At 69.4% G+C, this 113,200-nt stretch carries 111 protein-coding genes, 1 tRNA gene and 2 riboswitches (2 of these 114 running past the window's edge); of the genes, 51 read left to right on the forward strand and 61 right to left on the reverse strand.

Going from position 1 to position 113,200, the window contains the following annotated elements:
- Positions 1-334 carry the beginning of a tyrosine-type recombinase/integrase gene (locus OIE13_RS16945; RefSeq protein WP_326830220.1) on the reverse strand. 941 nt of this gene lie to the left of the window's left edge, so only the first 334 of its 1,275 coding nucleotides appear in the window; it begins with the start codon at positions 332-334; the stop codon falls past the left edge of the window.
- Positions 334-1,107 carry a helix-turn-helix domain-containing protein gene (locus OIE13_RS16950; RefSeq protein WP_326830221.1) on the reverse strand — a complete coding sequence of 258 codons (774 nt, stop codon included), beginning with the start codon at positions 1,105-1,107 and terminating at the stop codon, positions 334-336. The genes OIE13_RS16945 and OIE13_RS16950 overlap by 1 nt, the downstream gene beginning before the upstream one ends.
- A 148-nt stretch (positions 1,108-1,255) precedes the next feature.
- Between OIE13_RS16950 and OIE13_RS16955 the strand changes: the two genes are divergently transcribed.
- The 14 genes from OIE13_RS16955 to OIE13_RS17020 all read left to right on the forward strand — a co-directional run bounded on the left by OIE13_RS16955 (position 1,256) and on the right by OIE13_RS17020 (position 12,336).
- Entirely contained in the window at positions 1,256-1,444 is a 189-nt protein-coding gene (locus OIE13_RS16955; RefSeq protein WP_326830222.1) for a helix-turn-helix transcriptional regulator, read from the forward strand.
- Between the two features lie 127 nt (positions 1,445-1,571).
- Complete coding sequence (locus tag OIE13_RS16960; protein ID WP_326830223.1) at positions 1,572-4,190, forward strand: DUF3987 domain-containing protein; 2,619 nt, start codon at positions 1,572-1,574, stop codon at positions 4,188-4,190.
- Positions 4,191-4,549: 359 nt separating this feature from the next.
- A complete protein-coding gene (locus OIE13_RS16965; RefSeq protein ID WP_326830224.1) occupies positions 4,550-4,855 on the forward strand; it encodes a zinc finger domain-containing protein in 306 nt (101 codons plus the stop codon).
- Positions 4,852-5,004, forward strand: a complete 153-nt coding sequence (locus OIE13_RS16970) for a hypothetical protein (protein WP_326830225.1) — start codon at positions 4,852-4,854, stop codon at positions 5,002-5,004. The genes OIE13_RS16965 and OIE13_RS16970 overlap by 4 nt, the downstream gene beginning before the upstream one ends.
- A gap of 341 nt (positions 5,005-5,345) precedes the next feature.
- Entirely contained in the window at positions 5,346-5,597 is a 252-nt protein-coding gene (locus OIE13_RS16975; protein WP_326830226.1) for a hypothetical protein, read from the forward strand.
- Positions 5,594-6,070, forward strand: a complete 477-nt coding sequence (locus OIE13_RS16980) for a hypothetical protein (protein ID WP_326830227.1) — start codon at positions 5,594-5,596, stop codon at positions 6,068-6,070. Before OIE13_RS16975 ends, OIE13_RS16980 begins: the two co-directional genes overlap by 4 nt.
- The gene (locus OIE13_RS16985; protein WP_326830228.1) at positions 6,057-7,544 is read left to right on the forward strand and encodes a terminase large subunit domain-containing protein; all 1,488 of its coding nucleotides are present in this window, start codon (positions 6,057-6,059) and stop codon (positions 7,542-7,544) included. Before OIE13_RS16980 ends, OIE13_RS16985 begins: the two co-directional genes overlap by 14 nt.
- Positions 7,541-7,951: a hypothetical protein gene (locus OIE13_RS16990; protein ID WP_326830229.1), complete on the forward strand. Its 411-nt coding sequence runs from the start codon at positions 7,541-7,543 to the stop codon at positions 7,949-7,951. The genes OIE13_RS16985 and OIE13_RS16990 overlap by 4 nt, the downstream gene beginning before the upstream one ends.
- Before the next feature lie 3 nt (positions 7,952-7,954).
- Positions 7,955-8,737: a hypothetical protein gene (locus tag OIE13_RS16995; RefSeq protein WP_326830230.1), complete on the forward strand. Its 783-nt coding sequence runs from the start codon at positions 7,955-7,957 to the stop codon at positions 8,735-8,737.
- Between the two features lie 17 nt (positions 8,738-8,754).
- Complete coding sequence (locus tag OIE13_RS17000; RefSeq protein ID WP_326830231.1) at positions 8,755-9,486, forward strand: hypothetical protein; 732 nt, start codon at positions 8,755-8,757, stop codon at positions 9,484-9,486.
- 3 nt (positions 9,487-9,489) lie between these two features.
- Entirely contained in the window at positions 9,490-10,215 is a 726-nt protein-coding gene (locus OIE13_RS17005) for a methyltransferase domain-containing protein (protein WP_326830232.1), read from the forward strand.
- Positions 10,212-10,823, forward strand: coding sequence for a CheR family methyltransferase (locus tag OIE13_RS17010; protein ID WP_326830233.1), 612 nt, complete (start codon positions 10,212-10,214; stop codon positions 10,821-10,823). The genes OIE13_RS17005 and OIE13_RS17010 overlap by 4 nt, the downstream gene beginning before the upstream one ends.
- A gap of 189 nt (positions 10,824-11,012) precedes the next feature.
- Entirely contained in the window at positions 11,013-11,780 is a 768-nt protein-coding gene (locus OIE13_RS17015) for a hypothetical protein (protein WP_326830234.1), read from the forward strand.
- 25 nt (positions 11,781-11,805) lie between these two features.
- On the forward strand, positions 11,806-12,336 hold the full coding sequence (locus tag OIE13_RS17020; RefSeq protein WP_326830235.1) for a hypothetical protein: 531 nt from the start codon (positions 11,806-11,808) through the stop codon (positions 12,334-12,336).
- Positions 12,337-12,701: 365 nt separating this feature from the next.
- On the opposite strand, the gene OIE13_RS17025 is transcribed toward OIE13_RS17020, so the two are convergent.
- From OIE13_RS17025 to OIE13_RS17035, 3 genes are all read right to left on the reverse strand, one after another.
- Positions 12,702-13,007, reverse strand: a complete 306-nt coding sequence (locus OIE13_RS17025; RefSeq protein WP_326830236.1) for a hypothetical protein — start codon at positions 13,005-13,007, stop codon at positions 12,702-12,704.
- 182 nt (positions 13,008-13,189) lie between these two features.
- Positions 13,190-13,390 (reverse strand): hypothetical protein, encoded by a 201-nt coding sequence (locus OIE13_RS17030; protein WP_326830237.1) that lies wholly within the window; start codon positions 13,388-13,390, stop codon positions 13,190-13,192.
- The gene (locus tag OIE13_RS17035; RefSeq protein WP_326830238.1) at positions 13,387-13,605 is read right to left on the reverse strand and encodes a hypothetical protein; all 219 of its coding nucleotides are present in this window, start codon (positions 13,603-13,605) and stop codon (positions 13,387-13,389) included. The genes OIE13_RS17030 and OIE13_RS17035 overlap by 4 nt, the downstream gene beginning before the upstream one ends.
- Positions 13,606-13,692: 87 nt before the next feature.
- On the opposite strand from OIE13_RS17035, the gene OIE13_RS17040 reads away from it, so the two are divergent.
- Positions 13,693-13,923, forward strand: coding sequence for a winged helix-turn-helix domain-containing protein (locus tag OIE13_RS17040; protein ID WP_326830239.1), 231 nt, complete (start codon positions 13,693-13,695; stop codon positions 13,921-13,923).
- A gap of 63 nt (positions 13,924-13,986) precedes the next feature.
- Here the strand turns inward: OIE13_RS17040 and OIE13_RS17045 are convergent, their stop codons facing one another.
- The 3 genes from OIE13_RS17045 to OIE13_RS17055 form a co-directional block, all read right to left on the reverse strand.
- Complete coding sequence (locus OIE13_RS17045) at positions 13,987-14,742, reverse strand: DUF2637 domain-containing protein (RefSeq protein WP_326830240.1); 756 nt, start codon at positions 14,740-14,742, stop codon at positions 13,987-13,989.
- Positions 14,739-15,107: a hypothetical protein gene (locus OIE13_RS17050; protein ID WP_326830241.1), complete on the reverse strand. Its 369-nt coding sequence runs from the start codon at positions 15,105-15,107 to the stop codon at positions 14,739-14,741. The genes OIE13_RS17045 and OIE13_RS17050 overlap by 4 nt, the downstream gene beginning before the upstream one ends.
- An 80-nt stretch (positions 15,108-15,187) precedes the next feature.
- Entirely contained in the window at positions 15,188-15,883 is a 696-nt protein-coding gene (locus OIE13_RS17055; protein WP_326830242.1) for a hypothetical protein, read from the reverse strand.
- Between the two features lie 163 nt (positions 15,884-16,046).
- Between OIE13_RS17055 and OIE13_RS17060 the strand changes: the two genes are divergently transcribed.
- Positions 16,047-16,217, forward strand: coding sequence for a hypothetical protein (locus tag OIE13_RS17060; protein WP_326830243.1), 171 nt, complete (start codon positions 16,047-16,049; stop codon positions 16,215-16,217).
- Between the two features lie 124 nt (positions 16,218-16,341).
- Here the strand turns inward: OIE13_RS17060 and OIE13_RS17065 are convergent, their stop codons facing one another.
- Positions 16,342-16,596, reverse strand: a complete 255-nt coding sequence (locus tag OIE13_RS17065) for a Smr/MutS family protein (RefSeq protein ID WP_326638573.1) — start codon at positions 16,594-16,596, stop codon at positions 16,342-16,344.
- A 283-nt stretch (positions 16,597-16,879) separates the two neighbouring features.
- Here OIE13_RS17065 and OIE13_RS17070 point away from each other — a divergent pair, with 283 nt between their 5' ends.
- The 6 genes from OIE13_RS17070 to OIE13_RS17095 all read left to right on the forward strand — a co-directional run bounded on the left by OIE13_RS17070 (position 16,880) and on the right by OIE13_RS17095 (position 25,448).
- A complete protein-coding gene (locus tag OIE13_RS17070; protein WP_326638571.1) occupies positions 16,880-18,436 on the forward strand; it encodes an ABC transporter substrate-binding protein in 1,557 nt (518 codons plus the stop codon).
- Positions 18,433-19,503 carry an ABC transporter permease gene (locus tag OIE13_RS17075; protein ID WP_326638569.1) on the forward strand — a complete coding sequence of 357 codons (1,071 nt, stop codon included), beginning with the start codon at positions 18,433-18,435 and terminating at the stop codon, positions 19,501-19,503. Before OIE13_RS17070 ends, OIE13_RS17075 begins: the two co-directional genes overlap by 4 nt.
- 1 nt (position 19,504) lies before the next feature.
- Complete coding sequence (locus tag OIE13_RS17080) at positions 19,505-20,323, forward strand: ABC transporter permease (protein ID WP_326638567.1); 819 nt, start codon at positions 19,505-19,507, stop codon at positions 20,321-20,323.
- On the forward strand, positions 20,320-21,261 hold the full coding sequence (locus OIE13_RS17085; RefSeq protein WP_326638565.1) for an ABC transporter ATP-binding protein: 942 nt from the start codon (positions 20,320-20,322) through the stop codon (positions 21,259-21,261). The genes OIE13_RS17080 and OIE13_RS17085 overlap by 4 nt, the downstream gene beginning before the upstream one ends.
- Positions 21,254-21,889: an ABC transporter ATP-binding protein gene (locus tag OIE13_RS17090; RefSeq protein WP_326638563.1), complete on the forward strand. Its 636-nt coding sequence runs from the start codon at positions 21,254-21,256 to the stop codon at positions 21,887-21,889. The genes OIE13_RS17085 and OIE13_RS17090 overlap by 8 nt, the downstream gene beginning before the upstream one ends.
- A 214-nt stretch (positions 21,890-22,103) precedes the next feature.
- The gene (locus tag OIE13_RS17095) at positions 22,104-25,448 is read left to right on the forward strand and encodes a S8 family serine peptidase (RefSeq protein WP_326638562.1); all 3,345 of its coding nucleotides are present in this window, start codon (positions 22,104-22,106) and stop codon (positions 25,446-25,448) included.
- 131 nt (positions 25,449-25,579) lie between these two features.
- Here OIE13_RS17095 and OIE13_RS17100 read toward each other — a convergent pair whose 3' ends face one another.
- Positions 25,580-26,008, reverse strand: coding sequence for a CBS domain-containing protein (locus OIE13_RS17100; RefSeq protein WP_326638559.1), 429 nt, complete (start codon positions 26,006-26,008; stop codon positions 25,580-25,582).
- 427 nt (positions 26,009-26,435) lie between these two features.
- Between OIE13_RS17100 and OIE13_RS17105 the strand changes: the two genes are divergently transcribed.
- Positions 26,436-27,842, forward strand: coding sequence for an aminopeptidase P family protein (locus tag OIE13_RS17105; RefSeq protein ID WP_326638558.1), 1,407 nt, complete (start codon positions 26,436-26,438; stop codon positions 27,840-27,842).
- A 61-nt stretch (positions 27,843-27,903) separates the two neighbouring features.
- Here OIE13_RS17105 and OIE13_RS17110 read toward each other — a convergent pair whose 3' ends face one another.
- On the reverse strand, positions 27,904-29,055 hold the full coding sequence (locus OIE13_RS17110; RefSeq protein WP_326830244.1) for an RNA-guided endonuclease InsQ/TnpB family protein: 1,152 nt from the start codon (positions 29,053-29,055) through the stop codon (positions 27,904-27,906).
- Positions 29,056-29,088: 33 nt separating this feature from the next.
- Between OIE13_RS17110 and tnpA the strand changes: the two genes are divergently transcribed.
- The 8 genes from tnpA to OIE13_RS17150 all read left to right on the forward strand — a co-directional run bounded on the left by tnpA (position 29,089) and on the right by OIE13_RS17150 (position 35,556).
- The gene (tnpA, locus tag OIE13_RS17115; RefSeq protein ID WP_326830245.1) at positions 29,089-29,517 is read left to right on the forward strand and encodes an IS200/IS605 family transposase; all 429 of its coding nucleotides are present in this window, start codon (positions 29,089-29,091) and stop codon (positions 29,515-29,517) included.
- 321 nt (positions 29,518-29,838) lie between these two features.
- Positions 29,839-30,414 carry a MarR family winged helix-turn-helix transcriptional regulator gene (locus OIE13_RS17120; protein WP_326638555.1) on the forward strand — a complete coding sequence of 192 codons (576 nt, stop codon included), beginning with the start codon at positions 29,839-29,841 and terminating at the stop codon, positions 30,412-30,414.
- A 59-nt stretch (positions 30,415-30,473) separates the two neighbouring features.
- Positions 30,474-31,151: an LppX_LprAFG lipoprotein gene (locus OIE13_RS17125; protein ID WP_326638554.1), complete on the forward strand. Its 678-nt coding sequence runs from the start codon at positions 30,474-30,476 to the stop codon at positions 31,149-31,151.
- Positions 31,151-32,710 carry an MFS transporter gene (locus OIE13_RS17130; protein ID WP_326638552.1) on the forward strand — a complete coding sequence of 520 codons (1,560 nt, stop codon included), beginning with the start codon at positions 31,151-31,153 and terminating at the stop codon, positions 32,708-32,710. Before OIE13_RS17125 ends, OIE13_RS17130 begins: the two co-directional genes overlap by 1 nt.
- A 220-nt stretch (positions 32,711-32,930) precedes the next feature.
- A complete protein-coding gene (locus OIE13_RS17135; protein ID WP_326638550.1) occupies positions 32,931-33,347 on the forward strand; it encodes a pyridoxamine 5'-phosphate oxidase family protein in 417 nt (138 codons plus the stop codon).
- Positions 33,340-34,029, forward strand: a complete 690-nt coding sequence (cbiT, locus tag OIE13_RS17140; RefSeq protein ID WP_442816058.1) for a precorrin-6Y C5,15-methyltransferase (decarboxylating) subunit CbiT — start codon at positions 33,340-33,342, stop codon at positions 34,027-34,029. The genes OIE13_RS17135 and cbiT overlap by 8 nt, the downstream gene beginning before the upstream one ends.
- Entirely contained in the window at positions 34,026-34,775 is a 750-nt protein-coding gene (cobM, locus tag OIE13_RS17145; RefSeq protein WP_326638548.1) for a precorrin-4 C(11)-methyltransferase, read from the forward strand. Before cbiT ends, cobM begins: the two co-directional genes overlap by 4 nt.
- Positions 34,776-34,815: 40 nt before the next feature.
- Positions 34,816-35,556 carry a cobalt-precorrin-6A reductase gene (locus tag OIE13_RS17150; protein WP_326638546.1) on the forward strand — a complete coding sequence of 247 codons (741 nt, stop codon included), beginning with the start codon at positions 34,816-34,818 and terminating at the stop codon, positions 35,554-35,556.
- Here the strand turns inward: OIE13_RS17150 and OIE13_RS17155 are convergent.
- The 3 genes from OIE13_RS17155 to OIE13_RS17165 are packed head-to-tail and all read right to left on the reverse strand — an operon-like array spanning position 35,544 to position 39,282.
- Complete coding sequence (locus OIE13_RS17155; protein ID WP_326830246.1) at positions 35,544-37,121, reverse strand: precorrin-2 C(20)-methyltransferase; 1,578 nt, start codon at positions 37,119-37,121, stop codon at positions 35,544-35,546. The two genes, OIE13_RS17150 and OIE13_RS17155, sit on opposite strands and share 13 nt — an antisense overlap.
- Before the next feature lie 5 nt (positions 37,122-37,126).
- Positions 37,127-37,753: a precorrin-8X methylmutase gene (locus tag OIE13_RS17160; protein WP_326638542.1), complete on the reverse strand. Its 627-nt coding sequence runs from the start codon at positions 37,751-37,753 to the stop codon at positions 37,127-37,129.
- Positions 37,750-39,282 (reverse strand): precorrin-3B synthase, encoded by a 1,533-nt coding sequence (locus OIE13_RS17165; protein ID WP_326638541.1) that lies wholly within the window; start codon positions 39,280-39,282, stop codon positions 37,750-37,752. The genes OIE13_RS17160 and OIE13_RS17165 overlap by 4 nt, the downstream gene beginning before the upstream one ends.
- Before the next feature lie 74 nt (positions 39,283-39,356).
- Positions 39,357-39,559: riboswitch (cobalamin riboswitch) on the forward strand.
- Between the two features lie 176 nt (positions 39,560-39,735).
- Here OIE13_RS17165 and cobN point away from each other — a divergent pair.
- Positions 39,736-43,479: a cobaltochelatase subunit CobN gene (gene cobN / locus OIE13_RS17170; RefSeq protein WP_326830247.1), complete on the forward strand. Its 3,744-nt coding sequence runs from the start codon at positions 39,736-39,738 to the stop codon at positions 43,477-43,479.
- 238 nt (positions 43,480-43,717) lie between these two features.
- Here cobN and OIE13_RS17175 read toward each other — a convergent pair whose 3' ends face one another.
- The 7 genes from OIE13_RS17175 to OIE13_RS17205 all read right to left on the reverse strand — a co-directional run bounded on the left by OIE13_RS17175 (position 43,718) and on the right by OIE13_RS17205 (position 50,534).
- Positions 43,718-45,046, reverse strand: a complete 1,329-nt coding sequence (locus tag OIE13_RS17175) for a cobyrinate a,c-diamide synthase (RefSeq protein WP_326638537.1) — start codon at positions 45,044-45,046, stop codon at positions 43,718-43,720.
- Positions 45,040-45,642, reverse strand: a complete 603-nt coding sequence (cobO, locus tag OIE13_RS17180; RefSeq protein WP_326638535.1) for a cob(I)yrinic acid a,c-diamide adenosyltransferase — start codon at positions 45,640-45,642, stop codon at positions 45,040-45,042. Before cobO ends, OIE13_RS17175 begins: the two co-directional genes overlap by 7 nt.
- A 1-nt stretch (position 45,643) precedes the next feature.
- Positions 45,644-47,779 carry a magnesium chelatase subunit D family protein gene (locus OIE13_RS17185; RefSeq protein ID WP_326638534.1) on the reverse strand — a complete coding sequence of 712 codons (2,136 nt, stop codon included), beginning with the start codon at positions 47,777-47,779 and terminating at the stop codon, positions 45,644-45,646.
- A 49-nt stretch (positions 47,780-47,828) separates the two neighbouring features.
- Positions 47,829-48,554, reverse strand: coding sequence for a CbtA family protein (locus tag OIE13_RS17190; protein WP_326830248.1), 726 nt, complete (start codon positions 48,552-48,554; stop codon positions 47,829-47,831).
- A 10-nt stretch (positions 48,555-48,564) separates the two neighbouring features.
- A complete protein-coding gene (locus OIE13_RS17195; RefSeq protein WP_326830249.1) occupies positions 48,565-48,753 on the reverse strand; it encodes a CbtB domain-containing protein in 189 nt (62 codons plus the stop codon).
- Positions 48,754-48,756: 3 nt separating this feature from the next.
- Positions 48,757-48,903, reverse strand: a riboswitch (adenosylcobalamin (AdoCbl) riboswitch).
- A gap of 250 nt (positions 48,904-49,153) precedes the next feature.
- On the reverse strand, positions 49,154-49,918 hold the full coding sequence (cobF, locus tag OIE13_RS17200) for a precorrin-6A synthase (deacetylating) (RefSeq protein ID WP_326638529.1): 765 nt from the start codon (positions 49,916-49,918) through the stop codon (positions 49,154-49,156).
- 184 nt (positions 49,919-50,102) lie between these two features.
- Positions 50,103-50,534: an ATP-binding protein gene (locus OIE13_RS17205; RefSeq protein WP_326830250.1), complete on the reverse strand. Its 432-nt coding sequence runs from the start codon at positions 50,532-50,534 to the stop codon at positions 50,103-50,105.
- Between the two features lie 425 nt (positions 50,535-50,959).
- Here OIE13_RS17205 and OIE13_RS17210 point away from each other — a divergent pair, with 425 nt between their 5' ends.
- The gene (locus tag OIE13_RS17210) at positions 50,960-51,814 is read left to right on the forward strand and encodes a helix-turn-helix domain-containing protein (RefSeq protein ID WP_326638525.1); all 855 of its coding nucleotides are present in this window, start codon (positions 50,960-50,962) and stop codon (positions 51,812-51,814) included.
- 33 nt (positions 51,815-51,847) lie between these two features.
- Complete coding sequence (locus OIE13_RS17215) at positions 51,848-52,249, forward strand: DUF397 domain-containing protein (RefSeq protein WP_326638524.1); 402 nt, start codon at positions 51,848-51,850, stop codon at positions 52,247-52,249.
- Positions 52,250-52,284: 35 nt separating this feature from the next.
- On the opposite strand, the gene OIE13_RS17220 is transcribed toward OIE13_RS17215, so the two are convergent.
- The 14 genes from OIE13_RS17220 to OIE13_RS17285 form a co-directional block, all read right to left on the reverse strand.
- Positions 52,285-52,833 (reverse strand): RICIN domain-containing protein, encoded by a 549-nt coding sequence (locus OIE13_RS17220; RefSeq protein WP_326638523.1) that lies wholly within the window; start codon positions 52,831-52,833, stop codon positions 52,285-52,287.
- Between the two features lie 140 nt (positions 52,834-52,973).
- On the reverse strand, positions 52,974-53,513 hold the full coding sequence (locus tag OIE13_RS17225) for an RICIN domain-containing protein (protein ID WP_326638521.1): 540 nt from the start codon (positions 53,511-53,513) through the stop codon (positions 52,974-52,976).
- A 140-nt stretch (positions 53,514-53,653) separates the two neighbouring features.
- Positions 53,654-54,196 carry an RICIN domain-containing protein gene (locus OIE13_RS17230; protein WP_326638519.1) on the reverse strand — a complete coding sequence of 181 codons (543 nt, stop codon included), beginning with the start codon at positions 54,194-54,196 and terminating at the stop codon, positions 53,654-53,656.
- A 371-nt stretch (positions 54,197-54,567) separates the two neighbouring features.
- Positions 54,568-55,992 carry a ribosome biogenesis GTPase Der gene (gene der, locus OIE13_RS17235; protein ID WP_326638518.1) on the reverse strand — a complete coding sequence of 475 codons (1,425 nt, stop codon included), beginning with the start codon at positions 55,990-55,992 and terminating at the stop codon, positions 54,568-54,570.
- Positions 55,989-56,645, reverse strand: a complete 657-nt coding sequence (gene cmk, locus OIE13_RS17240; RefSeq protein WP_326638516.1) for a (d)CMP kinase — start codon at positions 56,643-56,645, stop codon at positions 55,989-55,991. The genes der and cmk overlap by 4 nt, the downstream gene beginning before the upstream one ends.
- Before the next feature lie 183 nt (positions 56,646-56,828).
- On the reverse strand, positions 56,829-57,902 hold the full coding sequence (locus OIE13_RS17245) for a prephenate dehydrogenase (RefSeq protein ID WP_326830251.1): 1,074 nt from the start codon (positions 57,900-57,902) through the stop codon (positions 56,829-56,831).
- A 34-nt stretch (positions 57,903-57,936) separates the two neighbouring features.
- The gene (aroH, locus tag OIE13_RS17250; protein ID WP_326638512.1) at positions 57,937-58,296 is read right to left on the reverse strand and encodes a chorismate mutase; all 360 of its coding nucleotides are present in this window, start codon (positions 58,294-58,296) and stop codon (positions 57,937-57,939) included.
- A gap of 80 nt (positions 58,297-58,376) precedes the next feature.
- On the reverse strand, positions 58,377-60,338 hold the full coding sequence (locus OIE13_RS17255) for a pseudouridine synthase (protein WP_326830252.1): 1,962 nt from the start codon (positions 60,336-60,338) through the stop codon (positions 58,377-58,379).
- Positions 60,338-60,931, reverse strand: a complete 594-nt coding sequence (gene scpB, locus OIE13_RS17260) for an SMC-Scp complex subunit ScpB (protein ID WP_326638509.1) — start codon at positions 60,929-60,931, stop codon at positions 60,338-60,340. The genes OIE13_RS17255 and scpB overlap by 1 nt, the downstream gene beginning before the upstream one ends.
- Positions 60,924-61,748 carry a segregation and condensation protein A gene (locus OIE13_RS17265; protein ID WP_326638507.1) on the reverse strand — a complete coding sequence of 275 codons (825 nt, stop codon included), beginning with the start codon at positions 61,746-61,748 and terminating at the stop codon, positions 60,924-60,926. The genes scpB and OIE13_RS17265 overlap by 8 nt, the downstream gene beginning before the upstream one ends.
- A 30-nt stretch (positions 61,749-61,778) precedes the next feature.
- A complete protein-coding gene (locus OIE13_RS17270; protein ID WP_326638505.1) occupies positions 61,779-62,726 on the reverse strand; it encodes a ParA family protein in 948 nt (315 codons plus the stop codon).
- Positions 62,727-62,825: 99 nt separating this feature from the next.
- The gene (locus OIE13_RS17275; protein ID WP_326647042.1) at positions 62,826-63,752 is read right to left on the reverse strand and encodes a tyrosine recombinase; all 927 of its coding nucleotides are present in this window, start codon (positions 63,750-63,752) and stop codon (positions 62,826-62,828) included.
- Between the two features lie 12 nt (positions 63,753-63,764).
- Positions 63,765-64,412 carry an NUDIX hydrolase gene (locus tag OIE13_RS17280; RefSeq protein WP_326638503.1) on the reverse strand — a complete coding sequence of 216 codons (648 nt, stop codon included), beginning with the start codon at positions 64,410-64,412 and terminating at the stop codon, positions 63,765-63,767.
- Positions 64,409-66,079: a CTP synthase gene (locus OIE13_RS17285; RefSeq protein ID WP_326638502.1), complete on the reverse strand. Its 1,671-nt coding sequence runs from the start codon at positions 66,077-66,079 to the stop codon at positions 64,409-64,411. Before OIE13_RS17285 ends, OIE13_RS17280 begins: the two co-directional genes overlap by 4 nt.
- 156 nt (positions 66,080-66,235) lie before the next feature.
- On the opposite strand from OIE13_RS17285, the gene OIE13_RS17290 reads away from it, so the two are divergent.
- From OIE13_RS17290 to OIE13_RS17310, 5 genes are all read left to right on the forward strand, one after another.
- Positions 66,236-66,985 (forward strand): acyltransferase, encoded by a 750-nt coding sequence (locus OIE13_RS17290; RefSeq protein ID WP_326638500.1) that lies wholly within the window; start codon positions 66,236-66,238, stop codon positions 66,983-66,985.
- Positions 66,986-67,064: 79 nt separating this feature from the next.
- Entirely contained in the window at positions 67,065-68,219 is a 1,155-nt protein-coding gene (locus OIE13_RS17295; RefSeq protein WP_326638498.1) for a ScyD/ScyE family protein, read from the forward strand.
- A 250-nt stretch (positions 68,220-68,469) separates the two neighbouring features.
- The gene (locus tag OIE13_RS17300) at positions 68,470-69,069 is read left to right on the forward strand and encodes a DUF4126 domain-containing protein (RefSeq protein WP_326638496.1); all 600 of its coding nucleotides are present in this window, start codon (positions 68,470-68,472) and stop codon (positions 69,067-69,069) included.
- A gap of 64 nt (positions 69,070-69,133) precedes the next feature.
- Positions 69,134-69,748: a hypothetical protein gene (locus OIE13_RS17305; RefSeq protein ID WP_326830253.1), complete on the forward strand. Its 615-nt coding sequence runs from the start codon at positions 69,134-69,136 to the stop codon at positions 69,746-69,748.
- Positions 69,749-69,861: 113 nt separating this feature from the next.
- The gene (locus tag OIE13_RS17310) at positions 69,862-70,452 is read left to right on the forward strand and encodes a Uma2 family endonuclease (protein ID WP_326638493.1); all 591 of its coding nucleotides are present in this window, start codon (positions 69,862-69,864) and stop codon (positions 70,450-70,452) included.
- Positions 70,453-70,585: 133 nt separating this feature from the next.
- On the opposite strand, the gene uvrB is transcribed toward OIE13_RS17310, so the two are convergent.
- Entirely contained in the window at positions 70,586-72,697 is a 2,112-nt protein-coding gene (gene uvrB / locus OIE13_RS17315) for an excinuclease ABC subunit UvrB (protein WP_326638492.1), read from the reverse strand.
- 178 nt (positions 72,698-72,875) lie between these two features.
- On the opposite strand from uvrB, the gene OIE13_RS17320 reads away from it, so the two are divergent.
- From OIE13_RS17320 to OIE13_RS17330, 3 genes are all read left to right on the forward strand, one after another.
- Entirely contained in the window at positions 72,876-74,471 is a 1,596-nt protein-coding gene (locus tag OIE13_RS17320) for an SPFH domain-containing protein (RefSeq protein ID WP_326638490.1), read from the forward strand.
- A 66-nt stretch (positions 74,472-74,537) separates the two neighbouring features.
- On the forward strand, positions 74,538-75,788 hold the full coding sequence (locus OIE13_RS17325) for an SPFH domain-containing protein (protein ID WP_326638489.1): 1,251 nt from the start codon (positions 74,538-74,540) through the stop codon (positions 75,786-75,788).
- A 28-nt stretch (positions 75,789-75,816) separates the two neighbouring features.
- Positions 75,817-76,590: a sporulation protein gene (locus tag OIE13_RS17330; protein WP_326830254.1), complete on the forward strand. Its 774-nt coding sequence runs from the start codon at positions 75,817-75,819 to the stop codon at positions 76,588-76,590.
- 142 nt (positions 76,591-76,732) lie between these two features.
- Here the strand turns inward: OIE13_RS17330 and OIE13_RS17335 are convergent, their stop codons facing one another.
- Both OIE13_RS17335 and OIE13_RS17340 read right to left on the reverse strand, forming a co-directional pair.
- A complete protein-coding gene (locus OIE13_RS17335) occupies positions 76,733-76,975 on the reverse strand; it encodes a hypothetical protein (RefSeq protein WP_326638486.1) in 243 nt (80 codons plus the stop codon).
- Entirely contained in the window at positions 76,972-77,118 is a 147-nt protein-coding gene (locus tag OIE13_RS17340; RefSeq protein ID WP_326638484.1) for a hypothetical protein, read from the reverse strand. Before OIE13_RS17340 ends, OIE13_RS17335 begins: the two co-directional genes overlap by 4 nt.
- Between OIE13_RS17340 and OIE13_RS36730 the strand changes: the two genes are divergently transcribed.
- Together OIE13_RS36730 and OIE13_RS17345 are read left to right on the forward strand one after the other, a co-directional pair.
- Positions 77,098-77,400: a Scr1 family TA system antitoxin-like transcriptional regulator gene (locus OIE13_RS36730; RefSeq protein ID WP_442811559.1), complete on the forward strand. Its 303-nt coding sequence runs from the start codon at positions 77,098-77,100 to the stop codon at positions 77,398-77,400. The genes OIE13_RS17340 and OIE13_RS36730 overlap by 21 nt on opposite strands.
- On the forward strand, positions 77,382-77,603 hold the full coding sequence (locus OIE13_RS17345; protein ID WP_326638482.1) for a DUF397 domain-containing protein: 222 nt from the start codon (positions 77,382-77,384) through the stop codon (positions 77,601-77,603). The genes OIE13_RS36730 and OIE13_RS17345 overlap by 19 nt, the downstream gene beginning before the upstream one ends.
- 82 nt (positions 77,604-77,685) lie before the next feature.
- Here the strand turns inward: OIE13_RS17345 and OIE13_RS17350 are convergent, their stop codons facing one another.
- The 6 genes from OIE13_RS17350 to polA form a co-directional block, all read right to left on the reverse strand.
- Positions 77,686-77,859 carry a hypothetical protein gene (locus OIE13_RS17350; RefSeq protein ID WP_326638480.1) on the reverse strand — a complete coding sequence of 58 codons (174 nt, stop codon included), beginning with the start codon at positions 77,857-77,859 and terminating at the stop codon, positions 77,686-77,688.
- 179 nt (positions 77,860-78,038) lie between these two features.
- Positions 78,039-78,638 carry a dephospho-CoA kinase gene (gene coaE / locus OIE13_RS17355; RefSeq protein ID WP_326638478.1) on the reverse strand — a complete coding sequence of 200 codons (600 nt, stop codon included), beginning with the start codon at positions 78,636-78,638 and terminating at the stop codon, positions 78,039-78,041.
- Between the two features lie 142 nt (positions 78,639-78,780).
- On the reverse strand, positions 78,781-79,236 hold the full coding sequence (locus tag OIE13_RS17360) for a GNAT family N-acetyltransferase (RefSeq protein WP_326638477.1): 456 nt from the start codon (positions 79,234-79,236) through the stop codon (positions 78,781-78,783).
- A gap of 111 nt (positions 79,237-79,347) precedes the next feature.
- Positions 79,348-80,844 (reverse strand): 30S ribosomal protein S1, encoded by a 1,497-nt coding sequence (gene rpsA, locus OIE13_RS17365; protein ID WP_326638475.1) that lies wholly within the window; start codon positions 80,842-80,844, stop codon positions 79,348-79,350.
- Positions 80,845-81,064: 220 nt separating this feature from the next.
- A complete protein-coding gene (locus tag OIE13_RS17370; protein ID WP_326638472.1) occupies positions 81,065-82,189 on the reverse strand; it encodes a polysaccharide deacetylase family protein in 1,125 nt (374 codons plus the stop codon).
- A 335-nt stretch (positions 82,190-82,524) separates the two neighbouring features.
- Positions 82,525-85,218, reverse strand: coding sequence for a DNA polymerase I (gene polA, locus OIE13_RS17375; RefSeq protein WP_326638470.1), 2,694 nt, complete (start codon positions 85,216-85,218; stop codon positions 82,525-82,527).
- A 109-nt stretch (positions 85,219-85,327) separates the two neighbouring features.
- Here polA and OIE13_RS17380 point away from each other — a divergent pair, with 109 nt between their 5' ends.
- Positions 85,328-85,708 carry a hotdog fold thioesterase gene (locus OIE13_RS17380; RefSeq protein ID WP_326647041.1) on the forward strand — a complete coding sequence of 127 codons (381 nt, stop codon included), beginning with the start codon at positions 85,328-85,330 and terminating at the stop codon, positions 85,706-85,708.
- Between the two features lie 314 nt (positions 85,709-86,022).
- Here the strand turns inward: OIE13_RS17380 and OIE13_RS17385 are convergent, their stop codons facing one another.
- From OIE13_RS17385 to OIE13_RS17395, 3 genes are read right to left on the reverse strand one after another with little or no spacing between them, the layout of a single operon-like run.
- Entirely contained in the window at positions 86,023-86,784 is a 762-nt protein-coding gene (locus OIE13_RS17385) for an amino acid ABC transporter ATP-binding protein (RefSeq protein WP_326638468.1), read from the reverse strand.
- Positions 86,781-87,629: an amino acid ABC transporter permease gene (locus tag OIE13_RS17390; RefSeq protein WP_326638466.1), complete on the reverse strand. Its 849-nt coding sequence runs from the start codon at positions 87,627-87,629 to the stop codon at positions 86,781-86,783. The genes OIE13_RS17385 and OIE13_RS17390 overlap by 4 nt, the downstream gene beginning before the upstream one ends.
- Positions 87,630-87,632: 3 nt before the next feature.
- Positions 87,633-88,451, reverse strand: a complete 819-nt coding sequence (locus OIE13_RS17395) for an ABC transporter substrate-binding protein (protein WP_326638464.1) — start codon at positions 88,449-88,451, stop codon at positions 87,633-87,635.
- A 285-nt stretch (positions 88,452-88,736) separates the two neighbouring features.
- On the opposite strand from OIE13_RS17395, the gene OIE13_RS17400 reads away from it, so the two are divergent.
- Positions 88,737-89,297 carry a DUF4352 domain-containing protein gene (locus tag OIE13_RS17400; RefSeq protein WP_326638462.1) on the forward strand — a complete coding sequence of 187 codons (561 nt, stop codon included), beginning with the start codon at positions 88,737-88,739 and terminating at the stop codon, positions 89,295-89,297.
- 75 nt (positions 89,298-89,372) lie between these two features.
- Here the strand turns inward: OIE13_RS17400 and OIE13_RS17405 are convergent, their stop codons facing one another.
- The 6 genes from OIE13_RS17405 to OIE13_RS17430 all read right to left on the reverse strand — a co-directional run bounded on the left by OIE13_RS17405 (position 89,373) and on the right by OIE13_RS17430 (position 95,392).
- On the reverse strand, positions 89,373-90,146 hold the full coding sequence (locus tag OIE13_RS17405) for an ABC transporter ATP-binding protein (RefSeq protein ID WP_326638460.1): 774 nt from the start codon (positions 90,144-90,146) through the stop codon (positions 89,373-89,375).
- A complete protein-coding gene (locus OIE13_RS17410; RefSeq protein WP_326647040.1) occupies positions 90,136-90,900 on the reverse strand; it encodes an ABC transporter ATP-binding protein in 765 nt (254 codons plus the stop codon). Before OIE13_RS17410 ends, OIE13_RS17405 begins: the two co-directional genes overlap by 11 nt.
- Positions 90,901-90,965: 65 nt before the next feature.
- Positions 90,966-92,135 carry a branched-chain amino acid ABC transporter permease gene (locus tag OIE13_RS17415; RefSeq protein WP_326638458.1) on the reverse strand — a complete coding sequence of 390 codons (1,170 nt, stop codon included), beginning with the start codon at positions 92,133-92,135 and terminating at the stop codon, positions 90,966-90,968.
- Positions 92,132-93,100, reverse strand: coding sequence for a branched-chain amino acid ABC transporter permease (locus OIE13_RS17420; RefSeq protein WP_326638456.1), 969 nt, complete (start codon positions 93,098-93,100; stop codon positions 92,132-92,134). Before OIE13_RS17420 ends, OIE13_RS17415 begins: the two co-directional genes overlap by 4 nt.
- Before the next feature lie 158 nt (positions 93,101-93,258).
- Entirely contained in the window at positions 93,259-94,431 is a 1,173-nt protein-coding gene (locus OIE13_RS17425) for a branched-chain amino acid ABC transporter substrate-binding protein (RefSeq protein WP_326830295.1), read from the reverse strand.
- A 334-nt stretch (positions 94,432-94,765) separates the two neighbouring features.
- Positions 94,766-95,392, reverse strand: coding sequence for an ANTAR domain-containing response regulator (locus OIE13_RS17430; RefSeq protein WP_326830296.1), 627 nt, complete (start codon positions 95,390-95,392; stop codon positions 94,766-94,768).
- 124 nt (positions 95,393-95,516) lie between these two features.
- On the opposite strand from OIE13_RS17430, the gene OIE13_RS17435 reads away from it, so the two are divergent.
- From OIE13_RS17435 to OIE13_RS17450, 4 genes are all read left to right on the forward strand, one after another.
- Positions 95,517-95,591: transfer RNA gene (locus OIE13_RS17435), tRNA-Leu, on the forward strand.
- A 63-nt stretch (positions 95,592-95,654) separates the two neighbouring features.
- Positions 95,655-96,425 carry a transcriptional regulator gene (locus OIE13_RS17440; protein WP_326638454.1) on the forward strand — a complete coding sequence of 257 codons (771 nt, stop codon included), beginning with the start codon at positions 95,655-95,657 and terminating at the stop codon, positions 96,423-96,425.
- A 78-nt stretch (positions 96,426-96,503) separates the two neighbouring features.
- Positions 96,504-97,091 (forward strand): GNAT family N-acetyltransferase, encoded by a 588-nt coding sequence (locus tag OIE13_RS17445; protein WP_326830297.1) that lies wholly within the window; start codon positions 96,504-96,506, stop codon positions 97,089-97,091.
- A complete protein-coding gene (locus OIE13_RS17450) occupies positions 97,088-97,900 on the forward strand; it encodes a maleylpyruvate isomerase N-terminal domain-containing protein (RefSeq protein ID WP_326828414.1) in 813 nt (270 codons plus the stop codon). Before OIE13_RS17445 ends, OIE13_RS17450 begins: the two co-directional genes overlap by 4 nt.
- Before the next feature lie 125 nt (positions 97,901-98,025).
- Here the strand turns inward: OIE13_RS17450 and pyk are convergent, their stop codons facing one another.
- The 4 genes from pyk to gltB form a co-directional block, all read right to left on the reverse strand.
- Complete coding sequence (gene pyk / locus OIE13_RS17455; protein ID WP_326638450.1) at positions 98,026-99,456, reverse strand: pyruvate kinase; 1,431 nt, start codon at positions 99,454-99,456, stop codon at positions 98,026-98,028.
- Between the two features lie 568 nt (positions 99,457-100,024).
- Positions 100,025-101,737 carry a S8 family peptidase gene (locus OIE13_RS17460; RefSeq protein ID WP_326828415.1) on the reverse strand — a complete coding sequence of 571 codons (1,713 nt, stop codon included), beginning with the start codon at positions 101,735-101,737 and terminating at the stop codon, positions 100,025-100,027.
- 237 nt (positions 101,738-101,974) lie between these two features.
- Positions 101,975-103,453 carry a glutamate synthase subunit beta gene (locus tag OIE13_RS17465; protein WP_326828416.1) on the reverse strand — a complete coding sequence of 493 codons (1,479 nt, stop codon included), beginning with the start codon at positions 103,451-103,453 and terminating at the stop codon, positions 101,975-101,977.
- Between the two features lie 88 nt (positions 103,454-103,541).
- On the reverse strand, positions 103,542-108,047 hold the full coding sequence (gltB, locus tag OIE13_RS17470; RefSeq protein WP_326828417.1) for a glutamate synthase large subunit: 4,506 nt from the start codon (positions 108,045-108,047) through the stop codon (positions 103,542-103,544).
- A 199-nt stretch (positions 108,048-108,246) separates the two neighbouring features.
- On the opposite strand from gltB, the gene OIE13_RS17475 reads away from it, so the two are divergent.
- Entirely contained in the window at positions 108,247-109,932 is a 1,686-nt protein-coding gene (locus OIE13_RS17475; protein ID WP_326638442.1) for a bis-aminopropyl spermidine synthase family protein, read from the forward strand.
- Here the strand turns inward: OIE13_RS17475 and OIE13_RS17480 are convergent.
- From OIE13_RS17480 to lgt, 4 genes are all read right to left on the reverse strand, one after another.
- A complete protein-coding gene (locus OIE13_RS17480; protein WP_326638440.1) occupies positions 109,898-110,518 on the reverse strand; it encodes a hypothetical protein in 621 nt (206 codons plus the stop codon). The two genes, OIE13_RS17475 and OIE13_RS17480, sit on opposite strands and share 35 nt — an antisense overlap.
- A gap of 103 nt (positions 110,519-110,621) precedes the next feature.
- Positions 110,622-111,434 (reverse strand): hypothetical protein, encoded by an 813-nt coding sequence (locus OIE13_RS17485; protein ID WP_326638438.1) that lies wholly within the window; start codon positions 111,432-111,434, stop codon positions 110,622-110,624.
- A gap of 29 nt (positions 111,435-111,463) precedes the next feature.
- Entirely contained in the window at positions 111,464-112,183 is a 720-nt protein-coding gene (locus OIE13_RS17490) for a VIT1/CCC1 transporter family protein (protein ID WP_326638436.1), read from the reverse strand.
- Positions 112,180-113,200: the 3' portion of a prolipoprotein diacylglyceryl transferase gene (gene lgt, locus OIE13_RS17495; RefSeq protein WP_326638434.1), read on the reverse strand. It continues 119 nt past the right edge of the window; only the last 1,021 of its 1,140 coding nucleotides appear in the window; its start codon lies off the right edge, out of view — the gene reads right to left on this strand; the stop codon is at positions 112,180-112,182. The genes OIE13_RS17490 and lgt overlap by 4 nt, the downstream gene beginning before the upstream one ends.

The following is a 113,200-nucleotide window of genomic DNA, read 5'->3' on the forward strand; positions in this document are numbered from 1 at the left end:
TGGACAGGCGGCTGTCGATCTGCGTCAGGGTGCCCTGGTCAGAGGTCAGGCCGTCTCGCCACTGCTTCGCGTACGCGGCGAGGGTGACCTGGCCGGCCTTCGGGTCGAGGTAGTCGCCCCGGTCGAGGCTCGCCTTGATCTGTGCGTCCTTGCTCTGCGCGTCGGGCAGCTTCTCGAAGTTGAGCTTCTGCGGCTCGCCCGCATCATCACGCCAGCGGACTTGCCACCGCTTGCCCTGGCCGTGCTCGGCGGTCGGCACCTTCGCCGGACGGCACTTGCACTTCTCCTCGCCCGGCCGAGGCCGGGACTTGTGCCACCGATCCGCGACCGCCATTACTCCCCCGTCTTCGACGCCCGGGTCCGCAGCTTCGCGAGATGCGCCCGAGTCTCCTCATCCGAGAGCTGTCGCCAGTTGTCCGAGACGACCATGCGGTTGTACTCCAGATCTCCGACGGTACAAAGCACGCGCTCCTTGCCATCGACCCGCTCGAACATCGCAGGCTGCTGCAAGAACTCCTGCATGAAATCGAGCACAGCCGGGATCGACATCCCACCGTTGACCGCCTCCTGGGCGACGCTGGACGCCTTGCTGAGGGCTTCGGCGTGTCGCGCCCAGTCCCGGGTCCGGTCGATCCGATGATGCGGCCGGCACTCTTCGTCCCACTCCCGGTGCCGCTTGTCCCAGTAGTCCGACCACGCCCCGAAGTCGTCTTCTTTCAGCCGGGCGCGCTCTTCGTCGTCCACTGTCGGGTCATCCTCTGGAGCGAGCGCAAGTTCGCCCGCGGCCCATGACCACAACCTGAATGCGCTCACAGGGTGGTCGATGCCCGCGATCTTCCCGGTTCCGCGAGCGGTCGGCGGGAGCAAGAGGGCCGACACGTTCACCCTGAGCACGAGCGCCAGGGCAACCAGGTCGTCCGCGTCCACACGCCGCTCGCCCTTCTCGATCCTCGACAGACCAAGGGTGGGGATGGGGCGGTTCACCTCCGCAAGTCGGTCGGCGAGCTTCTGGTAAGAGAGCCCGCGCGCTTCTCGGATCCGCTTCACGTTGGCGCGGAGCTGCTCACCCGTCACGTCGAGCGGGTTCTTCGATGTCTTCTCTGTCACCACCCCACGATGGCATCACTTTGATATGCCTGCAATACATCTCGAAAGTTCATCGAAGCGTATTGACATGACACGCCCCTCACCATCAGGGTTGATCGCATCTCCTATCGAAATGATAGGGGAATCAATCGAAAGCGAAGGGTCCCCGATGGCTGAGAAGTCTCTCGGCAAGCCTCCCGAGGTCGCCGCCTACCTTCAGGTGCCCGAGAGGACGCTGACTCAGTGGCGCTACCTCGGGACCGGCCCTCGCTGGTCCAAGGTCGGGCGGCACGTCAGGTACCGGTGGAGCGACATCGAGAAGTGGCTCGACCAGCAGGCGGCCCGGCGGTCCGCGTGAACCAGATCTCGCCGCCTGGCATGGCGAAGGGCGGCCCCCGCCACAGGAACCGCCCCACAAGATCAACGCTCACCAGCGCCATCACCACGGCCAAGGTAGCGCACCCCCCGGCCGCCCGGGAGGGCGTGTGACGCTCCACGTCCCCGACATCACCCCCGACCACGACACGGTCAGCGCCGCCCTGGCCTACATCGAAGCCGGATGGTACGTCCTACCGCTCAGCCCCGAGGGCAAGCACGCCGGGTCAGTCCTCGGCAAGGGGTGGCCGGACAAGACGTCCCGCGACCCCCAGACCGTCGTCGCGTGGTTCGCCGGATCCAACGACCTGCTCGCGCTCCACGTCGGCCGCTCCGGAGCGATCGCCTTCGACGTCGACAAGCCCGCCCTCATGCCCGCCGAACTACGCGCACTGGCGGGCGACGCCGCGTTCCAGTCGACTCGCGCCGACGAGGTCGAGCGCGGCCACTACCTGTATGCAGTGCCGCCCGGCCGCATGTTCGGCAACGGCGGGGGGCGCCTCGGCAGCAAATGGGGTGAGGTTCGCGGCAGGAACGGCATCATCGTCGTCTCCCCTTCGCTCCACCCGCACGGCGGTCGCTACGAATGGGCGCGCACCGGACCCCTGGCCACGCTGCCCGAAGAACTCGCCGCCCTGCTGCCCGATGGGTCCCCGGGGGAAGGGGCCGTCACCGACGCCGAGGTGCGCGCCTTCCTCGACAAGCACGACGCGTTCTCTCGCCCCGAGCTGCTGACCGAGCGCATGGACCGAATCGCCAAGCAGGTACAGGAAGGCGCGGCCCGGCACGTCTCGACCCTCAGGGAAACCGTGCTCGCCTTCAAGGAAGCCGCCGCCGGCTACTACCCGGCCGGTGACGCCTACAGCGAGATTCAGACCCTGTTCGAGCACCTCGCCACACGACAGCACCCCCGGGACCCGACCGGCCACATCCGCACCGCACAGCAGGCCCGCGCCGAGTTCCACGGCATCGCCGCGTGGGCGGTCGGACAGGCCAGCAGGCCGGAAGCCGTAGCCGAAGCACGCACATGGGTGGAGACGAACCGTCCCCAGATCCCGCCGTTCGTCTACAACCCACAGCCGGACGCCACCCCCGCGCCGCCGGATCGCGACCCCCGAGACCCGAGCGACCTCATCGCCCCCGCGCCGACGCCCACCGTGGCCCAGGCACTCCCCACCGTCGACGACGTCACTGACGAGCACATCCTCAGCGGGCTGTACGCCGACGCCTCCACAGCGCGGGCGCATTTCATCGAGGCCGTCGGCGAGCTGGACGGCAACGACCCCAAGCCACCGCCCCTGAACGTCTCCACGATGCTCCCCGCCCGGATGCGGACCTTCGTCCAGAACGTCGCTGAGCACCTCCAGGTCCCCGCGGAAGCCCCCGCCCTCGTCGCGATCAGCGTGCTGTCGACCGCGACCGGCGGTCGGGTTGTCGTCGACGGCCGCAACGGATGGACGCAATCCGCCCAGGTGTGGACCACGACCACCATGCACTCCGGCGAACGCAAGACCGACGTCGTACGCCTCGCAGCGGCCCCGCTACGCCAGATCGAACGCCGCCTGATCGCCGAGCACCTCGACAAGGTCAAGAACGCTCAGAAGCTCAGGGGAGAGCTCATGGGCGCCGAGAAGGACCTGAAGAAAGACCTGAAGGGCGCGAAAGGATCCGAACGGGAGCAGGTCGAGCAGGATCTCGACGACGTCCGTAAGGCGCTGGAAGATCTCCCCGACGAAACCCGCCCGATGCCCGCGCTCCTTGTCGAAGACATCACCGTCGAAGCTCTTTCCCAGCGCCTCGACGAGAACGGCCAGGCCCTCGGAGTCATCTCCGACGAGGGCGGTCTGTTCTCCCTCATCTCCGGCCGGTACAGCAAGGACAAGGCCCCCAACCTGGACTTGTACCTCAAGAGCTACGACCAGAGCCCCGTCAGAGTGGACCGCGTCCAGCGCGGCTCCATCATGCTCACCCGGCCGTCCCTGGCCATCGGTCTGCTGGTTCAACCTCATGTGCTCGACAAGGCCGCCAGCATCGACGGCGCTATGGAGCGCGGCCTGATGGGGCGATTCTGGTTCGCCGTCCCCGAGTCCACCATGGGCAAGCGGCTCATCGACACGCCCGCCCTGCACTCGACCATCGCCGACGACTGGAACACCACCGTCACCTACGCCTACAACCTGCGCACCACCCAGGAAGACGTTCAGCATGTCGTCGGCATCGATGACGGCGCCCACCAGCTGCTCCGCGGACTTCGGATGCACCTGGAACCGCACCTGGAACCCATCGTCGGCCGCTACGCCCACATGACCGACTGGGCCGGGAAGCTGGCCGGCAAGGTGCTCCGCCTCGCCGTCATCTTCCACCTGGCCGACGGACACGCGATCACCCGGCCCATCGACGAAGTGACGATGAACCAGGCCATCGCCTTCGGCCTGTGGGCCCTGAAACACGCCGAGCATGTCTACGCCGCATGGCGCTCCAACACGGAGACGACGGCGCCCGGGGTGGCGTGGGTCCTGGGATGGCTGGAGCGCACCGGCCGGGAAGAGTTCACCGTGCGCGACGCCCAACAGGCCGCGAAGCGCGCCACGTCCTGGTACTCCAAGGAAGCTCTCCATGCCGCCCTATGCGAGCTCGTCAGGGCCCGGCTGCTCTCCAGTCACGCGCGCCTCGACGGTGCGGGCAGGCGGCAGAAGACCGGCGCGTTCATCGTCCGGAGTGACCGGTGAAGCGCGGCGCGGTGCTGGGGACCCTGATGTCCCCAGCATGTCCCCAGGTCCCCAACGTGACCCCTCGATGCTGGGGACCTGGGGACATGTGGGGACATGGCATGTCCCCAGCGAAACAGCAGCTCAGACACGTTCTCCGTGACGTTGGGGACATTGGGGACCTGGTTTGCCGTGGTCACGCGCGTCCCCCTCCTAGGAGCGGTCGAGAGCACAACACATAAAGCCCCCATGATGATCTTCTTTCTTGTCTCCCCGGACCTCATCACCAGGGAAAACGTGCTCTCACCCCGAGGACCACCCTCACTCGCCCCTCCATGTCCCCATGTCCCCAGCACCGTCACCCGCCACCGAAGGACCCCATGAATACCTCGATCGAAGATCACGCCACCGCCATCGGCCGAGCCGCCAAGGCCGCCTACCTCGAAGCTCACCCCGAGCCGAAGATCCTCGACTTCACCTGTCCTCGCTGCGAGGCCGGCCCCGGTCAGTCCTGCGACTCCCCGCAGGCCGACAAGGTCGCCAACTCCCACCTCCCGCGTCAGGACCGACACGCCCGCGCGTTCAACGCGCGCCAGCAGAAAGCGGGACAGGCGGATGACGCCGCCTACACCAGGGCCTACAACGAAGCGCTCCGCGCCCAGAACACCCCGAAGGACGCGTCATGAGCCGAGACATCACCATCCCCCTCGACGGTCCCGCACCCTGCAACGACTGCGACGCCGAGATGACCTTCACCCAGGTCGGCCGAATCACCCATCTCGTCGTCCACCACAACGACACATGCCCCGCCCTACGTGCTCGACAGGCTCGCTGAGGTCAGCCGTGAACGCCTCGATGTGTCAACCCACAAGGAAGGCGTACACGTATCTCGAAGCGCGCGCCTGGTGGTTCGTGCGGCGTGCTGGATCGGCGGGAATGATGCGCGCGCACGAGGCGGCCGAGCGGGTGACGCGGTGTGACGAGGCTCGGCTTATACCGAACAGTGCATTCGTTCTGTCTGGTATCGGAAACACGTTTCCGCAGGTCACGACGTGATGCGTTTGTGTCGCCCGATTGAGTGTCCAACTTGTCCAGTCTTATCCCGTTCATTTCACGCTCAGTGACCGGTCTCTGGTCACGAACCGTGAGATCTCCCTCGACCGGAAGGCGCCTCGGATGGCCCACACCCGCACCCACACCGCCCTGTTCACCCTGCCCATCACCCACAGCCTCGGCCACGTCCTCACCCAGCTCGAAGACCTCGGAGCAGACGGCACCCTGCCCCCGGTCGCCGAGAACCTACGCCGCGCCCTGAGCGCCTTCCTCGGTGACTACGCCCCCGCCCCCCACGACCCCACGGTGTGGGATCCACCGCTCCACCTCCGCCCCCCTGAGCCGCTCGACGACCCCCGGGAGGTGTGCCCGTGACCGAGCAGGCATCCCCGACCGCAGGCACCCCGGCGCGCGGCTACACCTGGCCTCCCTTCGAGCCCGGCCACACCCTCTCGACCAAGCACGCCGCCTACTCCCCTCGCCGCGTCGACCCGCTCGCCGCCGAGCTCGTCGACCAGGCCCTCGCCGACGACGCGATCCCCTACCTCCGTCAGCCCTCCTACCGCCCCGCCCTGTGGGCATGGGGCCGAGCCGAGGCGCGCGTGCAGCTGCTCGCCGAGCACCTCGCCGAGCACGAAGCGGGCGGGTGCCGGGGCTGCGACAAGTGCGCCCGCTGGGATGAGCAGCTCAGGAAGTGGGAGAGCGCGGCCGGCACCCACCGCGGGCGCCTCGGCCTCGACCCCGCCTCCCGGGCCCGCCTCGGTAAGGACACGGCGTCCGCGCAGGTGGACATGGCCCGGCTGCTGTCCGGCCTCGACTCCGAAGGAAGCACCGATGACCGACCTTGACCGGCTGCGCGACGTCGACACCTTCGCCCGTCACCTCGTAGGGCACGCCCTGTGGCCCCATCAGCGGGAGGTGGCCCGGTCCCCCGCCCGGTACCGGATCATCTGCGCGGGCCGTCAGGTCGGCAAGTCGCGGCTGCTGTCCATCCTTTCCCTGCACAAGGCGTTCACTTCGGCGGGCGCCCTGGTGCTCATTGTCAGCGCGGGCGAGGTGGCCGCCCAGCGCCTTCTGGAAGACGTGGCCGCGCTCGCTCAGGCGTCCCCGTTGCTGCGGGATTCGGTGCTGGATGAGACCAAGTCGCAGGTGACCCTGTCGAACGGCAGCACCATCATGAGCGTGCCGGCCTCACAGCGGCAGATCCGCGGGTGGGCGGTGGACCTGCTGATCGTGGATGAGGCGGCGTTCATCGACCCTGATATCTGGCGGGCGGCTGAGCCTGCGATCATCGCCCGCCCGGGGTCGCGGATCATCTTGTGCTCGACCCCGTGGGGTGCCCGGGATCACTTCTTCCGGGTGTTGTGGCAGCGCGGCCTGGACCGGCCCGACGAGATGCACGCCGGGTGGCACTGGCCGAGCAGCACGTCTCCTCTGGTGGACAAGGCGCTGTTGGAGGAGATCCGGGCGCGGGAGTCGGACACCTATTTCCGGCGGGAGTTCCTGGCCGAGTGGACGGATGAGTCGGGCGCGTACTTCACCGACCGGGAGATTGACGACGCGGTCGCGGACTATGGGCTTCTCTCTCCGGAGGTGCTGGCGCGGTCGGCCGCGGCCGGGGGTGCGTTCGTCACGGCGGCCGGGGTCGACTGGGGGATGGCCCGTGACGCCCAATCCCTGTGCTTGGTCGCTGCCTTGGATGATCAGGGCATGAACGATCCGGGCGAGGGGTTGCGCTACTTCGTGCCGCATCTGGAGTTCCGGTATCGGTGCGGGTACGGCGATTGGATTGATCGGATCATCGAGGTGTCGCGCGCCTACCAGTTGCGGGTGATCGCGTCGGAGACGAACGGTGTGGGCGCGTACCCAACCGAGGATCTGCGTCAGCGTCTGCATGCCGCGCGGGCGGGCGCGCACGTGTTCCCTGTGTGGACGGATGTGCGCCGTAAGCAGTCCGGGTTCGGGAAGATCAAGGCGTTGCTTCAGCGTGGCCGGCTGGTGCTTCCTCGGCACCCGGAGTTGCTGAAGCAGCTTCGTAGTCTGGAGTTCGAGCAGACTTCGGGCGGCTCGTTGAAGATCTCGGTTCCGGAGCGGGCGGGGCATGACGACGTGGCGATGGCGCTCATGCAGGCGGTTTCTTGTATTCGCCCGTGGGGTGTGGGTGTTTCGGGTGGCCCTTCAGGGGTGCAGCCTTCGAGTGTTGAGCATGTGGTGACTGGGCGGGGTGTGCGGGTGCCGGTTGAGGCTCGGCCGGTTCCGTGGCACTTGGATTCGTATCGGATGCCTGAAGGTCGTGAGGATTCGTCTGAGGCGGTGTGGTGAGCGCCCCTGACGAGCCGGGCCCGGCGCTCATCGCCACCGGCGCATATCTGCCCGGGAGCGTCTGCGATCCGATCTGGCGGGTGCTGCGTGCCTACCTCGCCAAGCATCAGGCCGACGGCGGCCAGGTTCTCCCTGAGATCGTCACCGCCCTGGAGGTGCTGCGTGCCGCCGGCCATCTGCACCTCATCGCTTCCGGTCGCGGAAGGCCCTCGCGGAAGTCTGCGGAAATCAGCGCATCCTCACCAGAGCAGGCGCTGATCACCACCGACCAGCTGGCCGCCCGTCTCGGCGTGTCCCCGCGGCAGGCCCGCAACATCGCCCGGGACAGGCATGTTCAGCCGGTGGCCCGGGGCCTGTGGCATGCAGACGACGCCACCGCTTTGGAGGTGGCCAGAGCACGGAGGTAACCCGTGGCCGACGAGCCCACACCCCCGCCGGCGCCCGCGCCCGTCATCCCGCCCGGGTGGCTTCCCGGTGGCGCCGAGCCCGCCCCGCTGGTCTCCTCCTACCAGCCGATGAAGCGCCCGCCCGCGCCGCTCCCGGCGGCGCAGACCGACCCCGCCGTCACCAGCGGGCAGGCCCTCCAGGGCTCCTACGGGGCCCGGCTGGACGCGATCCGCAACGACCCCAACCTCTCGGATCTGGCCAAGGCCGAGGCTGTCGTTGCCGCCCACGAGCAGCACGGCGCGCAGTTGGAGAAGCTCGCCGTGGACCTGCATGAGCGGCGTACCGCTCGGCTCACTTACCTTCAGGCGCAGATTCCCCAGGGGCCGGGGGTTCCCGCTGACGCCTCCCCGGCCGATGCCGCGGTGATGACGACCGCGTTCCGTGCCGCCCTCGGTGAGGCCCGCGCCGCTTCCCCTGAGCAGCGCGGTCAGATGCTCGCCGACGCGCTGCGGTTCGGTGACGCCCCCACGCTGCGCGCCGTGCTGACGGCCGCGGCGGACGCCGGACAGATGAAGCTCATCGACGCGTGGGCGCAGGCGGCCGGCAAGACCGAGGTCCTGTCGGAGATTCGCGCCCTGCGTGAGGAGATCGAGGGCCGCGGCCCCGGGCGAGGGTGGGCCGCGCAGGCGTTCCAGGCGGCCCGGCGGCCCGAAGAGGTGCACACGCTCCCCGGCCTGCGGACCGCGGCCGAGCGGCAGGCACAGCAGCGCGCCCAGGCCGCCCGCCTCAACCCCACCTTCCGCTGATGAACAGGACCACACCTATGACGAAGACGAAGACGCCCGCGGACCCTGACCTGACCATGACCGAGGCCGAGGTAGACGCGATCGTCGGCGATGCCCTGGCCGATGCCGAGCGGGCTGCCCGCGCGGTCGAGCAGGCCGAGGCGATGGCGCGCGGTGAGGCGCCGTCGGCGGGGCTGGCGATGAAGGCCGCGGACGTCACCCCGGCCCGGCTGGTCGAGCTCCGCGCGGCCGTCGACCTCGCCCAGATGCGCGTCTCCGCTGCCGAGCGCCGCACCGAGGAGGTGCGGGAGAAGCGCAAGCACGCCGAGTGGGAGACCATCCGTGCCCGGATCCGTGAGGAAGCCGCCGGCGACCTCGACGGCAGCGCGGACATCGTCGCGGCGCTGGACACCTTCGAGGCGGCTCTGAGGGGCCTGTGCGAGACCTTGCAGGAGCACAACGACCGCGTCACCCGGTGGTCTCGGATGATCGGGTCCGCGGGCATCGCTCCGACCCATGGCGAGCAGGCCGGGCCGGAGGGGTTCTCCCGCGAGATCAGCAACGGAAGCGTCACCATCGACCGGAAGGTTTACCGGCCGTTGGTGGCTGGGAAGTTCGTGGGCGCGACCATCTTCCGCGTCATGTCGCCGTACCCGCGCCCGTTCCTGAAGTGCTACATCGACCAGGAGGTCACCGACAAGGGCGATTGGTACGAGGGCACGGCCAGCAGGCCGGTGGATCTGCGCGCGACGATCCGGCGGGATGCCTGACCCATGGTGGCTCCCCTCCCTGTAGGAGATGGCATCGCCGCGCGTCCCGGAGGATGGAGATTCTCCGGGGCCGCGGCCCATCACTTCGACGAGCACGCGGCCCGGTCCATCCCGGCCTACACCCTCGGCCATGACCTGATCGTCAGCCTGTCGGACTTCTTCGTTCGCCCCGGTGGCCGCGTCTACGACGTCGGATGCTCCACCGGTGCCCTCACCGCTCGCCTGGCCGCCCGGCACCCGTCCGCCACGGTGGTCGGAGTGGACGTCGAGCCGGACATGACCGCGGTGGCTCGGTTGCGCCTGGCCGAGGTTGCGGGCGCCGAGGTGGTCGATGCGGACGCGGCCAGCTACGACTTCCAACGCGCTGATCTGGTCGTGGCGTACTACACGCTTCAGTTCACGCCGGTCGAGCGGCGCGCGGCCCTGGTCGCTCGGCTCGCCGCGGCCGTACGCCCCGGCGGGGCTCTGCTCGTGTTCGAGAAGACGCTCGCCGCGACCGCGCGCATGCAGGATCTCGCCGCTCAGGCGTACGCCGAGCACAAGCTGAGCGGCGGCTACAGCCCTTCGGAGATCCTCGCCAAGGCTCACAGTCTCCGGGGCGTGCTGACCCCGCTGACGTCCGCTCAGAACGTGGCCATGCTGCACCGGGCCGGGCTCGAGAGTGTGGAAGTCGTGCACCGGCATCTGCTGTTTGAGGGGTATCTCGCGATCAGGGAGGCCAGCGCGTGAGGCAGATCGTCACCGAGTGGTTCCGCATCCCGGCCGTGTGGCCGCTCCTGGCCGCGACGCTCGCCGGGCTGGGTCGGCCGGTCACCGTGTGGTCGGGGGCGTGCGGGACGGGCGAGGAGGCTTACTCCGCGGCGATCCTTCTGCACGATCACGGCATCCCGGGGCAGGTTCTGGCCAGCGATCTGGACGCCGATCTTCTGAAGGTCGCGGAGCGCGGCCGGTATGACCGGGCGAACATCGACACGAATCTCCGTGAGGGCCGGCTGTCCCGGGCCCAGGTCGCCAAGCACTTCCGGCCTGTCCATGGCGGGCTTGTGGTCGCTCCGCACATCCGTGAGCGTGTCACCTTCACTGTGCGGGAGCTCGGCGCAGATCCGGCGCCCGCGTGTGATGTGGCCCTGCTGCGCAACGTGTGGCGTCACCTCGACCTCGCCGTGCAGGCCCGGCTGATGCGCGAGGTGCACGAGCTCCTGCCCACCGAGGGTCGTCTCGGCCTGGGGGGCGGAGATCTGCTGAACGCTCGGTTGGAGCCGGTCGAGCCGGTCGGCTTGTCGCGGTACTTCACTGAGGCGGAGCACAGCTGTATCTGGGCTCCCGGCGCTGAGTAGCCAGTCGGTATGGATGATGTACGCGACACGCTTCGTAGCACTGCGGAGCTATGCGAGTTAACTCCCCTCACCACCAATTGCGACCGAAGGTAGTCATTTCATGTCATTCTGTTGACATTCGGGAATAGGCGTACATGTGTTCGCACTTACGCTCGGCAACTTATTCATCGCCGAACGCAAGTAGGGCCTATGCCTCCCGTAGAAAGCGGTCCCGACCTGATCGCCATCATTACTGTCCTGATCGCGATCGGCGCCCTGATCGTGGCCATCCTGGCCTGGCTGGCGGCGAATACGCAGGCCAAGATGGCGCAGGATCAGGCGGCCGAAGCTCGCAGGTCCGCCGATGCAGCCAATGAGCAGGTCTCTCTCGGCAAGGACCAGCTTGACGTCGCCCTGCGTCAGCTTGAGCTTGAGCAGCAGGTCCACCGCGAGCAGCAGGAGCCGTACATCGTCGTTGATATCCAGCCGTCGGCCTTCGTCAGCAGCGTGCTCCTGGTCGTGATCGAGAACACAGGGCCGACCGTAGCCAGGAACGTCCGGATCACCTTCGATCCGCAGATCGAACGGTTCGAGGAGATCGGCGACCCGAGCAGGTTCATCCTGGCGGAATCCTTTCTCTTCAAAAACGGGATCCCCGCCATGCCGCCCGGACGCCGAATCGAGCTGTTCTTCGACCTCGGATCAAATCGCCTGAACTCGGATCTGCCCAAGGAGTACACCGTGACGGTGGACTGCGACGGGCCAGGAGACCGGCCAGTCGAGACAATGACGTACAAGATTGACCTGCGGATCTACGAGGGCACTGAGCAAATCCATGTGAAGAACATTCACGACGGAGTGAAGATGCTGGAGAAGGTCAAGGAGGAGCTCGGGGGAATCAGGAAGCTGCTGCCGTACGAAAGAGCCAACGGGGGAACGTTGGCCAATCCCGCCCACCCTTCGACACGTCGAACCTGATCTCTAGGTTCGTAGGGAGTTCGGCATGCAAATCGACGCAGGAGACACCGCCGCATGGATCAGCATCATCGTGGCCCTCGCGTTCTCAACCATCGCTCTCGTGGTCTCCCTGGTCTCCCTGAAGTACCAGCGGGAATCCGCCAAGGCTACGCAGCGCGCAGTCGGTGAAGCTGCGCGTTCGGCGGACGCATCTGAGGCATCCGCCGAGGCTGGCGCCCGCTCCGCTGTCGCTTCCGAACGGTCCGCCGCCGCAGCCGAGCAGGTCGCCGATATCGAAGCGGACCGCAACATGCGGCCTACGGTGAGCTGGGAGCTCTCCAAATCTGCCGGGCACGGCTACTTGCTGACCAACGCCGGGACTGAGACCGCAACTGGGGTGACCGTGGACAACTCCAGCGGCACGATCACGAATGTCCCTGAGAACGTGGCTGTAGAGGCCGGCGCATCAGTGGAGTTCGTGATGGAGGGATCGCTGGCCACCCGGATCCCTCACCAGATCCTGGTGACGTGGGACGGCGCGGCAGGGCCCGCCACAGTCCGCGTACCGATCCGGTAGTCCCGGACATGACGACGGCTCCGTTCTCCGCAGAGGGGAGAACGGAGCCGTCGTCATGTCCGGCGGCTGGATATCTAGTATCGGAGCAGTTCCTCGGAAACGGCAGGTTCAATCTGCCCCGTGGGACGAAGCGGCCACGGGTCATGACCATCTGGACAGATCGCACCAGACCACTTGTAGATCGGGGAGTCGCCCGACGACGGGACCTCGAACTGAACCTGGACTTGCTGCGCACCGCAGTGCGGACATGTGAGTGCCATGCCTCGCACTGTATAGATCGAACCCGCTAGTGTCCCCGCCCGATAAATCGGGCCTTGACCTGCACAAATAAGGCCGCCTGACGCGAGTGGCCCAACCACGACAGCTCAGCGTCGGGCCCGGAACCCCTCAAGGCGCTCCTGCTCGCGCTGGGTCCTCTGGGTGGCTTGTTTCTGGGCGCCCTTGGCGCGGATCTCCTGCATGTACGCCCGCCGCGCGGACGCCGCGTTCTTCTCGATGTCCTCCTCGCGGACGACACCCTCAGCGCGGAGACGCGCGATGTGGAACTCCAGGGACGCGGGCGACGCCTCATATCCGCGCGCGGTGCGCTCGGTCCGGTTCGGCGTCATCGCCCACGACTTGTTCGCGGCGATCCTGCGCTGCGCGGAGACCTGCCGCGGGGAAGGAGTCATGTGCTCACCATCCTCCTGAGTCACACGAGCAGCAACCGTCTCGGAAGTGATGAAACACCAGCTCAATAGGTGTGAAGCGGCTTACCTGCCGGACATGCCGATGGCCTCACCCCCCTCCGAGGGTGAGGCCATCGGTTCCGCGCCGGGCCCTGGTAACGCAGGAGTGCCGCCCGGACGGAAGATCAGAACCGGTCGCGGGGGATCTCGCCCCGCAAATCCATGTAGTAGTAGGCGAGCTTTTCGAACCAGGTGGCCCACCGCGCCATCTCCTCGACGCTGCCGCACTCCTGTAGGGCTTCCTGGCGGAGACGGTCCAGCTTCTTAGGGTCCGCGCCGCGCTTCACCGCCTCGGCGTGCAGCTTGTCCAGCTCTCCGGGGGTCATAGCGGCGCCTTCTGCAGGGCCAGGGGGAGTTGCTCGCAGTGGTCGAGCTGGCGGCACAGGTCGGCCGGGCCGTCAGCGTGCAGGGTGCGCGAGCACATGCTGTTCGGATACGGGCCGGCCGCGTACCAGTGATCGTTCAGCGTCCATACCGCCCACCTGGGGAAGGCGTGGCCGATGACCGCGGCGAGCGCGGATGACTCGGAGGGCGTAGTCATGCGGTAACCGTACGTTGGCCTAACCATGCCTGTCTATACCTATGAGCTTCTATGAGCGCCGCTCAGCTCCTACGTACAGTCACGATCATGTACGAGTTCGACCCCACCCAACCGAAGTGGCGACAGATCTACGCCGTCATCCGCCAGCGCATCGAGACCGGCGAGTACCCGCCGAAATCCCTCATCTCCGAGGTGAAGCTGGAAGCGGAGTTCGGCGTTGCCCGCATCACGATCCGCAAGGTGACAGCGCAGCTGCGCGAGGACGGGCTGATCATCACGACGCCGGCCATGGGATCGTTCGTCGCCGACCAGAACTGACGCATGCGAACACCCTCACCCCGGCCTGTGCCCGGGTGAGGGTGTCGCCTACAGCGGGCCGGCCTACGTCGCGACCGCGACCAGCTGGCCGAGGTACGCCTGGAGCTTCCGCGCCCGGTCGGTGCCCACCGACATCCGCGTCTTGATCGTTCGGACGGGCGGAACCTTGCCCATGGTCACGTCACCGAGGAAGTGGCTCAGGGCGAGCGGGTACAGGTCCGCATCGGGGTCAGGTACGCCCTCCGGCTGTACCTCGCCCTCCGCGCCGTCGACAGGCGCGAGGGCGGATCCGCGCGGATCCCCCGGCGACGCCACCCCGGTGACCTGCACAGGTACAGCGGGCATGTGTACCTCGCTCGCTTCGGTCATCTTCAGGAGTTCCTCGACATCCCGCCATGCCCGCTCGACCTCGTCGAGCACCGCCACCTCGAGCGGCACCACCGCAGGGACGGCGCCGCGGCGGATCATCCCCATGAGCAACTCATAGGACAGCACCAGGGCGACCGCCGGCCAGGCCGCGACGATCGAGCCGACGGGGCCGTGAGCCCACCCGGTCGCGACGTTCGCGGCGAGGGTGGCCAGGATGCCCAGAGCGAGCGTCCACCGCGCCAGAGCTGGCACAGGGAGCCCCCGGCGGGCCGCGTCCAGCAGCACCATGGAACTGGCGAAGATCGCGCCGTCGATGGTGAGCGGAACGAGGTACGCGGTGAGGCCGCTCTCCCCGTTCGCGGTGACGACCTCATAGGCGTGCTGGTAGCTGACGATTGCGGCGACCGCGGCCAGGAGGACGACCGCGACGGTCGTGACGAAGCGGATCACCACTGCACCCGCCGAGCCGGGCCGGGGCCCTTCGCGCCGCGCGCCAGCGCCGCACCGAACTCCATGTACGTCTGCACGGTCAGCAGCTCGAAGATGCTCCCCAGCGCCTCGGCCGCATGCACCGGGATGTCGAGGACGCCGTACGGGGCGAAGTCCGCACCCCAGGTGACGCGGATCAGCGGGTCCTTCAGGTGGCCGGCCTTCTGCGGCTGGCAGTAGATGACCTCGACGGTGTGCCGGTCGAGGTCGAGGTCGGCGATCTGCCGGGTGTGCTCGACGTCAGGGTCGGGGTTGTGGGTGGAGTCGCACCAGGGCAGGGGGCAGGGCTGCCAGCCGGGCCTGGGGTTGGGTACGGTCGGTTCCACGATCGCATCTCCTGCTCAGATCAGGGGTTGGTGGTCCAGGCCCCTGACCGGTGTTGACGCACCGGTCGGGGGCCGTTCTGCTATGAGGAACGGGCACCCGTACGGGCGGCCGTGATGAGGGTCTGAAGGTGGGCCGCGAGGTGCTCGGCCTGCTCCAGGGTGAGAGTGCCGTCGCTGCGCTCGTCGTCGGACAGCACGATCAGCACCGGCCCGCCCGGGTCCTGGCGGAACCCGGTCATGAGCTCGGTGTGCTCGTCGACGTGCTCCAGGCCCGACTCGTGTTCGACATCGACACCGTTGACGTGATCGGTACGGCACCACGGCGGGCAGGGCGAGACCGAAGGGGCGGGGCCGGGCTTCAGGAGCTCCCAGACGCCCCCAGGGGCGCGGGACACGACCTCGCCGTCCACGGGCAAGCCACCGCGCCTCTGAACACCCTTCAGCGTGTCGAGCAGCTCGGCGACGTTCTCGCCCGGGTAGACGCGCGGCCCGATGCCTTCGGCGGTGCGGACGGTGCCACGCACCCCGGTCTCACGGGGTGCCGGCGACTCGTCGGCCGCGGGCTGCTCCTGGTGCTCAACGACCTCGAGAGAGTGGAGCTTCAGACAGGAGCGGCAGGACACCGGCTCGGAGGTGAACTCCAGCGCGGCCGCGGTGACGCGGGTCGGGCACAGGGGGGTGCCGTCGGCGGTGGCCGCGTGGACGGTGCCAGTGGAACGGGTCCGCAGGTTCACGGGAAGAGCGGGAGGGGTGCGGTCGAGCTTGGTACCGTGCATGGTGGATCTACTTCCTGTTTACGCAGGTGGTGATCAAGGGCCCGTTCCGGTGTGCAACCACCGGGCGGGCCCGCTTTCGTTGACGCCTACCTCCACCCCGAAAGGTGGTTAACCACCAACATAGGGTGTTAGCCTCAGGTGGTCAACCACCACAGGAGGAGACGTGCCGAGCCAGCACAAACACAAGCTTGTGGGAATCCGGGGAGCCCCCGAGGAACTCGTCGAGAAAGTGCGCGAGAAAGCCCCGGACGGGAACCTGTCGAAAGTGACCATCGAGCTATGGCGCCAATACGTCAGCGAGGACGACGCGAAGCCCCCCAAGAAGGGCTCATGATCAGGGCACTCAGAGGGCACATCACGCCAAGATTTCCCGCGATCCAATGAGATCCAGCAGGATAAGAAATCCCAAGTCAGAGGGGATTTAGGGTAGGTATCCGCAGGTCGGAGACCTACCCCTCTTACTTGTAGCGGAAGTAGACGAAGAGGCGGCCGTGGTTCTTGGCGTCCTTGTCGATGCGGTGGTAGAGGGCCTTGATCTCCTTCTGCTCCAGGAAGCGCAGGACCTTCTTCTTGAGCTGGCCCGAGCCCTTGCCGGGGATGATCTCGACCTCGGTGGCCTTCTTCCTGATGGCCTCGTCGATGACGCCCCGCAGTGCCTTGTCGATCTCCCCGCCCCGGTTGTAGATGGGGTGCAGATCCAGCTTGAGCTTCAAACCATCCCCTTCGACGGGAAGTTCGGGTAGTCGACCGTGCCGAGACCGGCGCCCCCCAGGTTACGTCCTTCGGGTCCGTCGTGGACAGGCCGCACCCGGTCCACACGCCGGAGCGGACCGAGCCTCTCGCGCCCCTGGCTCGCATCGCGCGGGTCCAGCCCCGGTCTCACCGACTCCTCATGATCATCTGGGATCCAGGCACAAATCGCACCTTATTGTTAGTTGCAACTTGCTCGCAATAAGCGCTATGTTTCGGGGGTTTTCGATGACTTTGGGGGATTAGATGAGGCTGGTCCGGCACCTGGCCGCCCTGTTCACCGCGTTCGGTCTGATGACGGCGGCCTGCTCCGCGCCCGGCACAGGCCCGGCCGCTCCCGACGGCACCTTCGTGATCGGCCTGAGTTCGGAGTTCGACACCCTCAACCCGGTGATGGGCTACTCCCCCGACGGGGGGTCGCTGATCTACGAGGGGCTGATGAGCCGGGAACCCGACCTGTCGATGAAGCCCGCGCTGGCCTCGGCCGCGCCGACGATCTCCGAGGACGGCAGGACCGTCACCTTCACGCTGCGCGAAGGGGTGACGTTCCACGACGGCAGGCCGGTCACCGCCGCCGACGTGGAGTACACCTACGAGGCGCTGCTCGACGAGGCCAACAACTCCCCCATCCGGGGCGACTACTCCGCGATCGCGAAGGTGGCCGCCCCCGACGCCGGCACCGTGGTGTTCACGCTGAGGTATCCGTACGCGCCGCTGGTGCAGCGCACGACACTCGGTATCGTGCCCAAGGACAGCCCGCTGACGGGTGACGCGCCGGTCGGCGCGGGTCCCTACGTGTTCGTGTCGCGGACGCCCGGCGACAAGATCGTGCTTGAGGGGAACAGCAGCTACTGGGCGGGTGCGCCCGCCATCACCACGCTGGTCCTGGCCTTCGCCGAGGACGACAACGTCCGGGCGACACGGATGTCGGCCGGGGAGTTCGACGCCACGATCCTGCCCCCGAAGGCCGCGGCGCGGTTCGACGGGCAGCGAGACGTGACGGTCCACCAGGTGCCCAGCGCCGACTACCGCGGCATCATGTTCCCGCTGAAGCAGCCGGTCACCGGCGACAGGACGATCCGCAAGGCGTTCGGCCTGGCCATCGACCGCAAGGCGATGGTCGACACCATCCTCGCCGGGGCCGGTACGCCCGCCTTCGGTCCCGTCTCCCCCGACACCGCCTGGTACAACCCCGCGGTGACCGGCGAGCCGGCCGGCGACCCCGAGGCCGCGAGGCGGCTCCTGGAGGAGGGCGGCTGGAAAGTAGGTGACGACGGTGTCCGGGTCAAGGAGGGCAGGCGTGCCGAGTTCTCCCTGATGTACCCGGCAGGCGACACGCTCCGCAAGGAGCTCGCGCTGGCCGTGGCCTCCGACGCCGGGAAGATCGGCATCGACGTCAAGCTCGCCGGCCTCGACTGGGACGCGATCGAGCCGCGCATGGACGGGGACGCCCTGATCATGGGCTGGGGAACCCCGTACGACCCGGACTACCTCAACTACGAGCTCTTCCACTCCTCCTACGCGGGCAAGGGCTTCTTCAACCCGGGCAGGTACGACAACCCGGAGGTGGACAGGCTGCTGGAGACCGGCCGCGAGTCCGGTGACCCCGCCGTCCGCAAGCAGGCCTACTCCGACTTCCAGAAGATCGTGTACGACGACGAGGTCTGGACCTACCTCGTCTTCCTCAAGCACGTCTACGTGGTCCGCGGGAACATCTCGGGGATCCGGCCCAGTGTGGACGCCCACGAGCACGCCACCGGCGGCCTGTTCCGCGACATCCACACCTGGAAGCCCGCCGCGTGAAGCGGCGGACACCTACCGGCGAGCGCACCCTTGACCGGCCCGGCCCCGGCGAGCCGAGACGGAGACGTGCCCCGGCCGGTGGCCTGGCGGCGGTGATCCTGCGGATCGTGGCCTGGCGGCTGGCGTTCGCCGTGCCGCTGCTGGTCGCGGTGACGGCCGGCATGTTCGCCCTGGCGAAGGCATCCCCGTTCGACCCGGTCCGTCAGTATCTGGGAGAGCGGGCCATGGTCACCGACCCCGAGGTGGTCGAGCGGATCCGGGCCAACTGGGGCATCGACCGGCCGGTCCTGGAGCAGTACACCGCCTGGGCGGGCAATCTGTTCCGCGGCGATCTGGGCGACTCGCGCTCGCTGCATCTGCCGGTGGCCCAGGTGATCGCCGAGCGCCTGCCGTGGACCATGCTTGCCACCTCGGCGGCGATCGTACTCATGCTGGCCGGGAGTCTGCTCCTGGGCACCCTCGCGGCGTGGCGGCAGGGATCGTGGCCGGACCGGTTGATCACCGGCGGCGCGTTCGCCAACGAGGCGGCCCCGGTCTTCTGGACCGGGCTGCTGGCCGTCTGGGTCTTCTCGGTACAGCTGGGCTGGCTGCCCGCGGGCGGCCTGACCGGCGCCAGGTCGACGAGCGTGGAGTTCGGCGACGTGGCCGCGCACATGATCCTGCCGGTGACGGTCCTGGCGGTCTCCCAGTCGTCGTGGCTGGTCCTGTACGTTCGCGAGTCGGTCATCGGCACCTTGCGCGAGGACTTCGTGACGGGCGCCCGTGCCCGCGGCCTGCGGGAGCGGACGGTGCTCGTCCGGCACGCGCTCCGTTCGGCACTGCTGCCCTTCCTGACCCTTCTTGGCGCGCGGATCCCCGAGCTCGTCACCGGGGCGATCCTGGTGGAGACGGTCTTCTCCTGGCCGGGGGTCGCCTCGGCCTCGGTGCAGGCGGCCCTCGCCGTGGACTTCCCGCTGCTGGCCGCGCTCACCCTGCTGGGCACCCTCGCGGTGCTCTGCGGGAACCTGGTGGCCGACGTGGCCTACACGATCGCCGACCCTCGCGTCCGCACTCTGGGGGTGGGCTGACATGCCTCGTCCGGTACGGTTCGCCGCCGCCACGCTGGCGGTCCTGGGCCTGGTGGTGCTGCTGGTGCCGCCGCTCGTCCAGCTGGACCAGCAACTGGTAGACCTGCGCTCGGCGGGGCTTCCCCCATCCTTGGCGCATCCGTTCGGCACCGACCCGGTCGGCCGGGACGTGCTGCTGCGCTCCGTCTACGGCCTTCGGGTGTCGTTCCTGGTGGGCATGTTCGCCGCGCTGGTCAGCATGGTGATCGGCGGCCTGGTGGGCCTGGCCGCGGGCAGTCTCGGCGGCACTCCCGACCGGCTGCTCATGCGGGTCGTCGACGGCTTCAACGCGGTGCCGCACCTGCTGTTCGGCATCTTCATCGTGGCGCTGTTCTCGCCGAGCCCGGCCGCGGTGGTGGTCTCGGTGAGCGTCACGCACTGGACGACGGCGGCCAGGATCGTCCGCTCGGAGGTGCTGTCGCTGCGGTCGCGGCCGTTCGTCGAGGCCGCGATCTCCGGCGGCGCGAGCCGGTCGCGGGTGGTCCGCCGTCACCTGTTGCCGCACCTGTTCCCGCATCTGCTGCTGGCCACGGTGCTGATGGTGCCGCACGCGATCTGGCACGAGACCGCGCTGAGCTTCCTCGGCCTGGGGCTCCCCGCGCACCTGGCCTCGCTCGGCAACATGATCAGTGACGGGCGGCCCTCGCTGCTGACCGGCGACTGGTGGTCGAGCCTGGTACCCGGCCTGTTCGTCCTGGTCCCGACGCTGGCCGTGGCAGTGCTCGCACAGCACTGGCGCGACCGGCTCAGCCCTCGCCGTCGATCGGAGCTGTCGCTGTGAACGCACTCGTCGTGGAGGATCTGACGGTCTCCTTCCGGATCCCGGGGGCGACGGTGCGGGCCGTGTCCGGGGCCTGTTTCGAGGCGCGGCCCGGTCGCTGCCTGGCGCTGGTCGGCGAGTCCGGCTGCGGCAAGTCGGTGTTGGCCCACGCGCTGCTCGGTCTGCTACCCGGCAACGCGACGGTCTCCGGGCAGGCATGGCTGGAGCAGGACGGCGAGCGGGTGGAGCTGCTCGCCGCCTCGCAGGTAGTACTGGCCCGGCGGGTCCGCGGCCGCTCGATCGGGTTGATCCCGCAGAGCCCCGCCACCCACCTGACCCCGGTGCGGACCGCGCGGGCACAGCTGGAGGAGGCGCTGCGGGAGCTGGGCACGCCAACCGGGCAGGTCCGGGAGAGGGCGGACGAGCTCGCCGAGCGGCACGGGCTGCGCCCCACCGACCTCGGCCGCTACCCGCACGAGCTGTCCGGCGGCATGGCCCAGCGGGTGGCCAACGCGATGGCACTGGCCGGCGACCCGTGGTTACTGCTGGCCGACGAACCCACCAGCGGGCTCGACCGGCCGCTGGTGGAGCGGGCGATGGCCTCGCTGCGCGAGCTGTGCGACGAGGGCAGGTCCGTCCTGCTCATCACCCACGACCTGCGGGCGGCCGAGCGGGTGGCCGATGACATCGCGGTGATGTACGCCGGGCGCCTGGTCGAGCTCGGTCCCGCCGGGGAGGTCCTGGGCCGCCCGCGCCACCCGTACACCGCCGGGCTCCTCGACGCCCAGCCCGACCGGGCGTTCGTCCCCGTCCCGGGGATGCCGCCCGAGCTGACCCGGTTGCCGGAGGGCTGCGCCTTCGCCCCGCGCTGCCCGTTGGCGAGCGCCGCCTGTGAGGTCCCACCGCCGCTGTCGGGCGGCGTGGCGTGCCACCACGTCCTGGAGGGCAACCATGCTTGAGGCCAGGGAGGTCACGGTCTCCTACGGCGGGCAGGTGGTGCTGGACCGCGTCTGCCTCGCCCTGGAACCGGGCCGGGTGACCGGCCTGGGCGGGCCCAGCGGCTGCGGCAAGTCGACACTGGCCCGGGTGCTGGCGCTGATGCTCAGGCCCGCCTCCGGGACGGTGACCGTGGACGGGCACCCGGTGAGGGGGTGGCGGCAGCGGGCAAGCCGTGAGCTGCGCACCGCCGTGGCGCTGGTCTACCAGCAGCCCCGGCTCGCGGTGGACCCCCGGTTCACGCTCAGCGAGGTCATCTCCGAGCCGCGCGCCGCCGCGGGCAGGCCGAACCAGGACCTGACGGCCGCGCTGGCCGCCGAGGTCGGGCTGACCGCGGATCTGCTGAACCGGCGCCCGCACGAGGTCTCCGACGGCCAGCTCCAGCGGGCCTGCCTGGCCAGGGCACTGTCACTGGAACCGCGCTACCTGATCTGCGATGAGATGACCACGATGCTGGACGCCTCGACCCAGGCGCACCTGGTCGCCGTCGTCAACGGCTACCGGGACAGGACGGGCGCCGGGGTGCTGGCTATCAGTCATGACGACGTTCTCCTGAAACGCTGGGCAGAGTCAGCAATGAAATTTGACTAATTCAGACGATGATTGTGTCAATTTCATGATCTAGGCAAACAAATGGTCACTAGTTAGGCTCCCTGTCATGATCGGCCGCCCTTACCGGGTGGCCGATCGCACGTCACCCGCCGGGGAGGGTCGCGGCCTTTTCCGGCATGCCCTCCCCCGGGCACGCGGGTGGTCCCCCTCCCTGTCACGTGAGCGGTTCATGCGTGCCGAAAGGGAGGTCTCGTTGACCAGGAAGCCCTACCTACCGAGGATCAGACGCGTGGTGGCGCTCGCCGCCGGCCTCGGGCTCGTCGCGGCGATGGCGCCGCCGGCGAGCGCGGATCCCACCCCCACCCCCGCGCCGTCCGCCAAGTGGACGGCGACCCCCCTGGCCGGGGGTGAGCCGGTCCAGGGCGCGAAGTCCCCCACCGGAAAGCTCGCCCGCAGTGACGAGGGGCTACTGAAGTCGACCTCGGGCGCCACGGTCAACGTGATGGTCAAGCTCGACTACGACTCCTTCGCCGCATATCAGGGCGGCCTTGAGGGACTCCCCGCAACAAGCCCGGCAAAGACCGGAAAAGCTCTTGATATAAAGAGCGGCGACGCGAAGAAGTACCAGAAACACATCGAGGACGTCGAGAACGCCTTCCTCGCCGAACTGGCCAGGAACGTGCCAGGCGCCACGGCGGGCCAGAGGCTGCGGACCGTCTACGGCGGCATCGCGCTGCGCATCCCCGCCAACAAGGCGGCCGCGGTGCTGAAGCTGCCCGGCGTGGCCGCCGTCCAGGAGGACAAGCCCGAGCAGCTGCTGACCGACTCCAGCCCGGACTTCATCGGGGCACCCGCGATCTACAGCAAGCTGGGCGGCAGCTCCTCCTCCGGCAAGGGCGTCGTCGTGGGCATCCTGGACTCCGGCGTCTGGCCGGAGCACCCCCAGTTCGCCGACCCCGGCACGCTGCCCGCCGTGCCGGCGACCAAGGACGGCACTCCGCGCGCCTGCAACTTCGGCGACAACCCGCTCACCCCGGCGGCCGACCCGTTCGCGTGCAACCGGAAGGTCATCGGCGGCGCCCCGTTCCTTGAGACCTACAACGCGATCTACCCCGGCGAGGTCTATCCGACCAGCGCCCGCGACTCCAACGGCCACGGCACCCACACCGCGACCACCTCGGCCGGCGGCCCGGTGGCCGACGCCAACCCGCTCGGCATCAGCCGCGGCCCGATCCACGGCATCGCCCCGGCGGCGCACGTCTCGGTCTACAAGGTCTGCGGTGTCGAGGGCTGCTTCCCCTCCGACTCCGCCCAGGCGGTCGGCCGGGCCATCCTCGACGGCGTCCGCGTGATCAACTTCTCGATCTCGGGCGGCACCTCCCCCTACAGCGACCCGGTGGAGCTGGCCTTCCTCGACGCCTACGCGGCGGGCGTGCTCGTCTCGGCCTCGGCGGGCAACGCCGGTCCCGGCGCGGCGACGGTCAACCACGTCGCCCCGTGGGTGACCACGGTGGCGGCCTCCACGCAGACCAGGACCTTCCAGTCGACGATCACGCTCTCCGGTTCCGGCGGCGCGACGGCCACGCTGAAGGGCGCCTCCATCACGGCGGGCCTCGCCTCCGCGCTACCGCTGGTGCGGGCCTCCGCGCCGCCGTATTCCAGACCCCTGTGCGACGTGCCCGCGCCCCCGGGCCTGTTCATCGGCAAGATCGTCCTCTGTGAGCGCGGCCCCAACCGGATCCTGAAGGGCTTCAACGTCAAGCAGGGCGGCGCGGCCGGCATGATCCTGTACAACTCCAGCCCGCTCGACGTGATGACGGACAACCACTGGGTCCCGTCGGTGCACATCGACAAGCCGGAGACGGACGCCCTGCTGGCGTTCCTGTCGGCCAACCCCGGCGCGACCGCCTCGTTCACCCAGGGCACCAAGACCTCCTGGCAGGGCGACGCGATCACCACGTTCTCCTCGCGCGGCCCCGGCGGCGACTTCCTCAAGCCTGACGTCACCGCCCCCGGCCTGCACATCGTGGCCGGGCAGACGCCGACGCTGGAGGATCCGGCCGGTGGCCCACAGAACAACCTGTACCAGGTCATCTCGGGCACGTCGATGGCGGCGCCGCACGTCGCGGGCGCCGCGGCCCTGGTGTTCGCACTGCACCCGGACTGGACTCCCGGCCAGGTGAAGTCCGCACTGGAGACGACGGCCAAGACGTCGGTCACCAAGCAGGACCGCGTCACCCCGGCCGACCCGTTCGACACCGGCGGCGGGCGCATCGACCTGACCAAGGCGGGCGACCCCGGCCTGACCCTGGACGAGACGGGCGCGAACTTCCTGGCCGCGGCCGACGACCCGCTGAACCGCATCGACCTGAACCTGCCGTCGGTGAACGCCCCGATCATGCCCGGTCTCATCACCGCCAAGCGGACGGTCACCAACGTCACGGACAAGACACTCACCTTCACCGCCACGGGCACGACCGTGGCCGGCGCGAACATCTCGGTACTGCCACCGCTGCTCATCGTGAAGGCGGGCAAGACCGCCAAGTTCAGCGTGGTGATCACCGCACCCGACCTGCCCGAGGGGCAGTACTTCGGCCAGGTGAACCTCAAGCAGGTGGGCGGCTCGCGCAACCTGCACCTGCCGGTCGCGTTCGTCCGCAAGCAGGGTGCCGTCCCGGTGGAGCAGACCTGCGCTCCGGCCACCATCCCGCGTAACACCGGCGAGTCCACCTGCACCGTCACCGTGCGGAACGACACGCTCCAGAACGCCGAGGTCACGGCGGTCAGCACGCTGGACGGCAAGCTGCGCCTGAACTCGGTGACCGGCGCCACCAAGATCGGCTCCCAGATCGCGACGGCGAAGACCACCCTCGCGGCCAGGCAGCCGGACAGGCCGGGCATCGCCCCGGGTACCGGTCCGGCCCCCTACCTGCCGCTTGACGCCTTCGGCATCACACCGACACCGATCGGCGACGAGCAGGCGATCAACTTCACGGTCCCCGCGTTCCAGTTCGCGGGCAGGACCTACACCAGGATCGGCGTCGTCTCCAACGGCTACACGATCGCCGGAGGAAGCTCAGGGTCGACGGACATCTCGTTCGAACCGCAGACCCTGCCCGATCCCTCGACCCCGAACAACGTGCTCGCCCCCTACTGGACCGACCTGGACGGCACCGGCACGCCGGGCGTCTACGCCGGGACGCTGACCGACGGCGTCAACGACTGGCTCGTCATCGAGTGGCGGGTCAACCTCTACGGCACGACAGACACCAAGGTGTTCCAGCAGTGGATCGGGCTGAACGGGACCGAGGACATCACCTACACCTATGACCCCGCCAACCTGCCCGGCGACCCTCCGGCGGGCTACGGCCTGACCGTGGGAGCCGAGAACGGTGACGGCACCGCGGGCGGCCAGATCACCGGCCCGCCGACCGAGGACCTCCGGGTGACCAGCACGCCCGGTGCCCCGGGTGGCAGCCTGACCTACACGATGAAGATCAAGGGTGTCAGCGCCGGGATCGGAAAGGTGACGACGGGAACGTCGACACCGCAGGTCAAGGGCGTGACCATCGAGGTGGACAAGATAACCGTCCAGTAGCGGGAACGGAGGGGACCCGATGGGCCCGGCGCGACGCGCCGGGCCCATCGGGCCTTCACGGGGGACTTCCGGGAACGGGCGCCCAGGGGACTTTCCGGAACGGGCGCCCAGCGGACTTCCGGAACGGGCGCTCAGCGGTGAAGGTAGTCGACCAGGTATGCCTTCTCGGTCTCCAGCGCCTCGATGGAGCTCTTGACCACGTCGCCGATGCTCACGATCCCGGCCAGCCGGTCGGCGTCCACCACCGGCACGTGCCGGATGCGGTGCGTGGTCATGGTCTGGCGGAGATCGTCGACGTCGGTGTCCGGGGGGCAGGTGCGGACCTCGGTCGTCATGATGGACGACACGGTGTCCTCCAGCACGCGCGCGCCCCGGTCGTGCAGCCGCCGCACCACGTCGCGCTCGGAGACGATGCCCTCGACGGAGGACCCGTCCTCGGACACCACCACGGCGCCGATGTTCTTCTCGGCCAGGACGGCCAGGAGCTCCGCGACCGTCGCGCCGGGGCGTACAGTCGTCACCTCTGTTCCCTTGCCTCGCAGAATCGTACCGATCAGCATTGACACCACCTCGGTTCAGCCGGGCGCGGGTATCTCTTTTCTCTGCCCAATCGGGCCTCACGCTAAGCCACCAAGACGGCAAAAGGTGTGACTGTCATGTAACGGGCAGCAGCCGAACCGCGTAACGGGCAGCAGCCGAACCGCGTCGAGGGCCAGGGTGAGCTCGACGATGTCGAGCGGGCGTGCCCATGTCCGCGTCGTGCAGCAGCACCACCGCCGACACCTCGTAGTCGGGGCGCATCCGCCACAGCAACCGCATCGAACGAGAAGGAGGCCGCCACCTCCGATCCGGCCAAGGAGTATCAGGTCCCGGTGGGCTGACCCGCGCTTCACGGCAGCGCCCCGCCCCCCCGGCGGCGGAGGTGCGGGGCGCTGCCGCTCCGGGCTAGCGTGAGAGGAACCACAGACCTTCGCGCCCGGGGACACAATGACCCAGAAGCTCAACACCGGCAGCCACGACCTGCCGGTCTCCGACGCCCTCGCCGCGTTCATGAACACCGGCTGGGCCGACACCCACCGCGACGACCTGGCCGCGCTGCCGCAGGCCGCCTACACCGCCAAGCGACGCGCCGCGCTCGCCGCCCGCTTCCCCGGCGAGCGGCTGGTCATCCCGTCCGGCACGCTCAAGGTACGCAGCAACGACAGCGACCACCGGTTCCGGGCGCACAGCGCGTTCGCCCATCTCACCGGCGGCCAGGAGCCCGACGACGTGCTGGTCGTCGAGCCCTCCGGGGAGGCCACCCTGTTCCTGCGCCCCCGTTCCCCGCGGTCGGAGCCGGGGCAGGCCGGGCAGGAGTTCTACCGCGACCGCCGCCACGGCGAGTTCTGGGTCGGCCGCCGCCCCGACCTGGCCGAGGCGGAGGCGCTGCACCAGATCGCCTGCGCGCCGATCGACAGACTCGACGACGTGCTCGGCGGGTCCGCGCGGGTGCTGCGCGGGGTGGACGCGTCGGTGGACAGGCGGGTCGCGCCCGGCGACGGGGACGAGGAGCTGGAGACGTTCCTGTCCGAGATGCGGCTGCTCAAGGACGACTGGGAGATCGCGGAACTGCAGTTCGCGGTGGACGCGACCACGCGCGGATTCGAGGACGTGGTGCGGGCCCTGCCCGCCGCCCTGGGGCACCGGCGCGGCGAGCGCTACCTGGAGGGGATCTTCGGCCTCCGCTCCCGCCTGGAAGGCAACGCGGTCGGCTACGACAGCATCGTGGCCTCCGGCGCCAACGCGTGCGTGCTGCACTGGATCCGCAACGACGGGCGGCTGAACGAGAACGAGTTGCTCCTCCTCGACGCGGGCGTGGAGACCGACCACCTCTACACCGCCGACATCACCAGGACCCTGCCGCTGTCCGGGCGCTTCAACCCGGTCCAGCGCCAGGTCTACGAGCTGGTGTACGAGGCCCAGGAGGCGGCGATCGCCGTCCTGCGGCCCGGTGCGAGCTTCCGCGACTTCCACGGTGCGGCCATGCGGGTCATCGCGGAGGGACTGCGTGACTGGGGTGTGCTGAAGATCAGCGCGGACGAGGCGATGGAGCCGGGCAGCGGCCTGTACCGCCGCTACACGCTGTGCAGCAGCGGCCACATGCTCGGCATGGACGTGCACGACTGCGCCAGGGCCCGCGCGGAGGTCTATCTGGACGGCGTACTGGAGGAGGGGCAGGTGCTGACCGTCGAACCCGGCCTCTACCTGCAGCCCGACGACCTGACGCTGCCGCCGGAGCTGCGCGGCATCGGGGTGCGCATCGAGGACGACCTCGTCATCACGGCCGACGGCGCCCGCCTCATGTCGGCGGGACTGCCCCGCCACCCGGACGAGATCGAGAAGTGGATGCGGTAGTCAGCTTCTCGGCCCTGAAGGGCCGAGCTTGCAGCTCCTCACCGTGCATGGGGTGCACGGTTCAGGCCGCGTCGTCGGCAGCGTGACTCACTGCCCAGCCCGCGACACCGCGCACAGCGATGTTGCGGGCCGCGTTCACGTCGGCGTGCTCAGCGAAGCCGCACGACATGCATCGGAAGGTGGCCTGATCGGGCCGGTTCTTCTTCGAGACGTGGCCGCATGCCGAGCACCCCTGCGAGGTGTAGGCCGGGTCCACGTACACCACCGGCACCCCTGCCCGGGCCGCCTTGTAGGCGATGAAGGAGCCGAACTGCTGGAAGCTCCAAGAGTGCAGCGTGACCCGCTGGGGCTTGCGGAGCCGTACCCTTGCGCGGATGCCGCCCAGGTCTTCCAGGGCGACGCCGCGCGAGGTGCGTTGCGCCTCGGTCACGATGGTCTTGGAGATGCGGTGGTTGGTGTCGGCCGCGAAGCGCGCTTCCCGGCCGGAGATCTTGCGCAGGAGCCTCTTGGCGGCCTTGGTGCCCTTGGATTGCAGGCGTCGGCGCAGCCGCCGGTTGCGGTGCCGTACCTGGTTCAGGTGCTTGCCGGCGTGGGCGATGCCATCGGATGTGGTGGCGATGTTGGCGATGCCGAGATCCACGCCGAGGAACCCCTCCGGCTCGAAGGTCTCGGGTTCGGGCACCTCGCAGGTGGCGTACAGGTACCAGGAGCCGCCCCGAAACACCAGGTCGGACTCGCCCTTGCGGTAGGCGGTCAGCAACTTCATCTGTTCGGGCGAGCAGGCGAAGGGGATGCGGCCAAAGCGTCCGCGCGCGGTCCAGATCGAGATCGTACGGGCGTCATACTGCCAGGACAGGCACCGGTCGTCGTAGGGCTGCGCGGCGTCCTTGCGGAACCGAATCGGTTTGCTCTCGGCCTTGGTGCGCCGCGTGGAACCGTTCGGGCCGTGGTTTGCGGCCTTCAGGTTGGCCTTCAGGGTGGCGTAGGCCCCGGCGACTTTCCGCGTGATGTGGATGGCGGGCTGCGCGGACAGGCCCATGGCCTTCAGGTCGCCGTAGACGAGGCGCTGAAGGGAGGTCTTGTTCTTGGTGCCGGTGTCGAAGGCGCGGCGGGATGCGTGGTTGGCGGCCCGGTTGCACAGGGTCAGCGTCTCCCGCAGCGCCGCCTCGGTGGCGGCGTCGGGGAGCAGCTTCACCTGTACGACCAGCTTCATCCCTGGGATTTTATGATGGGTATCATCTTGTCTATGTCACCTCGATGGGAGCCAGACCCTGATGTGAGGAGGGGTCGTAGCGTCGTCTACAACCTTCATGTTCATCTTGTCTTCGTCACTAAGTATCGGCGTGATGTCCTTCACGATGCGATGCTCGTCCGCTGCGAGGAGGTCATGCGGGAGGTGTGCGCCCAGCTCGGCGCGGCCCTGCGGGAGTTCAACGGCGAGGAAGACCATGTGCACCTGCTTGTGCACTACCCGCCCAAGCTGTCGATCTCGACTCTGGTCAACCGGCTCAAGGGCGTCTCGGCGCATTACCTGCGCAAGGAGTTCACCGGCCGGATCGACCGGCACATCATGCACGGTCACCTGTGGTCGCCGTCGTACTTCGCCGGCTCGTGCGGCGGCGCACCACTGGAGATCATCGGCGAGTACATCGAGAGCCAGAAACGCCCGGACTAACGTCCGGACGCAGGAAGGGAAGCCATTCCTCCCGGCCCTGAACGGCCGGGATTCCTGGCTAGATCTTGTTGAATGCGACGCTAACGCGTCGCGGTGAGGCCGCTCAGACCCGGCTCCTTCCCTCGTCGACCGGGGCCGCTCGTTCCTCGCAACCCCGCTCTCCTCAGTCCAGTCGCCGGCGCGGCCTCACGGGTAGTCCCTCAGGAAGGTGTGAGGGCGCGTCCCTGTGGACGCCTTCCTGACCGGTCGCCGACTCGGGCTCACCGGACATCACACCACCTACCACGAGTGATCGATGCCTTCTGAGGTAGGTTCTGATCCATGCCCCTGAAGCAGGCTCCGCCCGGCGGGCGGAGCGGACGGCCGGGAGATGGATCCGCCGAAGTCACCGCGACCGCCGCCGCCGCGGGGAACGAGAGTGGTGAGCGACCGGTGAACGACGAGAGGCACCGCTGGCTGTCGCCGATCGAGCAGCGGGCGTGGCGTGCCCACCTCGCCGTGCACAAGCTCCTCGAACACCGCCTCGACCGCGAACTCCAGCCCTTCGGGCTCTCGGTGAACGACTACGAGATCCTGGTGAACCTGTCGGAGACCCCCGATCACCGCATGCGGATGAGCGATCTGGCGGACGCCACGATCCAGTCCCGCAGCCGGCTGTCACACCAGATCTCCCGGATGGAGGCCGCCGGCCTGGTCGCCAGGGAGACCTGCGCCGACGACAGGCGCGGCACCTTCGCCGTCCTCACCGAACAGGGCTGGGACACCATCAAGAAGGTCGCGCCGCACCACGTGGCCAGCGTGCGCCGGCACTTCATCGACCTGCTCACCGACGATCAGCTGATCGAGCTGGAAACCGCCTACGCTCCGGTGGTGGAGCATCTCAAAAACATTCGCTGACGCGAAACCGATACCGCCCGTACTCCCTTAGTAGACCGCACTGTCGTTACGATCCGCCCATGTCAGCTCGCCGGATCTTCATCGCCGCGGTGATCACCGCGTGCTCCCTGGTCACCGCCTGCAGCGGCGGCGCCTCCGACGCCACGGCGGCTCTTCCCAGCGGAGCCGAACTGGTCAAGAAGTCCGCGGAGGCGACACGTGCCGTGAAGTCCGCGACCTTTTCCATGGAGACCGAGGGCGCCCCCCCGGTACCGGTCAAGAAGGCCTCCGGCCGCCTCAGCGGGACCGGCGACGCGGACGGCACCATCCAGATCGACGTGGCGGGCAGTCTCCAGGAGATCAGCTTCGTACTGATCGGAGAGACCGTCCACTTCAAGGGGGTGACCGGAGGCTTCCAGAAGATGTCGCGGAGCCAGCTGGCGGCGATCTACGACCCGTCCGCCATCCTCAACCCGGAGAAGGGCGTCGTACAGCTGCTGAGCAACGCGCTGGACCCGAAGACCCAGGCGGCCGAGAAGGTGAACGGCGCCGACGCCTACCGGGTCTCGGCGACGCTCTCCCAGCAGGTGCTCGCCACGATGGTGCCCGGCCTCGCGCAGAGCGTCGACGGCACGCTCTGGATCGACAAGGCCACCAGCCACCTGCTCAAGGCGGATCTGCCACTGACCGGCGGCAAGGTGATCGTGCTCTTCGGCGACTACGACGTCCCGGTCCAGGTCACCGCCCCGGCCCAGTGATGGTGACCCGCACCGCCGTTACGGGCGGCGGCCGTGCGGCCCGGCGGCGGGTCGCTCTCGGCGTCGGCGGTACCGCGGTACTGCTGGCGGCGCTGGACGCGTACGTCGTGGTCACGGTCCTCATCGACATCGCCAAGGACGTCGACGTCCCGCTCAACCACATGGAGCGGGCCACCCCGATCGTCACCGGCTTCCTGCTCGGCTACATCGCGGCCATGCCTTTGCTCGGCCAGCTCTCCGACCGCTACGGCAGGCGCCCGCTCATCCAGCTCTGCCTGGCGGGCTTCGCGGCGGGCTCGGTGGTCACCGCGCTGGGCGAGACGGTGCCCTGGCTGGTCGCCGGGCGGGCCCTGCAGGGGGTCGCGGGCGGCGCGCTGCTGCCCATCACCATGGCTCTGATCGGAGACCTGTGGGATGAGGACGAACGCCCGGTGGCACTCGGCGCCGTGGGGTCGGCCCAGGAGCTCGGCAGCGTGCTGGGCCCCCTGTACGGCGCGGCCCTCGCCACCCTGATCCCGCCCACCCTCCAGCTCGGCGGGGTGCAGCTCGGCGGCTGGCGGTCCATCTTCTGGCTGAACATCCCGCTGGTTGCCCTGGCCGCGATCGCCGTACAGCGGTCGGTGCCGCCGCCCGCCCGTGACCGGGCCGGCGGGAGCGGCGGCCGCGTCGACGTGGTCGGCGGGCTGCTGCTGGCCCTCGCGCTCGGCCTGCTCGTGGCGGGTCTCTACAACCCCGACCCGAGCGGGTCGGTCCTCCCGCCGTGGGGCCTGCCGATGATCGTCGCCGGCGTCGTGTCCGGCGTCGTCTTCGTCGTCTGGGAGATACGTGCCAAAACCCGGTTGATCGACATGGCGGGGGTGCTGCGCGGCCCGTTCTTCGCCACGCTCGGCGTCAGCTTCCTGACCGGCGCCGCGCTGCTCGTCACCCTGGTCGACGTGCAACTGTCGGCCCAGACTCTGCTGCGGCTGGAGACCCTGGACGGCGCCCTGGTGCTGTCGCGCTTCCTCCTCGCGCTCTCCGTGGCCGCCCTGGCGGGCGGGCCGGCGGCCCGCCGGTACGGCGAGCGCACGGTGACGGTGATCGGGCTGGCACTGGCCACGATCGGATACGTGCGCATCGGCCAGTGGCCGCTGGACCTCGCCTCGGCCGGATACCGCATGGACGCCGATCTGATCGTCGCCGGCCTGGGCCTCGGCCTGGTGATCGCGCCGGTCTCCTCCGCGGTGCTGCGCGCCGTCCCCTCCGCCCAGCACGGGGTGGCCTCGGCGGCGGTGGTCGTGGCCCGGATGATGGGCATGCTGCTCGGCGTCGCCGGGCTGTCGGCGTGGGGCTTCCACCGTTTCCAGTCCCTCACCGCCGACCTGGACACGCCGCTGCCGTTCGGCGTGGAGCCCGCCGTGTACGCCACCCGGCTCGCCGAGTACGAGGGCAAGGTCAGGGCGGCGCTGCACACCGAGTACAGCGAGATCTTCCTGATCACCGCCGCCCTGTGCGGGGTGGGCGTGCTGGTCGCGCTGCTGCTGCCGCCGCGCGGATCCGGGTCCGCGGACCCGGTCTGACCCGGGCGGCGGAACAGCCCGGCGGCTACGCCCACACCGTGATCGGCCCGCTGTGAAGGCACCTGGTCTCGGCCGCCGCCTTCGTCTCCGACTACACTCTGGCCCCGCCACGGGTGACGTGCGGCGCGCCCCACCCGGCACCGGGAGGGAGCATCCCGCGACGGTACGCACGGGGTTCGATTCATCGGTGAACGCACCGACGACTACTTGGGGTGACGTGATGCTTGTGGGGGCCACGCGGCCGGACCTGGCCGGACTCGGCGAAGGGTTCGGCGCCTTCTGGCGTGAGCGGCACCTGTGCACGCTGACCACCGTCCGTTCCGACGGGACGCCGCACGTGGTGCCCGTCGGGGTGACACTCGACGCCGGCACGGCGATCGCCCGGGTGATCACCTCGCGCGGGTCGTACAAGGCCCGGCTGGTGGCCGCCGGGGGTCCGGCGGGCGTGCCGGCCGCCGTCTGCCAGGTCGACGGGCGGCGCTGGTCCACCCTGGAAGGGCGTGCGGTGCTCCGGGACACCCCCGAGGAGGTCGCCGACGCCGAGCGCCGGTACGCGCTGCGCTACCGCGCGCCCCGGGTGAACCCCGAACGTGTCGTGATTGAGATCCGGGTCACCCAGGTGCTCGGCAATGTCTGAGGCGACGTCCGAGACGACGTCCGAGGCGACGTCCAAGGCGACGTCCAAGGCGACGTCCAAGGCGACGTCCAAGGCGATACCTGGCCCGGGGGACATCGGGGTGGTCCCGCTCCCCCGCGTCCCCGGGCTGCCGGATGAGGCGTTCGAGCACGACGGGCAGCTGACCAAGCGCGAGGTGAGGGCGGTCACCATGTCCCGCCTGGCGCCCGTCCCCGGCGAGCTGCTGTGGGACGTCGGCGCGGGCGCGGGGAGCATCGCGATCGAGTGGATGCGCTGCCATCCCGCGTGCCGGGCCGTCGCGGTGGAGAGCCGCCGGGACCGGGCGGAGCGGGCCGCGCGCAACGCGGCCACCCTGGGGGTGCCCGATCTGGAGATCGTCGTCGGAGCGGCCCCCGAGGCGCTCGCCCACCTGGCCGTGCCCGACGCCGTCTTCGTCGGCGGCGGCGCGACGGCCCCCGGCGTGCTGAGCACCTGCTGGGCGGCGCTCAGGCCGGGCGGCAGGCTGGTGGTCAACGCGGTGACCCTGGAGTCCGAGGCGGTCGTGGCCGACTGGTACGGCAGGCACGGCGGAGACCTGGTACGCCTCGCGATCGGCCGCGCAGCCCCGGTCGGCGGCTTCACCGGCTGGCGGACGATGATGCCGGTGACCGTCTGGTCATCGGTCAAGGAGGAGGAGTCTTGACGGCCAGGGTGCACTTCGTCGGAGCGGGCCCCGGAGCCGCCGACCTCGTCACGGTGCGCGGTCTGCGGATGATCGCCTCGTCCCCGGTGTGCCTGTACGCCGGGTCGCTGGTACCGCGCGAGCTGCTGGACGACTGCCCGCCCGGGGCACGGCTGGTGGACACGGCCGGGCTCACCCTCGATGAGATCATCACCGAGATGGCCGGCGCGCACGCGGCCGGACTGGACGTCGCCCGGCTGCACTCGGGCGACCCCTCCGTCTTCAGCGCGATGGCCGAGCAGATGCGGCGGCTGGACGCGCTCGGCATCCCGTACGACGTGGTGCCGGGCGTCCCGGCCTTCGCGGCCGCGGCGGCCTCGCTGAAGCGGGAGCTCACCGTGCCGGGAGTCGGGCAGTCGATCATCCTCACCCGTACGTCCGCGCGTGCCACGCCGATGCCGGAGGGCGAGGAGCTGGCCACGCTCGGCGCGAGCCGGGCGACCATGGTGCTGCACCTGGCCGTGCAGCGGATCGAGGCGGTCGTCACGGAGCTGCTCCCCTCCTACGGCGCCGACTGCCCGGTGGCGGTGGTGGCCCGGGCGAGCCGGGACGACGAGGTGATCCTGCGGGGCACCCTGGCCGACGTCGCCGAGCGGGTCAGAGCCGCCGGGGTACTGCGCACGGCCGTGATCGTGGTCGGGCGGGTGCTGACGGCCTCGGCGTTCCCCGACAGCCACCTCTACTCGGCGGACAGGTGCCGGGATTGACCGGCGACAACCCGCTCCGCGGGGCGAAGGTGAGCGGCCGATGAGACGCCTGCTGATCCTGGGAGGCACCGCGGAGGCCAGGGCACTGGCCGCCCGGCTGGCCGGGCGGCCGGATCTGCGAGTGGTCTCCTCCCTGGCGGGCAGGGTGGCCAACCCCAGGCTCCCGGTCGGTGAGGTACGCGAGGGTGGATTCGGCGGCCCCGAGGGGCTCGCCGCCTGGTTGCGAGAGCACGCGATCGACGTGGTCGTCGACGCCACCCACCCGTTCGCCCAGCGGATGACCGCCTCGGCCGTCGCGGCCTCCACGGGCACCGGGGTGCCGCTGCTGGTGCTGCGCCGTCCCGGCTGGCACCAGGGTCCGGACGACGACTGGCGCTGGGTGCCCACGCTTGAGGCCGCCGCCTGTCTGCTGCCCGGTCTGGGGGAACGGGTGTTCCTCACCACCGGCCGCCGCAGCCTGGCCGTGTTCACCGGTCTTGACCTGTGGTTCCTGGCCAGGTCCGTCGATCCGCCCGAGCCGCCGCTGCCCGGCCGGACGGTGATCGTGCTCTCCCGTGGGCCGTACACCCTGCGCGGAGAGCTGGAGCTGATGCGCGAGCACCGCGTCGAGGTGCTGGTGACCAAGGACAGCGGCGGCGAGATGACCACCGCCAAGCTGGCCGCCGCGCGGGAGCTGGGGATTCCGGTGGTCATCGTACGGCGGCCGCCGATCCCCGGCGGCGTCCCGCTGACCGGCACCGCCGAGGAGGCCGCAGCCTGGGTGGAATCTCAGCTGGGATAGCGGCGCGGGGTGTAGACGACGGGCCGTCCACCACGCTCGGTGAGCCGGGTGGTGGACGAGCCCACGATCAGCAGGCAGCGCATGTCGATCTCGGCGGGGTCGAGGCCGGCCAGCTCGACGACGCGGACGCTCTCCCGCGGGCCGCCGACGTCCCGTCCGATGACGACGGGCGTGTGCGGCGACCGGTGTTCGAGCAGCAGGTCGCGCATGGCGGCCACCTGCCAGGTACGGCTCCGCGAGGCCGGGTTGTAGATCGCCAGCACCAGGTCGGCCCTGGCGGCGGCGGTGATCCGATCCGCGACGACCTCCCACGGCTTGAGCAGGTCGGACAACGACAGCACGCAGAAGTCATGGCCGAGCGGAGCCCCCGCCCGGCTCGCCACCGCCTGCGCGGCGGTCAGGCCGGGCAGCACGCGCACGTCGACGTCGGCGAACCTCGGCTCGGACGCGACCTCGAGCACCGCGCTGGCCATGGCGAACACCCCCGGATCTCCCGAGGAGACCACGGCCACCCGTGATCCGGCGACGGCCAGCTCCAGCGCGTGCGCGGCGCGCTCGGCCTCGGCCCGGTTGTCCGTGGGGTGGCGGCGCTGGCGCGGGTTGGGGGGCACCCGGTCGAGGTAGGGCCCGTAGCCGACCAGCGTGTCGGCCGAGGCGAGGGCGTCCTGCGCCTCGGGGGTCAGCCACGGCCGCCCGGCGGGGCCGAGCCCCACCACGACAACCTCGCCGCGCCGCCCGTTCCCGGCCTCCGCCAGGAGCGGGGTGGTGTCGGCCCGGGCTGTGAGCGGGTCGCGGGAGGCCTCCTGACGGTGGTCGCCCGTGGTCTCCGCCGTCAGAGGTGTGAGCGGGCTGGGCAGCAGGGCGAGGGAGAAGTACGGGACCGACGCCGGGTCGACGTCCGCCAGCGGCTCGATGCGCTGCTTACCGGTGGTGGCCCGTTCGACGTACCAGGCGTCGTCGAGGCGACCGGCCTCGGCGAAGGCGGTGCGGACCTTCTCGAAGGTCCTGCCGAGTTTCAGCACCGCGGCCGAGTCGGCGGCGGCCAGCCGCTCGGCCAGCACGTCCGCCGGGAGCGTGCCGGGCAGCACGGTCAGCGTCTCGTCCCGCTCGACCAGCGGGCGGCCGAGCACCGCGGCGGCCCCGCTGACGGAGGTCACCCCCGGCACCACCTCGGTCGGGTACCGGTGCGCGAGCCGCTTGTGCATGTGCATGTAGGAGCCGTAGAAGAGCGGGTCGCCCTCGCAGAGCACCACCACGTCGCGCCCGGCGTCCAGGTGCGCGGCCAGCCGCACGGCGCAGTCGGCGTAGAAGTCGTCGAGCGCGCCCTGGTATCCGCCGGGGTGGTCGGTGGTCTCGGTGGTCACCGGGTAGATCAGCGCCTCCTCGACCTGGTCTCCCCGCAGGTAGGGCAGGGCCACCGACCTGGCGATGCTCCGCCCGTGCCTGGCGCTGTGGTAGGCGATCACGTCGGCCGCGCCGAGCAGCCTGGCCGCCTTCACCGTCACCAGCTCCGGATCTCCCGGCCCCAGACCGACCCCGTACAGGCACCCGAGATCCCCGCTCAACCCGCTCACTCCTCTTCGCTCGCGATCGCGTTGACGGCGGCCGCCGCCATCGCGCTGCCGCCCCTGCGGCCGTGGACCACCAGGTGGTCGAGTCCGGCCGGATGCTCGGCCAGGGCCAGCTTCGACTCCGCGGCCCCGATGAAGCCGACAGGCACGCCCAGCACCGCGGCCGGGCGTCCGGCACCCTCCTCGACCAGTTCGAGCAGGCGGAACAGCGCGGTCGGCGCGTTGCCGATCGCGACCACCGCGCCGTCGAGCCGGTCGCGCCACAGTTCCAGCGCCGCGGCGCTACGGGTGGTGCCCAGCCGCAGTGCCAGCTCCGGGACCCGTGGGTCGCCGAGCGTACAGATCACCTCGTTGTCCTTCGGAAGCCGTCGCCTGGTGACGCCGGAGGCGACCATCATGGCGTCGCACAGCACGGGCGCGCCGTCGCGTAGCGCCTCGCGCGCCGCCGTGACGACTCCCGGCGACCACGCGAGGTCGTCGACGAGGTCGACCATGCCGCAGGCGTGCACCATGCGGACCGCGACCTGGGCGACGCCCGGCGGCATGCCGCCCAGGTTGGTCTCCGCGCGGATGGTGGCGAAGGAGCGGCGGTAGATCTCCGCCCCGTCCCTGATGTAGTCGATCACGTTCCCTCTCTGGTCGCCGCCACCGCGGCGCTCGTCTGCTCGGCGTCGGCGAACGTACGGCTCACATCGTCCGCCTCGACGCGGTATCCGTCTCCGGTCGCGACCACGTCCACGACCCGGCCGCGCGGGCGTCCGCACCGCCGCTCACAGCCCGACCAGTGCACGGGGAGCGCACGGGTGAGGCCTCGCGAGGGGTGGACGTCGTCAGGACCGTCCGCACCGGCCTCGGAGCCGGTGTCGCCGGCGTTCGGGTGAACACCCGCGTGGATGTCGGCGTGGATGTAGGTGTGGACGTCGGCGTGAACACCCGCATGGACGTCGGCGTGAACGTCGGCGAGGGCCTTGGCACATCCGGGGCGGCCGGCGCAGGCGGTCAGGCCCAGCCACGGCGACGCCGGATCGCCGACCAGGCCCGCGGCCGTGAGCGTCGCCCGCCGGCCGTCGACCTCCGGCGACGGCAGATCGGGGACGACGATCGTCCGCCACGGTGTCACCCGGACCTCTCCCCCGCCGTGCTCGGCCGCCTGGGCGAGCACCTCCAGCTGGGCCGCCGTGAGCCGCCCGAGCGCGGCGAGAACGGTGAGGGCCGACCTTCCGTCACGCTGCGCGATGACCCCGACCGTGCCGCCGTGCACGGTCCGCCCCCGCCGTACGGCGGGGGCGGCGGCCTGGCGCAGATCCGGTTCCGCCCTGAGCGCGCGGGCCGAGACCCGGCCTGGGCCGTCGGTCAGCTCGGCGAGCCGCCACGCGCCCGCCCCCTGCTCGGCGCGCTCGGCCAGGAACGCCTCGGCGACCGCGAGCATACCGGTGACGGCGGAGGAGACGGGCGTGCGCAGCCCGTGGTCGGCACCGGCGAGCAGCAGCGCCACCTCGGAGACGTCCACCGAGGCGTCCGCCGGATCGACCGGCAGCAGCGTGACGTCCGCGCCGAGAGCCACCATGTCGCCCGAGCCGTCGTCGAGCGCGAACAGGAACCGACCGGGCAGGTCGGCGAGCGCGGGCCGGGCGCAGAGTTCCCCGTCCAACTCGGACACGAGCGGACGGACGTCGAGCATGCTCGCGGGTGCCCGCCCGGCCAGGGGGGAGGCCACGATGTTACGTACCCGCTCGTGCGTGGCCGACGGCAACAGCCCGGCGGCGGCCAGCCGCGCGGCGAAGTCAGGTGCCGGGGAAAGCCGCCGCCCGCCGTCCGGAACGCGCGTGTCACCGTCCACGTCACCGCGTACGGAAACCCCGACCGGAGAAGACTCACCGTCCGGAACGCCCACGTCACCGCGTACGGAAACCCCGACCGGAGAAGACTCACCGTCCGGGGCGTGCGCGTCGTCGCGTGACGGATGCACGGCGGGAAGGGGCTCGCCGTGCTGCGGTGGCAGGCCGCGTACCTGGAGGTTCGCCCTGGAGGTCAGCTCGATCACGCCGGATCCGAGCTCCCGGGCGGCGGCGGCGACCACGCGGAGCTGACGCGCCGTGAGCGCCCCACCGGGAACCCGGATCCGCGCCAGGCCGCCATCGGCCGCAGCATGCACCTGGAGCGCTCCGGGACACGCGTCTGTCCGGGTTCTTCCGGGAGGGTCAGTTATTGACACGCAGTGGATGGTAGCTCCCATTTCTTTACGGATGTCCGCCTGGCATAGTGTGACCCTAGGCGACGGCGCAGGGAGGAAGCCGGTGTGAAACCGGCGCGGTCCCGCCACTGTAACCGGGGAGCGAACCCCACCGAAGGCCACGGTCCGGCAACGGACGGGAAGGCCGGGGTGAGCGTTGATCCGGGAGCCAGGAGACTCCTGCCGTCGCGATGACGACGACCCGGGGCGAGGACCCCGAGGGAGGACTTCTCCATGCGCTCCGTGCCGCCCACCCCCCGATCCCCCGTGTCGCCCGCGTCGCAGGCCGCCGTGTCACCCACCCCCCGATCTCCCGCGCCACCCGCGTCGCAGGCCGCTGTGTCACCCGTGTCGCCCGTGTCGCCGGCGCCGCCCATGCCTTCGGCGCCGCCCTGCGTCCTGCTGCTGTCGACCTCCGACACCGACCTGCTCAGCGCGCGGGCGAGCGGCGCGGACTACCGGCTCGGCAACCCGGCGAGGTTGTCCGCCGAGGACCTGCCCGCGCTGACCGAGGGCACGGACCTTGTGGTCGTGCGACTGCTCGGCGGACGGCGGGCATGGGAGGACGGGCTGGACGCGCTGCTCGCGGGCCGGCGGCCCGTCGTGATCCTCGGCGGCGAGCAGGCCCCCGACGCCGAGCTGATGGAGCTGTCCACGGTGCCCGGCGGCGTCTGCGCCGAGGCGCACGCCTACCTCGCGCACGGCGGCCCCGCGAACCTGGCCCAGTTGCACGCCTTCCTCTCCGACACGGTGCTGCTCACCGGGTACGGCTTCGCGCCGCCCGTGCCCACCCCGAGCTGGGGCCCCCTCGAACGCGTCGCACGGCGCACCGAGGGCCCCGTCATCGGCGTGCTCTACTACCGCGCGCACCACGTCGCGGGCAACACCGCCTTCGTCGAGGCGCTCTGCCTGGCCATCGAGGACGCGGGTGGCCAGGCCCTGCCCGTCTACTGCGGTTCCCTCCGCACCGCCGAGCCCGGCCTGTTCGACACGCTCCGAGCCGCGGACACCCTGGTGGTCACCGTGCTCGCCGCCGGGGGCACCCGCCCGGCGACCGCCTCGGCGGGCGGGGACGACTCCGCGTGGGACGTCGGCGCGCTCGCCGAGCTGGACGTGCCGATCCTGCAGGGCCTCTGCCTGACCACGGGAAGGGACGCCTGGCGGGAGAACGACGACGGCCTGTCCCCGCTCGACGCCGCCTCCCAGGTGGCGATCCCCGAGTTCGACGGGCGGATCATCACCGTGCCGTTCTCCTTCAAGGAGGTCGACGACGAGGGCCTGACCGTGTACGTGGCCGACCCCGAGCGGGCCTCGCGCGTCGCCGGCATCGCCGTACGGCACGGCCTGCTCCGGCATGTCCGAGCGCCGGAACGACGGATCGCGGTGATGCTGTCGGCGTACCCGACCAAGCACGCCAGGATCGGCAACGCGGTCGGCCTGGACACCCCGGCCAGTGTGGTCAGGCTGCTCACGGCCATGGCGGAGGCCGGGTACGACCTCGGGGACGGTTTCCCCGGCGTGGCGGAGCAGGACGGCGACGCGCTGATCCACGCACTGATCGCGGCGGGTGGCCAGGACCAGAACTGGCTCACCGAGGAGCAACTGGCCGCGAACCCGGTGCGGATCCCGGCCGCGCGCTACCGGGCGTGGTTCGAGACGCTGCCCGAGGACCTGCGCCGCGACATCGAGGCGCACTGGGGGCCGCCGCCGGGCGAGTTGTTCGTCGACCGGAGCCGCGATCCCGATGGCGAGATCGTGCTGGCCGCGCTGCGCGCGGGCAACCTCGTGGTGATGGTCCAGCCGCCGCGAGGCTTCGGGGAGAACCCGGTCGCCATCTACCACGACCCCGACCTGCCGCCGAGCCACCACTACCTGGCCGCCTACCGGTGGCTGGCCGACGACTTCGGCGCGCACGCGATCGTGCACGTCGGCAAGCACGGCAACCTGGAGTGGCTGCCCGGCAAGTCGACGGGGATGTCGGCCTCCTGCGGCCCCGACGCGGCGCTCGGCGATCTGCCGCTGGTCTACCCGTTCCTGGTGAACGACCCCGGTGAGGGCACGCAGGCCAAGCGGCGGGCGCACGCCGTACTGGTCGATCATCTGGTGCCGCCGATGGCCCGCGCGGAGACCTACGGCGACATCGCCCGGCTGGAGCAGCTGCTGGACGAGCACGCCTCGATCGCGGCCATGGACCCGGCCAAGCTGCCGGCCATCCGGGCGCAGATCTGGACGCTGATCCAGGCCGCCAGGCTCGACCACGACCTGGGCGTCGACGACCGGCCGCAGGACAGCGGGTTCGACGACTTCCTGCTGCACGTCGACGGGTGGCTCTGCGAGGTCAAGGACGTCCAGATCCGCGACGGCCTGCACGTGCTCGGCAGCGCCCCCGAGGGGAAGGCCCGCGTCGACCTCGTGCTGGCCATGCTCCGCGCCCGCCAGATCTGGGCCGGTCAGGAGGCACTCCCCGGCCTTCGTGAGGCCCTCGGCCTGGCCGAGGACGGCGGCGCCGCGAGGGTGAGCGTGGACGAGGCCGAGTCGCTGGCCCGCGCCCTCGTCGAGGGCATGGAGGAGCGCGGCTGGGACCCGTTCGCCGTCTCCCCCGTCACCGCGTCCGTCCTCGCCGGCAGGAGTGACCACGACTCCGGAGTCCTGGCCGCCAATGACCGCGCCCCCGGAGTCCTGGCCGCCAATGACCGCGCCCCCGGAGTCCTGGCCGCCAATGACCGCGCCCCCGGAGTCCTGGCCGCCAATGACCGCGCCCCCGGAGTCCTGGCCGCCGTGGAGAAGGTGCTCGGGTTCGCAGCCGAGGAGATCGTGCCCCGGCTCGCCAGGACCACGGACGAGATCGGCGCGGTGCTGCACGCGCTCGACGGCGGTTACGTCCCCGCCGGGCCGAGCGGGTCGCCGCTGCGCGGGCTGATCAACGTGCTGCCGACCGGGCGGAACTTCTACTCCGTCGATCCCCGGGCGGTGCCCAGCAGGCTGGCGTGGGAGACCGGGCAGGCCATGGCCGACTCCCTGCTGGAGCGGTACCGCTCCGACACCGGTGAGTGGCCGCGCAGCGTCGGGCTGTCGGTCTGGGGCACCAGCGCCATGCGCACGGCGGGCGACGACGTGGCGGAGGTGCTCGCGCTGCTCGGCGTGCGGCCGGTGTGGGACGAGGCGTCCCGCCGGGTCAGCGGCCTCGAACCGGTCCCGCTCACCGAGCTCGGCCGGCCCCGCGTCGACGTGACCGTACGGATCAGCGGGTTCTTCAGGGACGCCTTCCCGCACGTCGTCACCATGCTGGACGACGCCGTACGGCTGGTCGCGGGCCTTGCGGAGGCCGCCGAGGAGAACTACGTGCGGGCGCACGCCGAAGCCGACCTGGCCGCGCACGGCGACGAGCGGCGGGCCACCCTGCGGATCTTCGGCTCCCGTCCTGGCGCCTACGGCGCGGGCCTGCTGCCGCTGATGGAGAGCGGAAACTGGCGCGACGACGCCGACCTGGCCGAGGTGTACGCGGTCTGGGGCGGCTTCGCCTACGGCCGCGACCTCGACGGGACACCGGCGCGGCAGGACATGGAGAGCGCCTACCGGCGGATCGCGGTGGCCGCGAAGAACGTCGACACACGCGAGCACGACATCGCCGACTCCGACGACTACTTCCAGTACCACGGCGGGATGATCGCCACCGTGCGGGCGCTCACCGGCCGGGCACCCGCCGCGTACGTGGGCGACAGCACCCGCCCGGACGCGGTGCGGACCAGGACCCTGCACGAGGAGACCGCGCGGATCTTCCGGGCCAGGGTGGTCAATCCCAACTGGCTGGCGGCGATGCGCAGGCACGGCTACAAGGGCGCGTTCGAGCTGGCCGCCACCGTGGACTACCTGTTCGGCTACGACGCCACAACGGGCGTGATGGCCGACTGGATGTACGACAGGCTGGCCGCCGCCTACGTCCTGGACCCGGAGAACCGGGCGTTCATGGCCGCGTCGAACCCGTGGGCGCTGCACGGCATCGCCGAACGGCTGCTTGAGGCGGCCGACAGGAAGATGTGGGAGCACCCCGACCCCGAGATCATGACGGCCCTACGGGAGGCGTACCTCACCGTCGAGGGCGACCTGGAGGACCGCTGACCCGCTTTCCACGCCGCCCCCGAGGGCAGGACGGCTCAGCCGACGGCCGCCGGACTCGGGGCTGCCGGACCGGCGCGGACGTACGCCTCCGCCGGACTCGGGGCTGCCGGACCGGCGCGGACGTACGCCTCCGCCCGACTCGGGGCTGCCGGACCGGCGCGGACGTACGCCTCCGCCCGACTCGGGGCTGCCGGACCGGCGCGAACATACGCCTCCGCCCAGCCCGCGAGGAGCGGGTTCAACCGATGGCCGCGACCAGGCGTTCAGCCAGCTCAGGGCTGCCGGCCCAGTGCAGGTGCAGGTAGGACGCGGCCAGAAGGGGCTCGGCGAAGCCGTCGGCCGCGCCCTTCCAGCGGAACAGCGGTGGCGTCGCGTGTCCGGGATCGGTGGCCGTGCGGTGGAACTCGTGGCCCCGGTAACGCTCGCCCTCTCGGGTGAGCACGGACTTGGCGGTCGCCACGGCGTCGCGGTAGCCCAGCGTGAGCCGGCCGGTCATCGTCGCGGTGATGTCGAGCCTTCCGCACATGGGATGGCCGTCGAGCTCGCGCGCCAGGTAGAGCAGCCCGGCGCACTCGGCGACGATCGGGCCGTCGAAGGCCGCCACCCGGTGGCGGAGCGGCTCGTTGGCGGACAGCTCCGCCGCGTACATCTCGGGAAAGCCACCGCCGATGACGACGGCACCGGCGTTCTCCGGTAGGCGCTCGTCCCTGAGCGGGTCAAAGGTCACCACCTCGGCCCCCGCCGCCGCGAGCAGCTCGACCTGCTCGGCGTACCCGAAGGTGAACGCCGCCCCGCCCGCCACGGCCACGACCGGCCGCCTGCCGTAGGGGGGCGCGGCCCCGGCGAAGGCCGGGGTCCAGGGATCCGCGGGCAGCGGCGGCGCCGAGCGCGCCAGGGCCACCAGTTCTTCGAGGTCGCAGGAGTCGGCGACCAGAGCGCCCATCCGCTCCACCGCCGCCACCGCGTCCCCGCTGCGCTCGGCCACCGGGATCAGCCCGAGATGGCGTGAAGGGGTGGCCACGCCGTCCACGCGCGGGATCACGCCCAGTACGGAGATGCCGCTCTCGTCCAGCGCGGCGCGGCAGATCTCCTCGTGCCGCCGCGAGCCGACCCGGTTGAGGATCACCCCGGCCAGCCGTACCCGGGTGTCGAAGGAGGCGAAGCCCTGCACGAGCGCGGCCACGGACCTGCCCTGCCGCGCGGCGTCCACCACGAGGACCACCGGCGCACCGATCAGCCGGGCCACGTGCGCGGTGGAGGCGAAGTCCTCGCTCCCGGCGCCGTCGTACAGGCCCATCACCCCCTCGACCACGGCGATGTCGGCGTCCCGCGCGCCGTGCAGGAAGAGCGGCGCGACCCGGTCCTCACCGGTCAGCCAGGGGTCGAGGTTGCGGCCGGGGCGCCCGGTGGCGAGCGCGTGGTAGCCGGGGTCGATGTAGTCGGGTCCCACCTTGTGCGGTGAGACACGCAGGCCCCGCGTGCGCAGTGCCGCCATCAGGCCGGTCGCGACGGTGGTCTTCCCGCTGCCCGAGGACGGCGCGGCGATCACCAGTCGCGGCACTACCATTCGATGCCCTTCTGGCCTTTCTGCCCGGCGTCCATCGGGTGCCTGACCTTCCCCATCTCGGTCACCAGGTCGGCGACCTCGACCAGTCTCGGGTCGGCGTCCCTGCCGGTGATCACAACGTGCTGGTTGCCCGGCCGCGCGACCAGGGTGGCGACCACGTCGTCCACGTCCAGCCAGCCCCATTTCAGCGGGTAGGTGAACTCGTCGAGTACGTAGAAGCGGTAGGTCTCCGCGGCCAGGTCGCGCCTGATCTGCTCCCAGCCCTCGCGGGCGTCGGCGGCGTGGTCCTCCTCGCTGCCCGGCCGCTGGATCCACGACCAGCCCTCGCCCATCTTGTGCCAGGTCACGGTGCCGCCCTCGGCGGACTCGCCGAGCACCACGAGCGCCCGCTCCTCACCGATGCGCCACTTGGCCGACTTGACGAACTGGAACACCCCGACCGGCCAGCCCTGGTTCCAGGCGCGCAGCGCCATCCCGAAGGCCGCGGTGGACTTCCCCTTACCGGGCCCGGTGTGCACGATCAGCAGCGGCCGGTTGCGGCGCTGACGCGTGGTGAGCCCGTCCTCGGGCACCGTCTCCGGCTTGCCCTGCGGCATCTCAGCCCGCCTTCCTGTAGTCGGTCCGGTGGTCACGGACGAGCCCGCCGAGCCCGCCGCCCGCCGCCAGCGCGTCGAGCCTCACGGCGGGCGCGCCCAGCCTGGCCGCGAGGTCGAGGGCCAGGCCGAGCCGTACCGGACCGCTCTCGCAGTCGACCACGACACCCGCCGTACCGGCGAGCAGCGCGGCGGTGGCCGCCAGGTCGGACCCCGAGGTGGCCCGGCCGTCGGTGACCACCACGAGCAGCGGCCTCCTGGTGGGGTCGCGTAGCCGCTCCACCCTGAGCACCTCGGCGGCCCGGCGCAGCCCGGCGGCCAGCGGGGTACGGCCGCCGGTCGGCAGCTCCCGCAGCCGCGCCGCGCCGACCTCGACCGAGGAGGTCGGGGGCAGCACCAGATCCGCCGTGGATCCCCTGAAGGTGATCAGCCCGATCTTGTCCCGCCGCTGGTAGGCGTCGAGCAGCAGGCTGAGCACGGCCGCCTTGACCTCGCGCATGCGCTGCCTGGCCGCCATGGAACCGCTCGCGTCCACCACGAAGAGCACCAGGTTGCCCTCCTTGCCCTCGCGGACGGCCTCGCGCAGGTCGGTGTCACGGACCAGCAGGCCGGGGCCGGTGCGTCCGCGCTCACGCTGGTACGGCGCGGCGGCGCGGAGCGTCGCCGACAGGTGCGGCCGCTGGAGCCGCCCGGCGGGAACCCGCGATCCGGTGGTCCGCCCGTTGGAAGTGCGGGCCCGCGACCGCCGTCCGGAGGCGCCGTCACCCAGGCCCGGCACCTGGAAGGGGCGCACCCGGTACGGTTCGGCGGCGGCGATCACCCGCTCGGCGGAGGGACGGTCCGGCGAGGCGCCGATCCCGTCGGAGGCATCCGGGACATCGGAGGCACCGGTCCCGGAATCACCGTCGCGCGAACCGCCGTTGTGCGAACCACCGCCGTCCACGCCATCGCCGTCCGCGCCCCCGTGCGGGCCACCCGCACCGGAACCATCACGCGCGGGACTTTCCGCGGAGCCGGTCTCGGGACCGTCCCCTGAGTTCACCGGACCGTCCGAACCACCCGAACCGCCCGAATCGCCCGGACCGCCGGAACCGCTCGGCCCTCCGTCCGGGTCGTCCGGGTCGTCGCCGCCGTGTTCCGCCAGGAGGTCGTCGAGGCGGGACTCGTCAAGGCCCGGCGCGTCGAACGGGTCGCGGCGGCGGCGGTGCGGCAGCGAGAGGCGAGCCGCCTCGCGTACGTCCTCGGCCGTGACCTCGGCGCCGCCGCGCCAGGCGGCGTGCGCGATGGCGGCATTGGCCGTGACCAGATCGGCCCTGAGCCCGTCCACCTCGAAGGCCGCGCACACCGCCGCGATCTGGCGCAGCCGGGCGTCGGGCAGCACGACCTTCGGGACCCGCTCCCTGGCCTCGGCGATCCGCCGTGCCAGGTCCGCCTCCTGTCCCGCCCACCCGGCGGCGAACCCGGCGGGATCGGCGTCGAAGGCCAGGCGGCGCCGTACGACCTCGGCCCGCTCGTCCGGATTCCTGGACGCCCGCACCTCGACGGTCAGCCCGAACCGGTCCAGAAGCTGTGGCCGCAGCTCGCCCTCCTCGGGGTTCATCGTGCCGACCAGCAGGAACCGCGCCGCGTGCCGTACCGAGACCGACTCGCGCTCGACGAAGCAGGTGCCGAGCGCGGCAGCGTCGAGCAGCAGGTCCACGAGATGGTCGTGCAGCAGGTTGACCTCGTCGACGTAGAGGACACCCCGATGCGCGGCGGCGAGCAGGCCGGGTTCGAACGCTCTGACCCCCTCGGTGAGCGCGCGCTCGATGTCGAGCGCGCCGACCAGCCGGTCCTCCGACGCGCCGACGGGCAACTCCACCAGCGCGGCCGGACGCTCCTGCCCACTCTCGCCCGCGCCGTGCGGGCCGTCGGGGCAGGCCGGATCCGGCTCGGCCGGGTCGCAGGAGAAGCGGCAGCCGGCGATCACCTTGACCGCGGGGAGCTGTGCGGCGAGCGCGCGGACGATCGTGGACTTGGCGGTCCCCTTCTCCCCTCGGACCAGCACACCACCCACCCGTGGGGAGACCGCGTTGAGTGTCAGCGCGAGCTTGAGGTCGTCGAGACCGACGACGGCACTGAACGGATAGGCACCGATCACGAGGTTTCTTTCTGCGAGATCCTGTTGACGTACCCGACCCGCCGAACGTTCAGTTCGGGGCCACCGCGAGCGCGTCGCGGCGGACGGCGCGTTGGACGGCGACGCCGTACAGGACGCCGATGGCCGACCAGAGCACGAGTTGCGTGCCGAGGGAGGACACCCGGAAGTCCCACAGCAACTGGGCGGGGAAGCCGTCGGGCACCTCGTTGATCGTCGGCAGCACGAACAGGGTGACGATGACGGGGACCAGGAAGCCGGCCGCGCCGGCGAGCCAGGGCCGGGCCGGCAGCCTGCGGGCGCAGGCCACACCCAGCGCCACGGACAGCAGGCCGATGGCGACCAGGACCAGGTACAGCGTGGTCCGGCTGCCGATGGTGTCCGGATCACCGACGGCGGGCGGGTTGGCCGGGTACTTGACGAACGGCACCAGCACGATCGCGACGAACGCGGTGGCGGCCATCGTCGCGGCCAGCACCACGTCGGAACGGGGTCCGATCCGGCCGCGCAGCCCGGCGAAGACGAGGGAGAAGATGCCTCCCACGGACATGCCGTACAGGGCCAGGGCGAGGAAGAGCCCGGCCTGCTGGCCGGACCGGCTGACCAGCGCCTCCTCCCCGTGGGAGTGCCCGGCCGCGGTCTGGGCGTGCGCGGCGGCCTCTTCGAGCGCGATGGCCTGGTCGATGTTCGGCTCGCCGAGCAGGTAGGCGAACACGGCGGCGATCAGCCCGGCGACCAGCCCGACGAGCAGGCCGCGGAGCAGCAGGGTACGTATCACGACGCGCGGCCTAGTGGCAGGGAACGCCGAGTAGGTGGCGCCCGTCGTGCATGAGTTCGTGCAGATAGTCGCCCGCCTGCGACACGACCCCCTGGTCGAAGGTGACCAGGTAGGCCACCAGCAGGAGCAGCGGAACCGCCACGAGCCAGCGGGCCAGGTGGGAGAGGGGAACGGGCTGTGAAACGGACAGCTCACGCATGAGCAGCCTCCTTGGGGATGACGCGTCCCGACAGATGAGGACGCGGCGGCCAAGTAACCTGGCTCCCGGAACTCGCGTTCCGGATACAGTGGCGCGACCGCACCGGCTTCTCACCGGACTTCCCTCGGACCACCGCGAAATCGTCCGAAATGTAACTCTTTTTGTAGTGGATAGTCAACATAAGGTGATTCATTGCGGCATGCCGGATCCGGTTCCGTCTGCCGATCCGGCCGTCACGACCCGCTCACCGGCCCGGGATGGACGAGGTTTCTGGAGGTGAGCCTCTTCTTCGCGAGCCATACGACCGTGACGGCGACGGCGGACCGAGAAAGCCGGTGCGATCGGCCTCCGGACACCGGCCGGACGCGCGGCGGCCTCCGGAGGCCGCCGCGGCAGGTGCTCAGCGGGACACCCTGCGGAGCAGGTAGGTGTCCATGATCCAGCCCTTGCGCGCCCGCGCCTCGGCACGCAGCTCGCGGATGCGGTCGGCGACCTCGGACACCGGTCCGGCGACCAGGATCTCGTCCGGGGTGCCGATGTAGGCGCCCCAGTAGATGTCGAAGTCGTCGCCCAGATCGGCGCCCAGATCGGCGAAGGCACAGTGGGCGTCCAGCATGACGACGACGTCGTCGGCCGAGGGCCCCTCCTCGGCGAGACGCCGGCCGGTGGTGATGTGCACCGGCCGGGCGACCCGGGTCAGGCTGACGCGATGCCGGGCGGTGAGTGCGGACACGCTGCTGACACCGGGAATCACCTCGTGCTCGAACCGGACCGAGCCCCGCTGGTGGATCTCCTCGACGATGGCCAGGGTGCTGTCGTACAGGCCAGGATCCCCCCACACCAGGAAGGCACCCGTCTGCCCCTCGTCGAGCTCGTCACGGATGAACCGCTCGCAGATGTCGGCGCGGCGCGAGCGCCAGTCCTCGACCGCGGGGGCGTAGGCGGGGGTGGTCCGGTCACGCTCGGGGTCACCGGCCTCGACGATCCGGTACGGCGGGCGGGCGTGCGCGTCGACGAGGTCGTGCCGCAACTGGACGAGGTCATGCTTGGCCTCACCCTTGTCCAGGACGAAGAACACGTCGGTACGGGCGATGGCCTTGACCGCCTGGAGGGTGAGATGGTCGGGATCACCGGCACCGATGCCGATGATGAGGATTCGCTTCACCTGCCAGAGTCTGCCCGTACCGCTTCGAGACTCGCCACAGGGGGCCGCCCCGGCGGATGTCCACCCCATCCACCCGCACGGCCGCCGCGTCCATGTGCTGTCCCGCAACGGCGCCTCAGCCACCGGAGAGCTGCGGATGAACACCTTCGACGCCGGTCACGCCTCCGGGAACAACCCCGCATGATCAGCCGTCGCCGCCCAGGCCGGGCGAGGGCGTGGCGAGCTGGAACCAGACGCTCGTGCTTCCGGGGGATCGGTGGAAGCCCCAGCGTGCCGCCAGTGTGTCGACCAGGGCGAGCCCTCTGCCACTCGGGGCCTCCTCCTCCGCCTGCCTCGGGTAGGGGATCCTGGACGAACCGCAGTCCCGGACCGCGACCAGCACGCCGCCGGTCGCGAACGCCAGCGAGACGAGGAACTCCCGCTGGACGGCATGCCGGATCACGTTCCCGGCAAGCTCGCTGGTGAGCAGGACGGCGTCGTCCCTACGGGGGTGCTCTTCCCCCAGCAGGTCGGCGACGAAGGTGCGTGCGGGTCTCTGCGAGGCCGTGGCCGCGAACCGGCGGGAAAAGCTCGGGGAGGCGGACAGCACGTCCAGCGCGAACAGCTGCCAGTCCAAACCCGAGAACCTCCGATCAGCGCCGTTGAACCGTCTACCCCGGAACAATCCGGAGATCCCGCCGACGATCAGAGCACGCGAACGCTTCACGATCATCCCTGTCCCTTCCCTCGTCCACGGCGCCGATCGGCACGGGAACGTTCCATGGCCGCCTGACACGGCTCGACTCCATGGCGGTGCGCCACCGCCCGGCAGATCCTCACGGTCGTCACCTCCCGCGACGAGAGCGGCGTCCCCGACACTTCAGGCACCGAGCCTGCTCGACCTTGATTACGAAACGCTTTTGGTCGATCTCCCTTGGTGACCGACTGCTGAGGTCTACAGTGAGCTTCGCGGTTCCGGTGCGCAAGCTGGTTGAGCGAAATAGTTACGCCAAGTTCCAATTTCGGCTCACCTTGATCAGGCTCATCACTGCGGGAGGGAAAATGAACACAGACATACCGTCACTTCGGCAGCGCTGGCTCGGCGCGAAGCTGGCAGAACTTCGAGCGGCGGCGGGAATCCCCTCACTTGCCATAGCAGCAGACAAATGCAAACGCTCCACGGCCTCACTCAGCCGCATCGAAAACGGCATCGTCGGTATCCCACCCCGCGACGTGCCTCCGATCCTGGACGCCTACGGAGTCACCGACCTAAACGTCCGCGACAAGCTCATGGTCGTCGCAGCTGAGATACAGCAGGAACGGCGCGGCTGGTGGGTCGAGCACGGCGACGCGTTGGCGCCTTCGTACGTAGACCTGATACGGCTCGAATCGACGGCGACCGAGATCCAAACTTACGAGGCCTATCTGATGCCGGGGCTACTACAGACGGAGGCGTATGCCCGGACGTTCGTGTCCGCCATGCAAGGTCTGAGCAGCGCCACCGAGCTCGGGGAGTTCGTCGCCGTCCGGACGACACGCAAGACCATCCTCAGGAGGCAGGAACCGGTTACCCTACGCGCCCTGATCAGCGAGGTCGCTCTCCGCCACCCCATCGGCGGCCCCGAGGTCTTCCGTGATCAGATCGAGTATCTACGCGAGTGCGCGGCGTGGCCCAACGTCACACTGCAGGTTCTGCCGTTCACCAGCCAACCTCATCCTGGAATGTCAGGCGCCTTCACCATCCTGCGTCTTCCCAGCTTGGACGTCGCGCATGTCGAAACGATGAACACCGACGCCTACATCGAGGACGAACACAGCGTCGAGCAGTATCTACGGGCTTTCGATCACCTCTGCGGCCTTGCCCTGAGTCCCGATAAATCAGACTCCTTTCTCAGCGAGATAGCCGTTACGCTCTAAATGGCATGATTTATCCAGGAAGGACGCTCAACGATGGTTGGCGATCGGTATTCCTGCGGAATCTGGCGTAAGAGCACTCGCAGCGGCGCCCAGAGCAACTGCGTCGAAGCCCGATTCGACGGCACCACCGTCTGGCTGCACAACTCCAACAACCCTTCCCCCCAGGGCCCCACCATCGCCATCACCCCGAAGACCTGGCTCACCCTCCTCGACCAGGTTCAAGCGGGCAACCTCACCCCCCAGAAACTGAACTCCCCCACCCTCCTCGCAGGCCTCCTGCTCATCGGCTTCGACGGCGAACACATCACCGTGCGAGACAACGACACCCCCACCGTCCACTACACCCTCGACGAATGGCACGCCTTCCTCGACGGCGTAACCCACGACGGCGAGTTCACCCTTCCCTGGCTCCTCGGCATCCCGGCCAACGCCTGACCCGCGACCACCTGGCGGGAGCCGATGCCACCGGCTCAGACGAGCCGCCACTCCTGGTTCTTCCGTCCCCTTACACAGGTCACCTGCTTGACGTTGACCCCGTCCACGATCAGACCGTTCTGCACGTCCAGGCACATGCCGGTGTGCCGGACCACGACCGCGAAGTAACCGTTGTCCCTCTGGACGAGCTTCCACTCCTGGTTGCGATGTCCGGGTACGCAGGTCCACAGCCGGAGGCCGGCACCACTGTGCCTGTCGTTCGGCACCACCTCCATGCACAAACCGCTGTCTGTGGACCTGAAGTTGTAGTAGCCGTCGCTGGTCGCCGTCAGGTTCCACTCCTGGCCCTGATGGTCGACGCTACAGGGCCACTGCTGGACATCGGCCCCCAACTTCAGCTCATCACTCAGGGTGAACACATCCAGGCACTTGTCACTGTGACGGGTCATCAGGATCGCGGTGAACTTGGCTCGGAGCCCTCCCTGCGCACCGGCGACCCCACCGGCCGTCGCCCGCGCGGCCGCCGGAACGGCGAGCAGGGCCGCCGCCAGGACAAACACCTGACCAGCGTGAAAAAGCCTCATCGAACCTCCCGATACGCTCCCTAAAGATCAACAAACCCTTGATAACACGAATCGCCCAACGTAGCGACTCGCTACGCCAAGTAATCGATATCGTGTCGCGTCCTCGGGCGACAGACCATCACCACCGGCGGAAATCCCGCTCAGGCAAGCCGCCACTCCTGGCTCGCCCGCCCCCTGACACAGGTCCACTGCAGGGCGTTGGTCCCATCCCCCGTGCCGCTCCCCTGCATGTCCAGGCACTTGCCGCTGTGGCGGGCCACCAGGACGAAGTAACCGTTGGCCCTCTGGCCCAGCCACCACTCCTCGCTGTAGCGCCCGCTCGTGCAGGTCCACTGCCGGACGTTGGCCCCAGCGCGCAGGTCACCGTCCATCACATGCAGGCACTTACCGCTGTGCGCGGCCCGAATGGTGTAGTAACCAGCGTTGGTCGCCGTCAGGTTCCACTCCTGATTGGCGCCGCCGTCGCAGGTCCACTGCTGAACGTCGGCCCCGTCCTTCATGGCGGAGTGCAGCACGTCCAGGCACTTGCCACTGTTGCGGGACACCAGGATCGCGGCGAACTTGGCTCGGAGCCCTCCCTGCACACCGGCGACCCCACCGGCCGTCGCCCGCGCGGCCGCCGGAGCGGCAAGCAGGGCCGCCGCCAGGACAAACACCTGACCAGCGTGAAAAAGCCTCATCGAACCTCCCGATACGCTCCCTAAAGATCAACAAACCCTTGATAACATGAATCACCCAACGTAGCGACTCGCTACGCCAAGTAATCGATATCGTGTCGCGTCCCGGGGACCCTCAGCTCAGGCGAGTCCGCACCGTCGAGTCACGCGAGCCGCCACTCCTGGTTCTTCCATCCCCTGACGCAGGTCCACTGCCGGAGTCGGGCACCATCACGCACGTCACCGTCCATCACCTGCAGGCACTTGCCGCTGTGGCGGGCCACCAGAACAAAGTAACCGTCGTCCCTCTGGCTGAGCCCCCACTCCTGGTTACGGGCCCCGATCATGCAGGTCCACTGCTGGATGCCGGCTCCGATGCTCCTGCTGTCGCCCACGACGTCCAGGCACTTACCGCTGTGCATGGCCTTGAAGGTGTAGTAGCCACCACCCGTCGCCGTCAGGCTCCAGTCCTGACTTTCCTTCCCGTCGCAGGTCCGCTGCTGGACGTTGGCCCCGTCCTCCATCCCACCGGCCACCACGTCCAGGCACTTGCCACTGTGCCGGGCCACCAGGTTGGCCCTGAACCTCCCCTCAACCCGCCCCGGCGCACCGGCGGCCACGACATCCGCCGCCGGCGCGCCGGCGAACGGGACGACAAGCAGGGTCGCGGCGAGAGCCAGGACCTGGCCGACGCTAACGAGTCTCATCGAACCTCCCGAGATACTCCTTAAAGATCAACAAACCCTTGATAACACGAATCACCCAACGTAGCGACCAACTACGTCAGGTAATCAACTCGTGTCGCACCCCCGGTAGCGCCTCGTCAAGTGAGGACGGGGGCAGGCGTTTCCGAACAACGCGCGACGGCCGACGAGGTTGTCCGGAGCCTGTTCGCGAGCGCGAAACAGCTTCTGGTTCAAGATCAAAGAATGGCGAACGGTTTCGGTGCCCGTTCACCGGTGCGAGTCCGTCCTTCACCGGCAGGCAGGGGAGATCCGCGCGGCGGGACCCCGGAAACGGCGGGACCTCGGAAACGACGAACGGCCCGGCGCGGGCCGGGCCGTTCGTGATGGGGTTCTTACTTCTTCTTCTGCCCCTGGCGCTTCTCGCGGATCTTCATGGTGACCTCGATGGGCGATCCGGCGAAGCCGAACTCCTCGCGAATCCGGCGCTCGATGAAGCGACGGTAGGTCTCCTCCAGGAAGCCCGAGGTGAACAGCACGAACTTCGGCGGCTCCGTCGACGCCTGCGTGGCGAAGAGGATCTTGGGCTGCTTGCCGCTGCGGACCGGTGGCGGGGTGGCCGCGACCAGGTCGGTCAGGAAGGCGTTGAGGCGGGCGGTGGGCACCCGGGTCGACCAGGAGTCGAGCGCCTTCTCGATCGCCGGGACGAGCCGTTCGACGTGCCAGCCGGTCTTGGCGGAGATGTTGGCCCGCAGCGCCCACGGCACGCGGACCAGCTGGCGGTCGATCTCCTTCTCCAGGTAGTAGCGGCGGTCCTCGTCCAGCAGATCCCACTTGTTGAACGCCACGACCATGCACCGGCCTGACTCGATCACCAGCGAGATGATCCGCAGATCCTGCTCGGTCAGCACCTCGCTGGCGTCGATGAGCACCACCGCGATCTCCGAGCGCTCCAGCGCGGCCCTGGTGCGCATGCTCGCGTAGAAGTCGGCGCCCTTGAGCTCACGGTCGCGCCGCCGGATACCGGCGGTGTCGACGAAGCGCCAGGGCTTGCCGCCGAGCTCGATCAGCTCGTCCACCGGGTCTCGGGTGGTGCCCGCCATCGGGTCGACGAGCACGCGCTCCTGGCCGGCGAGCTGGTTCAGCAGCGAGGACTTGCCCACGTTGGGCTTGCCGACCAGGGCGACCCTGCGCGGCCCGCGCTCGGCGCCGAACCGCTGCTCGGGCGTGTCCGGCAGCTTGTCGAGGATCACGTCCAGCAGGTCACCGCTGGAGCGGCCGTGCAGGGCGGAGACCGGCTGCGGCTCGCCCAGGCCGAGGGACCACAACCCGGCGGCCTCCAGCTCCATCTGCTGGTTGTCCACCTTGTTGGCGGCGAGGATGACCGGCTTGCCCGACGCGCGCAGCACGTGGCCGACGATCTCGTCCGCGTCGGTCACGCCCACCACGGCGTCGGTCACGAACAGGATCACATCGGCCAGCTCGGCCGCCACCTGGGCCTGCTCGGCGATCTTCAACGCCATGCCGGTCGCGTCCGGGTCCCACCCACCGGTGTCGACCACCGTGAACCGGCGCCCGCGCCAGGTGGCGTCGTAGGTGACCCGGTCGCGGGTCACCCCCGGCACGTCCTCCACGACCGCCTCGCGGCGGCCGATGATCCGGTTGACCAGTGTGGACTTGCCCACGTTGGGGCGGCCCACCACGGCCACGACCGGCTGCGGGGCGGTGTCCGGCCCCGCCTCCTGAGAGCTGTGATCGGTCCCTGAATCGGCGAGCTCCGCGTCGATCCAGCCGTTGTCGTCGTCGTATTCCCCGGTCACGCCTTTTCCTTAATCACACGCAGTATTTCGGCGATGACCTCTTCGAGGTTCAGCGCCGTGGTGTCGAGCTCGACGGCGTCGGCCGCCTTCGCCAGCGGGTCTGCCTTCCTGGTCGAGTCAAGGGTGTCGCGGCGAGCCATCGCGGCCCGCTGTGCCTCCACCGTGGTGCCGGTGAGCTCCGCCGTGCGGCGCAGCGCCCTGGCGTCCGCGCTCGCGGTCAGATAGATCTTGACCACCGCGTCGGGCGCCACCACCGTGCCGATGTCACGGCCCTCGACGACGATGCCGCCGGAACCGATGATCTCACGCTGCTCGGCCACCAGGCGGCGCCGTACCTCGGGCACCGCGCTGACCGCCGAGACGGCCGCGGTGACCTCGGCGGTGCGGATCGGCGCGGCGGCGTCGATGCCGTCGACCGCCACCGCGGGAGCGTCGGGGTCGGTGCCCAGGGTGAGGATCGGGTCGAGCGCCCTGGCCGTGATCGCCCCGGGGTCGGCGAGATCGACGCCCCGCTGGAGCATCCACCAGGTGATCGCCCGGTACATCGCCCCGGTATCGAGATAACGCAGCCCCAGCGCCCGCGCCACCCCTCGTGACGCGCTCGACTTGCCCGATCCCGAAGGACCGTCCATGGCGACGACCAGTCCGGTCACGACGCCTTCTCCCTTACAGCCCGCTTCAGTTGTCCGTACGAGGCTACCGGGAGCCGGGCAGGAACCGCGCATCGAGCGAGCGGACCGCCGCGAGGGTGGCCCCTGTGGCAGACCGCCCCAGACGCCGAAGTGGCAGCCGCGCCGGACGATCATGACGGTCCGTGCACGGAGTGCGGCAGGCGCCTACGGCAGGTGCCAGCCGTGCGCGCGCAGGGCCTCGGACAGCCTCGGCACCTCCTCCGGCTGCACCGAGAGATCGGCGGCGCCCAGCGGCAGACCGGGGGCGTGCTCAAGCCGGACGTCCTCGATGTTGACACCCGCCTCCTTGGCCACCTGGAACAGCCGGGCCAGCTCGCCGGGACGGTCGCCGATGATGACCTGGACCGTCGCGTAGGCGCGCGCGGGACCTCCGTGCTTGCCGGGGATCCTGCCGGTGCCCGTGACGCCCCGGTACAGCAGTTCGGTGACGCGGGCCATGGCCTCGGGATCGGCGGCCTCCCTGAGCGCGGCGGCCGCGGCGGCCAGGTCGGCCGCCACCGCCTCCAGCACCTCGGCCACCGGCAGCGCGTTGCCCGACAGGATCCCGGTCCACAACCTCGGGTCACCCGCCGCGATGCGGGTGACGTCGCGCACCCCGGGTCCGGCCAGGCCGAGCGCGGTGGCCGACGCGTCCGCGAGGCGGGCTGCCACCGCGGAGGCGGTCACGTGGGGGGCGTGCGAGACGATCGCGACGGCCCTGTCGTGCTCCTCGGCGCCGACCCTGACCGCCTCGCCGCCGCAGAGCTTGACGAGGCCGTACATGGCCTCCACCGCGTCGGGCGAGGTCTCCTCGGTCGGGCAGAGCGCCCACGGGCGCCCGAGGAAGATGTCGGCCCGCGCCGCGGCGGGCCCGGAGCGCTCGCGGCCGGCGAGCGGATGCCCTGCGACGTAGCTCGTCAGGTCACAGCCGAGGCTCGCGGCCTCCCTGAGCGGAAGGGCCTTGACGCTGGCCACGTCCGTGTAGAAACAGGCGGCGCCGACCTTCTGGAGGGCGGCGAGCCGCCCCGCGACCGCGTGCGGCGGGACCGCGATGACCGCGATGTCCACCCGCACGCCCTCGGCCCACTCCACACCGGCGCCCAGCTCGCGCGCCAGCCGCAGGGAGCCCTCGTCACGGTCGGCCAGATGGACGGCGACGCCGTGCTCGCGCAGGGCCAGGGCGATCGAGGTACCGATCAGCCCCGTACCGACGACCAGGACGCTCTCCAGAGCGCTCACCCCCACTCCCCCGAGATCATGATGTCTAAAGGACTCACTGGGCGATGTCCACGCGAAGGGCGACCGCGCCACGCAGGTAGACATGCTGGACATCCTGGCGGGGCCGGTCGACCTCGACGTGGGCCATCAGCCGCACCACTCGGGGCAGGGCGCCCGGCACGTCGATCTCGGACGCGCAGATCAGCGGGACGTCGTGGAAGCCGAGCTTGCGGGCGGCCAGAGCGGGAAACTCGGCGGTGAGGTCGGGCGTGGCCGTGAAGATCACACTGATCACGTCCTCGGTGGTGAGCCTGTTTCGCCCCATCACCTCCGTGACCAGTTCTGCAACCCCGGACAGGATCGCGTCCCGGTCGTTCGCCTCGACCTGGATCGCACCGCGGATCGCCCGCACCATCGTCGTTCCTCCATATCCACCCACGCCGGACCACCCCTGGGGGTGATCCGGCGCATCCTGAACGCGCATGTCAGGGAAGGCTACAACCCGACGGCGGCGTAGAGTTCCCCGACCTCCGTGAGGGTCAGCGCGCGGACGGTGCCAGGCTTGAGGCGGCCGAGCTTGACCGGGCCGAACTCGATGCGGGCCAGGTCGATGACCGGGTGCCCGACCTCCTCCAGCATGCGGCGGACGATGTGCTTTCGGCCCTCATGCAGCACGATCTCGACCAGGGCCTGCTGGCCGTGCTCCTGAACCAGGCCGAAGGAGTCGGCCTTGGCCAGGCCGTCCTCCAGCTCGACGCCCTTCTTCAGGCGGCGTCCGAGGTCACGCTCGATCCGGCCGGGGACCTTGGCCCAGTACTTCTTCTGGACGCCGTAGCTCGGGTGGGTGAGCCTGTTGGCCAGCTCACCGTCGTTGGTGAGCAGGATCAGGCCCTCGGTCTCGGTGTCGAGACGGCCCACGTGGAACAGGCGCTCGGTGCGGTCGGCCACGAAGTCGGCCAGCGAGGGGCGGCCGTCCGGGTCGGACATGGTGCTGACAACGCCGATCGGCTTGTTGATCGCGAGGTAGACCAGGTCGGGCATCGTCGGCAGGCGCTTGCCGTCGACGTGGATGACCTGCTTGGCGGGGTCGACCCGGGCGCCGAAGCGGCGGACCACCTGGCCGTCGACGGTCACCCTGCCGTCGCCGATCATGTCCTCGCAGGCCCGGCGGCTGGCGACACCCGCCTGGGCGAGGACCTTCTGCAGCCGGACGCCGTCCGGGACCTCGGTGGTGTCGCGCTCGTCGACGTAGTCGCGGTCGTAGAAGTCGGAGTCACGCTTGGGCTGGCGGGCGGTCTTGAACCTGTCGTTCGCGATCGTGCCGGGCCGCAGCGGGGCCTTCGCGGCCTTCGCCTCCGGGGCGCGGCCGGTGGGCCGGTCTGCGGAGGCGCGACGCTCGCCGTACGCCCCGGCGCGGTCACCGCCGATCGTCTGGACGTCGTCCCGGCGGCCGGTCCTGCCGAAGCGGCCACGGGAACCACCGGCGGGCGCGCCGCCGCGACCACGGTCGGAGCCGGGCCTGCCACGCGAGCCGTCCCGGTCCGCGCGGAAACCGCCGCGGTCGTCGCGGCGCGGGGCATCGGACCGGAAATCGCTCCGCGAGCCGTCACGGGCCCCGCCGAACGACGAACCACCGCGATCATCCCGACGCGGGGCATCGGACCGGTAGCCGCCCTGGGAGCCCTCGGAGGGCCTGCCGTACCGGCTCCGCGAGCCGTCACGGGCCCCGCCGAACGACGAACCACCGCGATCATCCCGACGCGGGGCATCGGACCGGTAGCCGCCCTGGGAGCCCTCGGAGGGCCTGCCGTACCGGCTCCGCGAGCCGTCACGGGACCCGCCGAACGACGAACCACCGCGATCATCCCGACGCGGACCGTCCGAACGGAAACCACCCGGCGAACCACCACGATCATCCCGACGCGGACCGTCGGAACGGAAACCACCCGGCGAACCGCCCGAGGGCCTGCCGTACGAGCCGCGCGAACCGTCGCGAGACCCGCCGAACGACGAACCACCGCGATCATCCCGACGCGGACCGTCCGAACGGAAACCGCCACGGGACCCACCAGACGACGGACCTCCGCGATCATCCCGACGCGGACCGTCGGAACGGAAACCACCCGGCGAACCACCACGATCATCCCGACGCGGGCCGTCGGAGCGGAAAGCACCCGAGGGCCTGTCGTACGAGCTACGCGAACCGTCACGCTCGGCGCGGAAACCACCCTGCGAACCACCACGGTCATCACGGCGCGGACCGTCCGAACGGAAACCGCCCTGCGAACCACCACGGGACCCGCCGGATGAGGATCCGCCTCGGGAGGATCCACCTCGGGTGGATCCACCCCGGAATCCACCGGACTGCGAGCCCCCACGGGGATTGCCACCGCGCGGGGCTCCGCCACGGCCTTGACCGCGTCCCTCACCGGACGGGGTGCTACGGCTGTTGTTCACTACTTCTGCTCCTCTAGGGATTCCATGTCGTCGGGCAGGAAGGGCGCCAGTTCGGGAAGCTCACCGAGTTCCCGCAGGCCCATCCTCTCGAGAAAATACGAACTTGTCCGGTAGAGCACGGCTTGGCTCTCCGGTTCGGTGCCGGCCTCCTCGACCAGCCCCCTCGTCATCAGCGTGCGCATGACGCCGTCGCTGTTGACACCGCGAATGGCCGCCACCCGGGCCCGGCTCACCGGCTGCCGGTAGGCGACCACGGCCAGGGTCTCCAGCGCGGCCTGGGTCAGACGCGTCTGCTGGCCGTCGCGGACGAACCGCTCCACGAGTGACGCGCACTCGGCCCGCGTGTAAAACCGCCAGCCGCCCGCGACCTCTCTCAGGTCGAAACCCCGCCCGGCTTCGGTGTATTCCGCCGAGAGCTCCCGGAGCACCCTGCCGACCTCATGGACGGGCCGCTCCAGCACCTGGGCGAGGGTCACCTCGGCGACGGGCTCGTCGACCACCAGCAGGACGGCCTCCAGCCCGGCGCGCAGGTCAGGCCCGGCGCTCAGATCAGGCCCGGCCCGCAGATCAGGCTCGGATGCCGTGTCAGTCATCGGCGGGTTCTCCCTCCGGGGTCTCGTCGTAGTCGTCGGCCACGGCGACGTCACCGTCGTCACTGCCGGTCCAGGTCACGTGCAGCTCCCCGAGAGGCTCCACCTGCTCGAAGGAGACGGCCGCCTCCCGGTAGAGCTCCAGAACCGCCAGGAAACGGGCGACGATCTCGAATGTTCCGGCGCAGTCGGAGGTGAGGGCCCGAAAGGTCGCCCTGCGCAACCGCCGCAGCCGCTGAACAAGGATAACCGCCTGATCGCGGACATTGGCGAGCGGTTGGTAGATGTGGGCCACGGAAACCGACGGGGGCACCTTGGGGGCGAAGGCCCGCCGGGCGATCTCAGCGAGGCGGTCGGGACCGATACCGAGGATCAGTTCGGGCAGCAGGCCCGCGAACTGGGCCTCCATCGGCACGGTACGCGGGAAGCGCAGCACCTCCTCGGCCATCCTGGCGGAGAAGACCTTGACGACCTCCTTGTAGGCCCGGTACTGCAGGAGGCGGGCGAAGAGCAGGTCGCGGGCCTCCAGAAGGGCCAGATCCTCTTCGTCGTCGACCTCGCCGGCGGGCAGCAGCCTGGCCGCCTTGAGGTCGAGCAGGGTCGCCGCGACGAGCAGGAAGTGACTCGTCTGGTCCAGGTCCCACTCCGGGCCCCTGCCCCGGATATAGGAGATGAACTCGTCGGTGACCTGGCTGAGCGAGACCTCGGTGATGTCCAGCTTGTGCTTGGAGATCAGACCGAGCAGGAGGTCGAAAGGGCCTTCGAAGACCTCCAGATGCACCTTGAAGGTGTCATCGGCGATCTTCGACTGCTCGGTCATCCCTCCATTGTCCCGCACCGGGAGGCGGGATCACCGCTCCAGCGCGGCCCACCTGGCGAGAACTTCCCTGGCGAGCTCGCGGTACGCACTGGCGCCGAGCGAGGAGGAGTCGAAGCTGGTGATGGGCTCACCTGCCACGGTCGCGTCAGGGAAGCGGACCGTCCGGTTGATCACCGTGTGATAGACCTTGTCGTCGAACGCCTCGACGACCCGGGCCAGCACCTCGCGGCCGTGCAGGGTGCGCGCATCGTACATGGTGGCGAGCAGGCCCTCGATGACCAGCTCGTCGTTGATGCGCTCCTGGACCTTGATGATGGTGTCCATGAGCAGCGCGACACCGCGCAGCGCGAAGAACTCGCACTCCAGCGGCACCATGACGCCGTGCGCGCAGGCCAGCGCGTTGATCGTGAGCAGCCCCAGCGAGGGCTGGCAGTCGATCAGGCAGACGTCGTACTCGGGCAGGAGGGGCTTGATGACCCGGCCGAGCACCTGCTCGCGGGCGACCTCCGTGACGAGCTGGACCTCGGCGGCCGACAGGTCGATGTTGCTGGGCAGCAGGTCCATGCCCTCGACGCCGGTCTCCAGCAGCACGTCCCTGGCCGTGATCTGCCGCTCCATGAGGAGGTTGTAGACCGTCAGGTCGAGCTGGAGGGGGTTGATCCCGAGACCGACCGAGAGGGCACCCTGCGGATCGAAGTCGACCAGCAGAACCTTGAGCCCGGCCTCCGCCAGCGCGGCGCCCAGGTTGATCGTGGTGGTCGTCTTGCCGACGCCACCCTTCTGGTTGACCATGGCGACGACCCTCGCCGGTCCGTGCACGGTGCGAGGGGGCGGGTCGGGGAAAACGGGTCGGGGACGCCCGGTCGGGCCGAGGACTCCCCCACTGCGAGGGGTCCCGGCGGTCTTGGTGTCGCCCCAGGGATTCTCGGGGTTTGCCGGGGCCGCTCCCCGGATAGAACCGTCGGTGGTCACAGTCACCAGTCGAACCTCCCTGACGGCCTCTAACCGGACCGTCCGGACGGACACTATGGCGTCAACACGTATGCGGCAAGGCGGCACGCCCGGACATAAGGAAGGTCAATCCCGCGTGCGCGGATGCACGGCGGCATAGACCTCGCGGAGCTTGTCGACCGTGACCTGTGTGTACACCTGGGTGGTGGTCACCGAGGCGTGGCCGAGTAGTTCTTGAACCACCCTAACGTCCGCACCGCCGTCAAGGAGGTGGGTTGCGAACGAATGTCGCAACATATGTGGTGACACTCCTTCGAGCCCGCCGCGTTCGGCGGCGCCCTGGAGGACCTCCCAGGCACCCTGGCGGGTGAGCCGGCCGCCCCTGGCGTTGAGGAAAAGCCCCGAGGTGCCGTGGCCGTGGGAGGCGATGCGGGGGCGGGCACGGGTGAGGTAGGCGCCCAGCGCCGCCCCCGCGAAGTCGCCCAGGGGCACCAGGCGGGTGCGCCCGCCCTTACCCCGCAGGCGCACCCGCTGGGCCTCGGCCCCCAACTCGACGTCGTCGACGGTGAGCCCGACGGCCTCGGAGATGCGCGCGCCGGTGCCGTACAGCAGTTCGAGCAGTGCCCGGTTGCGCAGGGTGAGTGGAGCGCCGTCGGGCCCCGAGGCGGCGATCAGACGCTCCACGTCGCGGACGCTGATCGCCCTGGGCAGCCGCCTGAGCTGGCGCGGCGGGCGCACCTCGTGGGCGGGGTCGTGCCCGCAGATACCCTGGCTCAGCGCGAAGCGGTGCAGACCACGCACCGCGGAGACGGCCCGCGCCGCCGAGGCGGCGACGAGGGCCTGATGCTCCCCGTCGCCCTCCCTGAGGGCCGCCACGAAGGCGGCGACGTCGTCCTCGGCGACCTCGGCGAAAGTGACACGGCCGCGGTGTTCCAGGTGTTCCACGTATCGCAGGAGGTCACGGCGGTAGGAGGCCAGTGTGTTGGCTGCCAGGCCCCGCTCCCCCGCCAGGTGGGCGAGGTAGCGCAAGAGGACGGCCTCCTTCTCGCTCAGGGTGTCCTCCTGTCATGCCTCCGGTGCGTCGGCGGGCCGCAGCGAGGCGAATCCATCCGCCGAAGCGGCGTATGCGGCGAGAATACCGGCCACGGCTTGGGAATTGTGGATCATTCCCGCCATGGCACGCCGAACCGCGTCGGACAGGGGGATCCAGACCACCGGCATGTCGGCCTCCTCATGCCGCTGGACGAAGTCCAGCTCCCCCTCGGGAATGGGACTGACGTCCCTGGCGAGGAAGATCCGGGTGCGCTCGTCGCTCATTCCCGGCGAGGGGAAGGCGTCGACGAGGGTGTGCCAGGTGCCCGCCCGGTAGCCCGTCTCCTCGGCGAGCTCGCGGGCCGCCCCCGCGCGCAGGGACTCTCCGTCGACGTCGCGCAGCCCTGCGGGCAGCTCCCACAGCAGCCGTCTGACGGGGTGGCGGTACTGGCGGATCAGCAGGACCCGCTCCCGGTCGTCGAGGGCAACGACGACCACGGAGCCGGGGTGGACCACGTAGTCGCGGTTGACGACCTCACCCTCCGGCATGACCACCGCGTCGGTGACCGCGGTGATGACCCGGGCGCGGAAGTGCTCGGTGGAGGAGGTGACCTTCCACTCCTCCGGGACGTCCATGACCTCCAGGACGCCCCCGTTCTCCCCCTCTCGCGTACCGCTCATTTGCCCCGCCCGGCCTTGGCGACGGTGCCGCGGATCTCCGCGTACGTCAGGGCGGCGCCGATCAGGCCCTTGAACAGCGGATGCGCGCGGGTCGGCCGGGAGCGGAACTCCGGGTGCGCCTGGGTGCCGATGAAGAAGGGGTGGGTGTCGGTGGGCAGTTCGGCGTACTCCACCAGGCGGCCGTCCGGCGAGAGACCGGAGAAGACCATGCCGACCTTCTCCAGCCGCTCGCGGTAGGAGTTGTTGACCTCGTAACGGTGGCGGTGGCGCTCGTCGACCTTCGTCATGCCGTACAGCTGACGGGCGAGCGTGCCCTCACCGAGCCTGGCCGGGTAGAGGCCCAGCCGCATGGTGCCGCCCATGTCGCGCTCGCCGGAGACGACGTCCTGCTGGTCGGCCATGGTGGAGATGACCGGGTGGGCGGTCTCCTCGTCGAACTCGGTGCTGCCTGCGTCCTCGATGTCCGCGAGGTTGCGGGCCGCCTCGATGACCATGCACTGCATGCCGAGGCAGATGCCGAGCAGCGGGATCTTGTTCTCCCTGACGTGCCGGATCGCGCCGACCTTGCCCTCGATGCCGCGCACGCCGAAGCCGCCGGGGACCAGGACTCCGTCGACGCCGTCGAGCTCGCGGGCCGCCCCCTCGGGGGTCTCGCAGTCGTCGCTCTTCACCCAGCGGATGTTGACCCGGGCGTCGTTGGCGAAACCGCCGGCGCGCAGCGCCTCGGTGACCGACAGGTAGGCGTCGGGCAGGTCGATGTACTTGCCGACGAGCGCGATCGTGACCTCGTTGGCCGGGCGGTGCACCCGGCGCAGGAGCTGCTCCCACTCCTTCCAGTCGACGTCCCTGAAGGGCAGGCCGAGGCGGCGCACCACGTAGGCGTCCAGGCCCTCTGAGTGCAGGACCTTGGGGATGTCGTAGATGCTGGCGGCGTCGATGGCGGAGACGACCGCGTCCTCGTCGACGTCGCACATGAGACTGATCTTGCGCTTGATCGCGTTCGTGACCGGGCGGTCGGAGCGCAGGACCACCGCGTCGGGCTGGATGCCGATGCTGCGCAGCGCGGCGACCGAGTGCTGGGTCGGCTTGGTCTTCAGCTCCCCGCTCGGCCCGATGTACGGCAGCAGCGAGACGTGCAGGAAGAACACGTTGTCGCGGCCGACCTCGTGGCGGACCTGGCGGACGGCCTCCAGGAAGGGCAGCGACTCGATGTCGCCCACGGTGCCGCCGACCTCGGTGATGACCACGTCCACGTCGGGGCCGGCCATCGACCGGATGCGGTCCTTGATCTCGTTGGTGATGTGCGGGATGACCTGCACGGTGTCACCGAGATACTCGCCGCGTCGTTCCTTGGCGATGACGTTGGAGTAGACCTGGCCGGTGGTCACGTTGGCCGAGCCGTGCAGTTCGGTGTCGAGGAACCGCTCGTAGTGGCCGACATCGAGGTCGGTCTCGGCGCCGTCGTCTGTGACGAAGACCTCGCCGTGCTGGAACGGATTCATGGTGCCGGGGTCGACGTTGAGGTAGGGGTCGAGCTTCTGCATGGTGACCCGCAGGCCGCGCAGCTTGAGAAGACGCCCGAGGCTCGACGCCGTCAGTCCCTTCCCCAGACTGGAGGCGACGCCGCCTGTGACGAACAGATGCTTGGTGTGTGCGGCGCTGCGCAAGAATGCTCCCGTGGTCGTTGAAGATCAGTCGGCACACCCTTATGAATGGCCTACAGGTCCACGGGCTCTCAGAATATCAAACGGTACCGGCGAAGTGCCCGAACGACCCCCACCCTCATTCCTCTAAAACCCGACCAAGCGGTAATTTGATCCGTTATGTCACTTCGTGGGGTGGTACGACGTGCCTTGGGCAGCCTGATCCACCGACTCTGGGCGGCGGTCCGCGCGGCCGGCGCCGTCAGTCCCACCAGTCCGGCCGGATACCGGTTCCGGCGCCTCGGCGAGGGCGCCTGCCTGTCGTTCCCGGTCGGGGCCATCTTCGGCGAGGCCTGGATCGAGATCGGCGACCACACCCTGATCGGCGAGCGGGTCTCCGTCTCCGCGGGCATGGGCCTCGGGATGGACCTGGGCCCGAACTCGATCGTACGGATCGGCGGAAGCTGCTCCATCGGCCGGGGCAGCCACATCGTGGGCCACCAGTCGATAGACATCGGCGACCACGTCTTCACCGGCCCTTACGTCTACATCACCGACCAGAACCACGTCTACGACGACCCCGAGGCACCGATCGGCCGCCAGTGGCCGCGGAACAACCCCGTCTCCATCGGGTCGGGATCATGGCTGGGCACCGGTGCGATCATCCTGCCGGGCACCCGGATCGGCAGGCAGTGCGTGGTGGCGGGCGGGGCCGTGGTGCGCGGGGAGTTCCCCGACCACAGCGTGATCGCGGGCATCCCCGCCAAGGTGGTACGCCACTACGTACCGGGCCAGGGCTGGCTACCGCCTCACAGTAACGGCGTGTCCGTCTCCGGACCGCACATCGTCCCCCTGACGGCGGAAGCCGTGTCACCCGCTGGACGGAAATCGGCATCGGCGCAGGTGGATTTAGGGGAACTTCCCTTGTGAGCACGCGGGCGCCGCTCATAGCTTCTCCCTCGTTCGTCCTCGCCGCCCCTGTGGCGAGGTGGCCGCGGAGGGGATCATTGTGAATGAAATTCGTGTTCGTCGCTTGCTGGCGGCGGCTTCCGGGGCGGTCACCGCGCTGGCCCTGACGCTCGTGCCCGGCGGGGCCGCACAGGCGGCCGACGACACCGTCGAGGTCCTCGTCAAGAACCTCGACAGCCCACGCGGCCTGTCGTTCGGCCCCGACGGCACGCTTTACATCGCCGAGTCCGGCCACGGCGGCAAGATCAAGTGCGCCGCGCCTCCCGCGCTGCCCGGCGAGAAGCCGGAGAAGATGTGCTTCGGCCTGACCGGCCAGGTGAGCACACTCAAGGACGGCAAGTCCTCGGTTCTGATCGACGGCCTGCCCTCGGCGGCCAGCGGTCCGTTCGCGCTCGGTCCGCACGATGTGGCGCTCACGGCGAAGGGCGATCTGCTGGTGACGATCGGTTTCTCCGGCGACACCGCCTTCCGCGCCAAGCTCGGCCCCAAGGCCCGGGGCCTGGGCACGTTGCTGACCCTGTCAAAGAAGGGCAGGCAGGTCTCCGTCGCCGACCTGGCCGCTCACGAGACCAAGCACAATCCCGACCGCAAGGACAAGGGCAGCATGGTCGACTCCTACCCCTTCGGAGTGGCCGCGCTACCCGGAGGCGGAGCGCTGGTCACCGACACCGGGGGCAACTCCGTGCTGCGGGTGGGCAAGAAGGGCGGCGTCAGCACCGAGGTGGTCTTCCATGCCCGATCCGTGGCCGCCCCGCCGCTCCTCAAGATGCCCAAGGGCAGCAAGATTCCGATGCAGTCGGTGCCGATGGGCATCGTCGCCGGCCCGGACGGCGCCCACTACGTCGCCGAGCACGGCGGGTTCCCCAACCCCGAGGGCATGGCGCGCGTGTTCCGCCTGAAGAACGGTAAGGTCACCACCGCGGCCAAGGGCTTCACCACCGTCGCCGACGTGGCCTTCGACGCCCAGGGCCGGCTGGTCGTCCTCGGCTCGGTCGGACCTCTCCCGGCCGACGGCATGAGCAAGAGCGCCGTCTACCGGATCGAGTCCGACGGCAGCCGCACCGAAATCCTCAAGCCCGGCACGCTGGTCAGCCCCCTCAGCGTGGCCGTCGGTCCCGACGGCGCGGTCTACGTGTCCAACAAGGCCATGGCCCCGGGGAAGGGCGAGGTGCTCCGAGTCCCCGTTTCCGATTAGCACTGTTTCCGAGTAGCACTGGAAAACGACGAGGGGCGCGTCCCACGAGGGGGCGCGCCCCTCGTCGTTCTCATATCCGCCCCATGCTCATGTCCGCCTCATGTCCGCCGACCTCATGTCCCCCTCATGTCCCCCTCATGTCCGCCGACCGCATGTCCAGTGGCCCATCTCCGGAACGCGCGGGCTCCGGGAGTCGTTGGAGAATCAGTGAAGAAGGCACACAGCGCAGACATGACATGACGGAGACACGATGCTCGCGGCTCTGACCGGTGTCGGCCTGTCCACAGCGGCCGGGCTCAACGCCTACATTCCCCTGCTGGTCGTCGGCCTGCTCGCCAACTTCACCGATCAGGTACGGCTGCCGCAGGAGTTCGCCTGGCTCTCCAACGGCTGGGTGCTCGGGATCATCGGCGTGCTGCTCCTGGTGGAGTTCGTGTTCGACAAGGTCCCGGTGGTCGACAGCGTCAACGACATGATCCAGACCGTCGTCCGCCCGGCCTCCGGCGGCGTCGTCTTCAGCGCCACCGAGGCCGCGGCCCGGTTGGACGGCTCGACCTGGATGAGCCACAACCCCTGGCTCAGCTGGGTGCTGGGCATCGGGATCGCGCTGGCCGTGCACGTCATGAAGACGACCGCCAGGCCCGTGGTGAACGCCACCACGGGCGGGGTGGGCGCGCCCGTGGTCAGCACCGTCGAGGACGCCGGGGCGCTGGGCATCAGCCTGGTGGCTATCTTCCTGCCCGTCCTGGTCATCCTGGTACTGGCGGGGCTGGCACTGCTCGCCTGGTGGACGACTCGCCGGATCCGACGACGGAGGCGGAGCCGGATGGCCGGCCCGAGCCTGCGATGAGGCCGCGCTACCCGAGGCCCGTGCGGACTATGCTCGAAACGTCCCGTCCAACCCCCATGGGGAGGTGGTTCCGATCGGCGATCTACTCATGATCCTGCTGGTGATCCTGCTGTTCTTCCTTCTCCTGGGAGGGATCGGGCTCTACCTGCTGGTCAAAATAGGCAAGAAGGCCACGAAGAAGGCCAAGAGCGTCTCCACCCGGGTCGCCTCCCACATGGCCGCGATGGGCACCGGCGACGCCGCGGAGACCGAGCGGATGCGTCTTGACCTGCGGCGTGAGATCTCCCTGACCCGCCAGGCGGTGGACCACGCGCTGCGCGGCGGGTGGGGACTGGGCGATCTGCCCCAGCTGGTGGGAGAGATCACGTCGCACGCCGAGCAGCTCGACGCCCAGCTCGCCCACTATGCCCAGGAGCGACGGGTGTCGCCCTACATCGACCACACGGCGCTGGACCGCCTGCGCGAGCACCACGCCAAGCTGACCACATCCTGCGCCCGGATCAGGGCCGACCTGCGCAACGACCAGATGGCCCACTCGTCCGGGGGCATCGACCAGATCCAGGACCGCACCGACCTGGAGATCGAGGCCCGCCGCCGTGCCCCCGACCCGCTGGACCAGATCGACGAGCTCTACAAACGCACCATGATCAACCGCCCCCTCCCCGACGACCTCCGCTGACCGATTGCTCGCAGCCGGTCAGCGGCTCCGGATGACCTGCGGGCCGGACACGTTAAGTATCAGAATGACTCCGTCAGGTAATGTTCCGGGGTGTCGCCGAAGGAGGTTCTCTGATGACAGCCGTTTTCCCCGAGTGGTTCTACCCTGGGCCAGCCGGTGGATGGACCGCCGACATGCTCGATCATCTCCCTCCCGACGCGCCCCGGCATGTCGAACTGATCGACGGGTCGCTCATCATGATGTCTCCGCAGACCGCCTTCCACATGTTTGTCATCAACCTGATGATCGATCAGCAACGCGGTATACGACCACCGGCTCATCTCATGGTTGTCCGTGAGATGACCGTGACCCTGGGAATCAGGCAACGGCCGGAACCCGACATCATGCTGGTGGCGAGTTCGGCGTTGACGAGCCTGAGAACCACCTCGTTCAAGCCGGAGGACGTGCACCTGGTGGTCGAGGTGGTGTCCCCCGAGTCGCTGGAACGAGACCGCACCACCAAGCCGATCAAATACTCCGACGCCGGGATCAGATATCTCTGGCGCGTGGAGCAGGAGGACGACAAGCCCGTCGTCTACACCTTCGAGCTGGAACCCTCCGTCAAGGCATACGTTCCGACGGGCATCCACCGGGGGCGGTTGAAGACGGACATCGGCTTCGAGATCGACCTCGACCTCGACCTCGGCACGTTCATCGGTCCGTGAGGACGTCGTAGAGCCCGAGCCGCGCCCCTCAGAGGCTTCGCTCCCCGCGTGCCCCTTTCCACCGTCCTTGATGCTGGTCGTCCCAGGCCGCCCCCGCAGCGAATCACGCGAGGAACGGCCGAGGGTGGGCGAGTCAGGAGACGCCGGCCTCGCGCATGTCGCGGACCTCTCGCTTGAGCTCCTTGATCTCGTCGCGGAGCCGGGCGGCGACCTCGAACTGCAGGTCCGCGGCTGCCTGGTGCATCTGCTCGGTGAGCGACTCCATCAGCGCCTCCAGCTGGGCCCTGGGCATCTCTCCGGCGATCGCCCTGGCGTGCTGGCCGGCCTGCTTGACCGCGAAACCGGGGACGGGTGCCTTGCCACGTGACTGCTGTCGACCGCTGCCGCCGAGGAGCTGGGCGGTGTCGGCGTCCTCCCGGTTGAGCGAGTCGAGGATGTCGGCGATCTTCTTGCGGAGCGGCTGCGGGTCGATGCCGTTGGCCTCGTTGTAGGCGGTCTGCTTGGCCCGGCGGCGGTTGGTCTCGTCGATCGCCCGCTCCATGGAGGGGGTGATCCGGTCGGCGTACATGTGCACCTGGCCGGAGACGTTTCTGGCCGCGCGGCCGATGGTCTGGATCAGGGAGGTCTCCGAGCGGAGGAAACCCTCCTTGTCGGCGTCGAGGATGGCCACCAGCGACACCTCGGGCAGGTCGAGGCCCTCGCGGAGCAGGTTGATGCCGACCAGCACGTCGAACTCGCCCATCCGCAGCTCGCGCAGGAGCTCGATGCGGCGCAGGGTGTCGACCTCGCTGTGCAGGTAGCGGACCCGGATGCCGAGCTCCAGCAGGTAGTCGGTGAGGTCCTCGGACATCTTCTTGGTCAGCGTGGTGACCAGGACCCGCTCGTCCTTCTCGGTGCGGGTGCGGATCTCGTGGATCAGGTCGTCGATCTGCGACTTGGTCGGCTTGACGATCACCTCGGGGTCGATCAGGCCGGTCGGCCGGATGACCTGCTCGACCACGTCGCCCTTGGAGCGGCCCAGCTCATAGGAGCCGGGGGTGGCCGACAGGTAGACCGTCTGGTCGATCCGCTCCAGGAACTCCTCCCACTTCAGCGGGCGGTTGTCCATCGCGGACGGCAGGCGGAAGCCGTGGTCGACGAGCGTGCGCTTGCGGGAGGCGTCCCCCTCGTACATCGCGCCGATCTGCGGGACGGTCTGGTGGGACTCGTCCAGGACCAGCAGGAAGTCTTCCGGGAAGTAGTCGAGCAGGGTGTTGGGCGCGCTGCCCGGGGAGCGCCCGTCCATGTGGCGCGAGTAGTTCTCGATGCCGGAGCAGGTGCCGATCTGGCGCATCATCTCCAGGTCGTAGGTGGTGCGCATGCGCAGCCGCTGGGCCTCAAGGAGCTTGCCCTGGCGCTCCATGGTCTCCAGCGTCTCGGCCAGCTCGGCCTCGATGCCCCGGACCGCGCTCTCCATCCGCTCGGCGCCCGCGACGTAGTGGGAGGCGGGGAAGATGTAGAGCTCGCTGTCCTCGGTGATCACCTCGCCGGTCAGCGGGTGCATGGTCGAGAGCTTCTCGATCTCGTCGCCGAACATCTCGATCCGGACGGCGAGCTCCTCGTACTTGGGAATGATCTCGACGGTGTCGCCGCGCACCCGGAAGGTGCCCCGGGTGAAGGCCATGTCGTTGCGGGTGTACTGCATGTCGACGAGGCGGCGCAGCAGGCTGTCGCGCTCGACCTCCTGGCCGACCTTGAGCCTGACCATGCGGTCGACGTACTCCTGCGGGGTGCCCAGGCCGTAGATGCACGAGACCGAGGCGACCACGATCGTGTCGCGGCGGGTCAGCAGCGAGTTGGTCGCCGAGTGGCGCAGCCGCTCGACCTCCTCGTTGATCGAGGAGTCCTTCTCGATGTAGGTGTCGCTCTGCGGGACGTACGCCTCGGGCTGGTAGTAGTCGTAGTAGGAGACGAAGTACTCCACCGCGTTGTTGGGCATCATCTCGCGCAGCTCGTTGGCGAACTGCGCGGCGAGCGTCTTGTTGGGCTGGATGACCAGGGTGGGCCGCTGGAGGCGCTCGATCAGCCAGGCGACCGTGGCGGTCTTGCCCGTGCCCGTGGCGCCCAGCAGGACGTTGTCCTTGTCACCCGCCTTGACGCGCCGTTCGAGCTCGGCGATCGCGGTGGGCTGGTCGCCCGAAGGGGTCATGTCGGTGACGACCTCGAAGGGGGCCACCTTGCGCTGCAAATCTGTTACCGGCCTCACCTGTTCCACTGTAGGCGGCGTGACCGACAATCCTTCTCCGTACGGTCTCCGCCGGGGCGGCCAGGCTTAACCGCGAAGCAAGTGAACCGCAAGCGGCATCCCCTTTACTGACCGACGTGCCTGTGCTCACAAAGCGTGATATATCGAGCTTTCGACATACGACTATCCAGGAGGTGTGATGTCCCGGCCAAGAGAAGCCATGCAGTACGCGAGGGCCGCGGCCCAGACGGTAGGGCAGGGCGGCGACATGCGCCAGGTGGTCGGGCAGGCCGTCGGACAGTTCGCGGGCCAGATGGCCGGGCAGCCCGCCGACGGCCCCGGCGGGCCGGGTAACTCCGGAGGCTCGGGTAACGAGGGCTTTGCGCTCAACCCCTCCGACTTCGCCGCCGCCCGTGACCACGGCGCCTCCCCGGGCACGATCATCGAGGCCCGCAGCGCGCCGCTCAACGAGGCCGGCGAGATCGTCAACCGGAGCTTCAGCGGCAACGGCCAGCACGGCGAGCCCGTCCACGTCATCTCCCCGGTGGTCATCCCCAAGAGCGGCGCCGCCAAGGTGATCATCCCGCTGGTGGTGCTGGCCGGCCTCGGCCTGGTCGGTCTGGTCGCCACCGGGCTGCCCGACGGGGCGCGGGTGCTGTTCGGCCCGCACTACTGGGCCGTGCTGGTGCTGGCCGCGGCGTTCCTGTGGTGGCGCAGGAGCGTGGTCATGGTGCCCGAGGGCTGCAAGGCCCTGGTCACCAAGTTCGGCAAGCTCGTGCAGATCGCCGAGCCGGGCCGGGTGACGCTGTTCAACCCGTGGAAGCAGGTCGGCTACATCGTCAACACCACCCGCGAGTACCCCTTCAACGCGCCCATCCGCGAGGCTCCCACCCAGCAGGGCGTCAAGGCCAGCGTCGACCTGTTCCTGCAGTTCCGGATCGAGGACCCGGCCGAGTTCATCTTCGTGCTCGGCTCGGTCGGCGGCTTCCAGGCCAAGCTGCAGAACGCCATCAGCGAGGTCACCCGCTCGCTGATCTACTCCCAGCGCGCCGAGGAGATCTACGACCTGGTCGGCGAGAGCACGATGGGCATGCTGGACAACCTCAACCAGCAGTTCCTGCCCGCCGTACGGCTCACCGACGTCAACATCACGCACGCCGAGCCGTCCAGCCAGGAGTACCGGATGGACCTGGCCGCCCCCGAGATGATCAGGGTCGCGAAGGAGGCGTACACCTACGAGTACGAGCTCCAGCTGCGCAAGGAGCAGAACGAGGGCGACCTGATCAAGGAGCTCGCCGGCCTGCAGGAGCAGCTGTCCGCCATCCACGCCGAGATCGCCGGATACCAGGCCCGGATGGACACCGCGCTGGAGCGCGCCTCGCACCAGGCGAAGGCCCAGGGAGGCCAGCGGCTGGTGGAGGCGGAGTCCACCGCCAAGGCCAACGCGGCGCTGCTGGAGGCCCAGGCGCTGGACATCCGCGCGCTGAGCGCCGCCGAGGCGCCAGAGATCCTCGACTACCGGTTCCAGCAGGACCTGCTCGACAAGCTGGAGTCCGTCGCCTCGCACCTGCCGCGCCTGGTGCAGGTCGGCGAGAACGTCGACCTCGACCTGCTCGCGCTGGCCAGGCAGCTGGTCGGCAGCCGCGAGGCGCAGCTGTTCTCCGAGGCGGACATGGCCGCGATCAGGGCCCGGATGGCCGAGATCGGCGGCCGCATCGAGGAGCGCGGGGCGGAGATCGCCGCCCTGCTCAACCCGCCCGCCGACGTCGCCGCTCCGGTACGGGAAGAGGGATGACGTGAACGGGGACGTACGGCGAACGCGAAACGTTGAAGGTTCGTTGAGAGGAATGGTGAGGTCTCGGTGAGCGCCGGAGAGTTCTCCAAGATCAAGGAATCCCTGGCCGCCTGGTCGGAGATCCGCCAGCTGCTGCGCGGCGGCGAGTCGGGCCGGCTCGTCCCGGTGGTGATCCCCAAGGACCGGCGCGGCTTCGCCTGGGTGACGCTGCTGTTCTTCGCCCTCTACCTGGCGGGTACCGCGGTGCTCGCCGACGGGGTGCTCTCCCTGCCGGCCGCGGTCGGCGCGGTGTTCTTCCTGATAACGGCGCTGGTCTGGCTCTGGCGCCGGGCGATCATCGAGATCGAGGAGGGCACCACCGGCGTGCGCAGCCGGTGGGGCGCCATCGTCGGCACGCTGCCTCCGGGGCGCCACTACCTGTGGCTGCCGTGGGACCGGGTGGACGCGGTGGTGGACACCTCCACCGAGATCCCCTACTCCGCGCCGATCGTGGCCTGCCCGACCGCGGAGAACGTCCCGCTCAAGTCGATCGAGTTCTTCCTGAAGTTCCGCATCGTCGACCCGGTGGCCTTCGTCCGTACGATCGGCGCCGGCAACTTCGACCTGGTGCTCAGCAGCGCCGTACAGGACGCCATCCGCCAGCGCAGCCGCCTGGTGCGGACCGAGCGCGCCTACGACCTGCGCGGCTCCGACGTCGGCGACATGCAGGAACTCCTCACCCGCCAGCTCGGCCGGTACGGCGTGCGGATCACCGGCGCCAACATCCCCGACGTGCAGCTGCCCGACCAGTACCAGCAGCACCTGGCCACCCGGGAGAAGGTCGCCAAGGAGCTGTCGGCCTTCGAGCGCGAGTGGGAGCTCACCCGCAAGCGCCGGATCGACACCCTGCTGATGGAGATCGAACGCTCCAAGAAGACGCGTGACGCACGTATCGTCGAGGTACGAGCCGCCGCCAACACAGCGCGTAAGGACGTCGCCCGCATGCTGGAGGAGCACGAGACCGAGGCGCAGCGGGTGCGCTGGGAGATCGAGGCCAAGGGCCGTGCCGAGCTCACCTCCGCCGAGAACGAGGCGAAGGGGCTGCGCAGGCTGGCCGACTCCTACCGTGACAACCGCGCCGTGCTCCAGTACGAGCTGGCCCGCCGCAGGCTCGACGTGGGCGCCAAGCTCGCGGAGAGCGCCCCACGTCCCGTCGTCGTCCGCACCACCGGCGCCTCCGGCGACACCTCCGCGCTGTCCACCCTGCTTCTGGCCCAGCTCCTCCCCCAGTTGGGCGGCGGCAACGGCCAGGTCACCCCTCCGAACCAAGTCCCCTGAGAAAAACCTCCAATCCCTGGGAGTCAAAATGGTGTTCCGTAAGCTGATGGCCGCGTTCGGGGCGGGTGTCGAGGTCGACACGGTCCTGCAGAACTCGCACGTGCGGCCCGGCGAGGTCCTGCGCGGGCAGGTCAACTTCCGCGGCGGCGGCTCCGACTACAAGGTGGAGGGCATCTTCATCGACTTCACCGCCGTGGTCGAGGTCGAGAGCGGTGACAACGAGTACAAGTCGAACTACAGCTTCCTGCGTCAGCAGATCACCGGGCCGTTCCACCTGGCCGCCGGTGCCCCGCAGTCGGCCCCCTTCGAGATCCAGGTCCCCTGGGAGACCCCGATCAGCGCCATCGGCGGCCACCCGCTGCGCGGTATGAAGCTCGGCGTCTCCACCGAGCTGGCCCTGGCCGGCGCGCTCGACAAGGGCGACCTCGACCCGCTGTTCGTCAACCCGCTCCCCGCCCAGGACAACCTGCTCAGCGCGCTGGACCGGATGGGCTTCCGCTTCAAGAAGGCCGACCTGGAGCGGGGCACCCTGCACGGCTCGCAGATGCCGTTCTTCCAGGAGATCGAGTACTACGCGGGCGGCGAGTACCAGCGCCACTTCAACGAGCTTGAGCTGACCTTCATCGCCGGCCCCCAGTCAATGGGCGTCATCCTGGAGGCCGACAAGCGCGGCGGCTTCGCCAGCTCCGGCCACGACAGCTACAGCCACTTCACCGTCCACTACAACGACCACCCGGGCCAGGTGGAGCAGTCGCTGCGCGGCGGCCTCCAGGCCATGGCCCAGAAGCGCGGCTGGTTCTGACCTTCCTCTCTGTACGGGTGTGCTCCGGTCACCGGGGCACACCCGTTTTCCGTTTCTGCACGTGACTCCTCCGCTTAAATCGCTGGGTCGGCCGTGCCGGATCGGGCGATTGAATGAGGGTCGATGATTCGCCCGCTTGATTTCAGGGTCTACTCTCGCGCTTCCTCTCGGCGGCCAGGCGGCGTGCCATTTCGCCGAGGGTCGCCGCGCACATCACGTTGGACAGGTCATTCCCGCCGAGAAACTCCTCGGACAGGCTGTGCCGGCGTACGGCGTAATAGCCGCCTCCGGCCGCCTCGGAGATGAGCCAGTGCCCGCCGTACCGGACGATCAGGATGGCGATCGTCCCCGGCAAGCCCTTTTCCTCGCCTGATGCGTCGGTCATCGTCGCGCCAGTTGGAACCAGACGATCCGGCCCGCCGTGCCCTCGTGCCAGCCCCAGGACAGGGCCACCTCGCTGACCAGCCAGAGCCCACGGCCGCCTTCGGCGTCCTCGGCTGGGAGGTCATGTACGAACAGCTCGACCATCTCGCTACCATCGCAGGCTGGCAGAACGTGAAGGTGCAACTCGTCCCCCACGACACCTTCTGCACTGCGGGCCTGATGTCCGGATTCGTGCTCGCCCAAATGCCGGACGCGCCGACCGCCGTCTCCGTAGAGTCTGCCGGGGAAGGTGAAGTGTCAGCGGAGCACAATCTGGTAAGCGTCGTCTGGGGTAGATATGACAGGATCCGAGCAGAGGCACTTCGTCCCAGCCAGTCGCTAGAGATGATCAAAGAAGCGAGGGACCAATGGAAGCAACAGACCTGACCGGCCTCGACCTCTCCAAGGCCGCCTGGATGAAGAGCTCCCTCAGCGGCGAGAGCGGCGGAAACTGCGTCGAAGTCGCCGGCAACCTCCCCGGAGCCGTCGCCGTCCGCGACAGCAAAAACCCCACCGGCCCGGCCCTCACCTTCACCCCGGCCGAATGGCACACCTTCCTCAACGCCGTAAAATCCGGCCACTTCGACTGACCTGCCACCGGTTCCGAGCACCTGGTCAGAGATTCCGCCCCTCCGGAGAATCACCCGCACCCGACCGCTTCAACTTACCGCGCTAACCCGCTGGGCGCAGGACCCGTTCCCAGGAGGTGTGCGTGTCACGCAGGGCGCGTTCGCGCCGGTCGGGTGTCACGCAGATGTTGTCACCGGCGAACGCCTCACGCCAGACGTAGCCCTGGATGCAGGTGCGCGACCCGTACGGGTCCGTCCAGCGACCGGCCCCCATCATGTTGTCGGCGATACTCCACCGTGTAGTGGTGGAACGGGTCGGCGGCGTCGAACGGGACGCGTACCATCCGCGTGCCGCTCAGGCTGGGCTGGTCCAGCGATACGAGGCGCACGGTCCGGCTCGCCAGGATGACCGCGCATCTTAGCCGGGTGCGCGTGTCACCCCGTCGACCCTCTCGTTCAGGCCGTGGCGCGGGCGACGAGGTCCTTCCAGAGGCCGTCCATCCTGGCCTCCAGCTCCTCCAGGGTTCCCTCATTCGGTACCACGATGTCGGCGATCTCCAGGCGCTCCTCGCGGGTCGCCTGGGCGGCGAGCCTGGCCCTGGCGTCCTGCTCGCTCATGCCGCGCAGCTCGACCAGCCTGGCCACGCGCACCTCGTCGGCGGCGTCCACGACGACCACGACCTCGTACATGGGTGCGAGCTTGTTCTCCGCCAGCAACGGGACGTCGTAGATCACGATGCTGCCGGGGGCCACCTGCCGCTGCAGCTCGGCGACCCTCGCGCCGACCAGCGGGTGGACGATGGCGTTGAGCGAGGCCAGCTTCTCGGAGTCGGCGAAGACAATCGAGCCGAGCTTCTCCCGGTTGAGCGAGCCGTCCTCGTGCAGGACCTCGGCGCCGAAGACCCCGACCACGCGCGCCAGACCCGGGGTCCCCGGCTCGACCACCTCCCGGGCGATCTTGTCGGCGTCGATGACCATGGCGCCACGGGAGGCCAGCCTCCGGGAGACCTCGCTCTTGCCCGACCCGATACCGCCGGTAAGACCCACCTTCAACATGATCCGCAGCATACGCGGTGCGAGTCGCCCGTCGGCAGCGGGCCGGAACCACCCTTCGCGGCGCCGGAGGTCGCGCCTCCGGCCGCCATGCGGAGAACGGCCCCAACGGGCCACCGTGGTACGGGAGGGCGTCTGAGCGTCCCTACAGCTCCCTGCGCATGTGCACCAGCGTCAGGTGGTCGCTCATCCGTTCCCTGCGGGTCTCGCGGTAGCCGTGGCGGCGGTAGAGCCGCAGGTTGCCCTCCGACAGATGCCCGGTGAACAGGTCGAAGGCGAGTGCCGCGGCGGCCTCGTCGTGCAGTGCCGCCAGCAGCGCGCCGCCGATGCCGGCGCCCTGCCTGTCGGGGGCGACCACCAGGCGGCCGACCAGGCAGGTCGTGCCGGACATCCGGCCGCGGACCGCGCCCACGATCCGCGACCGGTCACGGGCGACGAGCACGATGGCCGTCTCGACCGCCCTGCGGACCTGGCCGGCCGACTCCACCAGCGGCGCGATGAACGGGTCGCCGTAGAGCTGGGCCTCGCCCACGTAGGCGGCGCGCTGCACGGTCAGGATCTCGCCCGCGTCCTCGGGCTCCGCCCACTCGATCACGGCCACGGCGCCACCCTAGCGGGCGCCCACGGGCGCCATACCGGAAAAAGGCGTCGGGAACGCGGGAAGGGCCCCGCCGGAGCGGGGCCCTTCCGTTGGAACCGTCTACCGCACAGGTCAGCTCTGGCCGCCCGCGAGCTTCTCGCGCAGGGCCGCGAGAGCCTCGTCGGAGGCGAGGGCGCCCGCCGCCGGAGCGGTGGAGCCGCTGCTGGAGCTGCCGGCAGCCGGGGACGGGGTCTCGCCGGAGTAGGACGTGGGGGCAGCCTCGCCCGCCTCGGCCTCGGCCTTGCGAGCCTCCTCGACCTGCTTCTTGTGAGCCTCGAAGCGGGTCTGGGCCTCGGCGTACTGCCGCTCCCACTCCTCGCGCTGCTTGTCGAAGCCGTCGAGCCACTCGCCGGTCTCGGAGTCGAAGCCCTCGGGGTAGATGTAGTTGCCCGAGTCGTCGTAGGTCGCCGCCATGCCGTACAGCGTGGGGTCGAACTCGACGTCGGCGCCGATCGCACCCTCGTTCGCCTGCTTGAGCGAGAGCGAGATCCGGCGGCGCTCCAGGTCGATGTCGATGATCTTCACGAAGATCTCGTCGCCGACCTGGACGACCTGCTCGGGGATCTCGACGTGGCGCTCGGCCAGCTCGGAGATGTGGACCAGGCCCTCGATGCCCTCCTCGACGCGGACGAACGCACCGAACGGCACCAGCTTGGTGACGCGACCCGGGACGACCTGACCGATCTGGTGGGTACGGGCGAACTGCTGCCAGGGGTCTTCCTGCGTCGCCTTGAGCGACAGGGAGACGCGCTCGCGCTCCATGTCGACGTCGAGCACCTCGACGGTGACCTCCTGACCGACCTCGACGACCTCGGAGGGGTGGTCGATGTGCTTCCAGGAGAGCTCTGAGACGTGAACCAGACCGTCGACGCCGCCGAGGTCGACGAACGCACCGAAGTTGACGATCGAGGAGACGACGCCCTTGCGGACCTGACCCTTCTGCAGGGTGTTGAGGAACGTCTGGCGAACCTCGGACTGGGTCTGCTCAAGCCAGGCACGGCGGGACAGAACCACGTTGTTGCGGTTCTTGTCGAGCTCGATGATCTTCGCTTCGAGCTCGCGGCCCACGTACGGCTGGAGGTCGCGGACGCGCCGCATCTCGACCAGGGACGCCGGCAGGAAGCCACGCAGGCCGATGTCGAGGATGAGACCACCCTTGACGACCTCGATGACGGTGCCGGTGACGATGCCGTCCTCGTCCTTGATCTTCTCGATCGTGCCCCAGGCCCGCTCGTACTGAGCGCGCTTCTTGGACAGGATCAGGCGGCCTTCCTTGTCCTCCTTCTGGAGAACCAGGGCCTCGACGTGCTCGCCAACCTCGACGACATCCGCCGGGTCGACATCGTGCTTGATCGAGAGCTCACGCGAGGGGATGACCCCCTCGGTCTTGTAGCCGATGTCGAGCAAAACTTCGTCTCGGTCGACCTTGACGACGGTGCCCTCGACGATGTCGCCGTCGTTGAAGTACTTGATGGTCAGGTCGATCGCTGCGAGGAAGTCTTCCTCGGAGCCGATGTCGTTGACCGCTACCTGCGGGGTGCTCGAGGTGGCCTCAGTGCTGCTCGTCATGTGTGGAGTTGCTCCGAACGCGGACAGATGTCGATGTGGCGAACGCGCGGCAGGCCTCTTACCGTCAGCCGAAGAATTCACATCGGCGTGATCGAGCGCGAGCCCACTCCGTCCGAGACACGCGCGAGCCCACAACGCAGCGATCAGCATATGAGACCAGACGGGTATGGTCAATCCGACGACACTACGCTCCCGCGTGCCGAAAGGATAACGATCTCACCTAATAGGTGTTGATCATTTGTCTCCGGTCGGCTCTGATACTACCCCGAAGCCCCCGTGGGATGGAGATGCGCTCGGGGTCGCCGTCCGCCGTGTAGCGCTGGCGGGGGTGCTTGTTCAGCCACCCCAGCCAGTATTGGGAGCACCATTTCCGGCACTCGCCTTTTTTACCATTGCTCTGGATCCGCTGGACGGAACGCCAGTCGTAGTCCTTGACGAACGGCGAGACCGACGGCTCGGCGCCGGCCAGGAAGATGGCCTTGAACCGGTAGGGGACACCCTGCCACTTCCCCGACTGCACCGTGGACCTCTTACGCGGCATCGCGCCGAACGGCAGCGCCATCGTCTCCGAGGGGGGAACGCCGAGCTGCTTCAGCAGCCGCTCGACCCTGGCGAGCTGCTCGGCGATCTTCTTCTTGGGCCGGCTCGGCAGGTAGGGGTGGCCCCAGGTGTGGTTGGCCACCTCGAACCCCCGCGAGGTCAGCCATTGCACGGCCTGTGCCTGATCTTCACCGTTTCGCAGGCCGAAGGGCTGTCGGTTGACCCAGAAGGTGGCGACGGGCCGGAACCCCGGGTATTTCTTTGCCACCTGATAGATGATTCCGACCGCGGTGTCCTTGGCGGGCGTGCCGTCCGCCTCCAGGGCGAAGTGGCTGTGGTGACCGTCGTCGAAGGTCAGCACGACCGGGTACTTGCCCGCGGGGATGTCCATCCTGCCGATGGCGAACTCCCGCGCGGTGACCGGCACGTAACCGTCCCTGGCGAGCATCTCCAGCTCCTTGCGCAACTGGGCGGGCGTGCGGTCGATCGACGCCAGCCGCTTGCCGATGATCCGGTGGTACATCAGGATCGGGACCATGCCGGCCTCGTTGGCCTTCACCTGCCGTGCGAACTCCGGCGACGCGGTGACCGGCGGCGGCAGCTCGGCCGAGGGAAGGTCGGGCGTCGGTGAGGGGGCCGCGGGCGGCTGGGACGGACCGGGCGCCGCCTTGCCCGCCCCGGAGGCGCCCGGGGCGCCGGATGGGGCAGGCGGAGCGGGGAGCACGAGGAGCACCACCACCGCCACCGCGACGACCACCACATTGGTGAGCATGATGATCTGCGTCAGGGGGATTGGACTCCGCACAGCACTCCCGGCCCATCGAGCTTATTCGGACTGGATCACCAGCCTAGAACAGACTCGGACAGGCCCGACCAATCGGCGGAGTCCGGCCCTGCCTGAGGGGCGGTCACCCGCCCGCTCGGAGGTGGTCGTCAGCGCCCAGCGAGACCCGCGGGGAGCGAGCGATGTTCATCCGGCCGGCGACCGGCTCACGCGCGGTCCCCGGCGCCTTGAAGGCGGCGGTCAATGCCCGGTGTCTTGGAGGCGTCCGGTCAGTACCCGGTGTCTTGGAGGCGTCCGGTCAGTACCCGGTGTCTTGGAGGCGTCCGGTCAGTGCCCGGCGTCTTGGAGGCGTCCGGTCAGTGCCCGGCGTCCTCCCAGGTGCGGCCGACGCCCACCGAGACGGCCAGTGGGACGCGCAGGGCGTAGGCGGCGTTCATCCGGTCCGTGACCAGGTCGCGCAACGTCTCCAGCTCACCGGGGGCCACCTCGAAGACGAGCTCGTCGTGGACCTGCAGCAGCATCCGGGAGCCGAGCGCCGCCTCCTTGAGCGCGCCCTGCACGTTGAGCATGGCGACCTTGATGATGTCGGCCGCCGAACCCTGGATGGGCGCGTTGAGCGCCATCCGCTCGGCCATCTCGCGGCGCTGGCGGTTGTCGCTGTTGAGGTCGGGCAGGTAGCGGCGCCGACCCATGATCGTCTCGGTGTAGCCGTCGTTCCTGGCCTGCGCGACGATCGCGTTGAGGAAGTCGCGGACGCCGCCGAACTCCTCGAAATACCCCTCCTTGAGCGCTCTGGCCTCGGAGACGGGGATGTTGAGCTGCTCCGACAGCCCGAAGTCGGACAGTCCGTAGGCGAGGCCGTAGTTCATCGCCTTGATCTTGGCCCGCATCTCCCCGGTGACCTGCTCGGGCTCGGTGTCGAAGACCCGGGCCGCGGTGGCCTTGTGGAAGTCGTGCCCGGACTCGAAGGACGCGATCAGCGCCTCGTCGCCGGACAGGTGGGCCATGATGCGCAGCTCGATCTGGCTGTAGTCAGCGGTCAGCAGGGTCTCGAAGCCCTTGCCGACCACGAAGCCCTGCCGGATGCGGCGGCCCTCGGCGGTGCGGATCGGGATGTTCTGCAGGTTGGGCTTCTCCGAGCTGAGCCGCCCGGTGGCCGCCACGATCTGGTTGAACGTGGTGTGGATGCGGCCGTCGTCGGCGATCTCCTTGATCAGGCCCTCGACCGTGACCTTCAGCTTGGCCTGGTCGCGGTGGCGCAGCATGATCGTCGGCAGCTCGTGCTCGGTCTGGGCGGCCAGCCAGGCCAGCGCGCCGGCGTCGGTGGTGTAGCCCGTCTTGGTCTTCTTGGTCTTGGGCAGGTTGAGCTTGACGAACAGGATCTCCTGGAGCTGCTTGGGCGAGCCCAGGTTGAACTGCTCGCCGCCCACGGAGGCGTGTGCCGCCTCGACCGCCTGCTTGACCGCGGCGCCGAACTCGGCCTCCAGGCCGCTGAGATACTCCCGGCCGGCGGCGATGCCGGCCCGCTCCAGCTCGGCCAGCACGGTGACGAGCGGCAGCTCCACGTCTCGCATCAGGTGAATACCGCCCAGCGGCTCCAGGAACGCCTCCAGCGCGTCGGCGAGCTCGCCGACCGCCAGTGCCCGCAGGGCCAGGTCTTGGGCGGCGTCGTCGTCCTGGTCGTCGAAGAGGCTGGCCTGGCCGCCGTTGTCGGCCTCGCCGCGCAGCTCGCGCCGCAGGTAGACCCGCACCAGGTCCTCCAGCGGGAACGAGCGCTGCCCTGGCGTCGCCAGGTAGGCGGCCAGCGCGGTGTCGCAGGTGAGGCCGCGCAACTCCATGCCCTGCGCCCACAGCGCGAGCATCGGGCCCTTGGCGTCGTGCACCGCCTTGGACTTCGAGGAGTCTGCCAGCCACTCGCGCAGGGCCGCCTCGTCGGCCTCGGTCAGCGTGGTCGGGTCGATGAACGCGGCCCCGGCCCCGGCCGCCGCGATGGCGATGCTGTCGACGCGGCCGGTGCCGCTGCCGTACTCGCCCTTGAAGGCCAGGCCGACGCGGCCCTCGGGCAGCGCGCGCAGCCACGGGTCCACCTCGTCGGGGCCGAGGGTGACGACCTCGACCTCGAAGCCCTCCTCCGTCGCCGCCTCGGGCGAGCCGATCGTCTTGAACAGCCGGTCGCGGATCTCGCCGCGGAACTCCAGCGTGTCGAGGATCTTGTTGATCTCGTCGCGGTCGGCCGCGCCGACCGTCAGCTCGGAGACCTCGTGCTCCAGCGGGACGTCGCGGATCAGCTGGGTGAGGCGCCGGTTCATCAGCACCTGGTCGAGGTGGTCACGGAGCTTGTCGCCGACCTTTCCCTTGACCTCGTCCACCCGGTTGACCAGCTCCTCCAGCGAGCCGAACTCGCGGATCCACTTGGCCGCGGTCTTCTCCCCCACGCCGGGGATGTTCTTCAGGTTGTCGCTGGAGTCGCCGCGGATGGCCGCGAAGTCGGGATACTGCGCCGGGGTGAGCTCGTACTTCTCCAGGACCGCCTCGGGGGTGAAACGGGTCATGTTGCTGATGCCGACGCGGGTCATCAGCACGGTGACCCGCTCGTCGACGAGCTGCAGCGCGTCCCGGTCGCCGGTGACGATCAGCACGTTCATGCCCTGCCCGGCGGCACGGGTGGCGAGGGTGGCGATCAGGTCGTCGGCCTCGTATCCGGCCAGCGACAGGTGCGGCACGCGCACCGCGTCGAGCACCTCGTGGATCAGGCTCATCTGGCTGCGGAAGCTGTCGGGGCTCGCGCTCCGGTTCGCCTTGTAGTCGGCGTACTCCTCGTGGCGGAACGTCGGCTCGGAACGGTCGAAGCAGACCGCCACGTGGGTCGGCCGCTCGTCACGGAGCACGTTGACCAGCATCGAGGTGAAACCGTAGACCGCGTTGGTCGTCTGGCCCGTGGTGGTGGAGAAGTTCTCCTCCGGCAGGGCGTAGAAGGCCCGATAGGCGAGTGAATGCCCATCCAGCAGCAGGAGACACGGACGAGTGGGGGTCGCTTCGTTCTTCGGCACAGCGAAAGCCTAGTCTCCTGATACGACAGAAAGCCTGACTCACCTGACAGGAGACATCCCCTTGACCATGACCGACCCCGACGAGGCCACCCTGCCCATCGAAGAGCAGATGAGCGCCGCCCACCGGAACACGCTGATCGAACGGATGGGCATCGTGATCACCGATGCCACTCCCGAGCGGGTGGTCGGCACGATGCCGGTCGAGGGCAACATCCAGCCGCGCGGCCTGCTGCACGGCGGCGCCTCGTGCGTGCTGGCGGAGACGCTGGGCTCGATCGGCGCGCTACTGCACGCGGGCCCCGGACGCATCGCCTTGGGCATCGAGATCAACGCCACCCACCACCGCTCGGCCACCTCGGGGCTGGTCACCGGCGTGGCCACCCGGCTGCACGGCGGCCGGACGCTCACCAGCTACGACATCGAGATCGTCGACGAGCAGGACCGCCGGGTGTGCAGCGCGCGCCTCAGCTGCATGCTGCGCGACGCCTGAACACACCCGGATCGCCTTTTTGCCATTGTCGGGCGACGATTCCGCTACGGTGGGTGACGGCGATGCCCGCGGGGAGGCCGAGTAGAAAACGTACGGGGTCGGGGAAGCTCCATACGGCGCCAAAGGCCTCCCCCGGGCTCGTGAGATGGCCGCCCCGTCGACCTCTCCGAACGGCCCGCCCCGATCACGCTCCGGTGCGCCGCCCCTCCGCGTCCGGTGGGCTCGCGGGCACCCGCGCAACCGCCCCGTACCGCCCGTACCGCGTGAACGCGCACGGCCCGCGCCGAGCGGGCACGGGCCGTGCGAGGTGAGGCTCAGATATCCGTGTGCGTCGGGTCGAGCACGCGGCGCAGGAAGGTCTTCGTGCGCTCGTGCCGCGGAGCGCCGATCACCTGCTCCGGGGTGCCGTCCTCCACGATCACGCCGCCGTCCATGAACACCACCCGGTCGGCCACGTCGCGGGCGAACGCCATCTCGTGGGTGACCACGAGCATCGTCATCCCCTCCTCGGCGAGCTTGCGCATGACAGTGAGCACGTCACCGACGAGTTCCGGGTCGAGCGCCGAGGTGGGCTCGTCGAAGAGCATCAGCGCCGGGCTCATGGCCAGCGCCCTGGCGATGGCCACCCGCTGCTGCTGGCCGCCGGAGAGCTGGGTGGGATAGGCGTCGCACTTCTCACCGATGCCGACCTTGTCCAGGTTCTCCCTGGCGATCTTCTCGGCCTCGGCCTTGCCCCGCTTCAGCACCCGGCGCTGCGAGACGATCACGTTCTGCAGGACTGTCATGTGCGGAAACAGGTTGAACTGCTGGAAGACCATCCCGATGCCGCGGCGGGCGGCGTCGATGTCGACGTCGCGGTCGGTCAGCTCCACTCCGTGGACGACCACCCTCCCCGACGTCGGCTGCTCCAGCAGGTTCACACAGCGCAGCAACGTGGACTTGCCCGACCCCGAGGGGCCGATGACGCAGACCACCTGGCCGGGGTCGACGGCGAAGTCGATGCCCTTGAGAACCTCCAGCTTGCCGAAGCGCTTGTGCAGGTCACGGATCTCGACCGCGTGGTTCACCGGAGTCACCGTCCCTTCGCCTGGCGCTTCTCCAGCCGGGACGCGAGATAGCCCAGCGGGATGGTGACCAGAAGGTATGTCACGCCCACGACCAGGATGGGCGTGGCGTTGGCATGGGTCGAGGCCATGTCGTTGCCGAACTTCGTGAGCTCGACGTAGTCACCGGAGACACCGAGGAACAGCACCAGCGAGGAGTCCTTGAGCAGGGACACGAACTGGTTGGTCGTCGGCGGGATCACGATGCGCACGGCCTGCGGGATGACGATGGAGATCATGGCCCGCGTGTACGACATGCCCAGCGAGCGCGCCGCCTCCATCTGCCCCTTGGGCACCGCCTGGAGTCCCGCCCTGAGCGTCTCGGCCATGTAGGCCGAACCGACGATCGTCAGACCCAGGATGCCCTCGCCGTAGGTGCCGCCCGGCACCTGGAAGCCGCTCAGGGCCAGGGGCAGGAACAGGATGAGCAGGAAGATCAGCAGCGCGGGCAGGCCGCGGAAGATCTCGATGTAGGCGATCGCGATCCACCGGTAGGGCCGCACCGACGACATCCGCATCAGCGCGAACAGCAGACCGAGCAGGAAGGCGAAGACGAAACCGCCGACCGAGTAGATGATCGTGTTCTTCAGCGCGATCGTGAACAGTTCGGGAAGCGTCTTCTCCGCGACGTCGAGTCTGGCGAAGTTCTTGCCGAGTTCGGCCCACTCGATGCTCAGGGCCAGGAAGACGACCACGGCCGCCAGTACGACGTATTGGACGGCCCGGCTGATCTGCTGTCTCTTACGGGGACTGAGCCCACTCCCGGCGGGGGCGCCCCCACCGGGAGTGGGCTCGGTCGTCGTTGGCTGGTCCGTCATCGGTTAGCCGAGCTCCCCGGGCTTCTTACCGAACCACTTGACGAAGATCTGCTCGTAGGTGCCGTCCGACTTGGCCGTGGTGATCGCGTCGTTGATCGCCTTGAGCAGGACCGGGTCGGCGCCCTTCTTCAGGCCGACGCCGTACTGCTCGCCGGTGTCGAGGCTGGCGACCAGCTCGAACTTCTCCGCGATCTCGGGCTTCTTCAGCCAGGTCAGGACGACGGGAAGGTCCTGGACGATCACGTCGACCTGGCCGGACTGCAGGCCGAGCAGTTCCTTGGGAGAGTCGGCGAACTCCTTCGGGTCCATGCCCTTGCCCTTGACGTAGTCGAGGCCCGTGGTCGAGGCCTGGGCGCCGAGCTTGAGGCCCTTGGCCTTGACCTCCTCCAGGGTCGCGACGCCGGCGCCCTTCTTGGCCAGCAGTGCCTGCGTGGCGTCGAAGTAGGGCTCGGAGAAGTCGATGTTGGCCTTGCGCTCCTCGGTGATCGTCATACCGGCGGCGGCCACGTCACACTTGCCCGCCGCCATCGCCGCGCCACTCTTGATGACGGCGAAGTCGATGTCGACGATCTCCTGTGTCAGGCCGAGCTTCTTGGCCGCCAGGTCGACGATGTCGACGTCGAAGCCGACGACCTTGTCACCCTCCTTGAACTGGAACGGCTCGTAGGGCAGGTTGGTGCACGTGGTCAGCTTGCCAGGGGTGATCACCTGCGGGCCGGCCGCGGCCGCGGGAGCACTCGCCGAGGCACCATCGCTCGGGCTCGCGGTGGTGGCCTCGCCACCACCGCAGGCCGCGAGGCCGAGCGCACCGGCGACGACCATCGCGCCCACCGTAAGCGCACGACGGGAAACAAAACTTAGGCCCACAAAGGCCTCCTTACGGTCAATGTCGCTTCTTGTATGGATACCTCAGTGCAGGTCATGCTCCATCACCTGCACAATCGTGCAGATCACCGGTATGACACAATTCGGACAACAACCGTGTCAGGAGCCCCCCGTCCCACACCCTGCTCCGGTACGGATCGGGATGCGAGCACTTGCCTGATCGCCAACGCCATCCGGGCGAGCCGTTGAACCTCGGAGCCGGACTCGGTTACGTTGCCCGATATGCGTGCCCTCATGATCCTGTTCAGCGGTGCCGCTCTCACCGCCACCGTCCTGTCCGGCTGCACCGGAGAGGGACCGGTCGCATCCGCCTCCCCCTCGGCCACCCCCACCCCGACCTACGAGCTCCCGCCGCGCCCGGTACGGCCGGGCGAGAGCCCCGTCAGGGCCGCGCCGGTGACCGACGGCGACACCCGGTTCCAGGTGATCGGCCTGCAGAAGGGGCTGAGCGGCTTCTTCGGCAGCCACGCCGAGTGGCAGGCCAAGGGCCAATACGTGGTCGTACGGATCCTCGTGGAGAACCCCGGCCGCACCAACTCCCGCTTCGACGCCAAGCGGCAGAAGCTCATCACCGCCGACGGCACCGTCCACGCGATCGACAAGTTCGCGCAGGCCATCAAGCGGCAGCCGGACACGCTTCCGCTCGGCGCCCAGGTCAGGATCGAAATGGACCTGTGGTACGACATCCCCGCCGAGGCGAAGGTCTCCGCGATCATGCTGTTCGGCGACCCGCCCCTCGGCGTTGGGGGCACCACCGACGGCGTGCGGGTACCGCTGTCCTGAGCCTCCCCGACATGTGCGGGCCCACCGCGCGCCGACGCGCGGCGGGCCCGTCCATCTGCCATGAAAGGCGCCGGGTCAGGCCTGCTCCTCCGGAGCCGAGGCAGCGGCGGGAGCACCCGCCCCCTCCTCGACCAGGTCCTGCGACACTCCACCGCCCAGGTAGGCGGCCTGCACGGCGGGGTCGTTGAGCAGCTCGTCCGCGGGCGCGCTCTTGACCACCTTCCCGGTCTCCAGGACGTAGGCGCGGTGGGCCAGCTTCAGCGCCTGCTGGGCGTTCTGCTCCACCAGCAGCACCGTGGTGCCCCGGCGGTTGATCTCCTCGATGATCGAGAAGATCTGCTGCACGATCAGCGGCGCCAGGCCCATCGACGGCTCGTCAAGCAGGAGCAGCTTGGGCTTGGCCATCAGCGCGCGGCCGATGGCGAGCATCTGCTGCTCACCTCCGGACATCGTGCCGCCCATCTGGGTCCTGCGCTCCTTCAGGCGGGGGAACAGCTCGTAGACCTCGTCCAGGTCGGTGCTGAAATCACCCGAGCGGGTATAGGCACCCATGAGCAGGTTGTCCTGCACCGTCATGCCCGGGAACACACCCCGGCCCTCGGGCGCCTGCCCCAAACCCGCGACGACCCGCTTGTGGCCGGGCATCTTGCTGATGTCATTGCCGTCGAAGGTGATGCCCCCCGACGACAGCGGACGCAGGCCCGAGATCGTCTTCAGGGTCGTGGTCTTACCCGCCCCGTTCGCCCCGATGAGCGTGACGATCTCGCCCTCGTTCACCTCGACCGAGATGCCCTTGAGCGCCTCGATCTTGCCGTAGTGGACATGGATGTCCTTGACCTCAAGAAGCATCGGCGGGAGCCCCCAAATACGCCTCGACGACCCGAGGGTCGGTCCGCACCTCGTCCGGCAGGCCATCGGCGATCTTCTGGCCGAAGTCCAGCACCGCGATGCGGTCGCTGATGCCCATGATGAGGCTCATGTCGTGCTCGATGATCAGAATCGTCCGCCCGGCGTCGCGGATGTCCCGGATCAGCTGCTGCAGCGCCACCTTCTCCGCCGGGTTCATACCGGCGGCGGGCTCGTCCAGCAGCAGCAGCTTCGGGTTGGTCGCCAGAGCGCGGGCGATCTCCAGACGGCGCTGGTCACCGTAGGGCAGGTTCTTGGCGTGGTCCTGCGCACGGCGCGAGATGCCGACGAAGTCGAGCAGCTCCATCGCCAGCGCACGCCCGTCGCGCTCGGCCCTGCGGTGCCAGGGAAGCCCCAGCGCCACGCTGACCATGCCAGACTTGTGGTGCGCGTCCGCGCCCACCATGACGTTCTCGATGGCCGTCATGTTGTGGAACAGGCGGATGTTCTGGAACGTGCGGGCGATACCCCGCTTTGTGATCTTGAAGCGCTTGACGCCGCTGATCTTCTCGTCCAGGAAGCGGACCTCACCCTCGGTCGGCTGGTAGACCCCGGTCACCACGTTGAACACCGTGGTCTTGCCGGCGCCGTTCGGACCGATGAGCGCGAAGATCTCCCCCTCCTTGATGGTCAGGTCGACCTCGCGCAGCGCCGTGACACCGCCGAACCGCATCACGAGGTTCCGCAGCTCCAACATGGTGCGGCCACTCCGCTCCGCCTGTGCCACCTCCGAGGTCACAGTGGCCGGATTCACCTCGGCGCTCACTTGGAAGCCACCTCCTCAACCTGCGAATCGGGCCCGGGAACCTCGGCCCCGAGCGTACCCATCCCGCCTGTTCCCTCTTGCAACTCCGCCCTGCGTTGACGCGACGGCAGCAGACCCTCCGGACGGAAGATCATCAGCGCCACGAGCACCGCACCGAAGATCAGCATGCGGTACTCCTGCAGACCACGGAACCGCTCAGGCAGCCAGGCCACCAGGAAGGCACCCAGCATGACACCCGGCAGGTTGCCCGAACCACCCATGACCACCGCGGCCAGAATCGTCGCCGACAGCAGAAACTGGAAGTCGTTCGGGTTGATCGAGATGGCCTTCGCCGCCCACAGCACGCCCATCGCGCCACCGATGGAGGCACCGATCGCGAAGGCGAGCATCTTGAAGCGGAACGTCGGCACGCCCATGACCTCGGCCGCGTCCTCGTCCTCACGAATCGCCGCCCAGGCACGCCCGACCCGGCTCTTCTCCCAGCGCTTCACCAGGATGATCACGATGACGGCCAGCGCGACCAGCAGATAGTAGTAGGGGCGCGGGTCCAGCACCCCGTACTTGAGGGGATCCACCCCGAACACCTCGGAGAAGTTCACCCCGAAGAGCTTGAAGTCCTCGACGCTCGGCGGGTGCGGAATGCCGCGGACGCCGTTCGGGCCACCGATCTCGTCGGTGTTGCGGGCGGTGATACGAATGATCTCACCGAAGCCCAGCGTGACGATCGCCAGATAGTCACCGCGCAACCGCAGCGTCGGAGCGCCCAGCGTGAGGCCCGACAGGGCACAGATCCCGATGCCGACCACCAGGATGAGCCAGAAGTTCCAGCCCAGCCGGGTACCGATCAGCGCCATCGCGTAACCGCCCACGGCGTAGAACGCGACGAAACCCAGGTCGAGCAGGCCCGCCTGACCGACCACCACGTTCAGGCCGATCGCCAGGACCACATACGTCCCGATCGGGAAGAACAGGATGCTCGCCCAGTCGGTGTAGGGCGACATGAAGGGGGCGAGACTCTCCGAAGGCAGCAGCAGCGCCCCGACGATCAGGAGCACGTACAGCACCCAGCGCTGCCAGCCCGGAGTGCTCAGCCAGCGATCGTGCATGGCGTCGCCGAAGCGACCGAGACCATTACGGAAACCTGCCAGGGAATTCTTCTGGTTCATGCGCGCGCCTGCTGGAGTGATTCACCGAGGATTCCGGTGGGGCGGAACATCAGGACCAAGACGAGGATGGTGAAGGAGATCACATGCTTCCAGTCGGAGCCGAAGAAGATGGCTCCGTAGTTCTCCACCAGCCCGAGCGTGATTCCACCGACCAGGGCGCCGCGCAGGTTGCCGATGCCACCCAGGACCGCCGCGGTGAACGCCTTGATACCGAAGAGGAATCCGACAAAGTAGTGCGTGTTCTCGTACGAGATCAGATAGAGCGCACCCGCCACACCGGCCATACCGCCGCCGATGAGGAAGGTCATCCGGACGATCCTGTTGATGTCGACGCCCATCAGCACGGCCGCCTCGGGGTTCTGCGCGGTGGCGCGAATACCCCGGCCGATCTTCGAGCGGTTCACCAGGGCGTCCAGCGCGATCATCATGCCGATCGCCGCGAGGATAACGAATATCTGGTCGATCCGGACGGAGTGCCCGAAGATCGAGAAAAGTTCGCTCCGCTCCATCAGCCGGGGCAGAGCCATCTGAATACGACCCTGCTCCGGACGGTTGAAGACCTCCGGGATCACCAGGAGCGCGAACAACTCCTGGAGGAAGATCGAGGCACCGATGGCCGAGATCAGCGCCGCCAGCCGGGACGCGCCGCGCTTGCGCAGCGGCCGGTAGGCGATCTGCTCCAGCGCGATCGCGGTACCCGCCGAGGCGAGCATGCCGACCAGGATCATCGCCACCACGACACCGACCAGCGCGATGCCGGTCAGCGGCGAGTTGATGCCGAACACGAACGGCACCAGCATCGCGCCGAACGTACCGATCATGAAAACTTCTGAATGTGCAAAGTTGATCAGCCGCAGCACGCCGTACACCATGGTGTAACCGAGTGCGATCAGAGCGTAGATCGAGCCGAAGGCCAGGCCGTCGATCGTCGCCGGCCAGAACTGATTGATGAAGTCATTGAGCACTAGGGTTTACCACTTCCAGCGGGGGTCGCCTGCACTTTCGGGTAGCACACCGCCTCCAGCAGAACCTCGTGGACTCTCTGGAAGGGCGCGGGGAGCGGGAACACACTGCGCCTTCCCGCTCCCCGCGCGCCGACTACCTACTCTTCTTCAGCGCCGGACTAACCCAGCTTGGCCTCGGTGGCCTTGCCCAGCAGACCGATGGCACCGTCCTTGACCTGGTAGATGTAGATGTCCTTCGCCGAGACCTCACCGTTGGCCTCGAACTTGACCTGCTTGGAGACACCCGCGAAGTCCACCGTGGCGATGAACTCGTTGATCTTCTCAGCCGTGGTGTTGCCCGCCTTGATCGCCTCGACGAAGACCGTCGCGGCATCGTAACCCTCAGCCGCGTAGATCGCCGGGTCAGCGCTGTAAGCGGCCTTGTAGGCGTCGGCGAACGCCTTCACCTTGGCGTCGGTCACATCCGGGGTCGCGATGTAGCACGGGCAACCGACCAGCGCGCCCTCGGCGTTCGCGGCACCGGCACCGTCGATCAGACCCTTGTCCAGCGAACCGTCGCCGGACAGGAACTTCGCGTCCTTGACCCCCTTGTCGCGGAGCTGCTTGAGCAGGTTGCCACCCGCGGCGTAGTAACCGCCAAAGAAGATCGCGTCAGGCTTGGCAGCCACGACCTTGTTCACCACCGAGGAGAAGTCACTCTCGGTCGGGTCAAGCGAGTCGGTCGTCAGCTTCACGCTCTTGGCCTCAAGCGCGCCCTTGACCGCGTCGGCAAGCGGCTTGCCGTACTCGGACTTGTCGTCGATGACGAAAACGTTCTTCGCCGCGAGACCCGTCGCAATGAAGTCACCGATACCGGGACCCTGAACATTGTCACTCGGCAGCACGCGGTGCCAGTACTTCCAGCCGTTCGTCGACAGCGCGGCGTTGGTGGCGGACGCCGAGATGCTCGGCAGCTTCGCCTCCTCCAGCACCGGCGCCACCTGAGCGGACTCACCGGAGAACGCCGGACCGATCAGGCCGACGATCTTGTCGGTCTTGATGGCCTGCTGAGCCAGCGCGACCGCCTTCGACGGGTCCGCCTGGCTGTCGTACTCGACCAGCTCGATCTTCACGGCCGGGTTGGTCTTGTTGTACTCGTCGATGACGAGCTTCGCACCGTTCCTGGGGGGAATGACGATGCCGGCATTGGCGCCGGTCAGGTCTCCCATGAAACCAAGCTTTATGGTACCGGGGGCGGCAGCACTGGAGCCACCCTCAGCCGGCGTGGCTTCCGTACCACCGTCACCGCAGGCAGCGAGACCGAGGGTGAGCGCCACACCGGCGGCAAGCACTCCACCGAGGCGTGCAGTCTTAGGCCGCAAGGTTGCCTTCCTTTCGCCCGTTCCCTCGTCAGGACCGGGTTCACAGATGCCCTCCCTGGCGGGTGGCCAGGGGTTGTGTCGGTTAGTACAGCCAGCCGATGTCACGGGTCGATACAGGACGGCCCGCCGTTACCGTTTCTTTACAACACCGATCCTTTTCGGCTATCAGACACAAAAGCCGTGGTCACTGGCGACTTCGCCACCTCCACGGCCATCACCCCGGCCCCCGGAAAGCCCATATCGCCTCCTCCGCGAGCTACACCCCGACAGGTACGGGCTTACGGAAAGAAGCGGAGAGTCCGATTCAGGGCTCCTCCGCCCCCACCTCAGGGCCACCCCCACCCCTGTCCACGCCATCACCCGCGCCCGCGTCCGCGACCACGAGCTGCGCAACCTGCCGCATGCTCAACCTGCGATCCATCGACGCCTTCTGAATCCACCGGAACGACTGCGGCTCACTCCACCCGTGCCGCTCCATCAGCAGACCCTTGGCCCGCTCCACCAGCTTGCGCGTCTCCAGCCGCTCGGAGAGCGTCCCGACCTCCCGCTCCAGCGCGGCGATCTCCTGGTGCCTGCTGACCGCCATCTCGATCGCCGGCACCAGATCCGACTTCGTGAACGGCTTCACCAGATACGCCATCGCACCGGCGTCCCTCGCCCGCTCCACCAGATCACGCTGCGAGAAGGCCGTGAGAATGAGACACGGCGCGATCCGCTGCGACACGATCTGCTCGGCCGCCGAGATCCCGTCCAGGATGGGCATCTTCACATCCAGGATCACCAGGTCGGGCCGCTGCTCCATCGCCAGCTTGACCGCCGACTCCCCGTCCCCGGCCTCCGCGACAACCTCGTACCCTTCTTCCTCTAACATCTCCTTGAGGTCGAGCCGGATCAGTGCTTCATCTTCCGCGATCACCACTCGCCGCTGCATACTCACGAGCAAGAGAGTACCGACGTCCGCTAGATTAGGACCACGCCGGTTCCGGTCAAGCGATCGTCATCGGTTAGGATGCACGACAAGCGTTTTGGATAGATTCGGACATGTCCGGATTCCTGCCCCGGTACCCCAATTGGCATGAGGGAGCGGATTCAAAACCCGTACAGTGTGGGTTCGAGTCCCACCCGGGGCACGCTTCAACCGCCCGGCCACATGGCCGGGCGGTTTTGTCGTACCCAGCTGAAACACTTTCCGTATGTACGACGTAACCATCCGTGAAAGAGTTCGTGACCTCCTCAAGTCGGGCGAGACGATCAGTTCGGTCAGCCGCCGCACCGGCATTTCACGGTCGACCGTCAGGGCATGGCAGGAACGTCCGGATCACCTGGTCCGACGTGTGGCTTCCTGTCCTCGATGCCTGGAGATTCCGGAACTTCCCGACCCGCAAGACAAGTACGCCTACCTTCTCGGCCTCTACCTTGGAGACGGCTACATCAGCACCGTCGGCGACCCTTCCAAGCAAGTCTGGTCATTGCGCATCATGTGCGCCGATACATGGCCAGGACTACAGGAAGAGTGCATTCAGGCACTTCTATCCATCAGACCGGACAATAGGGTCCGTATGCTGCCCAGACAGGGCTGTACCGAAATCAATTCCTTCTCCAAGCATTGGCCGCATCTGTTCCCACAACATGGGCCAGGGAAGAAGCACACTCGCCTGATCGAACTGGAAGCCTGGCAACGCCAGATCGTCGCAGCGAATCCGGGCCATCTCGTTCGAGGGCTGATGCACTCCGATGGTTGTCGCGTCATCAACCGTGTTCAACGGCAGCCACCCGGCGAGACACACTGGTACGAGTACCCGCGCTACCTCTTCGTGAACGAGTCCCGGGACATCCTCGCTCTCTGCGGGGAAGCGCTCGACCTGCTGGATGTGGCGTGGCGTTATTCCAAGCCCAACACCATCTCCGTGGCCAGGCGAGCCGCCGTTGAGCGGTTGGACGAGTTCGTGGGGCCGAAGTACTGAGGTGGTTCGGTGGGGGCGCCCCGGTGGGCGAGTAGGTTGCTCGGAAGACGGCGTGACCGAGGGGGATGCGTGGGAATCATGGAGAACGGCCAGGCGGAGCTGAGCGGTCCCGGTGTCGGGCGGGTGTGTCTTCCGGAGGAGGTGCGGCTTCGCGGGCACGGGGTGGTGCTGCGGGAGTGGAAGGACGGCGATCTGGGGGCGATGGTGAAGCTGTTCGACGACCCCGAGGTGGCGTACTGGACGCCGCTGGTCTCGCCGTTCGGCCCGCAGGCTGCGCGGGCCTATCTGGAACGGGCCCGGCAGCGGCGGGCGGCCGGGGAGCGGCTGCAGTTGGCGATCACGGTGGACGGTGGTGAGCCGGTGGGTGAGGTGTTGCTGATGTTGAGCGGTCTTGGCCTGGATGTCGCGGAGATCGGTTACAGCGTGGGGGCCGCCTACCGGGGCCAGGGGCTGGCGAGTAGGGCGGTGCGGGTGATGACGGAGTTCGCCCGCGAGTCTGTCGGGGTGTCGCGGCTGTTGCTGGAGATCGAGGCCGGTAACGCGGCGAGCGTGGCGGTGGCCCGCGCGTCGGGGTACCGGCTGACGGACGCGCCGCCGGTTCCCTCGGAGGAGAAGGGGCGGCCGATAGCGTTGCGGACGTGGGAGTACGAGGATGGAGAATCATGAGCACACTCGCTGACAGGGCCATCGCGGCCCTGCGCACCACCCATGACGGGCTGGCGGCCTTCGTCCGCGGCCTGGACTCCGCCGACCTCGACCGGCAGTCGGGTGCCTCGGAGTGGACCGTCGCTCAGGTGCTCAGTCATCTCGGCAGTGGCGCCGAGATCGGCCTGGCGACGTTGCGGGCGGCGCTGGACGGCCAGGAGGCTCCCGGCCAGGATTTCAACCACGAGGTCTGGGACCGCTGGAACGCGAAGGATCCCGAGGGGCAGTGCAAGGACTTTCTCGTCGCGGACGCTGAGATCGTCTCCGCCTACGAGGGGCTCGACGCCGGCTCTCGCGAGCGGCTCCGGATCAAGCTGGGATTCCTGCCCGAGCCCGGCGATGTCGCGCTGGTGGCCGGGATGCGGCTGAACGAGGCCGCCCTGCATGCCTGGGACGTCCGGGTCGCCTTCGACCCGGCGGCCACCGTGGCGTCGGAGACGGGTGGGGTGCTGACCGATCTGTACTCCGGGCCGCTTGATTTCATGATCGGCTTCATTGGCAGGTCCGATGCTCTCGACGATCCGCGCCGTGCCACGACGCTCCGGGTCGAGACGACCGATCCCGCGCGCGTGCTGGGTCTCACCCTTGGCGAGACCGTCGGTTTCAGTGAGGCGCCTGAGGCGGCCGATGTCACCCTGTCGCTTCCGGCCGAGGCGTGGGTGCGTCTGCTCGGCGGCAGGCTGGCTGGCGAGCACACCCCTGCGTCGGTGGCCGTCACCGGTGACGGCATCACCTTGGACGATCTTCGCCGGGTGTTTCCTGGGATCTGAGGCCCGCCGGTTGGGGTTCGCCGGTTGGGGCGCGGGGTCGTTCATGGACGCCTGGCTCGAAGACGGGTACGGCCACCGCCGGAGCGGTGGCCGTATGCTCGTGTGTCGATATGCTCGGGTGTCGATCAGGAGGGGTTGGAGACCGCCGCTCCGATGGTGTGCACGCGCAGGGCGTTGGTGGAGCCCGCGGTGCCAGGAGGCGAACCGGCGACGATGACCACCTTGTCGCCCTTCTCCAGCCGGGAGTGGGCCAGCAGCGCGGCCTCCACCTGGCGGACCATGTCGTCGGTGTGGTGGACGAACGGCACTTCGAAGGTCTCCACGCCCCAGGTCAGTGCGAGCTGGTTGCGGACGTGGCTGGCGGAGGTGAAGGCCAGCAGCGGGATCGGGGAGCGGTAGCGGGCCAGGCGGCGGGCGGTCTCACCGGACATGGTGAACGCCACCAGCGCCTTGGCGCCCACGATGGCGCCGACCTCGGCGGCGGCGCGGGCGATGGCGCCGCCGGTGGTCTCCGGCAGCCGGTCGAGGCTGTGGGTGGCCTGGAGTGAGCTCTTCTCCGCGGTCGTGGCGATGCGGCTCATGGTCTCGACGACCTCGATGGGGTAGTTGCCGACCGAGGTCTCCCCGGAGAGCATGACCGCGTCGGCGCCGTCCATGACGGCGTAGGCGACGTCGGAGGCCTCCGCCCGGGTGGGGCGCGGTGCGGTGATCATCGATTCGAGCATCTGGGTGGCGACGATGACCGGGCGGGCCTTCTCGCGGCAGAGCTCGATGGCCCGCTTCTGCACGATGGGCACCTCTTCGAGGGGCAGTTCGACGCCGAGGTCGCCGCGGGCGACCATGATGCCGTCGAAGGCCTCGATGATCTCGGGGAGCCGTTCCACCGCCTGCGGCTTTTCGATCTTGGCGAGCAGTGGGAGGCGGATGCCTTCCTGCTCCATGATGTTGCGTACCACGTCGGCGTCGGAGGGACGCCTGACGAAGGAGAGCGCGACCAGGTCGAAGCCGGTGCGCAGGGCCCAGCGCAGGTCGGTCTCGTCCTTGTCGGTGAGGACGGGGGCGCTGACGTTGACGCCCGGCAGGTTGAGGCCCTTGTTGTCGGAGATCATGCCGCCGATGATCACGCGGGTGGTGACGCGCTGGTCTTCGACCCGGGTCACCTCCAGGCGGACCCGGCCGTCGTCGACCAGGATGCTGTCTCCGGGGTGGACGTCCTTGGGGAGTCCCTGGTAGGAGGTGGAGACCTGCTCGCGGTCTCCGGGGACATCCTCGGTGGTGATCGTGAAGACGTCACCGAAGCCGAGGCGGACGGGGCCCTCTTCGAACTTGCCGACCCGGATCTTGGGGCCTTGGAGGTCGGCCAGCAGACCTACGCCACGCCCGAGCTCGGCGGCCGCCTCCCTCACCCTGTCGTAAACCTCCTTGTGCAGTTCGTGGCTGCCGTGGCTGAGGTTGAAACGGGCCACGTCCATCCCGGCCGCGATCAGCTCGCGGAGACGTTCGGGAGAGGAGGTGGCGGGGCCGAGAGTGCAGACGATTTTCGCGCGACGAGTCACGGATCCCACCCTAATTGGTACAGACCACTTGGTCGTGACGTTGGTCATGGCGGCAATGAAAAATTCGGTGACATAAACGCTACCCTTGGTGAACGGGAGGTTGCGAATCGCCCCTCACGTCACATTCACCGCAACCTTGCTCATCAGGGACACAGATCCCCGTTTTCCCGGGCCGCTCCCTGGCGACCTCAGGCTCTGGAGCGCGGGTTTAGAGCGCGGGTTCGGCCTGTCACGAAAGTCAGGCCGTTCCGCCGGAGGTACCGGTGACCCTCCGGTTCTGCCCCTGTTCCCCGGCCTGACCGCTCCACCCGCCTGTTGATCCTCTTTTGAACGTGACAAAACGAACATAACGGGGCGCTGTTTCCGTCGGGGCGCCCCTCCGGAGCCCGCCCCGGTGGCCGGCGTTCTCATCGGATCCTCATCGGGCGCCAAGCGGGCGTTGAGACGGTTTCCACAGGGTGTGGCCATGGACGCGCGCCGTGTGGCGGCTGTACCTGCGGCCGGTGGGCGCGGCACGAGCCGCGGCCTGTCGGGACGGGGCCCGGGCGGATGGAGCCCCGGTGCGGCCTCAGCGGGTGACGGAGGCCGCCCCGGCGGCGTCGACGATGCCCCGGCCGTAGAAGCCGTTGCGCGCCTTCGAACCCTCGCACTTGTGAACCTCGTCCGCGACGAGGTCGATCTTGTAGGCGTACTTGCGGGACGAGGGGCAGGCCTTCTCGGTGGCGGTGGCGTACAGCAGGCGCTGGACCTCTCCGGGGGCCATGGTGAGGCCGCTCTTGTCCGGCTTGCCGAAGCGGCTGATCAGGATGGCGGCCACGCCGGTGGCGTGCGGGGCGGCCATGGAGGTGCCGACGAGGTACTGGTAGTAGGCGCAGACGTCGTCGCGGCACTCCCGGATGATTGATTTGTACTTCGGGGTGCCGTCGGCGTTGAGCTGTCCCTTGGCCCGCAGCGCGTTCTCCGGGGCGGGGGCCAGGATGCCCTTGGTGATGTCGTAGCCGGTGCCGCCGTCGAACTCGTCACCGCCGGGTGCCGACAGGTCGGCCTGCTCGATGCCGTAGTCGGAGTAGTAGGCCTTGCGCTTGCTCGGGCCGACCGCGGAGACCGAGATGACGCCCTTGGACTCGGCCGGGACGTTGAGGCAGGAGTTGTCGATCTTGCGGGTGCGCTCGACGTCCTTGGGGTAGTCGGGGCTGGTGTCGTCCTTGCTGGGCCTGCCGAGGTCCGTGGAGCCGTTGCCGATGGCGCTGATGAGGGTGACGCCCCGCTTGCGGGCGTAGTCGAGGGCGCGCTGCATGCCGGTGACGACGCCGCGCTGCTCCAGCTGCTCGGCCTTGGAGTCGGCGGGGTTGGCCTTGCAGTTGAACAGCCACGGGTCGACGTAGAAGCTCATGTTGACCACGTCGATCCCGGCGTCCGCGGCGTAGGTGAGCGCCTCGATGCTGGGCTTGAGGAAGAACAGGCCGGAGTCCTGGCCCGCGCGCAGGTTCACCAGGGAGACCGCGGGGGCGACTCCGGCGACGCCCCGGCCGTTGACCGGCGAGGCGATGGTGCCGGCCACGTGGGTGCCGTGGCCGTCGTCGTCCCAGTCGACCGGGTCCTTGCAGTTCTTGAACTCGCAGGGCCCGTCGACGGTCTTGCCGGCCGGGTCCTTGGGCCGGTCGGTCACGAAGTTGCGGCTCAGGGCGTAGTTGAAGTTGGGGGCGATGTCGGGGTGCCTGCCGTCGATGCCGGTGTCGATGACGCCGACCAGCACCTGCTTGCTGCCGGGGGCGGTGGCGTGGGAGCCGTCCGCGGTGGCGCCGATCATCTTCATGTCCCACTGCTGTCCGGCCAGCGGCTCCGATGCGCCGGTGGCGGACGCCCGACCGTCCGGAGTGCCCCGCTGACCGAGGGCGTCGGAGGGCGGAAGGGCCGCGGGGGCTCCTGTCGCGGGGAGCGCGGGGGCTCCTGTCACGGGGAGCGCGGTGGCGGAGCCGATCCTGCGGTCGGAGGAGACGCCCACGACGGCGTCGCTGTCGGCGAGGTCCTCCACGAAGCGGGAACCGGGGCCGCCGGCGACGATGTAGCCGAGCCTCGTCTCCGTGGACAGCGCGGTGCCGCCGCTCGCGTCGATCGCGTCGATCGCGCGGTCGTGGGCGCCGTCGGCGTAGAAGACCAGGTATTCGCGGGCCTGGCTCGCGACCGTGGCGGCCCCGCCGTCCAGGGCTCCCACCGTGAGGGTCGCCGCCAGGGCGAGCACCGTTCCCGCGCCCGTCAGGCTTCTGATCCCGCGTCTCATCGATCCTCCGCACCTGGCCCGATCAAGAAAATTTATCCTTCAGCCGTACGTACGACAAAGCGAACTCAATATCCGCTCTGCGCATTTTTCCGTGAAGGGGCCAGTGGAACGGCCGGTACACAAGGCGTTCCCGGGTGCGGCGGACGGTGCCGCACCCGGGAACGCCTTGACGTGCTCATACCGGCCGTGACATACACGGACCAACTACAACCTACTTAGTGTTCAGACCAGCCGCGTTCAAACCAGTGGCCTCGCGGTCGGCGGGATCGCCACCGGCAGGGCCGTCTGGCCGGTGAGGTAGCGGTCGGCGGCCGAGGCTGCCGAGCGGCCCTCGGCGATCGCCCACACGATCAGGGACTGGCCGCGACCTATGTCCCCGGCGACGAAGACACCGTCGACCGAGGACATGTAGCCCCTGTCCCTGGCGACGTTGCCCCTGGCGTCGAAGAACTCGCCCTCGGCGACTTCGGCGAGCTCGGTGAGCAGGCCCTTCTTCTCCGGGCCCACGAAGCCCATCGACAGGGTGACCAGCTCGGCGGGGATCTCCCGCTCCGAGCCGGGTACCGGCTTGAATCCGGCCGCGGGACCCTCCACCTCGACCAGGCGCAGCGCCCTGACGTTGCCGTCGGCGTCGCCGGCGAACTCGGTGGTGGAGACCGCGTAGACCCGGTCGCCGCCGCCGTCGGCCAGCTCCTCGTGGGCGCTCTCCATCTTGAACAGGATGGGGAAGGTGGGCCACGGCTGGCTGCCGGGGCGCTCCGCCGGGGGCTGGGGCATGATCTCCAGCTGGGTGACCGAGGCGGCTCCCTGACGGATCGCGGTGCCGATGCAGTCGGCACCGGTGTCGCCGCCGCCGATCACGACGACGTGCTTGCCCTCGGCGCTGATCGGCGAGACCGGGTAGTCACCCTCCTGGACCTTGTTGGAGGGCGGCAGGAACTCCATCGCCTGGTAGATGCCCTTCAGGTCGCGCCCGGCGACGGGCAGATCCCGCCACTGGGTCGCGCCACCTGCCAGGACGATCGCGTCGAACTCCTCGCGCAGCCGCGCCGCCGTGATGTCGACGCCGACGTTGACGCCGGTACGGAACTCGGTGCCCTCGGCCCGCATCTGGGCGAGCCGGCGGTCGATGTGCCGCTTCTCCATCTTGAACTCGGGAATGCCGTAGCGGAGCAGGCCGCCGATCCGGTCGGCGCGTTCGAACACCACCACGTCGTGCCCGGCGCGGGTGAGCTGCTGTGCGGCGGCCAGGCCCGCGGGGCCCGAGCCGACGATCGCGACCCGCTTACCGGTCTTCGAGGTGGGAGGCCGGGGGGTGACCCAGCCCTCGTCGAAGGCCCGGTCGATGATCTCGACCTCGACCCGCTTGATCGCGACCGGGTCGGAGTTGATACCGAGCACGCATGCCGCCTCACACGGAGCCGGGCACAGGCGGCCGGTGAACTCCGGGAAGTTGTTGGTGGCGTGCAGGCGCTCGATGGCCTCCTGCCAGTCGTCCCGGTAGACCAGGTCGTTCCACTCGGGGATCAGGTTGCCCAGCGGGCAGCCGTTGTGGCAGAACGGGATGCCGCAGTCCATGCATCGCGCCGCCTGCTTGGTCAGCGCGGGCTTGGGGAAGTCCTCGTAGACCTCCCGCCAGTCGCGGATGCGCACGTCCACCGGGCGGCGCGCCGGCAGCTCGCGTCCGTGAGTGAGGAAACCCTTGGGGTCGGCCATCGGTCGTACCTCCCTTATCCCTGAACAACCTGAGCGGTCTGGACGAGTCGCCGGGGGTTCCCGGCCGGGGTGCGCGTGGACATCGGCCTCACCCCTGGACCGCGGCGGTCATGACCGCCTCGTCGATGTCGCGGCCCTCCAGCCGGGCGGACTCGGCGGCCCGCAGGACCCGCTTGTAGTCCGTCGGCATGATCTTGCCGAAGCGGGACGGGTCCCAGTCGGCCAGCAGCGCCTTGGCCACCGTGGAGCCGGTCTCGGCCAGGTGCGCCTCGACGATCTCGCGCAGCGCCTCGGAGTCGGCCTCGTCGAGCTCCTCGATCTCCACCATCTCGCGGTTGACCCGCTCGACGTCGAGGTCGAGCAGGTAGGCGACGCCGCCCGACATGCCGGCCGCGAAGTTGCGGCCGGTCGGGCCGAGGACGACCACCTTGCCGCCGGTCATGTACTCGCAGCCGTGGTCGCCGACGCCCTCGACCACCGCGGTGGCGCCGGAGTTGCGGACGCAGAACCGCTCCCCCACGACGCCGCGGATGAAGGCCGCACCGGAGGTCGCGCCGTACAGGCCGACGTTGCCGGCGATGATGTGCCCCTCCAGCGAGGCGACCTCGTGCGGCCGGACCGAGACCCGGCCGCCGGACAGGCCCTTGCCGATGTAGTCGTTGGCGTCGCCGGTCAGCCGCAGCGTGACGCCCCTGGGCAGGAAGGCGCCGAAGGAGTTGCCCGCGGAGCCGGTGAAGCGCACGTCGATGGTGTTGTCGGGCAGCCCCGCGCCACCGTACCGCTTGGTCACCTCATGACCGAGCATGGTGCCGACGGTGCGGTTGACGTTGCGGATGGGCAGTTCGAGGGTGACCGGGGAGCCGTCCTTGAGCGCGCCCTCCGCGAGCTGGATCAGTGTGTTGTCCAGTGCCCTGGCCAGTCCGTGGTCCTGCTCCACCACGCGGCGGAGCGAGGCGCCGGCGGGCAGCTCGGGCTGGTGCAGGATCGGCGACAGGTCAAGACCCGCGGCCTTCCAGTGGTTCTCCGCCGAGGTGGTGTCCAGCAGTTCGGCGTGGCCGACGGCCTCCTCCAGGCTGCGGAAGCCCAGCGCGGCGAGGTACTCGCGGATCTCCTCGGCGATGAACTCGAAGAAGTTGACCACGAACTCGGGCTTGCCGGTGAACCTCTTGCGCAGTTCGGGGTTCTGGGTGGCGACGCCGACCGGGCAGGTGTCCAGGTGGCAGACGCGCATCATCACGCAGCCGGAGACGACCAGGGGTGCCGTGGCGAAACCGTACTCCTCGGCGCCGAGCAGGGTGGCGATGACCACGTCGCGGCCGGTCTTGAGCTGGCCGTCGACCTGGACGGTGATCCGGTCGCGCAGGCCGTTGAGCAGCAGCGTCTGCTGGGTCTCGGCCAGGCCGAGCTCCCAGGGGGCGCCCGCGTGCTTGAGCGAGGTCAGCGGGGAGGCGCCGGTGCCGCCGTCGTGGCCGGAGATGAGCACGACGTCGGCGTGGGCCTTGGACACGCCCGCCGCGACCGTTCCGACGCCGACCTCGGCCACCAGCTTGACGTGCACGCGGGCGGCGGGGTTGGCGTTCTTCAGGTCGTGGATGAGCTGGGCGAGGTCCTCGATGGAGTAGATGTCGTGGTGTGGCGGCGGCGAGATGAGGCCGACGCCCGGGGTGGAGTGCCGGGTCTTGGCGATCCACGGGTAGACCTTGTGGCCGGGCAGCTGGCCGCCCTCGCCGGGCTTGGCGCCCTGGGCCATCTTGATCTGCACGTCGTCGGCGTTGACCAGGTACTCCGACGTCACGCCGAACCGGCCGGAGGCCACCTGCTTGATGGCCGAGCGGCGAGCCGGGTCGTGGAGCCGCTCGGGGTCCTCACCGCCCTCACCGGTGTTGGACTTGCCGCCCAGCCGGTTCATCGCGATGGCGAGCGTCTCGTGCGCCTCCATCGAGATGGAGCCGTACGACATGGCGCCGGTGGAGAACCGCTTGACGATCTCGCCGACCGGCTCGACCTCGTCGATCGGTACCGGCTCGCGGACGCCTTCCTTCAGCTTGAACAGGCCGCGCAGCGTCATCAGGCGCTCGGCCTGGGAGTCCACCAGGCCGGTGTACTCCTTGAAGATCTCGTAGCGGCGCGAGCGGGTGGCGTGCTGCAGCTTGAAGACGGTCTCGGGGTTGAACAGGTGCGGCTCGCCCTCGCGGCGCCACTGGTACTCGCCGCCGACCTCCAGGCGGCGGTGGGCGTTCTCGGCCCGGGGGTAGGCGCGCCGGTGGCGCAGCGCCGCCTCCTCGGCGAGGACGTCGAAGCCGATACCGCCCAGCCGGGAGGTGGTCCCGGTGAAGCAGGCGTCGACGACCTCCTGGCTCAGGCCGAGCGCCTCGAAGATCTGCGCACCGGTGTACGAGGCGACGGTGGACACCCCCATCTTGGACATGACCTTCAGCACGCCCTTGCCGTACGCCTTGATGAGGTTGCGCACGGCCTTGTGCCTGTCGACCTGCAGGGCGCCGCAGTCGACCATGTCCTCGACGGTCTCGATGGCGAGGTACGGGTTGACCGCCCCCGCGCCGTAGCCGACGAGGAGCGCCATGTGGTGCGCCTCGCGCGCCTCGCCGGTCTCGATGACCAGGCCGACCCTGGTGCGGGTCTTCTCGGCGATCAGGTGGTGGTGGACGGCGCCGGTGAGCAGCAGCGACGGGATCGGCGCCAGGGCGTCGGAGGAGCCCCGGTCGGAGAGGACGATGATCCGCGCGCCGCTCTCGATGGCCTCGGAGACCTCGGTGCGGATCTCCTCGATGCGGCCGAGCAGTGCCTCGCCGCCGCCCGCGACCTCGTACAGGCCACGGACCACGTGCGGGCGGAAGCCCGGCAGCGCGCCCTCGTCGTTGATGTGGACGATCTTCGCGAGCTCGTCGTTGTCGATCACCGGGTAGGGCAGCACGAGCTGGCGGCAGGAGGCCGGGCCCGGGTCGAGCAGGTTGCCCTCGGGGCCGATGGTGCTGGCCAGGGAGGTGACGAGCTCCTCGCGGATCGCGTCCAGCGGCGGGTTGGTGACCTGCGCGAACAGCTGGCTGAAGTAGTCGAACAGCAGCCGGGGCTTCTCGCTGAGCACCGCGACGGGGGTGTCGGTGCCCATCGAGCCGATCGGCTCGGCGCCCACCCTGGCCATCGGCGCCAGGATGATCCGCAGTTCCTCCTCGGTGTAGCCGAAGGTCTGCTGCCGCTTGATCAGCGCCTCGTGCGTCGGGGCCTCGTGCGAGCGGGCGGGCAGCTCCTCGAAGCGGACCAGCCCGGCGTGCAGCCAGTCCGCGTACGGCAGTTCGGCCGCCAGCTCGGCCTTGATCTCGTCATCCTCGATGATCTTGCCGAGGGCGGTGTCGATCAGGAACATCCTGCCGGGCTGCAGGCGGCCCTTGCGGACCACGTCCTCGGGGGCGATGTCGAGCACGCCGGCCTCGGAGGCCAGCACGACCAGGCCGTCGGTGGTGACCCAGAACCGCCCCGGGCGCAGGCCGTTGCGGTCGAGTACCGCGCCGACCAGGGTGCCGTCGGAGAAGGTGATCGAGGCCGGGCCGTCCCAGGCCTCCATCAGGGTGGAGTGGAACTCGTAGAACGCCCGCCGGGCGGGGTCCATCTCGGTGTGGTTCTCCCACGCCTCGGGGATCATCATCAGCACCGCGTGCGGCAGCCGGCGTCCGGCGAGGTGGAGGAGTTCCAGGGTCTCGTCGAAGGAGGCGGTGTCGGAGCCGGCCGGGTCACAGATCGGGAAGAGCCGCGACAGGTCTCCCGGCAGGTTCGCGGTCCGCAGCATGGCCTCGCGGGCGCGCATCCAGTTGCGGTTGCCCTTGACCGTGTTGATCTCACCGTTGTGGGCGACGTAGCGGTACGGGTGCGCCAACGGCCAGGAGGGGAAGGTGTTGGTGGAGAAACGCGAGTGGACCAGCGAGATCGCGGTCTCGTAGCGCTCGTCGGTGAGGTCGGGGAAGAACTGCTCGACCTGCAGCGGGGTGAGCATGCCCTTGTAGACGATGGTCCGGCAGCTCAGCGAGGGGAAGTAGACGTCCGCCTCGTGCTCGGCCCGCTTGCGCAGGCAGAAGGCCAGCCGGTCCAGCTCCAGGCCGGTCTCGCCGTTCGGGGAGGTCACGAACAGCTGACCGAAGAACGGCATCACCGCGCGGGCGCTCGGCCCCGGCAGGTCGGGGGTGGTCGGCACGTCGCGCCAGCCGAGGACCGTCAGGCCCTCCTGTGCGGCGATCTCCTCGATCAGCCGCACCGCCCTGGCGCGGGCCGGTGCGTCGGCGGGCAGGAATGCCATACCGGCGGCGTAGGCGCCGGCCATGGGCAGGGGGAAGTCCACCGCGGTGCGGAAGAAGGTGTCCGGGATCTGCGTCAGGATCCCGGCGCCGTCACCGGTGTCCGGCTCACTCCCCTGTGCCCCCCGGTGATCGAGGTTGCACAGGGCGGTCAGCGCCTTCGCGACGATGTCGTGGCTGCGGCGGCCGGCCACGTCCGCGACCATGGCGACGCCACAGGCGTCGTGCTCGTGCGAGGGGTGGTACAGGCCCTGGGGCTCGGGAAAACCGAGGTGGGCAGCGGGCATCGAATCCCTCCCGTCGTCTTGCTTCTTTGGAACAAGCAAGGGACGACGTTGGCCCTGCTGCGTGGTGGGTAGAGGGTACCGTACCCTGCCGGATACCGGCCTACCCGGTCAGGACTTACTGATTTGGCCCCTATTCGCCCGGTTCGTTTAACGCGCGACGGTGGCGCAACATTCCAGGTCCGGACTCTAAGGTGGCTCAATGGAACCAAGCGCCCCCGCCGAACCGGGCGACCCCACCGGCCTGACAGACATCAACACTGCGAACATCCCGGGCGTGTCGGATCGAACCGGCGCGCCAGAGGTGTCAAGTGGCCCGGCCGCCCGCGAAGGGGTCATGGCGCTCGTCGCCCGGCTGGGCGTCGACGGCAGGCGGCTGAGGATCGCGCTGGCGGCGCTGGGCGAGGGCCGCTGGTGGACGCTCGCCGACCTGGTCAGGCGGACCGCGACGTCGCGGCGGACCGTCGAGGCGCTGCTGCGCGAGGTGGACGGGGAGCTGGAGCGTTCCGGCGACCGCTTCAGGCTCTCCGCCCCCTGGGCCGGGCATGAGGTGAGCACCCTCGCACCGGCCGACCCGGTGGCGCACCTGCTCGAAGGCCGGGCCGACCTGGTCACCCGCATGGACGAGCTGATCGCCAAGGCCCCCCGAGGCCGCCACACGCTGGACCACGTCGCCGCGACCGGCGACACCGTGGTCCGGCGGGCACTGCTGCTGAACGCCCGGTTCTGGCTGGACGGCGCCCGGCTGTTGTGCGTGGGCGACCACGATCTGACCTCGCTGGCCACCGCGATGCTGCACCCCGGCGTCGAGGTGACGGTCGTCGACGTCGACGAGCGCATCCTGGCCTACATCGGCGGCCAGGCCGACCGGCTCGGCCTGCCGATCCGGACCCGCTGGGCCGACCTGCGTCTGGGACTTCCCGCCTCCGCACAGGGATGGGCCGATCTGGCGATCACCGACCCGCCCTACACCCCCGAGGGGGTCGGGCTGTTCGTCGCCCGCTGCGCGGAGGGGCTACGCGACCGCGAGCAGGGCCGGATCATGCTGGCGTACGGCGCGAGCGAGCGCACCCCCGCGCTCGCCCTCAAGGTGCAGCAGGCTCTGTCCCAGCTCAACCTGGTCAACGAGGCGATCTACCCCGACTTCAACCGCTACCTCGGCGCCGAGGCCATCGGTTCGGCCGCCGACCTGTACGTCCTGCGCCCCACCACGAGGACCTGGCCGGCCGCGGCCGCCCGCACCGGCTCCCTGGGCACCGCCATCTACACGCAGGGTCCCCAGTCCGTGGAGTCCACGACCGCCCCCGCCGAGGTGGCCGCCGACTTCGACGACGGGTTCACCCCGGAGGTGCTGGTGGGCGAATGGCCCCGCGACGTGCTGCCCAGAGCCCCCAGGGCACGTCTGGCGACCTGGCTGGCCAAGCCCTACGCCAGCGCCCCGGCCAGGGTGGCGATCTCCGTACCGGCCGGGCTGGAGGCCGCGCTGCCCCGGCTGCTGCTGGCCACCCGCGCCGGGGAGGTCCGGGTCACCCTGGCCTCCGCCCCCAAGGACCTGCCCGCCGACCTGCTCGCCCCCGTCTACGACCTCACCGCCGAGGGCACGTCCGTACGCGCCGTACGGGTGGCGCACCCCACCGGGGACGCGGCCCGGATCCTGCGCCGCGTTCTGGACAACGCGCACGGCAAGCTCGCCAACACCTGGCGCGAGGCCCTGATCAGCGTCCGGGGCGACCTGACGAAGAAGCAGGCCAGGGCGGTCATCTCCGCCGTCGCCCGGTGGGCGGACGACGTCACGGTCCTCGAACTGCCCGTCCACCGGCTGCTGGAGCTCCGGGCCGCGGTGGAGAGCTCCCTCAGCGCACCAGCCGACGCTGGATCACCAGGCTGAGGCCGTCGACGGCGACCTGCGGGTAGGTGAGATCCACCCGGCCCCCCTCGGCCACGGGGGCGACCCAGCTGACGGTGGCGTAGTGCCCCAGGGCACGGGCCTGTGCCCAGCTGCGCGAGCCGTCGAAACCCTCGGGCGTGCCGGGGGCGGGCCGGACGAAGCCGCCGCTCCCGAGCGCCGCCACGAGCCTGTCCGCGGCGGCCGAGTCCGCGAGATTGAAGATCAGGAACTGCCCGGAGACCGCGCCGTCCTCGGTCTCGTAGCGGGCCCGCAGCGCCTGCGTGCACCCGTCAAGCGCGTCCAGCGCGCTCCCCCAGGCCGCCTCGGCGCAGTCGGCGAGGGTCTCGGTGGTCTTGCGCGCGAGCGTGGTCGTGCCCGCCGACACCGAGGGGCCGGGAAACATCTCGGCGACGGTCAACGGCCGGGGGTCGAGGGCGCGGGTCGCGATGGGCGCGTAGTGGGCCGTGCTGGGCTCCACCCGAAGGACGGCGGCGCGTGGGTCGGGCCTGCCCCCCAGCAGGAGGAAGGCCGCCACCCCGGCGACCACGACCAGCACGGCGACGGTGACGGCGATCCACTTGCGCATGAGGAAAGAGCTTACTTTGACAGGCGGGGCGCCAGGGAATAATGAGCCGAGGCGAACACGGGGGCGGCGGGGACTGTTCGGACCGGGACTGTTCGGACCGGGACTACTTGGACGGGGCGGGCGCGGGAGAGGCCGCGACGACACGGCGGAAGATCGTCTTCTCCACGCTGCGGATCGTCAGGGCCAGCGAGACGAAGTCGTCCCTGGGACCGGGCTCGGCGCCGTCGGTCCTGCCGATCCAGACCAGCCCCGCGTAGTGCCCCATGGCGTGCCCGCCGGCCTCGGTGTGACCCTCGGCGGGGAAGACCGCCCTGGTCGCCTGGAGCGGCCGGACCCAGCCGCCCCGGTGCAGGGTGGTCAGCGCGTTCACCAGCGTGTCGGCCGAGGCGGTGTCGCGGAGGTTGAACAGGGTGTACTGGGCGACGTAGCGGCCGTCCGCGCTGACGTACAGGCCCCTGGCCACCTGGGTGCAGCCGCCCTGGGCGAGCAGGTCGGCCAGCCCCTGGCCCCAGGTCGCCATCGCGCAGTCGGCCTCCAGGCGGGTGCCCGCCAGCCTCAGCGTGATCCTGCCCTCCTTGAGGGTCCTGGCGGCGAAGAGCTCCTTGACCGTCAGCGGTCCGGGGTCGGCCTTGCTCTGCGCGATCGGCGCGAACACCTTGGAGGAGGGCCAGCCCTTGTAGACGTCGGGCCTCGGCTCGGTGCCGATGACCGGGGCGGTGGCCTGTTCCGGCACGAAGTCGTTGCCGATCGCGGAGATCGCGAGGGTGAGGGCGACCGCGGCGACCAGCACGCCCGCCACCACCCCCAAGACCATCAGCAGCCGCTGCTGGGATCGGGTCAGCCCCCACTCGTCCAGCCGGGTGATGTCCTCGGTCTGGGGCTGCGCCTTGGCGGAGGCGCGGCGGCGCTTGCGCACGGGGGGGGAGGGCGGGCCGGCCGGAGGCGTCACAGCCCGACTCCGCCCAGAAGGGTGCCCAGGCCGAAGGTCAGGGCCGCGGCGACCGCACCGACGAGGAGCTGGCGCAGCCCGCTGTACCACCAGCTGCGTGCGGTGACCCGGGAGACCAGCGCGCCCGCGCCGAACAGGGCCAGGCAGGAGATCACCGCCGAGGTCGACAGGCTGGTGACCCCGAACAGGTACGGCAGGAGCGGCAGGAGCGCGCCCACGCCGAACGACAGGAACGAGGAGATCGCGGCGATCCTGGGCGAGGGCAGGCCCTTGGCGGTGACCCCCAGCTCGGCTTGGGTGTGCACCTCGAGCGCCCTGGCGGGGTCCGCCGAGATCTGCCTGGCCACCTCGGCGGCCACGGCGGGATCGACGCCCCGGTCCTCGTAGAGCTTGGCGAGCTCCTCCTGCTCGGCCTCGGGGTGGCGTTCGAGCTCGCGCCGCTCGACGTCGATCTCGGCCAGGGCGAGCTCCCGCTGGCTGGCCACCGAGACGTACTCACCCCCGGCCATGGAGAACGCGCCCGCCGCCAGCCCCGCGACCCCGGCCAGCACGATGACCTCGGTGCTGGCGGTGCCACCGGCGACGCCGGCGATCAGGGCGAAGTTCGAGACGAGGCCGTCCATCGCGCCGAACACCGACGGCCGCAGCCAGCCGCCGTTGACGTCACGATGCCGGTGATGTATCTCGACGCGCCCCCCCGAGTCGTCGCCGTTCACCGGGACCCTTTCTCCTCCTGGTCGGCCAGGTCAGACGGGTGGGCCGGATCGGCCGAGTCGTCGGCCGCGAGCGTGCCGGAGGTGAGCCGTGGCTCATCGTCCTCCCCTGCCGCGCCGCCGCTCTCGTCCCGGTCGGCCAGGTCGGACGGATCGGACGGATCGGACGGGTCAGCCAGGTCGGACGGGTCGGTTGGATCGGACGGATCCTCCCCGTCCGAGGTGGTCGGGGCGACGGCCGGCTCGACATCGGTCTCGGCCTCGCCCTTGTCCGAGCCGTCGATCCCGTCCTGCGCGGGCTCGGCGGCCGGATCGGGCACCGGACGGACCAGCTCGGCGTTGCTCTTGTTCCTGGCGTACCAGAAGTAGGCCATCGCCCCGATGAACAAGACGATCGAGGTCCACTGGTTGAGCCGCAGGCCGAGGATGTGGTGGGCGCTGTCGACCCGCAGCCCTTCGATCCAGAAGCGGCCCACGGTGTAGCCGGCGACGTAGAGCGCGAACAGGCGAGCGTGGCGGAGCGCGAACCTGCGCCCGGCCCAGATGAGGACCAGCGCCAGGCCCAGGTCCCAGATCGACTCGTACAGGAACGTCGGGTGGTAGGTGTCCTCGCCGGGCACCGTGCCCGGCCGGTCGGGGTCGATCTCCAGACCCCACGGCAGGTCGGTGGGACTGCCGAACAGCTCCTGGTTGAAGTAGTTGCCCCAGCGGCCGATGGCCTGGGCCACCGCGATGCCGGGGGCCACGGTGTCTGCCACCGCCGACAGGGAGATGCCCCTGCCGCGGCAGCCCAGCCAGACACCCACCCCGCCGAGCGCGACGGCACCCCAGATGCCCAGGCCGCCGTTCCAGATGAACAGCGCCTCGATCGGCTCGTTGGGCGCGTCCGGCCCGAAGTAGAGCTGCCAGTCGGTGATGACGTGGTAGAGGCGACCGCCGACCAGGCCGAACGGCACGGCCCAGACGGCGAGGTCCACGATCGTTCCCGGCTCACCGCCGCGGGCACGCCAGCGGCGCTCG

The organism is Streptosporangium sp. NBC_01810, assembly GCF_035917355.1.
In the GTDB taxonomy this organism is placed as follows: Bacteria; Actinomycetota; Actinomycetes; order Streptosporangiales; family Streptosporangiaceae; genus Streptosporangium.

Excerpts from the sequence above, each read along its gene's own strand:
- cobN (WP_326830247.1), top strand. The coding sequence starts at position 39,736 with ATGCCTTCGGCGCCGCCCTGCGTCCTGCTGCTGTCGACCTCCGACACC.
- OIE13_RS17025 (WP_326830236.1), bottom strand. The coding sequence starts at position 13,007 with ATGACTCCTTCCCCGCGGCAGGTCTCCGCGCAGCGCAGGATCGCCGCG.
- cobO (WP_326638535.1), bottom strand. The coding sequence starts at position 45,642 with ATGCCGCAGGGCAAGCCGGAGACGGTGCCCGAGGACGGGCTCACCACG.
- OIE13_RS17330 (WP_326830254.1), top strand. The coding sequence starts at position 75,817 with ATGGTGTTCCGTAAGCTGATGGCCGCGTTCGGGGCGGGTGTCGAGGTC.
- OIE13_RS17340 (WP_326638484.1), bottom strand. The coding sequence starts at position 77,118 with ATGGTCGAGCTGTTCGTACATGACCTCCCAGCCGAGGACGCCGAAGGC.
- OIE13_RS17390 (WP_326638466.1), bottom strand. The coding sequence starts at position 87,629 with ATGACGGACCAGCCAACGACGACCGAGCCCACTCCCGGTGGGGGCGCC.
- OIE13_RS17110 (WP_326830244.1), bottom strand. The coding sequence starts at position 29,055 with ATGAAGCTGGTCGTACAGGTGAAGCTGCTCCCCGACGCCGCCACCGAG.
- OIE13_RS36730 (WP_442811559.1), top strand. The coding sequence starts at position 77,098 with ATGTACGAACAGCTCGACCATCTCGCTACCATCGCAGGCTGGCAGAAC.
- OIE13_RS17210 (WP_326638525.1), top strand. The coding sequence starts at position 50,960 with ATGAACACAGACATACCGTCACTTCGGCAGCGCTGGCTCGGCGCGAAG.
- OIE13_RS17030 (WP_326830237.1), bottom strand. The coding sequence starts at position 13,390 with ATGACCCCCGGAGAGCTGGACAAGCTGCACGCCGAGGCGGTGAAGCGC.
- OIE13_RS17300 (WP_326638496.1), top strand. The coding sequence starts at position 68,470 with ATGCTCGCGGCTCTGACCGGTGTCGGCCTGTCCACAGCGGCCGGGCTC.
- OIE13_RS17225 (WP_326638521.1), bottom strand. The coding sequence starts at position 53,513 with ATGAGGCTTTTTCACGCTGGTCAGGTGTTTGTCCTGGCGGCGGCCCTG.
- OIE13_RS17090 (WP_326638563.1), top strand. The coding sequence starts at position 21,254 with ATGCTTGAGGCCAGGGAGGTCACGGTCTCCTACGGCGGGCAGGTGGTG.
- OIE13_RS17475 (WP_326638442.1), top strand. The coding sequence starts at position 108,247 with ATGGAACCAAGCGCCCCCGCCGAACCGGGCGACCCCACCGGCCTGACA.
- OIE13_RS17195 (WP_326830249.1), bottom strand. The coding sequence starts at position 48,753 with ATGCGTGAGCTGTCCGTTTCACAGCCCGTTCCCCTCTCCCACCTGGCC.
- OIE13_RS17460 (WP_326828415.1), bottom strand. The coding sequence starts at position 101,737 with ATGAGACGCGGGATCAGAAGCCTGACGGGCGCGGGAACGGTGCTCGCC.
- OIE13_RS17100 (WP_326638559.1), bottom strand. The coding sequence starts at position 26,008 with ATGCTGATCGGTACGATTCTGCGAGGCAAGGGAACAGAGGTGACGACT.
- OIE13_RS17020 (WP_326830235.1), top strand. The coding sequence starts at position 11,806 with ATGCAAATCGACGCAGGAGACACCGCCGCATGGATCAGCATCATCGTG.
- OIE13_RS17230 (WP_326638519.1), bottom strand. The coding sequence starts at position 54,196 with ATGAGACTCGTTAGCGTCGGCCAGGTCCTGGCTCTCGCCGCGACCCTG.
- OIE13_RS17290 (WP_326638500.1), top strand. The coding sequence starts at position 66,236 with ATGTCACTTCGTGGGGTGGTACGACGTGCCTTGGGCAGCCTGATCCAC.
- OIE13_RS17005 (WP_326830232.1), top strand. The coding sequence starts at position 9,490 with ATGGTGGCTCCCCTCCCTGTAGGAGATGGCATCGCCGCGCGTCCCGGA.
- OIE13_RS17430 (WP_326830296.1), bottom strand. The coding sequence starts at position 95,392 with ATGCAGCGGCGAGTGGTGATCGCGGAAGATGAAGCACTGATCCGGCTC.
- OIE13_RS17405 (WP_326638460.1), bottom strand. The coding sequence starts at position 90,146 with ATGCTTCTTGAGGTCAAGGACATCCATGTCCACTACGGCAAGATCGAG.
- aroH (WP_326638512.1), bottom strand. The coding sequence starts at position 58,296 with ATGGTGCGGGCGATCCGCGGTGCGATCCAGGTCGAGGCGAACGACCGG.
- OIE13_RS17465 (WP_326828416.1), bottom strand. The coding sequence starts at position 103,453 with ATGGCCGACCCCAAGGGTTTCCTCACTCACGGACGCGAGCTGCCGGCG.
- OIE13_RS17440 (WP_326638454.1), top strand. The coding sequence starts at position 95,655 with ATGTACGACGTAACCATCCGTGAAAGAGTTCGTGACCTCCTCAAGTCG.
- OIE13_RS16975 (WP_326830226.1), top strand. The coding sequence starts at position 5,346 with ATGGCCCACACCCGCACCCACACCGCCCTGTTCACCCTGCCCATCACC.
- coaE (WP_326638478.1), bottom strand. The coding sequence starts at position 78,638 with ATGTTGAAGGTGGGTCTTACCGGCGGTATCGGGTCGGGCAAGAGCGAG.
- OIE13_RS17215 (WP_326638524.1), top strand. The coding sequence starts at position 51,848 with ATGGTTGGCGATCGGTATTCCTGCGGAATCTGGCGTAAGAGCACTCGC.
- tnpA (WP_326830245.1), top strand. The coding sequence starts at position 29,089 with ATGTCACCTCGATGGGAGCCAGACCCTGATGTGAGGAGGGGTCGTAGC.
- OIE13_RS17480 (WP_326638440.1), bottom strand. The coding sequence starts at position 110,518 with ATGCGCAAGTGGATCGCCGTCACCGTCGCCGTGCTGGTCGTGGTCGCC.
- OIE13_RS17015 (WP_326830234.1), top strand. The coding sequence starts at position 11,013 with ATGCCTCCCGTAGAAAGCGGTCCCGACCTGATCGCCATCATTACTGTC.
- OIE13_RS16965 (WP_326830224.1), top strand. The coding sequence starts at position 4,550 with ATGAATACCTCGATCGAAGATCACGCCACCGCCATCGGCCGAGCCGCC.
- OIE13_RS17400 (WP_326638462.1), top strand. The coding sequence starts at position 88,737 with ATGCGTGCCCTCATGATCCTGTTCAGCGGTGCCGCTCTCACCGCCACC.
- OIE13_RS17150 (WP_326638546.1), top strand. The coding sequence starts at position 34,816 with ATGAGACGCCTGCTGATCCTGGGAGGCACCGCGGAGGCCAGGGCACTG.
- gltB (WP_326828417.1), bottom strand. The coding sequence starts at position 108,047 with ATGCCCGCTGCCCACCTCGGTTTTCCCGAGCCCCAGGGCCTGTACCAC.
- rpsA (WP_326638475.1), bottom strand. The coding sequence starts at position 80,844 with ATGACGAGCAGCACTGAGGCCACCTCGAGCACCCCGCAGGTAGCGGTC.
- OIE13_RS17445 (WP_326830297.1), top strand. The coding sequence starts at position 96,504 with ATGGAGAACGGCCAGGCGGAGCTGAGCGGTCCCGGTGTCGGGCGGGTG.
- OIE13_RS17220 (WP_326638523.1), bottom strand. The coding sequence starts at position 52,833 with ATGAGGCTTTTTCACGCTGGTCAGGTGTTTGTCCTGGCGGCGGCCCTG.
- OIE13_RS17125 (WP_326638554.1), top strand. The coding sequence starts at position 30,474 with ATGTCAGCTCGCCGGATCTTCATCGCCGCGGTGATCACCGCGTGCTCC.
- OIE13_RS16985 (WP_326830228.1), top strand. The coding sequence starts at position 6,057 with ATGACCGACCTTGACCGGCTGCGCGACGTCGACACCTTCGCCCGTCAC.
- OIE13_RS17310 (WP_326638493.1), top strand. The coding sequence starts at position 69,862 with ATGACAGCCGTTTTCCCCGAGTGGTTCTACCCTGGGCCAGCCGGTGGA.
- OIE13_RS17415 (WP_326638458.1), bottom strand. The coding sequence starts at position 92,135 with ATGAACCAGAAGAATTCCCTGGCAGGTTTCCGTAATGGTCTCGGTCGC.
- OIE13_RS17135 (WP_326638550.1), top strand. The coding sequence starts at position 32,931 with ATGCTTGTGGGGGCCACGCGGCCGGACCTGGCCGGACTCGGCGAAGGG.
- OIE13_RS17410 (WP_326647040.1), bottom strand. The coding sequence starts at position 90,900 with ATGTTGGAGCTGCGGAACCTCGTGATGCGGTTCGGCGGTGTCACGGCG.
- OIE13_RS17280 (WP_326638503.1), bottom strand. The coding sequence starts at position 64,412 with ATGAGCGGTACGCGAGAGGGGGAGAACGGGGGCGTCCTGGAGGTCATG.
- OIE13_RS16970 (WP_326830225.1), top strand. The coding sequence starts at position 4,852 with ATGAGCCGAGACATCACCATCCCCCTCGACGGTCCCGCACCCTGCAAC.
- OIE13_RS17035 (WP_326830238.1), bottom strand. The coding sequence starts at position 13,605 with ATGACTACGCCCTCCGAGTCATCCGCGCTCGCCGCGGTCATCGGCCAC.
- OIE13_RS16955 (WP_326830222.1), top strand. The coding sequence starts at position 1,256 with ATGGCTGAGAAGTCTCTCGGCAAGCCTCCCGAGGTCGCCGCCTACCTT.
- OIE13_RS17335 (WP_326638486.1), bottom strand. The coding sequence starts at position 76,975 with ATGACCGACGCATCAGGCGAGGAAAAGGGCTTGCCGGGGACGATCGCC.
- OIE13_RS17450 (WP_326828414.1), top strand. The coding sequence starts at position 97,088 with ATGAGCACACTCGCTGACAGGGCCATCGCGGCCCTGCGCACCACCCAT.
- OIE13_RS17080 (WP_326638567.1), top strand. The coding sequence starts at position 19,505 with ATGCCTCGTCCGGTACGGTTCGCCGCCGCCACGCTGGCGGTCCTGGGC.
- OIE13_RS17000 (WP_326830231.1), top strand. The coding sequence starts at position 8,755 with ATGACGAAGACGAAGACGCCCGCGGACCCTGACCTGACCATGACCGAG.
- OIE13_RS17320 (WP_326638490.1), top strand. The coding sequence starts at position 72,876 with ATGTCCCGGCCAAGAGAAGCCATGCAGTACGCGAGGGCCGCGGCCCAG.
- OIE13_RS17055 (WP_326830242.1), bottom strand. The coding sequence starts at position 15,883 with ATGCACGGTACCAAGCTCGACCGCACCCCTCCCGCTCTTCCCGTGAAC.
- OIE13_RS17105 (WP_326638558.1), top strand. The coding sequence starts at position 26,436 with ATGACCCAGAAGCTCAACACCGGCAGCCACGACCTGCCGGTCTCCGAC.
- OIE13_RS17130 (WP_326638552.1), top strand. The coding sequence starts at position 31,151 with ATGGTGACCCGCACCGCCGTTACGGGCGGCGGCCGTGCGGCCCGGCGG.
- cbiT (WP_442816058.1), top strand. The coding sequence starts at position 33,340 with ATGTCTGAGGCGACGTCCGAGACGACGTCCGAGGCGACGTCCAAGGCG.
- scpB (WP_326638509.1), bottom strand. The coding sequence starts at position 60,931 with ATGACTGACACGGCATCCGAGCCTGATCTGCGGGCCGGGCCTGATCTG.
- OIE13_RS17395 (WP_326638464.1), bottom strand. The coding sequence starts at position 88,451 with ATGGTCGTCGCCGGTGCGCTCGGCCTCGCGGCCTGCGGTGGTGGCGAG.
- OIE13_RS17345 (WP_326638482.1), top strand. The coding sequence starts at position 77,382 with ATGGAAGCAACAGACCTGACCGGCCTCGACCTCTCCAAGGCCGCCTGG.
- OIE13_RS17265 (WP_326638507.1), bottom strand. The coding sequence starts at position 61,748 with ATGACCGAGCAGTCGAAGATCGCCGATGACACCTTCAAGGTGCATCTG.
- OIE13_RS17175 (WP_326638537.1), bottom strand. The coding sequence starts at position 45,046 with ATGGTAGTGCCGCGACTGGTGATCGCCGCGCCGTCCTCGGGCAGCGGG.
- OIE13_RS17120 (WP_326638555.1), top strand. The coding sequence starts at position 29,839 with ATGCCCCTGAAGCAGGCTCCGCCCGGCGGGCGGAGCGGACGGCCGGGA.
- OIE13_RS17040 (WP_326830239.1), top strand. The coding sequence starts at position 13,693 with ATGTACGAGTTCGACCCCACCCAACCGAAGTGGCGACAGATCTACGCC.
- OIE13_RS17350 (WP_326638480.1), bottom strand. The coding sequence starts at position 77,859 with ATGATGGGGGCCGGTCGCTGGACGGACCCGTACGGGTCGCGCACCTGC.
- OIE13_RS17380 (WP_326647041.1), top strand. The coding sequence starts at position 85,328 with ATGAGCGCCGCCCACCGGAACACGCTGATCGAACGGATGGGCATCGTG.
- OIE13_RS17070 (WP_326638571.1), top strand. The coding sequence starts at position 16,880 with ATGAGGCTGGTCCGGCACCTGGCCGCCCTGTTCACCGCGTTCGGTCTG.